This window comes from Pseudomonas sp. MWU12-2345 (genome assembly GCF_023242385.1).
In the GTDB taxonomy this organism is placed as follows: Bacteria; Pseudomonadota; Gammaproteobacteria; order Pseudomonadales; family Pseudomonadaceae; genus Aquipseudomonas; species Aquipseudomonas gingeri_D.
In genome coordinates, this window is the sequence record NZ_JALLJA010000012.1 from 57052 (window position 1) to 169259 (window position 112208).

Here is a 112208-nt window from a genome sequence, read left to right on the forward strand (position 1 = left end):
CGCTCGGGCTGTGGATAACCTTGTGCAGCTGCGCCCGGCATTCCGCCACCGGGACTTTCCACTGCGCGGCCGCCGCCTGTTCGAGCATGGTCCGGGCCGCCGCGCCGCAACGCCGCATCGGTTCGTACCAGTGGCGCATGCTGCGGGAACCGTCGGTGTCCTGGTTGCCGAAACGCACCTCGTCGCCCGGCGCCTGCTTGACCTTGACCCTTGCCCAGTCGGCCTCAAGCTCGTCCGCCACCACCATGCTCAGGCTGGTGCGCACGCCCTGGCCCATCTCGGCGCGGTTGCAGATCACCGTCACACTGCCATCGGCCTCGATACTCACATAGACCTTGGGATCATCGACCCAGCCATTGGGCATATGGTCGGCCCCATATTTCTGCTCGCCTTCGGCAAAGGCCTCGGGCAGGCCCCAGCTTGCCGCCAGGACCAGTGCACCGGTGGCGCCGACACCCTTGAGAAAGCCACGCCGGCTGAGATTGCTCAGGACGAAATCGTTCAGGGACAGGTTCATGCCTTGGTCTCCCGCAGATGGGCCGCGGCCTGGTGAATGGCCGTCTTGATGCGGTTATAGGTCCCGCAACGGCAGATATTCCCGACCATGGCCTCTTCGATCTGGGCATCGCTGGGCTTGGGGTTGACCTTGAGCAAGGCCGTGGCCGACATGATCTGCCCGCCCTGGCAGAAGCCGCACTGGGCAACGCCGCCGTCCAGCCACGCCTGCTGCACAGCCTGGCCGACCGGATCGCTGTGCAGGTTGTCGATGGTACTGATGCTCTGCCCCGCCACGGAGCCGACCGGGGTGATGCAGGAACGTGCCGGCAGCCCGTCGATGTGCACGGTGCAGGCACCGCACAGTCCCATGCCGCAGCCGAATTTGGTCCCGGTATAACCCGCCACATCACGGATCGCCCAGAGCAGCGGCATGTCCTCGGTGACGTCCAGTGGATGGTCTTGACCGTTGAGTTTCAGGGTAATCATGGGCACGCCCGCATAGTTCAAGGTTATGGGGTCGAGCCATCCGCCGTTGAGTGCCACGGTTCGACACGGGGCGGATCGACTCAGGCTAATAGGCTCTCTCATGAAGCAAACGCTTCATCGGGCCTTTCATGGGATCTGTTTTTACGCCGTTGGCCGGCGAAGGGAAAGCCGTATTCGGAAAAAAGCCTTGTGTACGCTGGATCGCTCTGAATCGGGCTTGCCGGTGATAACGCTGCGACAGATGCCAGCGCTATCACCGAAAAAGCATAGCCTCAGTAGAGATTCGGCTCCATTTCCAGCTCAACGGTAAATCGTTGCAAAATGTCAGCCTGGATCCGCCGGGCCAGGGCCAGCAATTGCAGGCCGCTCGCCGTGCCATAGTTGACCAGCACCAAGGACTGCAAAAGGTGTACACCTGCATCTTCTTCGCGAAAACCTTTCCAGCCCGCCGCCTCGATCAACCAGCCCGCCGCCAGTTTCACCTGGCCGTCAGGCTGTGGATAACTCACCAGCCCGGGATGCGCCAACTTCAATTCGGCAGCCTGGGCAGCCGATACCAGGGGGTTCTTGAAGAAACTCCCGGCATTGCCCAGCACAGCGGGATCGGGCAGCTTTTCGCTGCGGATACTGCAGATGGCCCGACTGACATCGCTGGGGCTCGGCTGGCTCACACCCTGCTCGGCCAGGCGCTGGGCCACCGGGCCGTAGCCCAGGTGCAGATGCTCGGCACGGCTCAAGGCAAAGCGTACACGCAGGATCAACCAACGCCCGGCGGCGTGTTTGAACAGACTGTCGCGATAACCGAACTGACATTCCTGCAGGGAAAACTCGCGCAACTCACCCGTCTCGCGATCCAGCGCGGTCAGGCCGGCAAACACATCCTTGATCTCGACCCCGTAGGCGCCGATGTTCTGCATCGGGGCTGCACCAACGGTGCCGGGAATCAGGCTGAGGTTTTCCAGACCGTTCCAACCCTGGGCCAGGGTCGACAGCACAAAGGGATGCCAGGGCTCGCCGGCCTCGGCTTCGATCACGACATTGATGCCATCATCGCGCAGCAGGCGAATCCCCCGGGTGCCCATGCGCAACACCAGCGCCTGGATATCCGCGGTCAGCAACAGGTTGCTGCCGCCACCGATCACCAGCAACGGCAACTGATGCTGCGCCGCATAGGCCAGGGCCTCGCGGACATCGACATCGCTGTGGGCCTCGGCGAACCACTGCGCACGAACATCGACACCAAAGCTGTTATAGGGTTTGAGGGAGACCCCGGCTTGCACTTGCAGGGTCATAGACGCCCCTTGAGTTCGATCACCAGCCGATCGCTGGCCTGTTCGATCAGGTCCAGGACCTGCTCGAAACCCTGTTCTTCGTCGTAGTACGGGTCCGGCACTTCCTCCACCGCCCCGTCATAACGTCGCAGGAACAGGTCCAGTTCGGCCTTGCCCTGGGCCGGCTGGAGCAACTTGAGGTTGCGCAGGTTGCTCTGGTCCATGGCCAGGATCAGATCGTAGCGGTTGAAATCCGCCGCCGCGACCTGTCGGGCACGCTGGGCCGACAAGTCATAGCCGCGCATCCGCGCCGCCCGCTGGCTGCGGCTGTCCGGCGACTTGCCGACATGCCAGGCACCAGTGCCGGCGGAGGCCACTTCGATCTGTTCGGCCAGGCCAGCCTCACGCAATTTGTGCCGCAACACTCCTTCGGCCGTGGGCGAACGACAGATATTGCCCAGGCAGACAAACAGAACCCGCATCAGGCCTCCAGCAACCGACGAACACGATCAAGGTCTTGTGCCGTATCGACGCCGGTCGGTGGCGCCTCCAGGGCATCGGCGACATGAATCCGCACGCCGTGCCACAGCGCTCGTAGCTGCTCCAGGCGCTCGGTGGTTTCCAGCCAGCACGGGCCCCAGCTGACAAAGTCATGCAGGAAACCGGCACGGTAGGCGTAGATGCCGATATGCCGGCGGAACGGTATGCCTGACGGCAGTTGCTCGCGGCTGATGGCGAAGTCATCCCGCGCCCAGGGCAGGGTCGCGCGGCTGAACGTCAGCGCCAGGCCGTTGATGTCGCTGACCACCTTGACCACATTCGGGTTGAACAGGGTTTCCACGTCGTGGATCGGCTCGGCCAGGGTGGCCATGCGCGCTTCACTGTGGGCCGCGAGGTTGGCCGCGACCTGATCGATCACCACAGGGGGAATCAGCGGCTCGTCGCCCTGGACGTTGACGACGATGTCATCCGCCGCCAGGCCCAGCAAAGTGGCGACCTCGGCCAGGCGATCGGTGCCGGACTCGTGATCTTCGCGGGTCAGCAGCACTTCGGCACCAAAGGCCCGGCAGGCCTCGACGATACGTGCATCATCAGTGGCCACCACCACCCGCTGGGCGCTGCTTTTGCACGCCTGCTCCCAGGTGTGCTGGATCATCGGCTTGCCGGCGATCAGTTGCAGCGGCTTGGCCGGCAGGCGGGTGGAGGAAAAGCGCGCCGGAATCACGACGACGAACGGGGTGCTCATTTGTCCAGGCGCTCGTCGGTGCTCAGGGTCCGGGCTTCGCTTTCCAGCATGACCGGAATGCCGTCGCGGATCGGATAGGCCAGGCCCGCGCCCTTGCTGATCAGTTCGGTCTTGTCGGCGCTGAGCTTGAGGGGACCTTTGCAGATCGGGCAGGCGAGGATGTCGAGCAGTTTGGTGTCCATGAGGATTCCCTGGATAAAAACGGGTTTAGGGCAAGAGACGGTCGGGCAACAGGCGCAGCAGCTGGGTGTCGAACCAGGCCTTGAAGGCCTCGGACGGTAAAGCATCCACCGCCAGGTACCACCAGTCGGGCGCCGCGAAGGCCCGGCATTTCACCGCATCCTTTTCAGTCATCACCAGTGGCAGCGTCGGTTCGAAGCTCAAGGCCGCGGCGCTGTACTCGGCATGATCGGCAAAGGCGTGGGGCACAGGCTGCCAGTGTAGCGTTTCAAGGGTGTTGAAGAAACGTTGCGGGTTGCCGATACCGGCGACCGCGTGCACGGCCTGTCCGGGTGGAAAATGATCGACGGGCTTGCGCTCGCCGGTCAGCAGGTTGACCAGCGCCGTCGGCTGCAGGTGGAAGGCGAAGCCGTTGTCACGGTCCTCGCTGGCGCCGTTGTAGAGCACGCCATCGACACTTTGCAGGCGCTCAATCGGTTCGCGCAGCGGGCCGGCGGGCAGGCAACGGCCGTTGCCCAGGCCCCGGACGGCATCGATCAGTACCAGTTCCAGGTCGCGGGCCAGGCGGTAATGCTGCAGGCCATCGTCGGAAAGGATCAGGTCGATTTTTTCCGTCGCCAGCAAGGCCCGGACCGCTCGACTGCGGTCCGGGTCGATCATCAACGGCACGCCGTTGCGCTGGACGATCAGCAGCGGTTCGTCACCGGCCAGTGCCGCAGCCTGATCGGCTTGCACACGCCAGGGCAACTGCGGCGGCTTGGCACCGTAGCCGCGACTGACCACACCGACCCGCAGGCCGCGCTGCCGACAATGCTCGATCAACCAGAGAATCATCGGGGTCTTGCCGGTACCGCCGACAGTGATATTGCCCACCACGATCAACGGCACCGGCGGCTGGTAGATCACGCCCTCGCCCGCGACGAAACGCGCACGCTTGCCGTCGACCACCCGCCGATACAACCACTCCAGCGGGCGCAGCAGGGTCAATGCCGGATGACCATCGTACCAGGCGGCGAGCAGGCGCTCGGAGAAGCTCATCAGGGGGCCGGCGCCGCTTCGACAGTGGTCATGCGCAGATGGCTGAAACCCAGCTTGCCGGCCGCATCCATTGCGGTGATCACGGCCTGATGCTGGGTCTTGCCATCGGCGCTGATCGACAGTGGCAGGCTGGTATCGCCGCCGGACTCTTTCTGCACCGCGTCCATCAGGCTGGCCAGGTCATTGCTCGGCAGGCGCTGGTTGTTCACCGTGTAGACACCCTCGGCACTGATGGCGATATCCAGCTGCTTGGGAATATGGTCCTCGGCCGGCGAGCCGCTGACCGCCTGCGGCAAGTCGACCCGCAACTCGGTCTGGCGGGTAAAAGTGGTGGTGGTGACAAAAAACAGCAGCAGGACGAACACCACGTCGATCAACGACGTCACGTTGATATCCACGGGCTCCAGGGGCTTGCGGCGGAATTTCACGCTTTGCCCTCTGGCATGTCGACGTCGCGGTCGCCTTGCACCACCTCGACCAGCTTGATCGCTTCCTGCTCCATGCCCACCACCAGCTCATCGACCCGGCGCAACAGGAAACGATGGAAGAACACCGCCGGAATCCCGACCATCAAGCCCGAAGCCGTGGTGACCAGCGCCTTGGAAATCCCCCCGGCGAGCACGGCGGCATTGGTGGTCATGCCCGTACTCATGAACGAGCTGAAGATATCGATCATGCCCAGCACCGTACCCAGCAGCCCGAGCAAGGGCGCCATGGCGGCAATAGTGCCGAGGGCGCTGAGGTAGCGCTCCAGTTCGTGGATGACCCGGGCAGCGGCTTCCTGGATGCACTCTTTCATGATCTCGCGACCATGCTTGGAGTTGGCCAGGCCCGCGGCAAGGATCTCGCCCAGGGGGGAATCGGCGCGCAGTTGCTTGAGTTTTTCCTTGTCCAACTGCTTGTCCTTGATCCAGCGCCAGACCTGCCCGAGCAGATGCTCCGGGGTCACGCGGCTGGCCCGCAGCGTCCATAGGCGCTCGGCGACGATGCCCGTTGCAGCGATGGAGCTCAAAATGATCGGCAGCATCATCCAGCCGCCGGACTTGACCAATTCCCACACAGTGACAGTCCCCTCGAAAAAGTGCGCCACTCTAACATAGGGGTTGCGCGGGCCGAAGATCGTGATGACGCATGCCGGGGGACTTTAATAACCCAGGGTTATTGAAAGGCAGCGGACTATTGCCGCCAGAAGCGTCGTGCGGCTTGCAAGGACCGCGGCTCGTCGAAACGCCCCAGCACCAGGCGCAGTGCGCCCTGCTCCGCGCTGTCGAAGATAGCCATGTCCAAAGCTTTGTAACGCGCGATGACCTGTGGGTGGGGATGACCGAAGGCATTGCCGCGCCCACGGGAAATCAGCACGCCGCGCGGGGCCAGACGTTGCAGGAAAACCATTGATGAGGAACTGCGGCTGCCGTGATGGGGCGACTGCAACCAATCGCTGGCAACGGCCAACGGACTCTCGAGAAAGGCCCGTTCGGCCTCGATATCGATATCGCCGGTCAGCAGTAGACGCTCACCATTGGCTTCGATCTGCAAGACGCAGGAGGATTGATTGCTGTCGCGGGCCAGAGGCCAGCGCCACAGGGAAAAGCGCACGCCATCCCACTGCCAGTGCCGGCCACTGACACACGGCTGGGCCTGCAACGCCGCTGGCAAACCCTCGACGTCGCCGCCGAGCACCTCGCTCACCGGCAAACCGCGTTGCACGGCCAGGGCCCCACCGGCGTGATCGGCATCGGCATGGCTGAGCAACAGCGTATCGAGCCGGCGTACCCCCAGCTTGCGCAAGGATGGCAGCACCACCCGTTCGCCCTGGTCGAACTCGCCGAAGCGCGGTCCGGCGTCATACAGCAGGCTGTGCTCACGGGTTCGGACAAGGATCGCCAGGCCCTGGCCGACATCCAGTTGCCAGACCTCGGCCTCGCCCTGGGCCACTGGCGTTGAAGGCGCGAATACCGCCAACGCCGCCAATGGCCACCCCAAGGGACGCAGAGGAACACCGGCCGGCAACAACAGCAGCAGGATACCCAGGCCACTCAGCGCCCAGGCCCACAACGGAACCGCCGCCGGTATCCAGGCCGGCACTTGCGCGGCCAACCATTCGAGCCCTTGAAACAACCCAGCGAGCAAACCGCCGGCCAGCCACAGCAGCCCCTCGCCCAACCAGGGCAGCGGCAACAGCAGCGTGCCGAGCAGGGCCAAAGGCAATACCAACAGACCGATCAAGGGCACGGCGACCCAGTTGGCCAACGGCGCACTGAGACTGACCGGCAGGCCCAGCAACAGCAACGCCGGAAGCAGGCCGAGGGCAATCACCCATTGCCCACGGCTCCAGCTCTGCCAGAAGCTCCAGGCACCCAGTCGCCCACTGAAGGTGAAGATCAGCACCGCCACGGCGGCAAAGGACAGCCAGAATCCCACCTGCAGACTCACCAGCGGGTCGAACAACAACACCAGGTTCAAGGCCGCCAGCAACGGCACCAGCGCCCCCAGATGGCGATAACGCAAACGCCACAACAGCACCATCGCAAGCATCACGCAGGCCCGGCGCACCGGCACGCCGAAACCCGCCAGCAGCGCATAGCCCAGCGCCGCCGCAAAGGCCAGGCCACAGGCCCAAGGCAGCCAGGGCCAGCGGCCCGGCCACAGGCCATAACGCGCCAACCCGGCGATCAGGGCGTAGACCAATCCCGCGAGCAAGCCGATATGCTGGCCGGAAATCACCAGCAGATGCAGGGTGCCGGTGTCCTGCAGCACGCGCCAGGTCTGCGTTGACAGTCCCGAACCGTCACCAAGCACCAGCGCCACCAAGGTGGCCGATTGCCCTTGGGCATCGACTTCCAGCAAACGCCGCCTGATCGTATCGCGCCAGGCACTACTGGCGGGCCCCAGCAATTGCCCATCCTTGATCGTGCCGGTCGCGCCGATACGCCGGGCGAGCAGCCAGGCCTCATAGTCGAACCCGGCGGGATTGAGCAAGCCGTGTCCACGCTTGAGCTGCACCGCCAGGCGCCAGCGCTCGTCGCTGCGCAGATCCGGGCCGCCGAACCAGGACAACCGCAAACGCGCCGGCAGCCGGGCCCGACGGGAAATCGCGCCATCCAGTTCGAAGCGCACCACCTGTTCTCCCCGCTGCGGCAGACCGACCACCCGCCCTTCCACCCACAGGGTCTGGCCCTCCAACGCCGGCGCCAGTCGATCGTCCAGCGCCCGTTGCGCCTGGAAACAGGCCCAACTGAAGCCGAACAGGAATAACGCCAGCGGATAAGTGCGAAACGGCAACAACATCAAGCCGAGCACCGGCAGCACCAGCAACAGCCATCCAGGCGGCAGTTGCGGCAGGAATCGCAAGAGCACAAACCCCGCCGCCAGCGCCAACATCCCTGTTCGCATAAAGCACTCCTTGAACCCGTTCAGCTCTCGGAATAGCCGGGTTATGCGGACGGTGCTTTATTTACTGTCACAAAGTCTGAATCGGCCGCCCGTAAAATCCGGGCATACTGCCCGCCTGAACTGCCCGAGAAGCCTTATGCCGCGTCGCTTATTCAAACGCTACATGCCGGACCCGACCCGCATCAGGGAACACAAACACTTACGTTTTTTCGGTCCCCTGCTCCACGATCCGAACCTCTGGCACCTCAATCGGCACTCGGTGGCACGGGCCATGGCGGTGGGCTTGTTCGCGGCCTTGATGCCGATGCCCTTGCAGATGCTGCTGGCGGCATTTCTGGCGATTCTCGTGCGCGGCAATATGCCGATTGCCGTCAGCCTGGTGTGGCTGACCAATCCACTGACGATCCCGCCGATTTTCTATTGCGCCTACCAGCTCGGTGCCTGGTTGCTGCACGTGCCGCCCCGCGGCCTGCCGGATGAATTGACCTGGGCCTGGATCAGCGGGCAGCTGTCGACGCTCTGGCAACCGCTGTTGCTGGGTTCGCTGGTATTGGGAGTGGCGCTGGGCGCCCTGGGTTATTACCTGACCATGAGCTACTGGCGCTGGTGGGTGGCCAGGCAATGGAAGCGGCGCCTGGAACGACGCCGTCATCCATGAAACCCGTTACTGGCGCATACCGCGGCCGCTGACCAGCAGCCGCGCACAACCGATGTAGAGGGCCAGGGTCGCCACGACCATAAAGGTGATGGCCACGCTGATGCGGATGTCCGACACCCCGAGAATGCCGTAGCGGAAGGCGTTGACCATGTGCAGCACCGGGTTGGCCAGCGACACGGTCTGCCAGAACGGCGGCAGCAGGGTAATCGAGTAGAACACCCCACCGAGGTAGGTCAGCGGCGTCAGCACGAAGGTCGGGATAATCGAGATATCGTCGAAGTTACGTGCAAAGACTGCGTTGATAAACCCCAGCAGCGAGAAGATCGTCGCCGTCAGTACCACCACCAGCACGGTCACGCCCAGGTGATGGACCTGCAAATCGGTGAAGAACAGCGACAGCAAGGTCACGATAATCCCCACCATCAGCCCGCGCAGCACACCGCCCAGGGTGTAGCCGATCAGGATGGTATGGGGCGAGACCGGCGAAACCATCAATTCCTCGATGGAACGCTGGAACTTGCTGCCGAAGAAACTCGAGACCACGTTGCCGTAGGAGTTGGTGATCACCGACATCATGATCAGGCCTGGCACGATGTACTCCATATAGGTGAAACCACCCATGCCGCCGATCTGCCTGCCGATCAGGTTACCGAAGATCACGAAGTACAGGACCATGGTGATGGCCGGCGGTAGCAGGGTCTGCGGCCAGATCCGGGTAAAACGCCGGACTTCGCGGTAAACGATGGTGTTGAGGGCGACCAGGTTGGGCTGCAGTTCCGAACTCATACCGCCACCTTCGACAGGTTTTTTTCCACCAGGGACACGAACAGCTCCTCGAGGCGATTGGTTTTGTTACGCAGGCTCAGGACTTCGACCTGCTGCGTGGCCAGTTGCCCGAACAGCGCGGTGATGCCCACCGCCTTGTCGACCTGGACTTCCAGGGTGCGACTGTCGAGCAGCTTGCTCGGATAGCCGATCAGCTGGGGCGGCTGCTGCAGGTCATTCTTCAGGTCGAGCAGGAAGGTCTCCACATGCAGTTGGCTGAGCAACTGGCGCATGCTGGTGTTTTCGACGATGGTGCCGTGATCGATGATGCCGATATTGCGGCACAACTGTTCAGCCTCCTCCAGGTAGTGGGTGGTGAGGATGATGGTGATGCCTTTCTGGTTCAGCTCGGTGAGGAAGGTCCACATCGAACGACGCAGTTCGATGTCGACCCCGGCGGTCGGCTCGTCGAGGATCAGCAGGCGCGGTTCATGCACCAGCGCCCGGGCGATCATCAGCCGGCGCTTCATGCCGCCGGACAACGACCGCGACGGCACGTCGCGCTTGTCCCACAGGCCCAGTTGGGTCAGGTACTGCTCGGCGCGTTCCTTGGCGATTTTCGCCGGAATGCCGTAGTACCCGGCCTGGGTCACGACGATATCGAAGGTCTTCTCGAACTGGTTGAAATTGAACTCCTGCGGCACCACGCCAATGCAGCGCTTGAGTGCGGCGGGTTCGCGATCCAGGTCGTGACCGAACACCTTCACCGTACCGCCGGTCTTGTTCACCAGGGTCGAGAGGATGCCGATGGTCGTGGATTTGCCGGCACCGTTAGGGCCGAGCAAGGCGAAGAAATCACCTTCGGCGACATCCAGATCGATACCACTCAGGGCCTGGAAACCGTTGCCGTAGGTTTTGGTTAGCTGCCGGATGGACAGAGCGGAACTCATATCGGATTCATGCACCAAGAAGGGAGGAAAGAACTAAATAAGGGCACACCGTTTTGAATGCAACGGCGGCGAACCAGGCTCATGGTGCTTGGCCTCGCCGCACAAGTACAGCAACCGGCGTTAATAGTGGCTATTAAGTCAACGCGGTCATGACCGCCCGCTGATAGGCCGGACGCTGTTTCAGGCGTTCGTACCAGGCACTCAAATGAGGCATCGGCGGGCGTTCGATAGGCATTTCGAACCAGGCATAGATAAAGCTGCCGAGGGGAATATCCCCCATGCCGATCTCGTCACCCGACAGGTAGGGTTGCTCGGCCAGCACCGCATCGACCCGCAGCAACAGGTCGGCGCAGATCTTCAGCGAAGCGTTGATCGCGGCCCAATCCTGTTGCTCGGCGGGGGTCCGCAATACACCCCAGAACACCCCGCGAAACGGGGTGGCAAAGGATGAGGTGGTCCAGTCCATCCACTTGTCCGCCTGGGCCCGTGCCTGCAGATCATTGGAGAACCAGTGGGAGCCGGCGGCATGCTTGGCGGTCAGGTAGCGCACGATGGTGTTCGATTCCCAGAGGACAAAATCACCGTCCTCGATCATCGGCACCAGCTTGTTCGGGTTCTTCGCACGATATTCGGGTGTATCGACGACACCGAACGCTCCGCCGGCATCCAGAGACTCGTAAGGCAGGCCAAGTTCCTCGGCACACCACAAGGCTTTTCTGACGTTCGACGAATTTTTCCTACCCCAGATTTTCAGCATGACCGCCTCTCTATGGATAAATGCCGACGCAGTCTACGCCCGAACAGCGCAGGCTCAAATCCTTGCGCACGAGGAAAGCAGCAGAGCGGATAACACGCGTCGTGATGCAGAGCGTGACGAAATCGACGAACTCCACCGACACGGGACGGTCACTATCGGTAGCCTGCTCACTTTTAGACCAGGCCGCCCGGGCCGTTACACTTGTAAACATGTGCCTACAGATTTGAACACACATCCCCAAGCCCTGTTTACCGGATGCCGACTAAGCTCAATCGGTGCTTTGGCGCTGTCTTTATGGAGGATTGAATATGCTGCTGTTGTGGATACTGGTACTGGTGATCGGCGTCGCCTGGCTGGCGCATCGCCGAATCGCCCCGCTTCCCGTACTCGGCATAGTCGCCGTCTACCTGATCGCGATGGGCCGGTTCGGCCATGGACCGGGCGCTCTGATGCAGGTGCTGTGGGTGTTGCTGGCGGTAGTCGCGGCCGCGCTGTTGCTGCCCGACCTGCGCCGCAGGCTGTTCACTGCCCCACTGTTCGCCTGGTTCCGCAAGGTCCTGCCGCCCATGTCCGAGACCGAGCGCGATGCCATCGACGCCGGTACCGTCTGGTGGGATGGCGAACTGTTCAGCGGGCGCCCGGACTGGAACAAGCTGCTGGCCTATCCGAAGGTCCGGTTGAGCGAGGAAGAACAGGCGTTTATCGACGGGCCGACCGAAGAACTCTGCGCCATGGTCAGCGACTGGCAGATCGGCCAGGCCATGGACCTGCCGCCCAAAGCCTGGGCGCATATCAAGGAGCACGGCTTCTTTGCCCTGATCATCCCCAAGGAGTTCGGCGGCAAGGGCTTTTCAGCCTATGCCCACTCCCAGGTGGCGATGAAACTGGCGACCCGCAGCGGCGACCTCGCCTCCACCGTGATGGTACCCAATTCCCTGGGCCCGGCCGAACTGCTGCTGCATTACGGTACCGATGAACAACGCAATCACTACCTGCCACGCCTGGCCCGCGGCGACGATATCCCCTGCTTTGCCCTGACCGGGCCGCTGGCCGGCTCCGATGCTGGCTCCATGCCGGACACTGGGGTGATCTGCAAGGGCCAATGGCAAGGCGAGGAAGTCCTCGGCCTGCGCCTGAACTGGGAAAAGCGCTACATCACCCTCGGCCCGGTGGCGACCTTGCTCGGGCTGGCCTTCAAGGCCCATGACCCGGAGCATCTGCTGGGCGAAGAGGAAGACCTGGGCATCAGCCTCGCGCTGATTCCCACCGACACCCCGGGGGTCGAGATCGGCCGGCGCCACCTGCCCCTCGGCGCGGCCTTCATGAACGGCCCGAACTCGGGCAAGGACGTGTTCATCCCGTTGTCGTTCCTGATCGGCGGCCAGGACATGCTCGGCAAGGGCTGGATGATGCTGATGAACTGCCTGTCGGTGGGTCGCTCGATCTCCCTGCCGGCGGTGGGTACCGGCGCGGCCAAGTTCACCAGCCTGGTGACCGGCCAGTACAGCCAGGTCCGCGAACAGTTCAACGTGCCGCTGGCCGCCTTCGAGGGCATCCAGGAAGCCCTGGCCCGCATCGGTGGCAACGCCTGGCTGATGGACAGCGCGCGGATGCTCACGGCCAATGCCGTCGACCTCGGTGAGAAACCCTCGGTGCTCTCGGCGATTCTCAAGTATCACCTGACCGAACGCGGTCGCGAGTGCATCGGCCATGCCATGGATGTGCACGGCGGCAAAGGCATCATCATGGGTCCGAACAACTACCTGGGCCGCAGTTGGCAGGGCGCGCCGATCTTCATCACGGTGGAAGGGGCGAACATCCTGTCGCGCAACCTGATGATCTTCGGCCAGGGCGCGATTCGCTGCCATCCCTTCGTCCTCAAGGAAATGGCCCTGGCCGCCCGCGAGGATCACGACCAGGCGCTGGTGGAATTCGACAAGTTGCTGCTCGATCATATCGGCTTTGCCGTCAGCAATGCCGCCAGCACCCTGGTCCTGAATCTCGGGCTCGGGCACTTCGAAGCGGCGCCGGGCAATCGCCTGAGCCAGGGTTATTTCCGCGCGTTGAATCGCCAGGCGGCGGCGTTCGCCCTGCTGGCGGACCTGTGCATGATGCTGCTGGGCGGCGAATTGAAGCGTCGCGAACGGCTGTCGGCACGCCTGGGGGATGTACTCAGCCATTTGTACCTGGCGTCGGCGGCGCTCAAGCGTTATCACGACCTGGACTCCCCGGAGTATCTGCAACCGCTGTTCACCTGGGCCATGGAAGAGAGCCTCGGACACTCCGAACGGGCCCTCGACGAGTTGCTGAAAAACTTCCCGAACCGCGTGCTCGGCTGCCTGCTGCGAGTGGTGGTATTCCCCTTCGGTCGTCGACATACCGGCCCTTGCGACGAGTTGGATGCCGAAGTCGCTGCGGTGCTCGGTCGGGCCAAGGGCGATCCGGCACTGGAAGCCGTGCTTGAAGGCTGCTACCGCCCGCAATCGGCGAGCGATCCGGTTGGAGCCCTGCAACACGCCTACGATTTGCTGGGCGCCAGTCATGAGCTGCAGAAAAAACTGCACAGCGCGCTCAAGAGCGGCCAGGTCAAGCCACGTGCCGAAGAGTCGGCCATCGATGCCGCCCTGGAGGCCGGCGTATTGCAACCGGCCGAAGCCGAAAGCCTGCGCCAGGCAGAAGCTGCCCGGCGCAAGGTGATCGACGTGGATGATTTCAGCAAGGAAGAACTGCGCCCTGGCAAAGGCAAGGTCCGCTAGGTGCGCGGGTCAGGTGCCTGCTACGGAGCCTGACACGACAACGGGCGCCGAGAGCCTTATACTCTCGCGCCCGTTTTACCCTTGAGGCCCCCTGTCATGTCCAACCTCGTTGCCGATCACCTGGTCCTGCTCGACCACCTGCGCAGCATTCTGGTCGCCGTCGGCGAAGCCGAGCAGGTCCCCGAAGAAAGTCACGCGCTGTTCCTCGAACGTTTCGATGAGTTGCGCGCGCAACTGCCGGTTGAACCGGTGGAAAGCCAGTACCTGGGCCAGGACCTGCTGTGCCAGGTGATCCTGCGTTATCCGCAAATTGCCCACCTGGTACCCCGCGACCTGCTGTGGTTTTTTGGCGGTGACTGCCTGCATTACATGCCGGATGACGAACTGGAGCTATACCAGGCGCTGGAAGAGCGCCGCTATGAAGCCGAGCAGAACGACGAACCGTTCGACTGGAACCAGGAAAAGCAGTTGCTGGCGCTCTCGACCCAGGACAGCAAGCACTGATACAAGCCGCTCCATCAGGCTGGGAGCCTACAGCGCCTTGCGCAATGTCGTCTCCCGGGCCAGGCGCTCCACCAGGTAGTCGATAAACACCCGCAACTTCGGCGACAGGTAGGGCGTCGGCGTATACAGCAGCCAAAGGCCGCCATGATAGGAGGCCAGAAACGTCCAGGCCGGCAACACCTGGACGATCAAGCCCTGCTCCAGGGCATGCCGCGCCGTGAAATACGGCAGGCTGCCAATGCCGATATGCTGCAACACCGCATCCAGCCGCACCCCCGTGTGATTGGCCGCATAACGCCCGCGGACCCCGACGGTCACCGACTTGCAGCCCTGCCTGAACTTCCAGCGCGCGTCATTGGGCGTGTCCCCCAGATAGATGCAACTGTGCTCCAGCAGGTCATGGGGGTGCTGCGGCGTGCCGTGTTCAGCCAGGTACTGCGGCGTCGCGCAGAGCAGATGCTCGATGGGCATCAACTGGCGCCCTACCAGGCCGACCGGCGGATGATCGGTAATACGCAGGATCAGGTCGACATTGTCCTCGATCAGGTCCACCGGTCGATCTTCGAGAATCATCTGCACATCCACCTGTGGATAACGCCGCAGAAACTCCGGCATATGCGGATGCACGACAAAACGCCCCACCGCCTTCGGCACGCTGACCCGAACCAGCCCCTGGGCCTCGTGGGTGTACTGACCACTGATCTCCATCACCGATCGCGCCGCACTGACCATTTCCCGACAGCGCTTGAAGGTCTCCTCGCCGCTGTCGCTCAGCCGCAATTTGCGTGTGGTGCGCTGCAGCAGGCGGGTCGCCAGGGCCTTTTCCAGACGGGAAATCGAGCGACTCACCGCCGAGGGCGATAAACCGAGCTGGCGCGCGGCCTCCGAGAAACTACCGGTCTCGACCACCTTGACGAAAGTCGCCATTTCGCTCAGCAACGCCAGCGGCAGATTGATGCTCATGACGCACAGGTCCATTGATATTTGATCGGATTATCACAGGCTAACAGCCTTTTTATACTGGCGACACCCAACCGACCTGACGACCATTCATCCCGGAATCACCATGAATCCCCACTATTTGAACGAATTCCTCGCCCTGGCGGCCATTCACTTTCTCGCCGTGGTCGCCCCTGGCCCCGATTTCGCCGTGACCATCCGTCAGAGCGTGCGCTTTGGCCGGCTGATCGGCGTGATCACCGCCCTCGGCATCGGTGCCGGGATCTCGGTGCATGTGCTCTATACCCTGCTCGGCGTCGGCGTCTTGATGCACAGCGCACCCTGGCTGCTGAACGTCGCCAAGGTGATCGGCGGCGGCTACATCCTCTACCTGGGCATCAACCTGCTGCGCAGCAAAGCCCGGGCGGCGCGCGCGGATTTCGGCCAGACCGCCGATGAACTTCCGCGACAGAGCCCGGCCAAGGCCTTTATGGTCGGCTTCCTGACCAATGCCACCAACCCCAAGGCCACCCTATTCTTCCTGGCGATCTTCACCACGGTGGTCAGCGCCTCGACCCCGCTGGAAATCCAGGCGCTCTATGGCCTGTGGATGTGCAGCGTCAATGCACTCTGGTTCATCCTGGTCAGCCTGCTGTTTTCCAGCGAACGGGTCCGCCAGGCATTCCTGAAGATGGGCCACTGGTTCGAACGCACCATGGGCGTGGTGCTGATTCTGTTTGCCGGGCGCCTGATGCTGTCTTTATAAGCAGCCCACCGACGAGGCCTTTGAGCGGGAAAAAATCCAGCGCAGTTTGCATTTCCTTAAGAAAAATCCCACGCCAAGGGGCTCCCGTACAGCGGCCCTATGGTGTTAGTTTGGAAAAATATCTGTCCTATCGATCAGATATCTCTCACAAACTGCTTGCAAAGGAATGCTTCCCGCAATGAATTTCCCACTCAAACACCTGGCCACCACCACCCTGATGCTGACCAGCCTTTCGTTGTTCACCACGCCCGCACAAGCCAACATCGCCCCCCAACAGAACGCGGCCATCCTCAGCACCCTGAATGACGCATCGGTCACGGATTTCAGGCAGTTCCTCGCACGTCTGGGCAAGAGCGAGCTGGCCAAGACCGACGACCTCGGTCCGGCCATCAGCGCCTTCCTCGACAACAAGACCCTTTCCCCCGAACAGCAAAATGAGATCCATCGCCTGCTGGGCCTTTATGCACGGGTGAAATACGGCAATGCGGCTACCGAGACCTTGCGCGAGCTGGTAGCCATCCCGACCTTCCGCGTGGACGGCGTGGCCCAGCACGAGAATCCCGAATTCATCAGGATCGGCGAAAAAATCAAGGATCTGGCCCAGGCCTTCAACCTGAACTTTCGCAACATCGACAACCGCGTCTATGAAGTTTCCCTGGATGGCAGCGGCGATGAAGTCGTGGGCATTCACGCCCATGCCGACGTGGTGCCGGTGACGCCGGAAAACTGGGTACTGAAAGACGGCACCCGCCTCGACCCGTTCAAGGTCACCCTGATCGGCGACCGCATGTATGGCCGGGGCACCGAGGATGACAAGAACGGCATCGTGGTGGCGCTCTACGCCATGAAAATCATCAAGGAAGAAAAGCTGCCACTGGCGAGAAACTTCAAACTGCTGGTGGACACCACCGAAGAGACCAGCGGCGACGCCATCCCCTATTACTTCAAACACAATCCGGTCCCCAACTACAATCTGGCGCTGGACGGCGGCTACCCGGTGGTGATTGCCGAGAAAGGCTACGGCACGGTCATGGCCAACTTTGCCCGACGCCAGGCCGAGGGCAAAGGCGCGGAAATCCTCTCGCTGACCGGGGGCATGGGCACCAACCAGATACCCTCGACATCGGTCGCCACCCTGGCGAGTGACAAGCCCGCCGAACTGGCCGCCAGCCTGCAGCAGGCCGGTACTGACTATGCCAAGCGCAATGGCGGCAACTTCGAGATCAGCGCCAAAGTCATCGGCAAGGAGGTCAAGCTCACGGTCACCGGCGTTTCCGCCCACTCCTCCGAGCCCGAGTCAGGGGTCAACCCGGTGGCGAGGATGCTGGACTTCATCAATAGCCTGGACGGCAAGGTTGCGCTCAAGCACAACCACATCACCGACGCTGCTCGCTACGCCGCCGACAACTGGGGCCTGGACTACCTGGGTGGTAAATTGGGCGTGGGCTTTTCCGATGCCTTCATGGGACCGCTGACGGCGTCCCTGACCTATGTCGGGATGGATGAAAAGACCTTCAAGCTCGCAGTCAACCTGCGGGTGCCGAAGGGCAAATCTCCGGAAACGCTCAAAGGCGAAATCGCCGGCAAGCTGAGCACTTGGAGCCAAAAGACCCACATTGCACCCGCCTTCAGCTATTCGATCGCCGAACCGATGTACCGCAACCCCGAGGGTGAATGGGTCAAGGCATTGCTGGCCGTGGCCAGCGAGAACCTGGGCATGGAACACAAGTTCGGCACCTCGGCCGGCGCGACCTCGGTCCATGAATTGCCCAATGGCGTGCAGTTCGGCCTGGCCAGACCCGAAGTCAAGTACACCGGCCACACCGATAACGAGTTCAAGACGGTCGACCAGTTCCTCCTGGACTTGCAGATCGTGACCGAGATGATGGGACGCATCGGGCAGTTGCCCAAGCTCTGATCCCTCTCAGGACCCGCCATGGGGCGGGTCCACTGCCTTAATAGATAAATCACGCACAAACAAAAACGCCGCTCATCACTGAGCGGCGTTTTTGTTGAATATGGAGCGGGAAACGAGACTCGAACTCGCGACCCCGACCTTGGCAAGGTCGTGCTCTACCAACTGAGCTATTCCCGCAAATGGCGTCCCCTAGGGGACTCGAACCCCTGTTACCGCCGTGAAAGGGCGGTGTCCTAGGCCACTAGACGAAGGGGACACGCTAACTGAAACACATGGTGTGTATTTCAGTGCCCAAATCCGACTCCGAAGAGATCGGTTCTGGTTTCACTCAGCCCCGCCCGAAAGCAGTGCTGTTTAAAAATGGAGCGGGAAACGAGACTCGAACTCGCGACCCCGACCTTGGCAAGGTCGTGCTCTACCAACTGAGCTATTCCCGCAATGGCGTCCCCTAGGGGACTCGAACCCCTGTTACCGCCGTGAAAGGGCGGTGTCCTAGGCCACTAGACGAAGGGGACACACTACAACATTCACTCCCTGCCGCGCTTCGCTGTGTGCTTTACGCTGCAAGTGGCGCGCATTCTATGGATGGATCGAAGGGTCGTCAACCCCCAAGGATAAATTTATTTAAATCAATGACTTCGCCACCCTTTACAGGCCTTTCCCGACGCCCCTCGCGTCTGCCCCTTGGCGCCTATATTCTGGCGCCCGACAAGACGCTATAGTGATCGAGGGAAATAGTGGCGATGTGCTCTATCCCAGGCGCCATGCAGCGCGTCGATCAATGCTATCGGCGAAAACGCCAAGCCACTACACTCGTTCGCATTACACCTTGAAGAGGTCTTAACGGTGACACCACTCATGATCACCCTGCTGGTCGCAGCCGGGATCTTTCTCCTGATCGCCATCGGCTTCCTCAATCATATGGCTGAAAGCCGCAAACTCGAGAAGGCCCGAGTCAAGGTCGAACTCAACGACCGCCTGCGTCGTTGCGGCGAAATCACCGAGACCTTTCCCGGCCAATTGATGAGCCCGGCCCTCAAGCTGCTGCTGACACGCCTGGAACTCAACGTGAACCAGCGCCTGTTGAATATGGACAAGACCAACAGCAAGTTGAAGGCTCGGGCGACCGAACTCACGGCGCTGGTCAGCCAGGGTGAGTCGATTCCGATCAACAACCCGCCCGGCCCGATCCAGACCGAAGCCAAGGCCAAGGATGTGCGTTTCCTCCTTGAAGCCCTGCACGGCCAGATCACCCGTGCCGCCCAGGACGGTTTCCTCCCCGCCACCGAAGCCAAGCACTGGATCCGTGAAGTGCGGCATATCCTGGTCTTGCTGCATATAGAGTTCTTCAACAACCTCGGCCAGCATGCCCTGCAACAGGAACAACCGGGGCAGGCGCGCCTGGCCTTCGAGCGTGGCGTGCAATACCTGCGCAAGCAGCCTGAACCGGCTGTCTATAACGAACAGCTGATCTTCATGGAGAAGCTGCTGGCCCGGGCCAACTCCATGGTGCTCACCAACATCAAGCCTACCGAAGAAGACGTCAACGAACTGACCCAGGGCCTGAAGGACGTCGAGGCCGACGCCGACTGGAAGAAGAAAGCCATCTACGATTGATCAAATCCCAGGCATAAAAAAACGGACAAGCCAGGCTTGTCCGTTTTTTTATGTACTGACCGGGAAATCAGGCGACCGGATTGATCGGCTTGTCCGGGTACCAGACGTCCATCAACGGGCTGACTTCAACGGAGGTCAGTTCGCTGCGGGTCTTGAGCCAGGCTTCAACGTTAGCACGTTGTTCAACGCTGACCGAGCCACGCTTCTGCAGGCAAACCAGACCGTAGTCATCGCCGCCGACATAGCCCAGACCGTTGGCTTCCATCGCTTCTTTCAGGAATGCGTCGAGGAAAACGTCGATAGCCTCTTCACTCAGGTCTTCTTTGAAATCCAGGTTCAGCTCAAAACCCAACTCCTGAAATTCATCGACGCACAGCTTTTTGCGCAGACGCTGGGAACGGTTAGTCGCCATGAAACAATCCTCAAAAGTAATAACGGGCGGCACTTTATCAGTTTAAGGCTGCAATTGCCCGGATCTGTGGCGACAGCTGGTCGATCCGCGGAAAAAAATCAGCCATGCGCGACTGCCCCACGGCCCAAGCTTGATTGCCTTGGGGCATAATGCCGTCACTTTCACGACCATTGAGGGATTTTTGTCCACATGCCCTCGTATTTTCCCCTCGACGGTAGGGTTCGACTTCATATGATCAAATCTTTACGTCCGCTGCTGCTCGCCGGCCTTCTCCTTCCCCTGGCCTTCCCCACTTACGCAGCGCCCGTCAACACCACCCTCTCTCCCAAAGTCCAGCAGGCGCTCAAAGCCAGCAAGCTGCAAAACGACGCCTTGTCCCTGATGCTGGTGCCACTCGACGGCCCAGGCGTGCCCACCGCGGTCAATGCCGACGTGTCGGTGAACCCGGCCTCGACCATGAAGCTGATCACCACCTACGCCGCCCTGGAAATGCTCGGCCCCAACCATCAGTGGAAAACCGAGTTCTACACCGATGGCCCCCTGAGCAACGGCGTCCTGCAAGGCAACCTGTACCTCAAGGGCGGCGGCGATCCGAAGCTGAACATGGAAAAGCTCTGGCTGCTGATGCGCGACCTGCGCGCCAACGGCGTGAACCAGGTGACCGGCGATCTGGTCCTCGACCGCAGTTTCTTCATCCAGCCGCAGTTGCCGGAGTTCAATGACGACGGCAACGACGAGAACAAGCCGTTCCTGGTCAAGCCCGATGCGCTGATGGTCAACCTCAAGGCCCTGCGCTTCGTCGCACGCAACGACTCGGGCAAGGTACTGGTCTCGGTGGAACCACCGATTGCCAGTATCCGTATCGACAACCAGGTCAAGGCGGTCAATGCCAAACAGTGCTCCGGCGACGTGCGCTACAACCCGGTGGCCCAGGATGACGGCAGCACCCTGGTCACCGTCAGCGGCCAACTGGCCGAAGGCTGCAGCTCGCAGACCTACCTGTCACTGCTTGACCATCCGGCCTACGCCGCCGGTGCCGTACGCGCCATCTGGCAGGAACTGGGTGGCAGCATCCATGGCAAGGACCGTTCCGACGTGGTGCCCAAGAGCGCACGCCTGCTGGCCCGGGCCTATTCGCCGGACCTGACGGAAATCATCCGCGACATCAATAAATACAGTAACAACACCATGGCCCAGCAACTGTTCCTGAGCCTGGGGGCGGAGTATCGCAACGATGCCGACGGCGATGACGCCAAGGCGGCGCAGCGGGTGGTGCGTCAGTGGCTGGCGAAGAAAGGCATTATCGCGCCGCACCTGGTGATGGAGAACGGTTCCGGGCTGTCCCGTGCCGAACGGGTCAGTGCGCGGGAAATGGCGAGCATGCTGCAGTCGGCCTGGAAGAGCCCCTATGCCGCGGAGTTCATCAGTTCGCTGCCGATCGTCGGTACCGACGGCACCATGCGCAAGCGCCTGAAGCAGACAGCCATGCGGGGCGAGGCGCATATCAAGACCGGGACCCTGAACACCGTGCGTGCCATCGCCGGCTTCAGCCGCGACGATAACGGCACCACCTGGGCGGTGGTGGCGATTCTCAACGACCCGAAACCCTGGGGGGCCTCGTCGGTGCTAGACCAGGTGTTGCTGGACCTGTACCGCCAGCCCAACGTGGCCGGCTCGGACGAATAACCCGGGACCTGGACATCAGGGCCCGGGATCCGTGGTGATCAGCGGGCGCTGATTTTCCAGGCGCGGTGGATCTTGCTGTTGCGGGCGAAATCCGGGTCCAGGGTCTGGGCACTGATTTCCTCGACGGCATAACGTGTCGCCAGATGCTCGTCCAACTGGAACTTGCGGAAGTTGTTCGAGAAATACAGCACGCCGCCCGGTGCCAGGCGCGCCACGGCCAGATCGAGCAACTGCACGTGGTCACGCTGGACGTCGAACACGCCTTCCATGCGCTTGGAGTTGGAGAAGGTCGGCGGGTCGATGAAGATCAGGTCGAACTCATCGCGACTGGCCTCGAGCCAGGCCATCACATCCCCCTGCTCCAGGCGGTTCTTGTCGGAGAAACCATTGAGCGACAGGTTGCGCCGCGCCCAGTCCAGGTAGGTTTTCGACAGGTCGACGCTGGTGGTGGTGCGCGCACCGCCCTTGGCCGCGTGCACACTGGCGGTCGCGGTGTAGCAGAACAGGTTGAGGAAGCGTTTGCCGGCCGCCTCTTTCTGGATCCGCAGGCGCATCGGCCGGTGGTCGAGAAACAGACCGGTGTCGAGGTAATCGGTCAGGTTGACCAACAACTTGACGCCACCTTCGTTGACCTCGGTGAACTTGCCCTGGGCGCTCTGGCGCTCGTATTGCTTGGTGCCGCTCTGGCGCTCGCGGCGCTTGATGATCACGCGGCTCTTGTCGACATTCAGCGCCTGGGGAATCGCCGCCAGGGCATCGAACAGTCGGGCCTGGGCCTTTTCCGGGTCGATGGACTTGGGCGCGGCGTATTCCTGGACGTGCACCCAGTCGTGGTACAGGTCGATGGCCAGCGAGTATTCCGGCATATCGGCGTCATACACCCGATAGCAGTCGACGCCTTCACGCCGGGCCCACTTGCCCAACTGCTTGAGGTTCTTCTGCAGACGGTTGGCGAACATCTGCCCGCCTTCGCTCAGGCGCGCCTGCTCGACCACTGGCGCGGGAACCGGCGCTGGCTTGATCGGATTGCCGTTCTTGTTGAATTTCGGTGCTTCAGCCACTTCCTGCGCCAGGACTTCAGCCTGCTCGCGTTCGATCTGGCGCTGTTCCGGTGTGCGACGCTCGCCGGTGACGAACTGATCCGGCAGGACCTTGATCAACAACAGCTTGCACGGCAAGGCGCCGTTCCAGAACGAATACTGCTTGTGGCTGCGAATGCCCATGCGCTTGCCCAGGTCCGGGGCACCGGTGAACACCGCCGCCTCCCAGTTCAGGCAGGACTGGCGCAGGCGTTCGCCAAGGTTCTGGTAAAGATAGAGCAGGCTGGCTTCGTCGCCCAGGCGTTCGCCATAGGGCGGGTTGCAGATCACCAGGCCTGTCTGGTTCTGGTCCGGGCGCGGCTCGAAGGTTGCCACCTCACCCTGGTAGACCTTGATCCATTCGCTCAGGCCGGCACGCTCGATGTTGTTGCGCGCAGGCTGGATCAGTCGCGGATCGGCTTCATAACCACGAATCCACAGCGGCGGCTTGGCCAGGCCGGCTTCGGCGCGCACGGTGGCTTCCTCGTGAAGTTTTTTCCACAGCGCCGGTACATGCCCGAGCCAGGCGTCGAAGCCCCAGTGAATGCGGTTGAGGTTGGGCGCCATATCGGCGGCGATCATCCCGGCTTCCACCAGGAAGGTCCCGACACCACACATCGGGTCGGCCAGGGCCCCGCCTTCGGCGGCAATCCGCGGCCAGCCGGAACGGATCAGGATCGCCGCCGCGAGGTTTTCCTTCAGCGGCGCGGCGCCCTGCTGCAGACGATAGCCGCGCTGGTGCAGGCTGTGGCCGGAGAGGTCGAGGGAAAGAATCGCCTCGCCACGGTCCAGGCGCAGGTGAATGCGCAGGTCCGGACTGATCTTGTCGATGGACGGACGCTCGCCGGTCGGGGTGCGCAGCTTGTCGACAATCGCATCCTTGACCTTCAAGGCACCGAAATGGGTGTTGTCGATGCCCGAACCGTGACCGCTGAACTCAACGGCCAGGGTCCCGTCGGAGACCATATGGTCCTGCCAGTCGACGTCGAGCACGCCATGGTAAAGATCCTCGGCGTCCTTCATCGGGAAGCGCTTGAGCACCAGCAGCACGCGGTTGGCCAGTCGCGACCAGAGACACAGGCGATAGGCGGTCTCCATATCGGCCGTGCCGCGAATGGCCGAGGTGTGCTCGCGCGCCTCCTCAAGGCCAAGCCCGACGGCTTCCTCAAAAAGCAGGCCTTCAAGGCCCTTGGGGCAAGTGAGGAAGAGTTCGTAACGATCCGACATGGGAATTCCAGGGCTTATAGCCTTCAAGGAACGGGCAAACGCATCGCCCGCTCGGTTTCGATCAAGCGCTTTTCTCGAAGAGCGCTCGTGTGGCGCACCATTGCGCCTGTCCACCCAGGCAGATCCTTCAACCCTTGGATTGAAAGAACCTTGATGCCTGGACAGCTCAACTCTCGTAATAAAAACTCTTTTTAACAAAAACTCTCGTAACAAAAAGTCACATCGCGACCCTTCGTCGAATAATACCTGACGACAACGGGTCGGTATTCGCAGTAGAGAATGAAACTCATCATTCATCTAAGGGCTGATCGTAGCTGGGTTTTCTCCAGCGATACGAGCAAACAGCCATCACACCTTATGGCCTTAACACCATTATCGTTACGTCCTTATGACAAAACGGTCATTCACACGCCCCTGCGCATTGGTTAGAACTCACAACAGGTTGACGTCGCAATGGCGTCAACACCCCGCCCTACCGCGAAATCGCCCAAGTGCTTTTTCGTACCGGGGCGGAGCTCGCCACGCCGGCAGCGAGCACCAACGGCAGATGCATTCTGCCCGACTTCGCCAAGAAGTCGACGGGACATATAACAGTCAACCAGTGAGGGCAACACCCTATGAGAAGACTTAAGCGTGATCCGTTGGAAAGAGCATTTTTACGCGGATATCAATACGGCGTTCATGGCAAATCCCGCGAGCTTTGCCCCTTTACTCTACCGTCGGTGCGCCAAGCCTGGATCAATGGCTGGCGAGAAGGACGCGGCGACAACTGGGACGGTATGACCGGCACTGCGGGAATCCACAGACTCAACGAACTTCACGCTGTCGGCTGATCAGGGCACATTCCGACATGACAATTTGAGCAACAACCGACTTACCATGCACGCCCCATCCGGGCGGCGGGCTTCGGCCCAGGGGCTCCTACGGAGCCCTTTTTAATGCCGCAGGCTTAACGCCGCAACGCCGCGATGGCATCCACCGACTGGCGAATCAACGCCGGCCCCTTGTAGATGAACCCCGAATACACCTGCACCAGGCTGGCCCCGGCGGCGATCTTCTCAGCCGCGTGCTCCCCCTCGGTGATACCGCCCGCCGCGATGATCGGCAAACGCCCGGCCAGTTCAGCAGCCAGCACCTTGACGGTATGGGTGCTCTTCTCGCGCACCGGCGCGCCGGACAGGCCACCGGCCTCGTCGCCATGGGCCAGGCCTTCGACACCGACGCGGCTCAGGGTGGTGTTGGTGGCGATCACCGCGTCCATGCCCGACTCCAGCAACGCCTGGGCTACCAGCACGGTCTCTTCGTCGGTCATGTCCGGAGCGATCTTGATCGCCAGCGGGACGTATTTGCCATGCTGCTGGGCCAACTGTGCCTGGCGCACGCGCAGGGCCTCGAGCAGTTGCTTGAGCGAATCGCCGAATTGCAGGCTGCGCAGGCCCGGGGTGTTCGGCGAACTGACGTTGACCGTCACGTAGCTGGCATGGGCATAGACCTTGTCCAGGCAGATCAGGTAATCATCGACGGCACGCTCCACCGGCGTGTCGAAGTTCTTGCCGATATTGATGCCGAGGATGCCGCTGTAGCGTGCGGCGCGCACCCGCGACACCAGGTTGTCCACCCCCAGGTTGTTGAAGCCCATGCGATTGATGATCGCCTCGGCCTGGGGCAGGCGGAAGATCCGTGGTTTCGGATTGCCCGGCTGCGGCCGTGGCGTCACCGTGCCGATTTCAACGAAACCGAAGCCCAGTTGGGCAAAACCGTCGATGGCCGCACCGTTCTTGTCCAGGCCCGCGGCCAGGCCCACCGGGTTGGGAAAGTCCAGGCCCATGACCGTCACCGGGTTCGACGCCGGAGCCTTGCACAACAGGCTGTTAAGCCCCAGCCGCCCACCCGCGCCGATCAGGTCCAGGGACAAATCGTGGGAGACTTCCGGAGAAAACTTGAACAACAACTGGCGGGCCAGGTTATACATGGGCGGGCTTGACTCGGATGGCGGCGATAGTGGCCGGCGATTATAGCCGGGCCCCGGCAAAAACCATAGGCGCACCACGAGCCCGACTTATCCGCAAGGCGGCAATGCGGTTGCCTCGGCGCAACCTTGCAGGCTGGTGACCAGGGCCAGGCGGGCCAGCGCCTGGTGATTGCCGGCTTCCAGCTCCAGGACCCGGGCGACCGCCGCCCGGGCCTGCTCGACCCCCGCGCCGCGATCACACAGCCCCAGCATCGACAGGGCCAGCCAGGTATCGGCCAGTTGCAGCGCACTCCAGGGCTCGCAACAAGTGGCCACCCGCTCGGTCGGCAAGACGCTCAGAGGGTCCCCCAACACCGGCAGCAACGGCACCACCGGGCCGGTAAAGCGATAGCCCTTGCCGTAGACGGTGGCGATATAGCCCTTGCTCTCCTCGAGCAACTTGCGCAGCACATAGATACAGCGCGTCAGCGACTCCTCGGCCGCGTCCATGCCCGGCCAGACGCTGTCGAGCAAGCGGTCCTTGGTCACCAGTCGTCCAGCCGAACCCAGCAACAGGCGCAGCACCTGCAACTCCTTGGGCGGCAGATGAATTCCCCGGCCGCACCTCACCAGGTTTCCATCGCTTTGCAATATCCATTGGCCAAAGACGAAGGTTTGTCGCGGAGTCTTTCCAGTGGCGCTGTCCATAACCTCGACGCAATCCTCTATAGAGATGTACGACCATTCAAAAATAAACCCGGGAAAAGGGTCTATTCACGAGGAACGTCACGACTATAGGAATTCACATCGAGCCATGTCGGTAGGACATTTCCCGCATAGAAAAAGAATATTCAACAAGATGGCAGCACCGACAAAACCTACAGGCTCAAGGCTGATTCCTTCATACAAACTGCGCCCTAATGCAGGAACTCTGGTAGCTCCCCGCCTCTCCCCGGGCATTTCCTACAAGGCGACACAGATCAGCCACAGTCCGCCAGCGCCCGACCTCGTCGATTGACAGCCTGATACGAAACGCCGCATTGAGCCGCTCAACCAGCTCGGCAAAGTCGACGTCGCCACTGCCCAGGTCTTCGAGCAGTCTCGACTCGAAACGGATCTTTCTGCGTGGCAGTGAAAAATGCTCGGCCAGCAACACCATCACCTGTTGCTCGATAAAGTAGTCACACTCTCCCGGAACCAGGTAACTCATAGACTCGCTTTCCCACAAACCGCGCCGGAACATGACGGCATGGAGCCCGCCTGCAAATCCTCGAGATAGGCCCGCGAGCGCCGTGGCAGCTCGCCATCAACCGCCTGCCTGAGCACATAGTCGAAACAATCCCGAGCCTTGGCCTGCGCGCCAAGCGCCAGTTGACACTCGCCGGTATAGAACATCGGCCGGTAGTCGCCACGATCCTGGGCAAACGCCACCGCATACAGCTCGATGGCCTTGCGGTAGTGCCCGGAGACCTGATAGACCGCCGCCAGCCCCATCCAGTAATGGCTGTTGTAAAAGTCGTAGATACACAGGAAACGGAAGAGTTTTTCCGCTTCCTCCAGGCGTCCTTGCTCCTGGAACTGGCAGGCATGGGCATAAAGGCCCTGCACCTGTTCGTTACCGGTTTCGCTCATCTCCTTGAGCGCCTCTTTCGGGCTACACATCGCCACACCCCCGAGGAACACGTCAGTTGCTGACGTCTTGACTGTCACGAGATCATCAAACCCATGGACGCCTGGATATCGCAGAGGCGGCTGGGCGCCACGCCGAGCAGTTCACGGACCTCCTTGGAAAAGTGCGACGAAGAGGCATAACCGAACTCCAGCGCCACATCGGTCAACGAACACTCGCCGCCGATCATGCTCAGCAGGGCCTTGGCCGTGCGCCAGTCACGCAACTCGGGCTTGGCCGCACAGCCCAGCGCCTGATGGCACAACCTTCGAAAATGCGAGACCGACACGCCATAACGCTTGGCCAGGCCAATCAGTTTTTCATTGGCCGTGCCCTGCTCCAGGAGAAAACGCACCAGCCAGTAGTTCGGGCTTTGCCGCAGGACTTCGGCAAAGCCTTGATGGGCGGGATCGGCGCGCAAGGCGCAGTCGATATACCAGGATTCCAACAAGGTCCTGCTGGCCGATACCCCGGCTGACAAGGGCAAGGCCGCCCAGGGCGTCGCGGCCGATCGCGCCCGTTCGAAACCCATGCCCTGGTCGATAAACACCTGCAGCTTGACCAGGCTCGCCTCCACGGGGCGCTCGCTGAGCAGGTCACCGCCGATGACCCGCAACATGCCCCGCGCCACCAGCAAGCCCTGCCAGCCCGGCGGCAGGCACCAGGACACGCTCGCCTCGTCATGGGCCAGGCACACGCCGGCCTCCCCCGCCTGTACCTGTACGACCTGTTCACCATATAAAAAGCCCGGACACCTGGTCGCGGATAGTTGATCACTCTGCACACTGCGCCCCGTCTCGTTCTTATTGAGCGGTGCGATGATGGCCGGGAGGCGCCCGCCAATCATGATGAAAATCTGATGAAGCGTTGTCCGAAAGCACACGAGCATAGGTCGGTGCCCGTGCCGGGCTCAAATCGCAGGCGAAAAAAAGCCCGGCCTAAGCCGGGCTTTTTCTTACCGCAAAGTCATTACTGACCTTGTTGGGCTTCTACTTCAGCTTCTACGCGACGGTTGATCGCGCGACCGGCTTCAGTGGCGTTGTCAGCCACTGGGCGGGTTTTACCGTAGCCTACCGACTGGATGCGGTTAGGAGCTACGCCGTCCTGGACCAGGACCTGTTTCACAGCATCAGCACGACGCTGGGACAGCTTCTGGTTGTAAGCGTCAGGACCGACGTTGTCAGTGTGACCAGCAACAGTAGTAGTAGTACGTGGGTACTGCTTCATGAAGTCAGCCAGGTTCTTCACGTCGCCCTTGCTGTTAGGCTTGACAATGGCCTTGTTGAAGTCGAACTTGACGTCCAGCTGAACCTTGACAACTTCTGGAGCTGGAGCGGATTCAGCTACTGGAGCTGGAGCCGCTTCTACTGGAGCTGGAGCAGGAGCCGGAGCTACTTTGCCGCCGCTGCCGCCGAAGTTCACGCCCAGGCCGATCAGAGCCTGGTAGTCCCAACGACCGTTGTCCAGCTTGTAGTCAGCTTCACCGCCGGCACGAGCGTACAGGTTGTCGGTGATGTACATCTTCACACCGGCACCGGTGGTCAGGTAGGTCGAACCGTCACGGCCAGTGTGGCCATCAGCAGCTACGTTGGTCATGCTGCCGTGGGACACGCCGCCTTCAACATAAGGACGGAACATGTCGCCGACATTACCGAAGTGGTACTGGGACTTCAGACCGAAATGATCGCCATTGATCTTCTGGTTGCCAGTGTCAGTGTCCGAACGAGTGTAGTCGTCCTTACGGTAGGTCAGGTTCACCGAAACGTCGTCGGTCAGGAAGTAGCCGATCGAGACGCCAGGTGTGCGACCGTTCTGGTAGGAATCGACGCTGTGGTTCCAGGTCTTGCCCCAGAACGCTTCACCTTCGACCGCGCCTTGGCCTTGTGCCAGTGCGCCGAACGAAGTAGCGGCAATGAGAGAGCCAATGGCCAAGCCCAAGGTGTTTTTCAGTTTCATCCGTTAAATCCCCATCTGGTGATTGTATAGCAGTCCCACAAACCGGGGGACAACTCGGCGGCAAGTGTAGCAGAACTTGCCTACACGTAAGAGACATTTGCGCTGAACTAAGTTTCAGCGATACCCGCAAATTTCTCACGCAATTTGTCGAGGGCCCGTTTATAGCGCATTTTCGTGGCGCTCAAGCCCATGTGCATGATGTCTGCAATCTCCTGAAACTCCAGCTCTGCGACAAATCGTAGCACCAGAATTTCTCGGTCAATCGGGTTCACATGCACTAACCATCGATCCAGTCCGCCCTTTTCCTCAGGTTTCGGCGTCTTCTCTTCAGACGCTTCCTCGAGGGGGTCGAGACTCAACGCATCCATCAGGCGCCGCTTTCGGCGCTCTTTGCGATACTGCGTAATACATTCGTTGTACGTGATGCTATATAGCCATGTCTTGAACTTGGATTTACCCTCAAAGTTCTTAAGGCCATACAACACCTTCAACATCACTTCCTGACAGACATCGTCCGCATCGCGTTCGTTCCCTAAATATCTTGAACAAACGCTGAACAAGGTGCGTTGATAGCGCCGCATCAACTCTTCATAGGCGCGGGTCACATGAAACAGCTCCGAATGCGCACGCGCCACCAACTCCTCATCGGTGAGTTCGCGGGGGTCGTAGCGCATGGAGAGCGATTGAGCTTTATTCAAAACGAGTCGGGCCGACAGTCAGGTCAATGTCCGCCGCAGCCATGGCTGCGGGCATTTTTGCGGCGGCATAGAGTAGCAGGGTTTGCCGGGTTAGCGGCTGCTCACATGCTGCTCCAGCAAGATCCGATTGGAGAGAGAGACTAGCTCACCCTCATCGGTCAGCAATGTGGTCTTGACCGTGCCAATCTCTTCAATCTGTCCTTCGACCTCACCCACTCGCACTTGTTGCCCAACCTGATACAACTCACGCACATAAATTCCCGCCAGGATCTGCCCGGCGATCTCCCGACTACCCAAGCCCATGGCCAGCGCAACGGCCAGACCAACGGTAATGAGCACGATGACGATCACATGGTTCAGCAGGTCGGTCTTGACCTCCAACTGACTGATCGCCACCGAAATACTGATGATAATCACCAGGCCCTGGGCAACCCGCCCCAGGCCCGAGGCGTAATCCAGGCCAACCCCTTCGGCCGCGCCACGCACCAGCCCGCTGACCAGTTGTGCCAGCAAAACCCCCACCAGCAGCACCAGGGCCGCGCCGAATACCTTCGGCAAATACAGGGCCAGCATGTCGAGCGTAGCTGAAACTCGCTCAAGTCCAAGGGATTCGGCCGCTGAAACCAGGAAAATCAGCAAAATGAACCAATAGACGATCTTGCCGATCAGCGTCGAGATCGGCACCTGGAGGCCGGCACGCCCCAGCAGCTTGGTCAATCCGGTGCCGCCCATCAGGCGATCCAGGCCCAATTTGGCCAACAGCTTGGACAGCAGGGTGTCGAGCAGCTTGGCCACGACAAAGCCCAGCAACACCACCACCAGCGCCCCGAACAGGTTGGGGATGAAATTCGCGACTTTGGTCCACAAGGCAGTCATTGCCGTGACGAGGCTCTGGGTCCAGAGATCAAGTTCCATATTCAGTCAGCCTTATCCGTGGAGCGAGCAATAGGGGTACGACGAGAGACCGGCAAAACATGGGCCGATCCGTTGTTCAGGGCAATCATCAGCGCCTGCAGCCAACGGCCCATCAGACTGAAGAGATCACCGGCGCCGACCTGCCGGTTGGCGGTTTTCAGGACACGCCCCAGGCAAGCGTCGTCGTCACGGGTGGACGGCGAGGCCTTGAGCATGTCACGCAGAGATTGTTCGAACGGATCGTGCATACGCACCTCTCGGTATATCTGTGAAAGACGCGATCACTTTTTTGCAGGTCACATGAAACATGTTTCAAACCCAGCGCAAACGTCGGAAAAGCCACCATTGTCCGACGGCAACGGCGACGATCAGCAGACATGCGATGACGAAACCGTAGGGGTCTCCGGACCACGGAATACCGCCGACGTTGATCCCCAACAGACCGGTCAGGAAGCTCATCGGCAGGAAGATCCCGGTGATGATCCCGAAACGGTACATGGTCTTGTTCATGCGCACGTTCAGGCGTCGGTCCTCGGCCTCAAGTACAAGCCCCACGCGCTCGCGGGTCAATTCGAGCTCTTCCAGGTAACGGGTCAGGCTGTTGTTCAATTCGTTCCAATAACCGGCTTCTTCGTCGGCGAACCAGGGCAGCTTGATCCGGCTCAACTGGCCGAAAATATCCCGCTGCGGTGCGAGGAAACGTTTCAGCCCGGCCGCTCGACGACGTATCTGCACGATGGCGCCATGTTCAGGGCTATACCGTTCGTCGGCATCTATCTTTTCTTCTTCGTCATCGACCACTTCCGAGAGATCGCTGACCAGATCCTGCACCTTCAGGGTGAGGTATTGCGCGATGTAAAGGATCAGTTCGGCGGCGTTTTTCGGCCCCTTGCCCTGCTCCAGTTGCACCAGCAACTCATCGGTGGCGCGCAACGGCCGCAAACGCAGGGAAATCACCCGCTGATGGGCGGCAAAGACCCGCACCGAGACCATGTCTTCAGGCTCGGCACCGGGATTGAGGTTGACCCCGCGCAAAAACAGCAGCAGCTCGCTATCGGGCAATGGCAACAGGCGTGGCCGGGTATTCTCTTCCAGCAGCAGGTCGCAGTTGAACTCGCTCAGGCCGCTGGAGGTGCGCAACCAGGCGTGGGTCTGCGGATGGCTGCGATCCCAGTGCAGCCAGAGGCTTTCCTCTGGCTGCAACTGCAAGCCATCGAGCTCTGTCCGAGCAATCGAGCGCGCACCGCCCTTACCATCCAGAACCAGGGCATGAACCAGCCCCCACTGCGCGTTTTCTTCCTCGAACATCCTTACCCCATTTTGTTGCAAAAAATTTACTCAGGCATCTTCAGCGGGCTCGGCGCGATGATCACACCGTTATTGTCCGCGTAGATGTACTCGCCCGGGCGAAAGGTCACGCCGGCAAAAGTGACCGGGACATTGAGGTCGCCGATGCCACGCTTGTCGGTTTTCATCGGATGGCTGGCCAGGGCCTGCACCCCCAGGTCGGTCTGGGCGATCACGTCGACGTCACGGATGCAGCCGTAGATCACCAGCCCTTCCCAGCCGTTCTTCGCCGCCTTCTCGGCCAGCATGTCGCCGAGCAGGGCACGGCGCAGGGAACCGCCGCCATCGACCACCAGCACCTTGCCCCGACCATCGAGCTCGACCTGGTCCTTGACCAGGGAGTTATCCTCGAAGCACTTGATGGTGACGATCTCACCACCGAAGGAATCGCGGCCACCGAAGTTGCTGAACATCGGCTCAAGCACCTGTACCAACTCCGGATAGGCGTCGCACAGATCGGGGGTGACGTAATGGTCCATGGGTAAACTCCTGTAGGTGGAATCGAGAATGCCAGACTACGCAGGTCGCGCTACAAGATGAAACGCTTGCCCCGGTCGAATGTTTAGACAATGACCCAAACCGCTCAATGCGTCATATCTTAGCCTTTACCATCCGTGAGCGAAATGCCCTTGTCAGGGCGTTTCCTGAACAACGGCTGACTCAGCCTGTAGGAAAACCTGCTGGTCGCGCAACCAATCGGCCACCCTTGGCCAGACTTCAGCCTGTGCCGGCTTGCTCACCAGCATCTCGACATGGCCGAAATCCGAGCTGAAACCCTGCTCGCGGCCCAGGCAGAGAAAGTGCTTGTGCGCCGCTCCGATCTGCTCGAACAGCTTGCGACAGGCCCAGGCCGGATCCTGGTGATCGCCCACCGCGGTGACGGCCAGCACCGGCACGTCCACTTCGGCCAGGCCCCCCCACCAATCCCGCTCGGCGTCCCGGAAGCGCCCGAACAGGCCGTACCAGCGCAGGCTTTCGAGGGCCAGGCCGATGGGCTCGTCCTCAGGGCCGCGCTTGAGGCGCGAACCGGACAAGTGGGCGAAGCGCCGCAGCAGCAGGCGACCGCCCCACTCCACTGGCGGAATCTTCAACGGCCAGTAGGTGCGACTGACCTGGCAGCCGAACAATGCCGCCGAAGCGACGGCAGGGGCGCCCAGGTATTGACCGCCCAAGGCAGCCGCCAGGGTGATGCCACCCAGGGAATGGCCGATCCAGTGGGGAATCTGCCCGCTTTGTTCACGAACGAACGCGGCAATGGCCGGCAGGTCATAACGGGCGTAATCGGCCACGCGATTGCGTCGATAGCTGTGGTTGCGCGCCGATAGTCCGTGACCGCGCATTTCCGGGATCCATACGTCGAACCCGGCACGCGCCAGGTAGGCGCCCAGGCCGATGCCCTTGGCGGAATACCAGAAGCGCCGATTGGAAAAGCTGCCATGCAGCAGGATGACCGGCACGCCACGGGCCTCGGGCTCGTCGGCGAGGCCCAGGCGGGTGACCGCCAGTTCGACGGTGGCGTCGGGGCTGTTGGCCGGTTTCAAACGATAGACGTCTTCACAGAGATCGCCACGACGCTCGGCGCTGATCAAAGCGACCGGAAAAAGATTGCTGCTGCTTTGCATAAGGCTCTTGCACAAAAAAGGGCGGCCCAAGTGGACTCGCCCTGAAAATAAGATTTTACAACATCGAAGACCGGTTCTACTTACGACATAAGTCTGTAGGAACATGGCTTGCCAGCGAAGCTTTCAGCGCTCTCAAGGACGCCTTCGCGGGCAAGCCCTGCTCCTACAGTACAGCGTCGTACGCAGATTTTGCGCACAACACAAAACCTGTAGGAGCCTGGCTTGCCAGCGAAGCTTTTGGCGCCCTCAAGGACGCATCGCCGGCAAGCCAGCTCCCACAGGGGTCAGGCCTGGGCTTGCCCTTCAGCCAGGAAGAACCAGGTCTCCAGCACGGAGTCCGGGTTCAACGACACGCTTTCAATGCCCTGCTCCATCAACCAGAGCGCCAGGTCCGGGTGATCGGAAGGCCCCTGGCCGCAGATGCCGATGTACTTGCCAGCCTTGTTGCAAGCCTGGATGGCGTTGGACAACAGCTTCTTCACCGCCGGGTTACGCTCGTCGAACAGGTGCGCGATGATCCCTGAATCACGATCCAGGCCCAGGGTCAGCTGGGTCAGGTCGTTGGAACCGATGGAGAAACCATCGAAGTACTCAAGGAATTCATCTGCGAGAATGGCGTTGGACGGCAACTCGCACATCATGATCACCCGCAGGCCGTTCTCGCCACGGGCCAGGCCGTTGGCGGCGAGCAGATCGACCACCTGGCTGGCTTCGCCGAGGGTACGGACGAACGGCACCATGATTTCGACGTTGGTCAGGCCCATCTCGTTGCGCACGCGCTTGAGGGCGCGGCATTCGAGTTCGAAGCAGTCACGGAACGACTCGCTGATATAACGCGAGGCCCCACGGAAACCCAGCATCGGGTTTTCTTCTTCCGGCTCGTAGAGCTTGCCGCCGATCAGGTTGGCGTATTCGTTGGACTTGAAGTCCGACAGCCGCACGATGACCTTCTTCGGCCAGAACGCCGCCGCCAGGGTGCTGATACCTTCCACCAGCTTCTCGACATAGAAGCCGACCGGATCGTCGTAACCGGCGATGCGTTTATCGACACTGTCCTTGATTTCCGGTGGCAGCCCGGCGTAGTTCAGCAGCGCCTTGGGGTGCACGCCGATCATGCGGTTGATGATGAATTCCAGGCGGGCCAGGCCCACGCCGGCGTTCGGCAACTGCGCGAAGTCGAAGGCACGGTCCGGGTTGCCGACGTTCATCATGATCTTGAACGGCAGTTCCGGCATGGCATCGACGGAGTTTTTCTTGATATCGAAGCCCAGTTCGCCTTCGAAGATATAACCGGTGTCGCCTTCGGCACAGGAAACGGTCACGCCCTGACCGTCTTTCAGCAGTTGGGTGGCGTTACCGCAACCGACCACTGCCGGAATCCCCAGCTCACGGGCGATGATCGCCGCGTGGCAGGTTCGCCCGCCACGGTTGGTGACGATGGCGCTGGCGCGCTTCATCACCGGCTCCCAGTCCGGGTCGGTCATGTCGGAAACCAGCACGTCGCCTGGCTGGACCTTGTCCATCTCGGACACGTCCTTGATGATCCGCACCTTGCCGGCGCCGATGCGCTGGCCGATGGCACGGCCTTCCACCAGCACGGTGCCGGTTTCCTTGAGCAGGTAGCGCTCCATGACGTTGGCCTGGGTGCGGCTCTTCACGGTTTCCGGACGCGCCTGGACGATGTACAGCTTGCCGTCGTCACCGTCCTTGGCCCATTCGATGTCCATCGGGCACTTGTAGTGCTTCTCGATGATCATCGCCTGCTTGGCCAACTCGCTGACTTCGGCGTCGCTGAGGCAGAAACGCGCGCGCTCGGCCTTGTCGACATCGACGGTCTTGACCGAACGACCGGCCTTGGCTTCGTCGCCGTAGATCATCTTGATCGCCTTGCTGCCCAGGTTGCGGCGCAGGATGGCGGGACGACCGGCTTCGAGGGTGCCCTTGTGCACGTAGAACTCATCCGGGTTCACCGCGCCCTGGACGACGGTTTCACCCAGGCCGTAGGCGCCGGTGATGAACACCACGTCACGGAAGCCCGACTCGGTGTCGAGGGTGAACATCACGCCGGCGGTGCCGGTTTCCGAACGCACCATGCGCTGCACGCCGGCGGACAGGGCCACCAGCTTGTGGTCGAAGCCCTGGTGCACGCGGTAGGAAATGGCGCGGTCGTTGAACAGCGAGGCAAAGACTTCCTTGGCCGCACGGATGACGTTTTCCACGCCGCGGATATTCAGGAAGGTTTCCTGCTGGCCGGCGAAGGACGCGTCCGGCAGGTCTTCGGCGGTGGCCGAGGAACGCACGGCCACGGCCATGTCCGGATTGCCCGCCGACAGGGTGGCGAAGGCGGTGCGGATCTCGGCGTTGAGCTTCTCGGGGAACTCGGCTTCCATGATCCACTGGCGGATCTGTGCGCCAGTGCGAGCCAGGGCGTTGACGTCATCGACGTCCAGTGCATCCAGCGCCGCATGGATCTGGTCGTTCAGGCCACTGAGTTCGAGAAAATCACGATACGCCTGAGCCGTAGTGGCAAAGCCGCCGGGGACCGATACACCGGCACCCGCGAGGTTACTGATCATCTCGCCCAGGGATGCGTTCTTGCCCCCTACGTGCTCTACATCATGGACGCCGAGCTTATCGAGGGAAACTACGTACTCTACCAAGGTGATCTCTCCACTAACTGTGTTGGAAAAGCTCAGGAGCGGACTGCTCTAATGGGCAGGTTATCCGCCATGTGGCCTGGACCTGGAAAATAAGTGAGAATGCCCGTCATTCCTGGCGGACAAATCCCGCCTATCATATCCAAGAATCGTCACCAGCTTAAGGCCCAAGGCGCAAATGAAACGATCTGCTTTCTTTATCTCCGATGGCACCGGTATCACCGCCGAAACCCTGGGTCAAAGCCTGCTGGCGCAGTTCGAAAACATTACCTTCGCCAAATTCACCCGTCCTTACATCGACAACGTCGACAAAGCCCGGGCCATGGTGCAACAGATCAATATCGCCGCCGAAAAGGACGGATTTCGCCCGATCATCTTCGATACCATCGTCAACCAGGACATTCGTGAGATCCTCGCCACGTCCAATGGTTTCATGATCGACATTTTTTCCACCTTCCTCGCCCCGCTGGAACAGGAACTGAGCGAGCACTCGTCCTACTCGGTGGGCAAGTCCCACTCCATCGGCGGCAACTCCAACTACATGGAGCGCATCGAGGCGGTGAACTTCGCCCTGGACAACGACGACGGTGCCCGCACCCACTATTACGACAAGGCCGACCTGATCCTGGTGGGTGTGTCGCGTTGCGGCAAGACCCCGACCTGTTTGTACATGGCGATGCAATTCGGCATCCGCGCGGCCAACTACCCGCTGACCGAGGACGATATGGAACGCCTGCAACTGCCGGCCGCCCTGCGCGCCCACCAGCACAAGCTGTTCGGCCTGACCATCGACCCGGACCGTCTCACCGCGATCCGCAACGAGCGCAAGCCCAACAGTCGTTATTCCAGCTATGCCCAGTGCGAATTCGAAGTGCGCGAGGTGGAAAACCTGTTTCGCCGCGAGAATATCGCCCATATCAACTCCACGCATTTCTCGGTGGAAGAGATTTCCGCGAAGATTCTCGTCGAAAAAGGCGTGGAGCGGCGGTTCAAGTAACGCGGTTAGACCTGCCAGTCCTGCGTTGCCAGAACCGGCGCTTTCGCGGGCAAGCCCTGCTCCAACAGTATAGTGTCGTGCAGAAGATCAGTGAACGACGATGAACTGTAGGAGCAGGGCTTGCCCGCGAAGAGGCCGGCACAGACAACCTAAATCACGAACAGATCGACAAACCGATGCACCGGCGTCGTCTCCAGGCGCGCCGGATCCTTGCACAGGGCGAGGATTTCGGCACTGCGCTGGGCGGTAAAGCGCGTCGCCAGATTGGCCTTGAACTTGTCTTCCAGCAATGCAATACCCTCGGCCCGGCGCCGACGATGGCCGATCGGGTATTCCACCACCACCTGCGCGGTACTGGTCCCATCCTTGAAAAACACCTGCACCCCATTGGCGATCGAACGCTTGTCGGCCTCCAGGTATTCACGGGTGTAGCGCGGGTCTTCAACGATCACCATCTTCTCGCGCAACACATCGATGATCGGATGGGCCGCGTGGAAATCGTCCTCGTAGTGCTCGGCCACCAGATTGCCGAAGGCCAGCGGCACCGCCGTCATGTACTGCAGACAGTGGTCGCGGTCGGCGGCATTGGCCAGCTTGCCGACCTTGGAAATGATGCGGATCGCCGATTCATGGGTGGTGATCACGATCCGGTCGATCTCGCCCAGGCGGCTCCTGACCTGCGGATGCAACGTCACCGCCGCCTCGCAGGCGGTCTGGGCATGGAATTCGGCGGGGAAACTGATCTTGAACAGCACATTTTCCATGACATAGCTGCCATACGGCTGGGAAAGGCTGAAGGTGCGCTTGTCTTCGGGCTTGAGCGCCAGGTCCTTGTTGGTATGGCTGAACAGCACATCGTAGAAGCCCCATTGTGGCGCGCTCAACACCCCGGGAATGCCCATTTCCCCGCGCAGGGCGATATCCGCCAGGCGTACGCCACGACTGGTGGCATCGCCCGCCGCCCAGGATTTACGCGAACCGGCATTCGGCGCGTGACGATAGGTGCGCAGCGCCTGGCCATCGACAAAGGCATGGGACAGCGCCGCCAGCAGTTGTTCACGGCTGGCACCCATGAGTTTGGCGGTGACCGCGGTGGAGGCGACTTTCACCAGCAGCACATGATCAAGACCGACCCGGTTGAAGGAGTTTTCCAGGGCGATCACGCCCTGGATCTCGTGGGCCATGATCATCGCTTCCAGCACCACCCGCATGCTCAGCGGCGCCTCGCCATTGGCGACGCGCTTCTGCGACAGATGATCGGCCACCGCGAGAATCCCGCCGAGGTTATCCGAAGGATGACCCCACTCGGCCGCCAGCCAGGTGTCGTTGTAGTCGAGCCAACGGACGATACAGCCGATATCCCAGGCCGCCTTGACCGGATCGAGGCGAAAACTCGTCCCCGGCACACGCGAGCCGAAGGGCACGATGGTGCCCTCGACCAGCGGCCCGAGGTGCTTGGTACACTCGGGAAAGCGCAGGGCCAACAGGCCGCAGCCGAGGGTATCCATCAGGCAGTTACGCGCGGTATCCAGCGCCTCCGCGGACTCGACCTGATAGTCGAGCACATAGTCGGCGATATCCTGCAGGACCTGGTCGTAATCGGGACGGTTGTTCAGATCAACGTTGGCGCTCATCTTCGCTTCACTCCGAGGGTGGTTCAGCTCAAAAAGCATCACCCGGCACACGTACCCAGCCTTCCATCAGGACCCGCGCACTGCGGCTCATGATGGCCTTGACCACGGTCCATTCACCGTTGACCTGGGAAGCCTGCGCACCAACCCGCAAGGCACCCGACGGATGGCCGAAACGCACCGCACTGCGCTCGCCACCGCCCGCCGCCAGGTTCACCAGGGTGCCGGGAATTGCCGCCGCGGTACCGATGGCCACCGCCGCCGTGCCCATCATCGCGTGGTGCAGCTTGCCCATGGACAAGGCTCGCACCAACAGGTCCAGATCGGCCGCCGCCACCGGCTTGCCACTCGACGCGGTATAGCTCGCGGGTGCCGCGACAAACGCCACCTTCGGCGTGTGCTGACGGGTCGCCGCTTCATCGATATGCCGGATCAGGCCCATGCGCACGGCACCATAGGCCCGGATCGTCTCGAACATCGCCAGGGCCTTGGGATCGCTGTTGATATCGCCCTGCAACTCAGTACCGGTGTAGCCGATATCCGCCGCATTGACGAAGATCGTCGGAATCCCGGCATTGATCATGGTCGCCTTGAAGGTACCGACACCCGGTACTTCCAGGTCGTCCACCAGATTGCCGGTGGGGAACATCGAACCGCCGGCACCCTCCTCCTCGGCCGCCGGGTCCATGAATTCAAGCTGCACTTCGGCGGCCGGAAAGGTCACGCCGTCAAGCTCGAAGTCACCGGTTTCCTGCACCTGGCCCTCGGTGATCGGCACATGGGCGATGATGGTCTTGCCGATATTCACCTGCCAGATCCGCACCACCGCCACGCCATTGCGCGGGATCCGCCCGGCATCCACCAGGCCGGCGCTGATGGCGAACGAACCGACCGCCGCCGACAGGTTGCCGCAGTTGCCGCTCCAGTCGATAAACGGCTTGTCGATGGAGACCTGGCCGAACAGGTAGTCGACGTCGTGGTCGGCCTTGATGCTCTTGGACAGGATCACCGTCTTGCTGGTGCTGGAGGTCGCCCCGCCCATGCCGTCGATCTGCTTCTCATAGGGGTCGGGGCTGCCGATCACCCGCAACAACAACCCATCCCGCACCGCACCGGGCAATTGCGCCGCTTCGGGCAGGTCGCTGAGGTTGAAGAACACCCCCTTGCTGGTGCCGCCGCGCATATAGGTGGCGGGGATCTTGATTTGCGCTACGTGGGCCATGAAATCGTGTCCTGTGATGGCCGGGGCGGACAACCGCCCCGGCAGGTCGCCTAGCCAGCCGTGGCCGATTGGAGGAAGTCCTGGGCAAAACGCTGCAAGACACCGCCGGCCTCGTAGATCGAGACCTCTTCGGCGGTATCGAGGCGGCAGGTCACCGGCACCTCGAGACGCTCGCCGTCATGGCGATTGATCACCAGGGTCAGGGTGTTACGGGGGGTGCGCTCGCCGATCACATCGAAGGTCTCGGTGCCGTCGATGCCAAGGGTCTTGCGGTCGGTCCCAGGCAGGAACTCCAGCGGCAACACGCCCATGCCCACCAGGTTGGTGCGATGGATACGCTCGAAGCCTTCGGCGGCAATCGCCTCGACCCCAGCCAGCCGCACGCCCTTGGCCGCCCAGTCACGGGACGAGCCCTGGCCGTAGTCGGCACCGGCGATGATGATCAGCGGCTGCTTGCGCTCCATGTAGGTTTCGATAGCTTCCCACATGCGCATGACCTGACCTTCCGGCTCGACCCGCGCCAGGGAACCCTGCTTGACCTTACCGTTTTCCACGACCATTTCGTTGAACAGCTTCGGGTTGGCGAAGGTCGCGCGCTGCGCGGTGAGGTGATCCCCCCTGTGGGTCGCGTAGGAGTTGAAGTCCTCTTCCGGCAGGCCCATTTTCTCCAGGTACTCACCGGCCGCGCTATCGAGCATGATGGCGTTGGACGGCGACAGGTGGTCGGTGGTGATGTTGTCCGGCAGCACCGCCAGCGGGCGCATGCCCTTGAGCGGTCGCGCACCGGCCAGGGCGCCTTCCCAGTACGGCGGACGGCGGATATAGGTGCTCATCGGCCGCCAGTCGTACAGCGGCGTGACCTTGGGACCGGTGTCTTCGTGAATGGCGAACATCGGGATGTAGACCTTGCGGAACTGCTCCGGCTTCACCGAGGCCTTGACCACCGCGTCGATCTCTTCGTCGCTCGGCCAGATGTCCTTGAGGCGGATTTCCTTGCCGTCGGCGTCCAGGCCCAACACATCCTTCTCGATATCGAAACGGATGGTGCCGGCTATGGCGTAGGCCACCACCAGCGGCGGCGAAGCCAGGAAGGCCTGCTTGGCGTAGGGATGGATACGCCCGTCGAAATTGCGGTTACCGGACAGCACGGCCGTGGCATAGAGGTCACGGTCGATGATTTCCTGCTGGATCGCCGGGTCCAGCGCACCGGACATGCCGTTGCAGGTGGTGCAGGCAAAGGCCACGACACCAAAGCCCAGCTGTTCCAGCTCCTTGGTCAGCCCGGCTTCATCCAGGTACAGCGCCACGGTCTTGGAACCCGGCGCCAGGGACGACTTGACCCAGGGCTTGCGGGTCAGGCCGAGCTTGTTGGCGTTGCGCGCCATCAGGCCGGCGGCGATCACATTGCGCGGGTTGCTGGTGTTGGTGCAACTGGTGATGGCGGCGATGATCACCGCGCCGTCGGGCATCTGCCCCGGCACATCGTCCCACTGGCCGGCAATACCCTTGGCCGCCAGGTCGCTGGTGGCGACGCGGGCATGGGGGTTGCTCGGACCGGCCATATTACGCACCACCGAGGACAGGTCGAAGCTCAAACCACGCTCGTAGTCCGCGCCTTTCAGGCTGTCGGCCCAGAGCCCGGTGTGGCGGGCGTAGGTTTCCACCAGCTTGACCTGCTCGTCTTCACGCCCGGTGAGTTTCAGGTAGTCGATGGTCTGCTGGTCGATATAGAACATCGCCGCCGTGGCGCCGTACTCCGGGGCCATATTGGAAATGGTCGCGCGGTCGCCCAGGGTCAGCGCCGAGGCGCCTTCGCCAAAGAACTCCAACCAGGCACCGACCACTTTCTGCTTGCGCAGGAACTCGGTCAGCGCCAGCACCATGTCGGTGGCGGTGATGCCCGGTTGCAGCTTGCCGGTCAGTTCGACGCCGACGCTTTCCGGCAGGCGCATCCAGGAGGCCCGGCCGAGCATCACGCTCTCGGCTTCGAGGCCGCCGACACCGATGGCGATCACCCCCAGCGCATCGACGTGAGGGGTGTGGCTGTCGGTGCCGACACAGGTGTCGGGGAAGGCCACGCCGTCCCGCGCCTGGATCACCGGGGACATTTTCTCCAGGTTGATCTGGTGCATGATGCCGTTGCCGGGCGGGATCACATCGACGTTCTTGAAGGCCTTCTTGGTCCAGTCGATAAAGTGGAAACGGTCTTCGTTGCGACGGTCTTCGATGGCGCGGTTCTTGGTGAAGGCGTCCGGGTCGAAACCGCCGCATTCCACCGCCAGCGAGTGGTCGACGATCAGTTGGGTCGGCACCACCGGGTTGACCTGGGCCGGATCGCCGCCCTGGGAAGCGATGGCATCACGCAGGCCGGCGAGGTCGACCAGGGCGGTCTGGCCGAGAATGTCATGGCAGACCACCCGGGCCGGGAACCAGGGGAAGTCCAGGTCGCGCTTGCGCTCGATCAGTTGCTTCAGGGAATCGGTCAGCGTCGCCGGGTCGCAACGACGGACCAGATTCTCGGCGAGTACCCGGGAGGTGTAAGGCAGGGTCCCGTAGGCCCCGGGCTGGATGGCCTCGACTGCCGCACGGGCGTCGAAGAAATCCAGGTGGCTGCCGGGCAGCGATTTACGGTATTGGCTATTCATGGTCTGGGACTCGATTATTTCAGCGACGCTCGATTGGCACGAACTTGCGCTGTTCGACGCCGATGTACTCGGCGCTCGGGCGGATAATGCGGTTGTTGCCACGCTGCTCGAACACATGGGCGGCCCAGCCGGTCAGGCGCGAGCAGACGAAGATCGGCGTGAACAACTTGGTCGGGATGCCCATGAAGTGATACGCCGAGGCATGGTAGAAGTCGGCGTTGGGGAAGAGTTTCTTCTGCTCCCACATGGTCTTGTCGATGGCTTCGGAGACCGGGAACAGCACGGTGTCACCGACTTCATCGGCGAGTTTCTTCGACCAGCCCTTGATCACTTCATTACGCGGGTCGCTGTCTTTGTAGATCGCATGGCCAAAGCCCATGATCTTGTCCTTGCGCGCCAGCATGCCGAGGGTGCCTTCGACGGCTTCCTGGGGCGAGCTGAAACGCTCGATCATTTCCATCGCCGCCTCGTTGGCGCCGCCGTGCAGCGGGCCGCGCAGGGAACCGATGGCGGCGGTGATGCAGGAGAACAGGTCGGACAGGGTCGAGGCACAGACCCGCGCGGTAAAGGTCGAGGCGTTGAACTCGTGCTCCGCGTAGAGGATCAGCGACACGTCCATCACCTTGCGGTGCAACTCACTTGGCGCCTTGCCATGCAGCAGGTGCAGGAAGTGCCCGCCAATGGAAGCCTCGTCGGTCACGCAGTCGATGCGCTTGCCTTCGTGGCTGAAGCGATACCAGTAGCACATGATCGCCGGGAACGCGGCCAGCAGCCGGTCGGTGGTTTCATGCTGGCGGGCGAAGTCGCCTTCGGGCTCGATATTGCCGAGGAAGGAACAGCCAGTGCGCATCACGTCCATCGGGTGGGCATCAGCGGGAATCCGCTCGAGCACTTCTTTCAGTGCCTGGGGCAGATCGCGCAGGGTCTGCAGCTTGCCCATGTAGGCCGCCAGTTCGGTGGCATTCGGCAGCTCGCCATACAACAGCAGGTAGGCGACCTCTTCGAAACGCGCCTCGGCGGCCAGTTCACGCACGTCGTAACCACGGTAGGTCAGGCCGGCACCGGCCTGGCCGACGGTGGACAAGGCGGTTTGCCCGGCGACCTGGCCACGCAGGCCGGCACCGCTCAGTACTTTTGCTTCAGCCATTGCTCTCTCCAATTCTTGAATTTATTAGGGACCCGGCAAGTCAGGGTAGTCAGGTCTCAGCCCTTCTTCTGGGCAAACAACGCATCGAGCTTCTGCTCGAAGGTGTGGTAATCGATACGATCGTAAAGCTCCATGCGGGTCTGCATGGTGTCGATCACATTGGCCTGGGTGCCGTCGCGGCGAATCGCGGTGTAGACGTTTTCCGCCGCCTTGTTCATCGCACGGAACGCCGAGAGCGGGTACAGCACCAGGGACACGTCGGCGGACTTCAGCTGTTCGGTGGTGAACAGCGGCGTCGCACCGAACTCGGTGATATTGGCCAGGATCGGCGCCTTCACGCGGCTGGCGAACAGCTTGTACATCTCAAGTTCGGTGATGGCTTCCGGAAAGACCATGTCGGCACCGGCCTCGATGCACGCGGCGGCACGTTCCAGGGCCGACTCCAGGCCTTCCACGGCCAGGGCATCGGTACGCGCCATGATCACGAAGCTGTCGTCGGTACGGGCATCCACCGCCGCCTTGATACGGTCGACCATTTCCTGCAGGGTGACGATTTCCTTGTTCGGCCGATGGCCGCAACGCTTGGCGCCGACCTGGTCTTCGATATGGATCGCCGCCGCGCCGAACTTGATCATCGACTTGACCGTGCGCGCCACGTTGAACGCCGAGGCCCCGAAGCCGGTGTCGACATCCACCAGCAACGGCAGGTCGCAGACATCGGTGATCCGCCGTACATCGGTGAGCACGTCATCCAGGCCGGTGATGCCCAGGTCCGGCACCCCGAGGGAGCCGGCAGCGACACCGCCACCGGACAGGTAGATGGCCTTGAAGCCGGCGCGCTTGGCCAGCAAGGCGTGGTTGGCGTTGATCGCGCCGACCACCTGCAAGGGCTGTTCGCTGGCGACCGCATCGCGGAAACGCTGACCGGGCGTGCTCTTGTTGGAACCCTGACTCATGACTCACCTCGCTTCGTAGCTGTCGGTTGGACGGCGTCCTGGTAGTGACGCGCGATATTGCGTTTCGACGCGCCGATATGGCGGCGCATCAGCAGTTCGGCCAATTCGCCATCGCGCTCGGCGATGGCGTCGAGAATCCGGTGGTGCTCGGCGAACGCCTGGCGTGGCCGATTGGGAGTGACGGAAAACTGGATGCGGTACATGCGCACCAACTGATACAGCTCGCCGCAGAGCATCTGGGTCAGGGTGCGGTTGCCCGCGCCCTGGATGATCCGGTAGTGAAAGTCGAAATCGCCTTCCTGCTGGTAATAGCCGACCCCGGCCTGGAACGCCGCGTCGCGCTCATGGGTATTGAGAACCTCTCTCAACTCCTCGATTTCCTCGGCCGTCATGCGCTCGGCCGCCAGGCGACAGGCCATGCCTTCAAGAGATTCGCGGATTTCGTATAGCTCAATCAATTCGGCCTGGCTGAGGGACACTACCCGCGCCCCGACATGGGGCACGCGCACCAGCAGGCGCTGGCCCTCCAGACGGTGAATGGCCTCGCGCAGCGGGCCGCGACTGATGCCGTAGGTGCGGGCCAGCTCCGGCTCGGAAATCTTGCTGCCGGGGGCGATTTCACCCTTGACGATCGCCGCCTGAATGCGCCGGAAGACGTTCTCGGACAAGGTTTCCGAATCGTCCTGGGCAATCGCGGGTGGCTCCAGCTCATGCAACATATTGTCGACACCTTATCCATCAATGGCGCTAAAACTAGCCAATATCAGCAAATCAGTCAAAGAATTAATTGGTATTGTCGACAATAGTCTAAGAAGCACTGAAACAGCGCGCTTCAAGGAACAAACCTCGACCTATCCGACGAGGGAGGCGTCCGGCGCTGGCGCGACAAGTCCAGCATGCTAGAATGCCGCGCGCTTCCGCCGATGCGCTGACTGTCATATTTTCCTGACAGACGTACGAGGATGCTTGCGCGATATTGCCAGTCCCCTTGAATCAAGATTGCCCGATACGCGCCAGGATTTATGAGACTCACGCCTTTCTCCCTACTGCTTCTCTGCCTGTTTTGTCTGCCTGGCATCAGCCTCGCGACCGAGAAGACGGTGTACGGCCTGAACGAGTACGCGCAACTGGCCGGGATCGACCTGCAAGTGCCGGCCAAGCTCGACACCGGTGCCAAGACCGCCTCCCTCAGTGCCCGCGACATCCACCGGTTCAAACGCAACGGTGAAAGCTGGGTGCGCTTCTACCTGGCGATCGACGCCGCCCACTCGCATCCGATCGAACTGCCCCTGGCCCGCGTCAGCAAGATCAAGCGCCGTGCCGGCGACTATGACCCGGACGAGGGCAACGCCTATACCGCGCGCCCGGTGATCACCCTGGAAATCTGCATGGGCAGCGCCTTGCGCAGCATAGAAGTGAACTTGACCGACCGCAGCAGCTTCCAATACCCGCTGTTGATCGGCTCCGAAGCCCTCAAGCGCTTCGATGCGCTGGTCGACCCCAGTCTTAAGTACGCTGCCGGCAAACCCGCCTGCAGCCACGACGCACAAACCGCCGAGTAATCCGAATGCGTTCTCTCACCCTCCACCTGAAAATCCTCATCACCGTACTGGTGTTGCTGGGTGCTTCGGTCACGGCCTATCAGATTTTCGTGCTGGGGATTCCCGTCACCGAGGATGCCACGGACGACTTGTGGAACATCGACGCCAAGGTCGAGTTCGTCGCCAGCACCAAGGAACCGGTGAAGATCCAGATGTTCGTGCCGCCCCTGAGCCGCGACTATGTCAGCCTCAACGAGAGCTTCATTTCCAACAACTACGGGGTGAGCGTCAACCGTGCCGACGGCAACCGCAAGGTGACCTGGTCGGCACGCAAGGTCAGTGGCAAGCAGACGCTGTATTACCGCCTGGTGCTGACCAAGCGCTATACCGGCGAGAAACCCAAGGTCAAAGGTCCGACCTTCCGCGACAGCATGGCGATCGAGGGGCCGGAGAAAATCGCCGCGGACGCCTTGCTCGCGCCGATCCGCCAGCACTCGGCGGACGTCGAGACCTTCATCGGCGAAACCATCAAGCGGGTCAACAACCTCGGCGACGACAACGTCAAGCTGCTGCTGGCCGGCGATCCGTCGACCCCGCACAAGGCGCAGATCATCGAACTGCTGCTGTCCATCGCCCATGTGCCGATGGAACGCGCCCACACCCTGCGCCTGGTGGCCGATCAACCGCAGACCCCGGAACTCTGGCTGCGCAGCTTCAATGGCACGGACTGGCTGTACTTCAACCCGGACACCGGTGAACAGGGCCTGCCGTCCGACCGCCTGCTCTGGTGGACCGGCGCCGACAACCTGATCAGCGTCGAGGGCGGCAAGAAGGCCGGCGTCACCTTCAGCCTGAACAACAGCGAGATGAACGCGATCCGCCTGGCCAAGCTGACCGACGAGAACTCCGACGCCAACTTCCTCGAATATTCGCTCTATGGCCTGCCGCTGCAAACCCAGCAGACCTTCATGATCATGGTGATGATCCCTATTGGCGTGCTGGTGATCCTGATCCTGCGCAACCTGATCGGCCTGCAGACCCTCGGCACCTTCACCCCGGTGCTGATCGCCCTGGCCTTCCGTGAAACCCAGCTGGGCTTCGGCATCGTGCTGTTCACCATCATTACCGCCCTCGGGTTGTCGCTGCGCTCCTACCTGGAACACCTGAAGTTGCAGATGCTGCCACGGCTGTCGGTGGTACTGACCTTCGTCGTGGTGCTGATCGCCGCCATCAGCCTGTTCAGCCACAAGCTGGGCCTGGAACGTGGCTTGTCGGTGGCACTGTTCCCGATGGTGATCCTGACCATGACCATCGAGCGCCTGTCCATCACCTGGGAAGAGCGCGGCGCCAATCATGCCCTGAAAGTCGCCATCGGCACGCTGTTCGCGGCCTCCCTGGCGCACCTGATCATGACCGTGCCGGAGCTGATCTACTTCGTCTTCACCTTCCCGGCGATCCTGCTGATCCTGGTGGGCTTCATGCTGGCAATGGGTCGCTATCGCGGTTACCGCCTGACCGAACTGCTGCGCTTCAAGGCGTTCCTCAAGGAAAACGCCTGATGTTCGGCCTGTGGAAAACCTGGAAAGCCCTGGAGGCCCGGGGCATCATGGGGATCAACCGGCGCAACGCGGACTATGTGCTCAAGTACAACAAGCGCAGCCTCTACCCCATCGTCGACGACAAGATCATCACCAAGGAGCGGGCCATCGCCGCCGGCATCCAGGTGCCGGAAATGTACGGGGTGATCTCCACGGAAAAGGAAATCGACCGCCTGGAAGCGATCATCGACGGGCGCCGTGATTTCGTTATCAAGCCGGCCCAGGGCGCGGGCGGCGACGGTATCCTGGTGATCGCCGACCGTTTCGAGGGCCACTATCGCTCGATCTCCGGACGCCTGATCAGCCACGGGGAAATCGAGCACCAGATCTCCAGCATCCTGACCGGCCTGTATTCCCTGGGCGGGCACCGCGACCGCGCGTTGATCGAATACCGGGTCACCCCCGACCCGATCTTCAAGAGCATCAGCTACGAAGGCGTGCCGGATATCCGCGTCATCGTACTGATGGGCTACCCGGTAATGGCCATGCTGCGCCTGCCGACTCGCCAGTCCCATGGCAAGGCCAACCTGCACCAGGGTGCCATTGGCGTGGGCGTGGACCTGGCGACTGGGATCACCCTGCGCGGCACCTGGCTGAACAACATCATCCGCAAGCACCCGGACACCACCCATCCGGTGGATGGCGTGCAATTGCCCAACTGGGACGCCTTCATGCAACTGGCGGCCGGCTGCCATGAACTCTGCGGCCTGGGTTATATCGGCGTGGACATGGTCCTGGACCAGGACAAGGGCCCGCTGATCCTCGAACTCAATGCCCGCCCCGGCCTGAATATCCAGATCGCCAACGACTGCGGGCTGACCCACCGGACCCATGCCGTGGAGGCCCACCTGGCGGAACTGGCCGCCGCGGGCATCACCGAGACGCCGGAGGCACGGGTGCGTTTTGTCCAGGAACTGTTCGGCCATGTGCCGGCACTCAACGACTGATCCACTGCACAACGACAGATCCTACAAGGCAATCTCCATCCAGCGACATGCCCCTAGGAGCAGCGCCTACAGGAGACTACAATCGCGCACCGCGCTCCCATGGCTGACCCGCCCCCCATGTTGACCTGCACCGTACATCCGTTGCCCTACCATGCCAATCCCGCCCATTACTTCGCGGCGATCCGCCATGCGCCCGGCGCCGTATTGCTCGACAGCGGCCGGCCCGAGGCCGAGCGCGGGCGTTACGACCTGCTCAGCGCCTGGCCGCTGGAGCAACTGGCGGTGTTGCCGGACGAGCGTGGCGCGGCGTTCCTGCAACGCCTGCGGGACAACCTGGCGCGCCTGGGCGAAGCACAACTTCCGGCGGCGTGCGAACTGCCGTTTGCCGGCGGCCTGATCGGCTACCTGAGCTACGACTTCGGCCGCCACCTGGAACACCTGCCCAATCAGGCGCGGGACGACCTGCAACTGCCCGATGCGCGTTTCGGCCTGTATGCCTGGGCGCTGATCAGCGATCACCAGCAAGGCAGCAGCCAATTGGTGTTCCATCCCAGCGTCGAAGTCGCCGAGCGCGAACGGCTGATCCAGCTGTTCGGCCAGCCGGCCGCCCGGGACAGCAACGAATTCCAGCTCAAGGGCCCGATGACCGCGGACCTCACGGCCGACGCCTACCGCCAGGCCTTCGAACGTATCCAGCACTATATCCAGGCCGGTGACTGCTATCAGGTCAACTTCGCCCAGCGCTTCCGGGCTGACTGCCAGGGCGATCCGTGGGTCGCCTATTGCGCCTTGCGCGCCGCCTGCCCGACACCCTTCTCCGGCTTCCAGAGCCTGCCCGACCACGGCGCGGTGCTGAGCCTGTCACCGGAGCGCTTCGTCAAGGTGAGCCAGGGCCAGGTCGAGACACGCCCGATCAAGGGCACCCGCCCACGCGGCCGCGACGCGGCTGAAGACGCGGCCAACGCCGCCGAACTGATGGCCAGCAGCAAGGACCGCGCGGAAAACCTGATGATCGTCGACCTGCTACGCAACGATCTGGGGCGCACCTGCCGTATCGGTTCGGTACGGGTCCCGGAACTGTTCAGCCTGGAGAGTTACCCCAACGTGCACCATCTGGTGAGCAGCGTGACCGGGACCCTGGCCGACGACCGCGACGCCCTCGACCTGATCGCCGGCAGCTTTCCCGGCGGCTCGATCACCGGCGCGCCGAAGATCCGCGCCATGCAGATCATCGACGAGCTGGAACCGACCCGACGGGCGCTGTATTGCGGTTCGCTGCTGTACCTGGATGTGCGCGGCGAGATGGACAGCTCCATCGCCATCCGCAGCCTGCTGGTCAAGGATGGCCAGGTCAGTTGCTGGGGCGGCGGCGGCATCGTCGCCGATTCCGACTGGCAGGCGGAATACCAGGAATCCATCACCAAGGTGAAGGTCTTGCTCGACACCCTGCAAAGCCTCTGAAGCCTGTGCCCGCAAGGGATCGTGCTTGAGCATGGGGCCGGCGCCGAAGGATTTTGTTACTATTCACCTATTCGAGCGCAAAGCGCCACTGACTGTAGGAACCGCCTGATGAGCCAACCGTTCGACGTCGCTGAACTCGCCGCGACATACGCCAACAAGTCCGCCCAGGACATTCTCAAGCTGGCCTTTTCCCAGTTTGGCGATGACCTGTGGATATCTTTCAGCGGCGCGGAAGACGTGGTGCTGGTGGACATGGCCTGGAAACTGAACAAGAACGTCAAGGTCTTCAGCCTGGACACTGGGCGCCTGCACCCGGAGACCTACCGCTTTATCGATCAGGTGCGCGAGCACTACAAGATCGATATCGAGCTGATCTCCCCGGATCACAATGAGCTCGAGCCGTTCGTCAAAGCCAAGGGCCTGTTCAGCTTCTACAAGGACAACCACGGCGAATGCTGCGGTATCCGCAAGATCGCGCCGCTGCGCCGCAAGTTGTCCGGTGTCAGTGCCTGGGCCACCGGCCAGCGTCGCGACCAGAGCCCGGGCACCCGCAGCCAGGTGGCGGCGCTGGAAATAGACAGCGCCTTCTCCACCCCGGAACGCACCCTGTACAAGTTCAACCCATTGGCACAGATGAGCAGCGAAGAGATCTGGGGTTATATCCGCATGCTCGAACTGCCCTACAACAGCCTGCATGAGCGCGGCTTTATCAGCATCGGCTGCGAGCCCTGCACCCGTCCGGTGCTGCCGAACCAGCACGAACGCGAAGGCCGCTGGTGGTGGGAAGAAGCCACGCAGAAGGAATGTGGCCTGCACTCCGGTAACCTGATCGCCAAGATCTGAAGGCCTGACACGCTCCCCGTGTAGGAGCCGGCTTGCTGGCGATGGCGTCCGCAAGATCAACGCACGACTGACCGGCCCCATCGCCGGCAAGCCGGCTCCTACAGGGACCGCGTCGCCGTCAGGATCGCGTTCCAGCACCGACAAAAAAGCCCCGAACCAGTCGGGGCTTTTTCATGTCCGGCTGACTCAGTGCACCGGCAGCTCGACACCGTCGAACAGCTCTTCCAGTTCCTGCTTGTTGTGGCACTGGATGGCCTTGGCCATGACCTCACGGGTCAGGTGCGGCGCGAACTTCTCGATGAAGTCGCACATGAAACCGCGCAGGAAGGTGCCGCGACGGAAACCGATCTTGGTCACGCTGGATTCGAACAACTCGCTGGCATCGAGTACCACCAGGTCCTTGTCGAGTACCGGGTCCACCGCCATCTTGGCGACGATACCGACGCCCAGGCCCAGGCGTACATAGGTCTTGATCACGTCGGCGTCCGCCGCGGTGAACACCACCTTGGGGGTCAGGCCGCGATGGCTGAAGGCCTCGTCCAGCTTGGAACGCCCGGTGAAACCGAACACGTAGGTGACGATCGGGTATTCGGCCAGGGTTTCCAGGGTCAGCTTCGGCAGCTTGGTCAGTGGGTGGCCCTGGGGCACGACCACGCAACGGTTCCAGCGATAGCACGGCATCATCACCAGATCGCCGAACAGCTCCAGGGCTTCGGTGGCAATGGCGAAATCCACGGTACCGTCGGCGGCCATCTCGGCGATCTGCATCGGCGAGCCCTGGTGCATGTGCAGGGCCACGTCCGGGTATTGCTTGATAAAGCTGCTGATCACCGGCGGCAAGGCATAACGCGCCTGGGTGTGGGTGGTGGCGATCGACAGGGTGCCTTTCTTCTCGTTGGAGAATTCCTGGGCGATCTGCTTGATGCTCTCGACCTTGCGCAGGATCTCGCCGGCCGTGGTGATGATACGTTCACCGGCTGGCGTGACGCGGGTCAGGTGCTTGCCGCTACGGGCGAAGACTTCGACACCCAGCTCGTCTTCGAGGAGGCGGATCTGTTTGCTGATACCCGGCTGAGAGGTGTAAAGGCTTTGCGCAGTCGCGGAAACGTTGAGGTCGTGGTGCGCCACTTCCCAGATGTAGCGCAGTTGTTGAAGCTTCATATGTATCCCTCAAAGCAGGTAAACGCCGCAGTAACAGCGGCGATATATAACTATATGAATGGTTTGAAGAATAAATCTAGAACTTTTTTATCAAAACCCTGACTTTCCGACTCAGACATCGCCATAGCGACGGCGTTGCAACAGCGGCACCAGGTAAACCGGCACCTGGGCCAACTGCAGGACCCGCGCGGCGGTGCGCCCCAAATGCGCCTCGCTACCAGTGCCATGGCTATGGCTGCCGACGATCAACAGGTCCACCGAGAGGGCCCGGGCCTGTTCGAGAATGACCTGCGAAGGATCGCCCTGGAGCACCTTGATCGACTGGATCATGCTCAGGTCCTGCAGCCCGTCGGCACACTCCTCGCGAAAGCTGTCGAGCACCCGCTGCTCAATGGTCGCCATCACGGTGTTAAGACCCTGGCTGTGAAATTCGTTCAATGCCTGCTCATCCAGGTAGCTCTGCAACACCGACTCGGCGAACAACCCCATCGGCTCGACGGCGTGCACCACATACAAATCGGCCTTGAACGTCCGCGCCAACTCGAGGGCATGCTGCATGACATAAGGCGCATACAGACCGAGGTCGGTGGCGTACAACATCGAACGGATCATGGGGCCTCCTCGACTGCCAGAATGGCGGAGTTCAGTTGAGCTTAGCAGCGCCCCGCAGACCTCGGAGCACGGCTGGTCGGGCCGGCCCCGCTGCTCATCCTTGAAGAAACCCGATCTTGAAAACACCTGAAACCTGTAGGAGCGTGGCTTGCCCGCGAAGAGGGCCGCATGATCGACGCAAGGCTCAAGGGCCTCTTCGCGGGCAAGCCCGACTCCTACAGGAGCGCATTCAATCCTGGCGATTGTTCGCGTCGATAAAGGCCAGGGCCTGGTACAGGGCTCGGATCTTCGGCAACTCGCAACCGGCGGCACTTGCCGCGGCCAGCGGACGCCCATAGACGGCGTCCAATTCAAGCGCCCGCTTATGGACAAAGTCGTGGTACATGCTCGGCCAATAGTCCGGCATCTTTTCCGTCACCTTGAACAGGTGCTCGGCGTAGCCGGCCGGCAGCTCATGACCGCAGGCCTGGGCGCCTTGCACCACCTCGGCCATCAGCGCCCGGACCAGTTCGCGGCTGCTGTCATCGCTCATCAACGGCGTGGTGCTGGCCCGCAACAACACCGATAGACCGTTGTAAGGCACGTTCCACACCAGCTTCTGCCAGCGCGCCTGCTGCAGGTTGGCCATGGCCTGGGACTCGATGCCCGCGGCATGGAACAGAGCGGCGCCCTCTTCGACCAGGGCCTGGCGAGCCGTCGCATCATCGAGCAACGGACCACTGTGATAACCGATGTTCACCGCGCCGAGGGCCTGGTGCACGATGGTCCCGGGGCCGGCACGGTGCACGCAGATAAAGCACAGCCCGCCCAACAGATGCAGGGACTCGGGCAACAGCGCACGCAGTTCATCCTCTACATCGAGGCCGTTCTGCAGCACCAATACCTTCGCCCCCGGTGCCGCGGCCTGGGCAATCAGCGGCGCGAGACTGGCGTTGCTGGTGGTCTTGGCGCCCACCAGCAACCAGTCGCAGGGCGGCATGTCGGCGGCCTGGGCATAGGCCTGCACATTCTGCAAATGCAGGGCACCGTGCACCGCACTGTCGATCCGCAAGCCGTCCCCGGCCACCGCCGAAAACTCGCTACGCAACAGAAAATGCACGTCAAAGCCGGCCCGCGCCAGCATCACACCGTAATACCCACCGATCGCACCGGTGCCGATAATGCCGATACGCGGCCTGCTCGCTGAACCTGTCATGGCAACTCCTCTGGTACAAGACTCAAGGCCTGCCGAACCCCGTCGGCAAGCTCGTTCACGGCCAGGCGTGACTGCACAGCTCCATGAAAACCACCGTCCTTGACCACAAACAGTGCCGGCAGATGAAACACCCCGTAACGCTGCACCGCCCCGCCGTTGTCGCCCGCATCGATCCAACACAAGCGCTCGACCGGTAAGGCCAGGGTCGGCAATACCTCCCGGGCGAAACGGCAGGAGGCACAGCCGACACTGGTGAATATCAGTAATGAAACACCTGGCAAGTCCAATAGATTCCGGTCGATATCAAAATCCGTCAACTCCAGGCTCTTCACTATACTGTTGGAAAGTTTTTCCACTGACCGACGCAGGGAGTCGTTGTTCATGGTGCGCTTTCTTCCTCATCCCGATGACGTTCCCGTCACATTGACCCTGTTTGAGCACTCCTGCATTTCTCTTCACCAACTCGACCGCATCAGCCTGGGCGGTGTCTCCTGCTATTCACCGCGTGGCTGGCGCAAAGGCTCGGCGTTGCAAATGTGCATTCCCAGCCTCGGTGCCAGCGCCTGTTATCCGGGCTACGTGGCCTGGTGCCTGAAACGCAAGCACGGCTACCGGGTGGGCATTGCCTTTGTCGACGAACAAACCCTGTTCGGCGCGCGCATGGGCGAGCAGGTCTGCCAGATCGAACGCTACCAGCGAACCCGCCAGCAACAAAGCAAAGATCGGCAAAACATCGAAGTCATCGCCCAGGAATGGGTTCGCGAACACGCCAGCGACTTCTCCCAAGCCAGCCTGGAGCGCCCTTATGTGCGAGCTTTACTCGATTAAACCGGCCAGGCCATTGCCCGCCCCCCGCCTAACGCGCTAAGGTTCGGCTCCCCGACGCGCTTAAATCTGCTGCGCTCCGCCGCGCGGGGATCGCTGGCGGCCGGCATCCGTGACCTGACGAGTAACACGATGGCTGATTTACCGATCAACGACCTTAACGTCGCCTCCAACGAGACGCTGATCACTCCCGATCAGCTCAAGCGTGATATTCCCCTGAGCGAGAGCGCCCTGCGCACCGTGACCAAAGGTCGCGAGGTGATCCGCAATATTCTCGATGGCACTGACCATCGCCTGTTCGTCGTCATCGGGCCTTGCTCGATCCACGACATCAAGGCTGCCCACGAATACGCCGAACGCCTGAAAGTCCTGGCCGCCGAAGTGTCCGACAGCCTGTACCTGGTGATGCGCGTGTATTTCGAGAAGCCGCGTACCACCGTCGGCTGGAAGGGCCTGATCAACGACCCTTACCTGGATGACTCCTTCAAGATCCAGGACGGCCTGCATATCGGTCGCAAGCTGCTGCTGGACCTGGCGGAAATGGGCCTGCCCACCGCCACCGAAGCCCTTGACCCGATCTCGCCGCAGTACCTGCAGGATCTGATCAGTTGGTCGGCCATCGGCGCGCGCACCACCGAATCCCAGACCCACCGCGAAATGGCCTCGGGCCTGTCCTCGGCCGTGGGCTTCAAGAACGGTACCGACGGCGGCCTGACCGTGGCGATCAACGCCCTGCAGTCGGTATCCAGCCCCCATCGCTTCCTCGGCATCAACCAGGAAGGCGGCGTGTCCATCGTCACCACCAAGGGCAACGCCTACGGTCACGTGGTCCTGCGCGGCGGCAACGGCAAGCCGAACTATGACTCGGTCAGTGTCGCGGTCTGCGAACAGGCGCTGGCCAAGGCCAAGATCAAGGCCAACATCATGGTCGATTGCAGCCACGCCAACTCCAACAAGGACCCGGCCCTGCAACCGCTGGTGATGGAGAACGTCGCCAACCAGATCCTCGAAGGCAACCAGTCGATCATCGGCCTGATGGTCGAGAGCCACCTGAACTGGGGTTGCCAGGCGATTCCGAAAGACCTCGCCGACCTGCAATACGGCGTGTCGATCACCGATGCCTGCATCGACTGGAGCGCCACCGAAAAAACCCTGCGCAGCATGCATGCCAAGCTCAAGGACGTGTTGCCCAAGCGTCAGCGCGGCTGACCGGACACGCAGACGCGAAAACGCCGGGCATTGCCCGGCGTTTTTGTGTGCGTCGTGGACTCAGATCTTCGCGGCATGCCGCTGATGACGTTCCATGTAACGCTCGACATAGGAGCAGGAAGGAATCACCGTGTAACCCATCTGGTCGGCATAGGCCAGCGCCTGTTCGGTCAGCGCCGCCGCAATCCCGCGGCCGCGCAAGGCGTTCGGCACGAAGGTACGGTAGATATCCAGGGTCTGCTTACCCAGGTCCATATAGGTCAGGTAGGCACGATGACCGTCCACATTGGTCTCGAATTGATGACCTGCCTGGTCATGGTGGATGGACAACGCCTCGCTCATCACTACTCCTCGCGGGTCTTGGATTCTGACCCTACCTTACATGTTTTTCCGACGAAGGTATCATCCAGCTCTGTACGAAAAATCGATACAGCAGCCAAATCATCACAAATATCCTACGCCGCCCCGTGCCTGGTTGGACAACGAGAAGAGCCGACAGCTCCCGAACAAGTGGGCACCTGACAGATAGTAGGCGTCCTGCCCGCCCTGCTCAAGACACGCTCGTCATATGGTCCGACCGGCTCATGGTAGCCCGGCCAAACGGGCCCTTTCGCTGAAAAACCTGAACAGCGGCTGAAGATTGCCGGAATGTTATGTTGTAAGACGAACAGTGCTTCTTAAAGTCACTTTTCAATTGGCAAAGATGCCTCCCCGCCCTGCCGACGGTGGAAGAAAAGAGTCATTCGCCGCGACTAGCGCGACGCGTGTATGAGCAGTGGACAGTCCCTGTGACTGGCACACTAGTGCAGATTGGACTTGCCCAAAGCGCCCGAATCACGCCCGGTTGCTGCACATTTTTTATACAGGATGATGAAAAGTTAGCTGAAAATATTCTCTTCCAAAAATTTTTTTTGCTTCTTGCGTTACGTCAGTTTACTTACTACAAGTAATGGGTAGTATGTATGCCGACTATATCCCCACTCTGGGGAGATGGTTATTAATAGAAAGTCCTTGAAGGGGAACACGATGAACAACGTTCTGAAATTCTCTGCTCTGGCCCTGGCCGCCGTTCTGGCCACTGGTTGCAGCAGCGCATCCAAAGAAACTGAAGCCCGTCTGACTGCTACTGAAGACGCTTCTGCTCGTGCCCAGGCTCGTGCTGATGAAGCCTACCGCAAAGCTGATGAAGCTCTGGCTGCTGCTCAAAAAGCACAACAGACTGCTGACGAAGCTAACGAGCGCGCTCTGCGTATGCTCGAAAAAGCAAGCAAGAAGTAATAATCCCTCGGGGTTGTTATCAAGCCGATCCATTACTGGATCGGCTTTTTTTTGCCTGGCCGAAAGCGCCCGGCGCCCAGGCATAAAAAAACCCGCCAGGACCTCGAGGTCCGGACGGGTCGCTTACAACGCCCTTATTGCTGCAGATCGGGCGCGTTGGAGACCATCGACGGCGCACCTGGCACGGCGATTTCGGTCGGCAGGCCATCTTCGGCCGCCACCACGTCACGCACTTCATCCCAGTTGACCCGCAGGTTGTTCGCCAGGTCTTCACGCTTGAGCAAGGCATTGATCACCGCGGTGTGCTTGTCGACCACCGAAGGGTTGCCGTTGTCGTCCAGCGGCGTATGGGCTTCCAGGAACACCTTGCCGCCGCTGACACCGAACTTGTAGGCATCGTTGATAATCCGCACCGAAGTGCCCACCGGCACCATGCCGGCCATCTCCAGCACGTTGTTGTTGTACATGCGGAAGCAACCGTGGCTGGTGCGGGTGCCGATGCCGAACTTCATGTTCGAACCGTGGATCAGATAGCCCGGCGTACCCAGGGTGAACTTGAACGGGCCCAGCGGATTGTCGGGACCGGCCGGCACCACGTTGGGCAGCGGATCACCCTCGGCGGCGTGCTCGGCCTTGATCGAGGCCGGCGGGGTCCAGGTCGGATTCGGGATCTTGGCGGTAATGGTGGTGTGGGCCACCGGCGAGCCCCAGCCTTCGCGACCAATCCCCAGCGGGAAGGTGTAGACCACATTCCGGCCTTTCGGGAAGTAGTACAGGCGATATTCGGCCAGGTTGATCACGATGCCTTCGCGCGGGCCCGGTGGCAGGATGAAGCGGGTCGGCAGGACGATATCGGTCCCCGCGCCCGGCAACCAGGCATCGACGCCCGGGTTGGCCGCGACCATTTCCGAATAACCCAGGTCGTAGGTGGTCCCGAGGTCAGCGAAGGTGTCCTCGTACTTGGCCTTGATCACCTGGACCTGGCCGACGATGTCCTCGCCAGGCGGTGGCAGCGGCAGTTCCAGGGCCGAAACGGGACCTGCCACACAGAGGGCGGCAACAGACAGGCAACGGGTGACGGCGGGAAAGCGCGATAACATCCGGGACATCCTTCGCATGATCGACGTAAGTAAATAGACAGCAATTGTACACCGACAGCGCACCTGCAAGGGAGATGCCACGCCGGGACAATCGTAACGAGACAGGTACGGTACAGGTTGCCGGGGCTCAGAGCTCGAAGCGCAGTTCCGGCCAGATCGGCGGCGTACCGCGCTTCTGCGACTCGAGAATCGCCCGGCACAGGGGGCACAGGCGCTGGTCCTGGAAAATCGAGCGGTCCACCCCCGACCAGCGCGGCTGGGCCGGCAACAGCGTGCCGCACAGCGTCCGGTCGGCCGAGCCGCCGAGTTCCAGCTGCCGGGTGACCAGGTGCACGCGTACTTCCTGACAGGCGAACAGATCTAGCTGCTCGTCGGGTTCGATCAGTTGGTAGGCAAACAAGGACCAGGCGGGACGCTGCATCGGGGGCTCCAAATCGGGGCGCCACATTAGCCCAAAGCCGGCCGCTAGAAAAGCTCAAAGCAGCGGTTTCAACCTCGGCCAGACATTATCGAGCAACATCCCCTGCCCCGCGGGTGCCGGGTGAATCCCGTCAGCCTGCATCAGTTCGGGATGGCCGCCGATGCCTTCGAGGAAAAACGGCACCAGGGCGACGTGTTTTTCCTCGGCCAGCTCACCATAGACCTTGGCAAAGGCCTGGGTGTAGCGCTGACCATAATTGGGCGGAATCTGCATTCCCAGCAACAGCACTTTTGCACCCGTGGCCTGGGACTTGTCGATCATCGATGCAAGATTTTGTTTCAATTGCGCCGGCAGCTGCCCACGCAGGCCATCGTTGCCGCCCAACTCGAGCACCACCACCTGCGGTTTATGCTCTGCAAGCAGCGCCGGCAGCCGCGCCTGGCCCCCCGCACTGGTGTCGCCACTGATGGACGCATTGACCACCTGGTCGGCAAAACCCTCGGTCTTCAGACGCTTTTCCAGCAGGGCGACCCATCCCACGCGGGTATCCAGGCCGAAACCCGCGCTGATACTATCGCCCACGATCAGCACTGTACCCGCCGCCGCGTTCTGGGCCATGCACATCAAGGCCAGGCCGGCACTCAAAAACCACACTCGCATCGGATTCTCCATGGGCGAAAGTATTCTCACCGCGCAGAACCTTAGCAAAGTGGTTCCCAGCACGGAAGGTGAACTGACCATCCTGCACCCCTTGAGCCTGACATTGAACAAGGGCGACAGCCTGGCCATCGTCGGTGCCTCGGGTTCGGGCAAATCGACCCTGCTGGGCCTGCTCGCCGGCCTCGACCTGCCCAGCGCCGGCGAAGTCACCCTGGCCGGTCGGGCCCTGAGCACACTGGACGAAGACCAGCGCGCGCGGATCCGCGCCGAACACGTCGGTTTCGTGTTCCAGAGCTTCCAACTGCTGGACAGCCTCAATGCCCTGGAAAACGTCATGCTGCCCCTGGAGCTGGACGGCCGTAGCGACGCCCGCGAACGCGCCCGCGACCTGCTCGAACGGGTCGGCCTGGGCCAGCGCCTGACCCACTCGCCACGCCAGCTGTCCGGCGGCGAGCAGCAACGGGTGGCAATCGCCCGGGCCTTTGCCGCCGAACCCGATGTACTGTTCGCCGACGAACCCACCGGCAACCTCGACAGCCATACCGGCGAGCGCATCAGCGACCTGCTCTTCGAACTCAATCAGGAACGCGGCACCACCCTGGTGCTGGTGACCCACGACGAACGCCTGGCCCATCGCTGCCGGCGCCTGATCCGTCTTGACGCCGGCCATCTGGTCGGCCCCCTGGAGCCTTGATGGCACGCCTGCCGCTGTTGCGCTTGTTCAGCCTCGCCACCCGCCAGCTCCTGCGCGATGCCCGCGCCGGTGAACTGCGGGTGCTGTTCTTCGCCTTGCTGGTGGCGGTCGCGGCCAGCACCGCCATCGGCTACTTCGGCGCGCGCCTGAACGGCGCGATGTTGCTGCGGGCCACCGAATTCCTCGCCGCCGACCTGGTGCTCGACGGCACCTCCGGCGCCCGTCCGGAACAGATCCAGGCCGGCCGCGACCAGGGGCTTGAACATGCGCGGGCGGTCGAGTTCTCCAGCGTGATCGCCACCGACACCGGCATCCAGCTGTCGAGCATCAAGGCCGCCGACGAACACTACCCGCTGCGCGGCGCACTCAAGAGCGCCGCCGCGCCGTTCGGTGTCGAAACCGCCGGCGGCGGACCGGCACCCGGCGAGGCGTGGGTCGAAGCACGGCTGTTGACCGCGCTGGACCTGAAGATCGGCGACAGCATCGACGTCGGCATGAAAACCGTGCGCCTGGCCCGGGTCCTGACCTATGAGCCGGATCGCTCCGTCAACTTCTACAGCCTGACCCCGCGGGTGCTGATCAACCTCGCCGACCTCGACGCCACCGGCGTGGTCCAGCCCGGCAGCCGGGTCGACTACCGCGAACTGTGGCGCGGTCCGGCGAACGCCCTGGCGACCTATCGCGAATCGATCACCCCCGGCCTGGCGGCGAACCAGCGCCTGCTCGATGCCCGCGACGGCAACCGGCAGATCGGCGGCGCCCTGGGCAAGGCCGAGCGTTACCTGAATATGGCCAGCCTGGTGGCGGTGCTGCTCTCCGGCGTCGCCGTGGCCCTCAGCGCCAGCCGTTTCGCCGCCCGGCGCTTCGACGCCAGTGCGCTGCTGCGCTGCCTGGGCCTGTCACGCCGGGAAACCATGACCCTGTTCAGCCTGCAACTGGCGATGCTCGGCGTGTTGGCCAGTGTCTGCGGCGCCCTGCTCGGCTGGCTGGCCCAACTGGGCCTGTTCGCCCTGCTCCATGACCTGCTGCCCGCCGACGTTCCGGCGGGCGGGCTGATGCCGGCGCTCGCCGGTATCGGCACCGGCCTGGTGGCACTGGCCGGGTTCGCCCTGCCGCCCCTGGCCGCCCTCGGCCGGGTGCCGCCGCTGCGGGTACTGCGCCGCGACCTGCTGCCGATCCCGGCCAGCACCTGGCTGGTCTACGGCGCGGCCTTGCTCGCACTGGGCCTGATCATGTGGCGCCTGAGCCTGGACCTGCTGCTGACCTTCGCCCTGCTCGGTGGCGGGGTGATCGCCGCGCTGTTACTCGGCGGACTGCTGCTGCTCGGGCTGCAAAGCCTGCGCCGACTGCTGGCCGGGGCCTCGTTGCCGTGGCGCCTGGGCCTGGGCCAGTTGCTGCGCCATCCGCTGGCGGCGGCCGGGCAGTCCCTGGCATTCGGCCTGATCCTGCTGTCCATGGCCCTGATCGCCCTGCTGCGCGGTGAATTGCTCGATACCTGGCAGAACCAGTTGCCGAAAAATGCACCGAACTATTTCGCCCTGAATATCCTGCCGGCGGACAAGGACGGTTTTCGCGACCACCTGATCCAGCTCGCGGCCAAGTCGGCGCCGATCTATCCGGTGGTGCCCGGCCGGCTGATCAGCATCAACGGCACCCCGGTGCAGGAGATCGTCAGCAAGGATTCCGGCGGCGATCGCGCCACCCAGCGCGACCTGAGCCTGACCTGGGCCGCCGACCTGCCGCCGGGTAACACCCTGACCGAAGGAAGTTGGTGGCCGGACAAACCCAGCGGGGACATTCCCGGTGTCTCGGTGGAAACCAAGGTTGCCCAGAGCCTGAAGCTCAAACTCGGCGATCACCTGGTGTTCAGCGTCGGCGGGGCCAATCGCGAGGCCGTGGTCAGCAGCCTGCGGACCATCAACTGGGACAACTTCCAGCCGAACTTCTTCATGATCTTCCAGCCCGGCACCCTGCAGGACTTGCCGGCGACCTACCTGACCAGCTTCTACCTGGCACCGGGGCACGACAAGGACGTCGTCGAACTGTCCCGGGCCTTCCCGGCAGTAACCATCTTGCAGGTGGAAGCCCTGCTGGAGCAGCTGCGCAGTATCCTGGCGCAGGTGACCATTGCCGTGGAGTACGTGCTGCTGTTCGTCCTGGCGGCGGGCATGGCCGTGCTGTTCTCCGGCTTGCAGGCGACCCTCGACGAACGCATCCGCCAAGGTGCGCTGCTGCGGGCACTGGGGGCCGAGCGAAAACTGCTGGTCAAGGCACGACGGATCGAGTTCGGCCTGCTGGGCGCGGCCAGCGGCCTGTTGGCAGCCCTCGGCACGGAACTGGTGAGCTGGGTGCTCTACAGGTTCGCCTTCGACCTGCCCTGGCACCTGCATCCCTGGCTGTTGCTGCTGCCGTTGATCGGTGCGGTGATGGTCGGCGGCGCCGGTGTGTTCGGCACCCGCCGGGCGCTGAATGCCAGCCCGCTGACAGTACTGCGCGAGGGCTGATAGACTCAAGGTCTTGTTTCGCCAAGGGATACCAATGAGTCGCTACCGCCCACCCCGCACTGCCGGCACCGCCCTGATCACCCCCGAGGGCGAGGCCCGCATGCGCGCCGAGTTGCACGAGCTGTGGCATGTGCGCCGCCCCCAGGTCACCCAGTCGGTGAGCGAGGCGGCGGCCCAGGGCGATCGTTCGGAAAACGCCGAATACACCTATGGCAAGAAGATGCTGCGCGAGATCGACAGCCGCGTGCGCTTCCTGACCAAGCGTCTGGAAAGCCTGAAGGTGGTCGACGAACGGCCCAGCGACCTGAACAAGGTGTATTTCGGCGCCTGGGTCACCATCGAAGACGAAGACGGCAAGGAGTCGCGCTATCGTATCGTCGGCCCGGACGAACTGGACCTCAAGCAGAACCTGATTAGTATCGATTCGCCACTGGCCCGGGCCCTGATCGGCAAGGCGCTGGATGCGGAGATCCGGGTGATGGCGCCCACTGGCGAGCAGTTGGTGTACGTCACCGCCATCGACTATCCCTGAACCTGCCGGCGGTCATGCCACCTGACGTCTCTAGCGCCGCGTGATCAACCCCTGCCGCGCAACGCGGGTCAGTTGTCGGATCACGGCTTCGGCGTGCTCGGCATCCGGCGCCTGGATCACCGCCAGATCAAAACTGTTATCGGCAAAGCGGGCCAGGGAGTCACCGTCCTCGACAAACTGGATCAGAAAGGCCGAGGCGCGGCCCTTGCGTCGTGGCCAGCCGTCGAGATAACGCAGCAGCGTGGGCTGGTGTGTACCACCAAGAAGGATTTTAGGGTTGCGAAAAGGCAGGCTCGCCGTGATCGGCGTCAGACGTACAACGGGGCGTGGGTTGTTCAAAGTGCGTGTCTCCACCTCAACGATCTGCCGGGCAGGTGTGAGGCAACACCGAACCAGCGCTTTAGCGGTATTTCGAAGCTTCTCTCAAGCTTCTGTCGGCGGTCTTTTGATCCACCTGGCGCCCCGCAAGTAGCTGTTTAAATCGGCGCATGTATTTATCCTAGAGAAGCCGGTGGCTGGCTGTCAAGAATCCTCCACAACGAACAAGCCCGCAAAAATGCGGGCTTGTCGTATTCGTGTGGGAGCCGGCTTGCTGGCGATGAGGCCAGTGAGCCTTGCATCGCCGAATCGGACGCTATCGCCGGCAAGCCAACTCCAGAGGCTTGCGCTGTCGTCTGGATTCTACGAGCGGGCGATGGCCGCGTCCGCCGAGAGTTTGCCGGCCCCTTCGATCAGTACCGCGAGTGTCCCACCTAACAGGGCCAGGGCGAACTCATAACCATTGTTGGCCATGAACAGACCGTTGTGGATATGCACCGAGAAGATCGCCACCAGCAAGGTAAAGGTCAGGCCCAGCGCCGCCGGACGGGCCAACAGGCCGATGATCAGGGCCAGGCCGCCGAAGAACTCGGTGCCGCCCGCCAACAGGGCCATCAGGTGACCCGGTGCCAGGCCGATGCTCTCCATCCACTGCGCCGTGCCGGCCAGGCCGTAGCCGCCGAACAGGCCGAAGAGCTTCTGCGAACCGTGGGCGGCAAAGATGATCCCGACAAAAATCCGCAGGACAGTCAGGCCATAGCCGGCGCGGGTACTCAGAACGCGGTTGATCAAGGTGCTCATCGGTGAATCCTTTTTATGTAGGGGTTGATGGGCCTCATATTAATCAGTTTTTAAAATGTAAAAAGCGCAAAAAACCCGACAAAACAATCAATTTATTCGATTACTTACGCGAGGCAATCTTCCGGGCATTCGGCTCCAGGGAGTCGCGTTCCCGGTCAAAGGCCAGGTAGTACTTGTTCACGCTATTCACATAGTTCACCGCATTCATCCCCACCTGCTCCATGGCGATGCGCTCGACCTGGAAGAACCACTGGTTGGGGTTCAAGCCACGGCGGCGGGCCTCCGCGCGCATGCCCTGGACCCGTTCCGGGCCCATGTTGTAGGCCGCCAGGACAAAGGCCATGCGTTCGCGTTCGTTGAGCTTGGGGCTGGCAAAGAACTTGCGCCGGATCATCGCCAGGTACTTGGCTCCGGCCTGCACATTGTTATCGACATTCTGGATATTGCCGACGCCGACCCGCTGCGCCGCCGAGGGGGTGATCTGCAGCAATCCCGTCGCACCGCTGGCACCCCGGGCAGCGGGATCCAGGGCTGATTCCTTGAAGGCCAGCGCCGCCAGGTTCAGCCAGTCGATGCCCTGGGCCTGAGCATGCCGTTGCAAGACCGGACGGAGCTTTTCCAGCTTCGCCCGATCACTGCGACTCAACGGATAATGCACCTGGTACAGGCGTCGATAGATCCGCAGAAACGCCGTGTCCTGATCCGACGGGGTCTTGTAGGTCTTGAGAAAGCGGTCGATGCTCGCCCGCAGCATTGAAGCATTGTCGCGTACGAACCAGTGCATCTGCCCCGGCTCGCTGACCAGCACCTGCTTGTCGAAACGCAGCTTGGGCATGATCCGTGCCCAGCGTTCGGCGATCGGCTGCTCGACGACGGTCAGGTGAAAGATCCCGCCCTGGACCATCTCCAGCACATCCTCCACCGCCAGGCTCGGATCGACCCATTCGACCTTGACCGGCGGCAGCTTGCGCAACGCCAGTTTCTGGTTGATCTGGTTGACCGCCTCGCCCGCGGCGCTGCCGGGGGTCAGGGCCAGGGTCCGGCCGGACAGTTGTTCAAAGCGGGTAAAGCGCTTCTCGCCTTTGAGCCCCACCAGCAACAACGGCACCGTACTGCCGAGCGGATCGCTGGCGATCACCGCATGACCCGGCTGGGCTTCGAGCAACTCCCCTGGAGCCACCAGGTCTCCCTCCCCGCGCTGCAAGGCACCCAGCAATTGGTCCTTGGCCTTGGGAATGATCTTGAGGGTGATCTCCTGGTTGTCGCGGGCCTGGCTGTTGAGGAACTGCTCGAAGGCGCGCAGGCGATGGTATTCGAGGCCAATGACCTCGCCCTGGACCTCGCCGCTGCTGTTGCGGCTCTGGTTGACCAGCACCCGCAGGACCCGGCTGCTGCGAATCTCCGCGAGGTCGCGGACCTTGCCCGGCTGGACGATTTCCAACGGCCCGGCCAACCGCGCAAGCGCCGGCAACGGCAGCAGCAGGGACAGGCACAGCAGGAGCAACAGCGAGGGTCGCTTCTTCATCCGTTCTCCGGAAAGAATACTGCCCAGCCTCAGACGAAGGTGGCCTGAAGTCGAACAACTGAAATCGAGCGTCTTTTGAACGCGAAAAGTGCGGAAGACGGGGTGCGGCACCTGGGTCATGCCAACCGATGTTTTCTTCCGGCCTTAAGAGACAGTCATAACTCGTTGTAGTTCTTGATTTTTATTATAAATCTACAGCTCTGGTATGCTTTTCGGCCTGTGGCCTGAGGTAGCACCATGCAACTCATCGATATCGGCGTCAACCTGACCAACCCCGGTTTTGCCGGCAAACAGCAGGAAATACTCGACCGTGCCTATGCCGCCGGAGTCTGCCAACTGATTGTGACAGGCACCAGTCTGGAGGGCAGCGAACAGGCGCTGGAGCTGTGCAGGACGCTGGATCAGAGCGGTCAGCGGCTGTTCGCCAGTGCTGGCATCCACCCCCACTCCGCCAGTGACTGGAAGTCCGACAGTGCCGCTCGTCTGAAAGCCCTGCTGATGGAACCGAACGTCTGCGCGGTCGGCGAATGCGGGCTGGATTTCAACCGCGATTTTTCCCCGCGCCCGCAACAGGAAAAAGTCCTCGAGGAACACCTGGCCCTGGCCGTGGAGTTGCAGCGTCCGGTATTCCTCCATGAGCGCGATGCCAACGTCCGTTTGCTGGAGATCCTGCGGGACTACCGCGACCACCTGCCCGCCGCCGTGGTGCACTGTTTCACCGGCGAGCAGAAGGCGCTGTTCAGCTATCTCGACCTGGACCTGCATATCGGCATCACCGGCTGGATCTGCGATGAGCGTCGTGGCACCCACCTGCACCCACTGGTGCGGGAGATTCCCCGGGGCCGCCTGATGCTCGAAAGCGACGCGCCCTACCTGCTGCCACGCAGCCTGCGGCCCAAGCCGAAGAACGGCCGCAATGAACCGGCGTACCTGGGCGAAGTGCTGCGTGAAGTGGCCCAGCACCGCGACGAAAGCCAGGAAGACCTGGCTGCCCACACCAGCGCCTGCGCCCGCGCGTTCTTCAATTTGCCGGGCCTCGACTGAAGCGGCATTGACCCATATCAACAATTGCCTCCCTGAGTAGCGGCACAATAATGGCACCTTGCCAAAACTGTTTCCGCCCTATCAGGGAAGACCCACCATGCGTGCCTGGCTTAGCAATATCTCGCTGAAATACAAGTTCTGGGCCGTGAACGCGGTCGCGTTTGTCACCACCCTGTTTCTGGTGCTGTACGCCGTGCAGTTGGAACAACAGGCCCGCACCGACGCCTCCCGCGCCGCGGTCCAGGCCCAGGCTCACTTGCTCGCCGCCTGGCCCGAAGGCAAGGCCTGGCCCGAGGCTGACAACCTGCTAGTGTTCAAGACCGGTGAAACGCCGACCCTCAAGGGCCAGATGTTGCCGCGTCTCAAGGACGCCAACGGCTGGGTCGCTTACGACTATATGCCACTGTTCGGCGACAACCCGCTGCTCGGCGCACAAGTGCTCGGCCGTGGCGAACAGCAGGTCGCCGTACTCGCCTATGCGCCAAGCCTGGCCCAGGTGTTCAACGAACGTTTCGCCAACTATGCGGTGGCCGTGTTCATCCTGATGCTGGCGATGCTCGGCGCCTCGCAGTTGCTGATCCGCTTCCTGCTCAGCCAGCTCAATACCCTCAAGGACGTGATGCTCCACGTGGAGAAGACCGGCGACCTCTCGGCCCGCGTGCCGTTGGCCGGCAAGGACGAAGTCGGACAAATGGCCAGCGCCTTCAATGCCATGCAAGCCGGCTATCAGCGGGTCGTCGGCACGGTGGCGCGCACGGCGGCGCAACTGGATGTCGGCGCGGCGCGCCTGGCCTCGAGCATGAACGACGTGCGCCACGGCATGCTCGGCCAGCAGAGCGAAACCGACCAGGCCGCCACGGCCATCAACGAAATGTCAGCCACGGTCTATCACATCGCCCAGCACGCCGGCGCCACCCGTGACCTGTCGAAAACCGCCGACGACCTGGCCGGCAGCGGGCACGTCGTAGTCAACCGGGTCCAGCAATCGATCACCGGGCTGTCCAGCGGCGTGCAGCAGACCGCGACGATGATCCAGCAACTGGCCGAGGACAGCCAGAAGATCAATGGCGTGGTCAGTGTCATTCACAGCATCGCCGAACAGACCAACCTGCTGGCACTCAACGCAGCCATCGAAGCGGCCCGGGCCGGGGAAATGGGTCGGGGTTTCGCGGTGGTCGCCGATGAGGTGCGCAACCTGGCCAAGCGCGTACAGAGTTCCACCGACGAGATCACCACCATGGTCTCCGCCTTGCAGGCCGGCACCCGCGACGCCGTGGACTTTATGCAGGAAAGCTCGTTCAAGGCCGACGACTGCGTGCAACAGGCCCGGGAAGCCGGTGAGGCGCTGGAGCAAATCACCAGCGCGGTGGCCCAGATGCGCGAAAGCAACACCCAGATCGCCGTGGCCGCCGAACAGCAGAGCCAGGTCGCGGAGGAAATGAACCGGGCGGTGGTGAGCATCCGCGACGTGACCGAGAACACCGTGCAACAGACCGTGGACTCGGCCACCACCAGCCATGACCTGGCGAAGCTGGCGGGAGAACTGAGCAAGGCGATTGGCCAGCTCAAACTATAGGATCGATAGGAAGAGTTGATTCGCCCGGAAAGCTGGCCAGGCTTACTCTCTGTTCACCGACTATACGAACAGAGGACACGATCATGGGCCAACGTCACCCCAACTTCCCCGCCTGGCAATGGCGGGTTGCCCCCCAAGCTTCGAACGATGGCACCCGCGAAGGCATGCAACTGCTGGCGCTGACCCTGTTCGCACTGTCCTTCCTGCTGGTGAGTTCCGGCGTGTTCGCGCAGAACCCGACCAACTTCGCCGTTGGCGTGCTGGGCCTGGTGGCCGCATTCAGCCTGCGCAGCAAAGGCCAGAGCCTGGCACTGGAAGCCTGAGCCAGCACCGTTCCCCTGAAGACCGGCTTGCCGGCCTCAGGCAAACACGGTAACGGTCTGCCGGCTCAATGCGATCAGCCGTCCATCGGCGCTCCACAACGCCGCCGCCACATGGCCATAGCCGTCGCGGGCATGCTCGATCACCGCGCGGTATTTGCACCAGTCCAGGGTATCGAGTTCCAGCAATGGCTGGACGAACTCCACCGTCCAGGTCAGGGTGCTGCCGGCCGCCGGTTTGCCCAGGTGTGACAACACCGCCGGCGGCCAGGCATCCACCAGGGCCAGCAAGTGCGCCTCGGTCAGCGGCTCTTGCCGGACATCCCCACGCAGTTGCACCCAGCCGCCCATCTCGCGGGATTTGTTACCGGTAAAAGGCATGCCACCCACGCCCCAGCGCATCGACAGATTACGCATGAACTCCGGCATCACTCCCGGGATATAGGGCGCCTCCGGGCATTCGTCCCAATGCTTGAACGTGGCTGCCGGCTCAGCCGCCACCTCCACCACCGATTCCCGCGACGCGCCAAAGCTACCCTGAACCAACGTCACCACCTGGCCATTTTGCATGGCCCGGCCCAGCACCTGGCTGACCGCCTTGCCCTCGCGCAGCACCTCGACTTCAAAGTCGATGGGCACCCCAGGCTCGGCCGGCCCGACAAAAGTGATCGCCAGCGAACGTACCGGCCGCTCGGCCGGTACCCGGGCGCGCATCGCCTCGTATTGCAGCGCCACCATCAGGCCGCCAAACGTGGCCCGTCCCTGCGCCCACTCGGCAGGAATGGAAAGCCCCTTGGGCTCGCGGCGAACCGCATCGAGCAAATCTGAAAAGCGCATGCTGACCTCAGCTGGAAAAAGTCCTACAGAATAGTAACCAGCTCATCCGCGCCACACAGCACTCATACCGGCCAAAGCAGCGGTCAAACAGGCCGCCGGCACTCAACTGAAACAGGTCTCGCTCAACCGATCCAGCACCCGGTCGGCCTTGTTCTCGGCCAGGGCCATGGTCCTGCGCCAACCCGTCACACAGGATTGCAGGTCCGGCTCCTGTTCCGCCCGCAGCAACCATTGCCAGCAATCATGCCAATCACCCAGCGCTTCCTGGGCCGACTTCAGGGATTTCAAGGCTGGCGCCGGCAAGCGGTTCACATGCGGATAGGCTTCGGCGGCGTAACGCACGCGCTTGATCAACAGCCGCAACCGATGGCGGTCATGCAGCGGGTCATGCAAGGCTTCATCCAGCGCCTCCCACTGTTTGGCCAAGCGCTTTTCGATGCGTTTGTGCAGGCCCTTCAACAGGCCCTGGTGTTGCGAAGCCCGGAGAAAACGCGGAAAGGCATCGAGCACACTGAACAGCTGTTTCAGTTCGGGACTACGCGCCACGGCCCAGTAATCATCGGACAACTGTTCCGTACGCCGCGCCGCCGCCACATGATGCCCCTGCCGATGCAGGTAGGCGGCCAGCACTTCACGATCGCGAATCGGCGTGGTAAGGCTGCCGACCTGCTGCGCCGCCTGCTCGACCTGTTCGACACCCGGCAAGCCACGCAACGGCCGCAACAAACTGCGCAGACGCCGTACCGTAGTGCGTAAATCATGCAGGCCCTCCTCGTCGGTCAGCGCATCCACCCGCGCATGACAGGCCAACAAGCGCACTTCCAGGCTCAGGACCTGAACCACCAATTCATCCACCAGGGCAGACATTCGACACTTACTCCCAAATCGAACTTCCAAGACTACGACGCAATGACCGCAACCGCTGTTGCAATGCATCCATCGACGGGGCCTGTTCAGCATAGCGCTGGGCCACGAAGCTCTGGACAAATGCATTGATATTTTCCGCCTGGCGTGGCAGCTCCCGGGCCGCCCGCTCGCCAAACGCCTGTGGGCCCTCGCCCGGTTCGCGCACCAGCCCACGCCGACGCAGGAGCTTTTCAAAGGCGGCGAATACCCGTAGCGACGGATCGGAGGTGTTGCGCCAGGGGCGCAGCAGCAACAGCGAGAGCAGCCCCAGGATCAGCACCAGACCGACCGGCAGGACCCAGGCGGTGAGATCGCCGAACCAGCGCCCCAGCAGTTGCAATTGCTGGTCGCCCTGATAACCCAGGACCCAGCGCTGCCAACCGTAATTGAGATTATCCCAGCCCAGGCGCAGATTATTGAGCCAGGTCAGATGCGGGTAACGCAGCGGTGAGAATGACGAGGCGCCGAGCATATCCTCGTCGGCCGCCAGGGCCTGCTCCAAGCCCTGATCGATACGCTGCGGAGCCACCGCATAGGTCGGATCGACGCTGCGCCAGCCCTGTCCGTCCTGCCAGTATTCGACCCAGGCGTGGGCATCGAACTGACGCACCGTGAGAAAATTGCCCCCCGGATTCAGCTCACCGCCCTGATAGCCGGCCACCATTCGCGCCGGAATTCCCGCCGCCCGCAACACGTAGACCATGGCCCCGGCATAATGCGCACAGAAGCCCTGGCGGCTGTCGAAGAGGAAAGCGTCGATACTGTCGGCGCCCAGGGTCGGCGGCTTGAGGGTGTAGTAATAGGGCTCGTCGTGAAAATGCTTGAGCAGCGCCGCCACCAGCGCCTGGGGTTGTGGATAAGTTTGCCGCAACTGTGTTGCCCACTGCCGGCTGCGCGGATCGCCCTGGGCCGGCAACTGCAAGGCCTGGCGCCGGGCCCGGTCACTGAGTTGCGGATCGCGCATCACCCGCGGCCAGGACTCGGCCCGATAGAGCAAGACCTGCTGCACCGGCCGCTGGCGTTGCACCCGATAGTCCGCCAGTTGGTGCACATCGACCTGATCGGTGCGGGCCACATCCAGTGCCGGCAACCAGGGTTTGCCGCTGGCCTGGAGAATGATGCTGTAGCGCCAGGACTCGCCAGCGGCCTGCCATTTCGGCGCCTGGCTGTAGTTCACCGATGGCGCCTGGCTCCAACGCCGGCCATCGAATTGCTCCAGGGTCAGCGCCCGCCAATACAGGTCGCGACGCGCCGGCATGGGGCCTTCGAAGCTGGCGCGAAAGGCCAGTTCCGCGGAACGCCCAAGCTCGGCCACATCCCCCGGCGACATGCTTTCGGACAACCCGCTCTGTGCCTTGTCGATGGCCAACGGCAATGACCAGAGCGGCGCGATACGGGGGAAAAACAGGAACAGCAGGAGCATCAACGGCAAGGCTTGCAGCAACAGGGTCATGGACAACCACAAGGTCTTCAGCGGCCGGGTCGTCGCGCCTTGCTGCAAACCGACCAGGGCCGCCAGCAGCGCCCCCACCGGCAGCAGGCTGTAGAACGCCCAGGGCAAGCTGTCCTCGAACAGATAGGCCACCGCGACACAGAACAGCCCGAGGAAAATCAGCACCAGGGCATCGCGGCGAGTGCGGGTTTCCACCAGCTTGAGGATAAACATCGCCACCAGCAGCACCGCCCCGGCGTCCAGTCCGATCAGGCTGCTGCGCGAGAGCCAGATACCGCCGATGGTGACCAGCAACAGAAGCAGTTCCATCAGGCGTCCGGGAAAACGCGCGCGCATGCGGTAGACCTGGACCCGCCAGACCGTGCAGCCGAGCCACAACCCGACCATCCACGGCGGCACATGGAACCAGAACGGCAGCATCACCAGGGTCTGGGCCACCAGCAACCAGACCAGGCTGGCGCGGGAAATCAGTGGCGCGGCGCTCATGGGCTTTTCCCGAACAGCGCGAGGGCCCGCAGGCAGGCCTCGCAGTGGGCCGCACCGGTATCGCTGTCCAGCATCTGGTCAGGCAGATGCAGGGAGAACATGGTCTCGCGACGGGACAACTCTAGCACCCAATAACACAGGCGTGACAGGCGCTGCTCGACATCCCCGCCCAGGGCCAGGAAGTCCAGGCACAGCTCACGACCGTCGAGCCGGGCGAATTCCTTGATCAGCAGGCCCTGGCCACGGGAGTAGGCTTTCCAGTGCAGGCGCCGCCAGGAGTCGCCGGGCTGATAGACCTTCAGGCCCTGGTAGTCATCGACACCCTGGCCGTGGGCGCGCATCCCCTCTTCGCGGTCATCGGTGAGCACGCTGGCCAGGGTCGGCAGCTCGCCTTCCAGGGGCTGTGGATAAACCAGCACCTTCTGGCCCAGGTCGAGCCGGCTCCAGGTCCGCAGGATCCCCAGCGGAAAACTGCTTTCGACACCGATGCGCGGCGCGTGCAGCCAGCCGCGCACCAGGGTCGGCCGGTTCAACTCCAGTTCGCAGAAACCCGCGGGCGGCACATCGACGCTGTGCACAGCCTGCGCCGACCAGCCCAGGCCAATGGACTGATGGGCTTTGCCGGCACTCTCCAGGCGCACGAGAAAACGCGCCTGCTCGCCGACAAACACCGCAGGCCCGGTCCCGGCACTGAGCACCAGCCCCTGCAGATTGCGCCAGGTATGCAGGATCGCCACCACGAACACCGACAGCAGCAGGAAGCACAGGGCGTAGGCCAGGCTGCTCTGGTAGTTGATGGCGACCATCAGGATCAGCGCCAGCAGCGCGGCAAATACCCCGCCGGCGCGATTGGGCATGATGAAGATCTGCCGCTGGGTCAGTTGAATCCGCGCCGAGGGCGGCAGGCGCCGCGCCAGCCAGGCCTGCCAGTACTCGCGCAGGCGCCGGATCAAAGCGCCGGCACCTCGCGCAGCAGCCACTGCACCAGGGCGCCACCGCCCTGCCCGGTCGGATCGGCACGCTCGCGCAGGCGATGGCTGACCACCGAGGGCAGGACCGCCTGGACGTCTTCCGGCACCACATAGTCGCGCCCGGCCAACAGTGCCCAGGCCCGGGCGGCGGCGAGGATCGCCAGGCTCGCGCGTGGTGACAGTCCCCAGGCGAATTGCGGCTGGTCGCGGGTCGCGCCAACAAGACGCAGCACATAGTCCACCAACGGATCGCTGGTGCGCACCTGCTTGACCTGCTGTTGCAGCGCCGACAATTCGGCATGGTTGAGGAGCGGTTGCAGTTTTGGCAGCAGGTCGCGGCGCGACACGCCTTGCAGCAGGGCCTTTTCCGCGGCCCGGGCCGGATAGCCGAGGGATACCCGCATCAGGAAACGATCGAGTTGCGACTCCGGCAAGGCGAAGGTGCCGCCCTGGCTGCTGGGGTTTTGCGTGGCGATCACGAAGAACGGCGATGGCAAGGGCCGGGTGGCGCCTTCGATGGTCACCTGGCCTTCTTCCATGGCTTCGAGCAAGGCGCTCTGGCTCTTGGGCGTAGCCCGGTTGATTTCGTCGGCCAGCACCAGCTCGGCAAAGATCGGTCCCGGGTGGAACACGAACAGCCCGCTGTCCTTGTCGAACACCGAGGTGCCGAGGATATCGCTGGGCAACAGGTCGGAGGTGAACTGGATACGCTGGAAGCTCAGGCCAAGGACCTTGGCCAGGGTGTGGCTGAGGGTGGTCTTGCCCATGCCGGGCAGGTCTTCGATCAGCAGATGACCGTTGGCCAGCAGGCAGGTCAAGGCCAGGCGAACCTGCGCATCCTTGCCCAACACCACCTGGTTCACGGCCTGCAGACAGGCTTCCAGTTTACTGCGCATAGGCAGACATCCGAACTTGGGAGAAGCCGAAGATACTACCGTGTTTCTACTGCAGTGCAGGTTTGTGAAATAGCGCTATTTTCCATAACAACACCGAACCTGCTTTCTGCAACAACACCCAACCTGTAGGAGCCTGGCTTGCCAGCGAAGCTATTGGCCGCCTCACGGGCCTCTTCGCGGGCAAGCCCTGCTCCTACAGGGATTGTGTTCGGCCTTGACTGACGGGCATTGGGCATGCCATGCGTCTATAAGGGACCGCGCTAATGGGCTCAACGTCCGGCGCGGGACTCACGGATGTAGAAACGCGCTTTCTCGGCCTTGTTGGTACAGCCCTCATAGGCTTCGAACTGCTGCTGGGTCTTGGCCCCGGTCAGCAGCGACAGCGCCTTGGAGTAGCTCACGGTCCCGGCAAAACCTTCGGCCTTGGCCAGGTCCAGCTCGTGCCAGGCGGCATCCAGTTCGGTACCACAGCTGTCCCGGTAGGCAGTTTTGCCAGCACAACCGGCCAACGCCAACGCAATCAATGGCACACAGATCCAGGCTTTCATCGATGACACCTCAGGAGAAAATAAATACTTGTGCAGGTTATGACGGCACGCCAGGCAAAAAGTGCCTTGGTCTTTCACTCAAGCTTAGCCAATCAAGATGACGATGGGTGCAGTCGAGACAATTCAACGGCAAAGAATAGCCGATGCCACGATTGTACCCGCCTCGCCGGAGGTGCATTGTTAACAACCGCTTGTTCAAGGACTGACTCATGAAAAAACGTGTTGCGCTGGTGCTGGGCTCGGGTGGGGCCCGGGGTTATGCCCATATCGGGGTGATCGAGGAAATCGAAAGACGCGGTTATGACATCGCCTGTATCGCCGGTTGCTCCATGGGCGCGGTGGTCGGCGGCATCTATGCGGCCGGCAAACTCGACGACTACCGCCGCTGGATCGAGAGCCTGGACTATCTGGATGTGCTGCGCCTGGTGGACGTGAGTTTTCGCCTGGGCGCCATTCGCGGCGAAAAGGTCTTCGGGCAGATCCGCAAGATCGTCGGCGAGGTCAATATCGAGGACCTGCGTATTCCCTACACCGCTGTCGCCACCGACCTGACCAACCAGCAGGAAATCTGGTTCCAGGAAGGTTGCCTGCACCAGGCGATGCGCGCCTCGGCGGCGATTCCCAGCCTGTTCACCCCGGTGATGCAAGGCAACCGCATGCTGGTGGACGGCGGCATTCTCAATCCCTTGCCGATCGTTCCGGTGGTCTCCAGCCACTGCGACCTGATCATCGCCGTCAACCTCAACGCCACCAACCAGAAGCAGTACCAGCTACCGGTGATCCAACGACCGCCGGCGTTCAAGAGCCGCTTCAACAACCTGCTCAGTTCCATGGGCTCGCGCCTGCCGTTCCGCCGTAAACAGGCCGAGGAGCTATTGCGCCTGGAACAACAGACCCTCGCCAGCGAGGCTGCCCAGGTCGGCAATCCCTGGCTCGATGGCCAGGAGCCCCAGGCCCGGCAACCGGCTGCCGCACCGCAAAACGACGGCGCGCCGAAGTCCGCCACCGGCTCGTTCATCATCGACAACGTCGGCCCGGCCTCGCTGCTGGACCTGATCAACCAGAGTTTCGAGGTGATGCAGACCTCGCTGGCGCAGTACAAGATCGCCGGCTACCCGCCGGATATCCTGATCAACGTGCCCAAGCGGGTGTGCCGCTTCTTCGAGTTCTACAAGGCCCCGGAGCTGATCGCCCTGGGACGCTTGATTGCCAGCGATACGCTGGACCGCTATGAGGAAGAAGGGCGCCAGGGCTAGTTATCGAGCAACCGGTAACCGACCCCCGCCTCGGTCACGATAAACCGTGGCGCGGTCGGGTCATCCACCAGCTTCTGGCGCAGATGCCCGACCACGATCCGCAGGTAGTGACTGTCTTCGGTATGGGTCGGGCCCCAGATATCCTTGAGCAACTGCTGCTGGGTGATCACCCGCCCGGGGTGCCGCGCCAGTTGCGCCAGCACCGCGTACTCCTTGCGGGTCAGCGCCACTTCCGCGCCATCGAGCAACACCCGCCGGTAGGCCAGGTCGATGGTCAGCGGCCCAAAGGTCAACGCCGCCTCCTGGGCCTCGCCACTGGGCGCCTGGCGCAACAAGGCGCGAATCCGCGCGAGAAACTCCTGGATACCGAACGGCTTGGTCACGTAGTCGTTGGCCCCGCCATCCAGCGCCTCGACCTTCTGCCCCTCGCCGGCCCGCACCGAGAGCACCAGCACCGGCGCCGTGGACCATTCGCGAAACTCACGCAGCACCTGCTGGCCGTCCATGTCCGGCAAGCCGAGGTCGAGCACCAGCAGGTCCGGCTTGTTCAGGGCGGCATGGGCCAGGCCCTCGGCGCCGGTACCGGCCTCCAGCACCTTGTAGCCCTGGGACACCAGGCTGATGCGCAGGAACTTGCGAATCTGCGGTTCGTCGTCGATGACCAGGATGGTCGCGGTCTGGGTCATGGTCTTAACATCATGGCAATCGGTGGCCAAAGCATATCAGGCTTCACTTTCAATGCCCGGTTGCTCCTGCAAAGGGAGGAACAGGGTGATACAGGTGCCATGGCCGTCAATGCCATCGTCCACGGCAATATGTCCGCCGTGTGCGCCGACCATCCCCTGGCAGATCGCCAGGCCCAGGCCCGTGCCTTGCCCGCCGCGATCGCCACGGGCGGCGGTGTAGAACATGTCGAAAATCTTGTGCCGCTCATCTTGCGGAATCCCCGGTCCTTCGTCACTGACGGAAAAAAACAGCTCCTTGTCGGTGGTGCCGGCACGCAGTTGCAGGCGCCCCTGGGGCGGTGAAAAGCGCGCGGCGTTTTCCATCACGTTGATCAGCGCCTGTTCGATCAGCGCCGCGTGCACATAGAGTAGCGGCAAATCCGCCGGCAACTCGGTACTGACCTGCAACGGCGCCAACACCGCCCGCAGCCGGTTCAGTGCGCTGCCGATGATATCCGCCGGCGCGACCCAGTCGCGGGCCAGCTTCAGCGCCCCGTGGCCGAGCCGGGTCATGTCCAGCAGGTTCTGGATATAACGGTCCAGGCGCTCGGCTTCGTCGCGGGTGCCTTCCAGCAGTTCCCGGCGATCTTCCAGGGGAATCGCCTCGCCCAGCGCCAACAGGCTGTCGATGCTGCCGCGCATGGACGTCAGCGGGGTACGCAAGTCATGGGACACCGAGGCGAGCAAGGCACTGCGCAGTTGTTCGGTTTCGCCGTGCAGGCGAGCGGCCTCGAGGTCATCGGCCAACTGCGCCCGGGCCAGGGCCTGGGCCAGCGGCTGGCTGAGGGCGGTCAACAGGCGGCGACGCTGCCCGCTCAGGGTCTGCCCCTCTTTGGGAGAAACCCCCAACAGGGCCAGTGGCCCCTCTTCCGCCGACAACGGCCACCACCACCAACGCCCGAACGGCAGGGTGCCGGTACCCATGCCCGCTGGCTGGTCGTGCTGCCAGGCCCAGTCGGCGGCGGCCCGCTCGGACTCGGAGAAGGTCTGCGGGCCACCGGTCTCGACTTTCCAGCCGCCCTGGCCGTCGCGGTTGAGCAGACAGATTTGCAGCTCTTCCCAGCCACTGAGGTGCTGTGAAGCGGCACTGATGACTGCCTGGCGATCAGTGGCAGCGGTCAGCTTGCGCGACAGGTCGAGCAGTTCGCTGGTTTCTTCCTGGGTATCGCGCAGGGCCTCCAGCTGCCGCCGCTGACGCGCCGCGAGGTTACCGGTGAGCGCTGCCATCAAGAGGAAAAACAGCAGCGTCAGCACATCCTCCTCACGCTGGATGGCGAAGGAGAATTTCGGCGGGATAAACAGGAAGTCGTAACTCAGGAACGACAGCACCGCACAGGCCAGCGACGGCCCCAGGCTGCTGCGCACCGCCACCAGCAACACGGCGGCGAGGAACACCAGGGAAATATTCGGCAATGGCAGCACACTGGCCACGCCCCAGGCCAGGGCGGTGGCCAGGATCGTCGCCACCAGAGCCATCGCGTAGTCGAACCAGACCACCGCTTGCGGATCGCGGGTACGCGCCACCTGTTGCTCTTCGTCACGGTCCAGCACGTTGATTTCCAGGCCGTGGGCATTGCGCAACAAACGCGCCGCCAGGCCTCCGCCAAACAGTCGGCGATGCCAACGTTGCCGTGACTGCCCCACCAGCACCAGGCTGGCGCGGCGTTCGGCGGCATGTTGAATCAGGGTCTTGGCCACTTCCCCGGCGCGCAGCAGCACCACTTCGCCGCCGAGACGCTCGGCCAGTTGCTGGGCACTTTGCAGACGCAGGCGCGACTGCTCGTCGCGCACGCTGCCATTGTCCACATGCACCAGGCTCCAGGGCAGATGCCGGCGCTGGGCGACCCGACTGGCATGGCGCACCAGGCGCTCGGCCTGGGCATCGCCATCCACTCCCACCAGCAGGCGTCCGCGCAGGGCCGGCGCCGCCTGGCCGAGGGTCCGGTAACCGAGGGCCAGGTCGTTGTCGACCTGGGCCGCGGCCGTCTGCATGGCCAGTTCGCGCAAGGCGGTGAGGTTGGTCTGGGTAAAAAATGCATCGATGGCGGCGCGGGCCTGCTCCGGCACATAGACCTTGCCGTCGCGCAGGCGCTCCAGCAGTTCCCGGGGCGGCAGGTCGATCAGCAGCAGTTCGTCGGCCTCCTGCAGAACCCAGTCCGGCAAGGTTTCACGGACCTGCACACCGGTAATACCGCGCACCTGGTCATTGAGGCTTTCCAGGTGCTGGACGTTGACCGTGGTGAACACATCGATACCGGCGGCCAGCAACTCCTGGACATCCTGCCAGCGTTTGACGTGACGGCTGTTGGGGGCGTTGCTGTGGGCCAGTTCATCGACCAGCACCAGCTTGGGCTTGGCCTTGAGCAGGCCGTCGAGGTCCATTTCTTCAAGCAGGACCCCGCGATATTCGGAGCGCACCAGCGGCTGCTGCGGCAAACCGCTGAGCAACGCCTCGGTTTCCGCACGGCCGTGGGTTTCCACCACCCCGGCGAGGAGCTTCACACCCTGGCGCAGTTGAGTGTGGGCGGCCTGCAACATGGCGTAGGTCTTGCCGACACCGGGCGAAGCGCCGAGGAAGACCTTGAGCCGGCCACGACCGTCGCGGGGCAGTTCTGCTAGGAGCGCGTCGGCGCGACCGGAATCACTCATGTCATCGGTTCTCACTTATGAAGCTGACACCACCGCTCCTTGTAGGAGCCGGCTTGCTGGCGATAGCGGTTATCCAGGCAACAACGATGTCGGCTACCAGATCGCATCGCCAGCAAGCCGGCTCCTACAAGGTTCGCGGTGTTGGCGGCATTGGCCGCGTTACTTCGAAACTTCGGCCAGGGCCGCATTCAAGGCAAGCACATTGACCACCGGTGGGCCAATCAGCGGTTGCTCGATATGCATTTCAACCAGTCGCTCGACATCGGCCGTCGGCAGGTTGCGCGCCTGAGCTACCCGCGCCAGTTGATAGCGAATCGCTTCAGGTGGCAAGTGCGGATCGAGGCCGCTGGCCGAGGTGGTCAGCATCGACAGAGGCACCGGGCCCTGGCCGGGCACCGCCTGCTTGGTCGCATCGTCGAAGATCCGCGTGGCCAGGGCCGGGTTGCTCGGGCTCAGGTTGCTCGACGAGCTCGACACGGTGGCAAAGGCCCCCGCCGAAGGCCGCGGATGGAACCAGGTGTCACCGGTGAAATCCTGGGCAATCAGGCTCGAGCCACGGACCTTGCCGTCGGCATCACGCACCAGGCTGCCATTGGCCTGCGCCGGGAAGACCACCTGGGCCACGCCGGTGACCACCAGGGGATAGGCGACACCGGTAATCAGGGTCATCAGGACCAACAGGCTCAAGGCCGGACGTACTACGCTGGACATGTTCAATTCCTCAAATTCAGGGGTACACAACCTGCAGGCGCCGGCTTGCCGGCCCCTGCAGAAAAACGCGTCACACCAGGTGCAGCGCCGTCAGCAGCATGTCGATGGCCTTGATCCCCACGAACGGCACCACGATCCCGCCTAGCCCGTAGATCAGCAGGTTGCGCCGCAACAGGTGGGCGGCACTCGCCGCCTGCACCCGCACGCCACGCAGGGCCAGCGGGATCAGCACGACGATGATCAGGGCGTTGAACACGATCGCCGAGAGGATCGCGCTCTGCGGGCTGGTCAGGTGCATGACGTTGAGCACGCCCAGCTGTGGATAAATCGAGGCGAACAGCGCCGGCAGGATGGCGAAGTACTTGGCCACGTCGTTGGCAATCGAGAAGGTGGTCAGCGCCCCTCGGGTGACCAGCAATTCCTTGCCGATCTGCACCACGTCCAGCAGCTTGGTCGGGTCGCTGTCGAGGTCGACCATGTTCGCCGCTTCGCGCGCGGCCTGGGTACCGTCGTTCATCGCCATGCCGACGTCGGCCTGCGCCAGTGCCGGGGCGTCGTTGGCACCGTCACCGCACATCGCCACCAGACGACCGTCGTTCTGTTCCAGGCGAATCCGCGCCAGCTTCTTCTCCGGAGTGGCTTCGGCCAGCACATCGTCAACCCCCGCCTCGGCCGCGATAGCCGCCGCGGTCAGCGGGTTGTCGCCGGTCACCATCACGGTGCGGATACCCAGCTTGCGCAATTCGGCGAAGCGATCACGAATGCCTGGTTTGACCACATCCTTCAGGTGAATGGCCCCCAGCAGACGACCATCGGCGCAGACCAGCAACGGCGTACCACCGCTCTGGGCGATCCGGTCGACTTCCCGGGACAAAACCGGCGACAGGTCGCTGCGTTTCTGGCCGACAAAGGCCAGCAGTGAATCCACCGCGCCCTTGCGATAGACCCGGCCCTGGTAGTCGACACCCGACAGCCGCGTTTCGGCGCTGAACGGTACGGCGGTCAGTTCGGCCGCGGTCGGTTCTTGCTGCGGATGCAGTTCACGCAGGTACTCGACAATCGACTTGCCTTCGGCGGTGTCGTCCGCCAGCGAAGCCAGCAAGGCGCCTTCAGCCAGCTCCTTGGCGCTGACGCCAGGGGTGGCGTAGACCGCCGTGCAGCGACGGTTGCCGAAGGTGATGGTGCCGGTCTTGTCCAGCAACAGCACATGCACGTCACCCGCCGCTTCCACCGCGCGGCCGGATTTGGCGATCACATTCAAGCGCACCAGGCGATCCATCCCGGCGATACCGATGGCCGAGAGCAGGCCGCCGATGGTGGTCGGAATCAGGGTCACCAGCAATGCCACCAGGAACACCAGCGGCAGGCTGCCACCGGAGAAGTGGGCGAACGGCTGCAGGGTCACCACCACCAGCAGGAAGATCAGGGTCAAGCCGATCAGCAGGATATCCAGCGCCACTTCGTTGGGGGTCTTCTGGCGCTTGGCACCTTCCACCAACGCGATCATGCGGTCCAGGGTCGACTCACCGGGGTTGGCGGTGATGCGCACGATCAGCCAGTCGGACACCAGGCGGGTATTGCCGGTGACCGCCGAGCGGTCGCCGCCGGACTCACGAATCACCGGCGCGGACTCACCGGTAATCGCCGCTTCGTTGACCGCGGCGATCCCTTCGATCACCTCGCCGTCGCCAGGGATCATTTCCCCGGCGGCCACCCGTACCACGTCACCTTTGCGCAGGTTGGCGGCGGGAACCGATTCGAAGCTGCCATTGGCCTTGCGGCGATGGGCCACCAGGCCTTCGCTGCCGGCCTTCAGGCTGTCGGCGCGGGCCTTGCCGCGCCCTTCGGCCAGGGCCTCGGCAAAGTTGGCGAACAACACGGTGAACCACAGCCAGAGGGCGATCTGGGCGGAGATAAAGATCGAAACAGTGCTGTCCGGCACAAAGCACAGGACAGTGGTCAGGATCGCCGTCAGTTCGACCACGAACATCACCGGTGCACGTTGCAACTGGCGCGGGTCGAGCTTGACGAAAGCCTGGACCAGGGCCGGACGCCACAGGGCGGACATCGCGGTCTTGGCTGGCTCGGCCGGTCTGGCTTGCGCCGTTTTTGCTGCGGGAAGAGGCATATTCATCATTATTTCCTCAGAAACCCATGCTCAGATGTTCGGCAATCGGGCCCAGCGCCAGCGTCGGCAGGAAGGTCAAGCCACCCACCAGCAGGATGGTCACCGTCAGCAACGTGACAAACAGCAGGCCATGGGTCGGAAAACTGTTCTGGCCAATCGGTGCGGTCTTCTTCATCGCCAGGCTGCCGGCCAGGGCCAGTACCGGGAAGATGTAACCGAAGCGACCGAGCAGCATGCTCAGGCTCATCATCAGGTTGTGGAACGTGGTGTTGGCACTGAAACCACCGAACGCCGAACCGTTATTCGCGGTGGCCGAGGTGTAGGCGTACAGCAGTTGACTGAAGCCATGGGGCCCCGGGTTGCTGACGGCCGCGGCAGGTCCAGGCAGGCTGGCAGCCAGCGCGCCGAGCACCAGGGTGCCCACTGGCATCACCAGCAAGGTCACCACCAGCAGTTGCACTTCCTTGGCCTGGAGTTTCTTGCCCAGGTATTCCGGAGTACGACCGATCATCAGGCCCGCGAGGAACACCGCGATCAGCACGTTCAGCAGCATGCCGTAGAGGCCCGCGCCGACGCCGCCGAAGATCACTTCGCCGACCATCATGTTGACCAGCGCCACCATCCCGCTCAGGGGATTGAGGCTGTCATGCATGGCGTTGACCGAACCGTTCGAGGCGGCGGTGGTGGTCACCGCCCACACCACGCTGGCGGTAGTACCGAAGCGGGTTTCCTTGCCTTCCAACGGAGCGGTCTGCTCCACCAGCGGATTGTGCAACGCCGGGTTCGGCTGATATTCGGCATACAGCGACACCGCGCCGCCGATCAGCAGCAGGGCGAGCATGCAACCCATGATGGCTCGGCTCTGGCGCAGGTCCTTGACGTAATGCCCGAAGGTGAACACCAGCGCCGCCGGAATCAGGATGATCGACACCAGTTCGATCAGGTCGCTCAGGGCGGTCGGGTTTTCGAACGGATGGGCCGAGTTGACGCCGAAGAAACCGCCGCCGTTGGTACCCAATTGCTTGATCGCGATCTGGCTGGCCGCCGGGCCCAGGGGAATAACCTGGTCGGCGCCCTGCAGGGTCACGGCATTGACGTAGTGGGCGAAGGTCTGCGGAACACCCTGCCAGACCAGGAACAGCGCCATGATCAGGCACATCGGCAGCAAGCCATAGAGAATGGCACGGGTCATGTCGACCCAGAAGTTGCCCAGGGTCGCCGTTGAACGTCGGCTGATGCCGCGGCACAGAGCGACCAGTACGGCCAGGCCGGTGGCGGCACTGGCAAAGTTCTGCACCGTGAGGCCGGCCATCTGGCTCAGGTAGCTCAGGGACGCTTCACCGCTGTAGTTCTGCCAGTTGGTGTTGGTCATGAAACTGATGGCGGTGTTGAACGACAGGGTCCACTCCAGACCCGGCAGATTCTGCGGGTTGAGCGGCAGGTACTGCTGGAACAGCAGGATCGCGAACAACACCAGGAAGCCCGCGAGGTTGAAGGCGAGCAAGGCCAGGGCATATTTCTGCCAGCTCTGCTCGCTGCTGGCATCGACCCCGGACAGGCGATAACAGGCCCGTTCCAGCGGCCCGAACACCGGCGTCAGCCAGGTCCGCTTACCTTCCATCACGTTGTAGTAGAACCGCCCTAATGCCGGTGCCGGCGCAAGCACCAGCACGAGAAACGCCAGGATCAGCAAATAGTCATAACTGTGCATACCTGCCGCTCCTAGTTCCGGTCCGCGCGCAACAGCGCAACCAGTAGATAAATGAACAGCGCCACAGCCAGCAGCAGTGACACCCCGTCCAGAATGCTCATGGAATTTCCCCTTGGTACGGCAACGGCCGTGTGTGGGGCTTATTGTCGTGAGGGAGGCCGTAAAGGAACGAGGGCGAGGCCGGGGGCGATGCGTAAAGAAGGCGTAAAGAGTGACTTTACGTAGGAGTTACACCCTAGAATCCGTAGGAGTTCCAGGGAGATGACCGATTTGACGCGGGCCGCTTGTATCAGTCTCGATACAAAACCGACAAGCGGCCAACATCCGCCCCCTGTAGCTTCGTGCATAGCTACACTTGAAAGGGATTCCGGCCTTCGGACCGGGTACCTATCCTGCAACAATTCGCGGCCCCTCTTTCGTGGTTGGCCGCTTACCGGTAGATAATCGCCCGCATGCAGAACACTCCCGCTCCTCTGGCTGATGTCAACAAACCGCTCTCACCGAGCGATGACAAGCGCTGGAATGTCCGCGCGCTGATCGTCGATGACGATATTCCCATCCGCGAACTGCTGATCGACTACCTGGCACGCTTCAGCATCCAGGCCACCGGTGTCACCGACGGCGCCGGCATGCGCCAGGCCTTGCAGCTTGAAACCTTCGACGTGGTGGTCCTCGACCTGATGCTTCCGGGTGAAGACGGCCTGTCGCTGTGCCGCTGGCTGCGCACCGAATCGGACATCCCGATCCTGATGCTCACCGCCCGTTGCGAACCCACCGACCGGATCATCGGCCTGGAACTGGGCGCCGACGATTACATGGCCAAGCCCTTCGAGCCCCGTGAGCTGGTGGCCCGGATCCAGACCATCCTGCGCCGGGTACGTGACGACCGCACCGAACAGCGGGCCAATATCCGCTTCGACAACTGGCGTTTGAACAGTGTGCTGCGCCAGCTGATCGCCGACGACGGACTGGTGGTGCCGCTATCCAACGCCGAGTTCCGCCTGCTCTGGGTGTTTATCGAACGCCCGCGCCGGGTCCTCAGCCGCGAGCAGTTGCTCGATGCCGCCCGGGGTCGCTCCATCGAGGCCTTCGACCGCAGCATCGACCTGCTGGTCTCGCGTCTGCGACAGAAACTCGGCGACGACCCGAAATCGCCGCAATTGATCAAGACCGTGCGCGGTGAAGGTTACCTGTTCGACGCAAAAGAGATCGGCTGATGCGTACACGCCTCGACACGCTGTTCGGTCGCCTGTTCGGCGTGTCGCTGGTGGCGATCATCCTCGCCCATTTGCTGGGTTTTCTCTGGTTCCATCATTACGGTGGCGGGCCACCACCGCCGCCACCTCCCGGCATGATGGAAAATTTCGACCCCGACCATCCGCCGCCCCACCGCCGCCCGCCCCGGCCCTGGTTCGGCGGACCGCTGGTGCCGCTGACGCTGCAGATCATTTCCCTGGTGATTGTCGCCTGGTATGGCGCCAAGCTGCTGTCGCGGCCGATCCAGCGCCTGAGCGACGCCGCCGAACGTCTCAGCGAAGACCTCAACAGCCCGCCGCTGGATGAAACCGGCCCGCGTGAGGCACGGCTGGCGGCCAACACCTTCAACCTGATGCAGCAACGCATCCGTGAACAGGTGCAGCAACGCGGGCGCATGCTCGGCGCGGTGTCCCACGACCTGCGCACGCCGCTGTCACGCCTCAAGCTGCGGCTCGAACAGGTCGACAACATGAAACTCCAGGGTCAGATGCGCCAGGACCTGGACGACATGATCGGCATGCTCGATGCCACCCTCAGTTACCTGCATGAGCAGCGCACCAGCGAAGCCATGCAATGGATGGACGTCCAGGCGCTGGTCGAATCCCTCTGCGAAAACGCCCAGGACCAGGGCTCGCAGGTCCAGGCCAGCGGCCACTGCGCGCCGTTGCTGGTGCAGCCCATGGCATTGCGTTCGTGCCTGAACAACCTGCTGGACAATGCCCTGCGTTATGCCGGCGACGCCCTGATCACCCTGGAAGACAGCCGTCGGCAATTGCTGATCCGGGTGATCGACCATGGTCCGGGGATTGCCGCGGAAAAACGCGAGGCGGTGTTCGAACCCTTCTATCGCCTGGAAGGTTCGCGCAACCGCAATTCCGGCGGCGTCGGCCTGGGCATGACCATCGCCCGGGAAGCGGCCCAGCGCCTGGGCGGCGAGCTGACCCTGGAAGAAACCCCGGGCGGCGGCCTGACCGCCGTGGTCCGTCTGCCCCGGGCCTGAGCCCTCTGTGTAACAACAGGTACAAAGCCCACACACCCTCGACACCTGAGCCTTGGAGTCTGCACAAGCCGATGCACTGTCATTGGCTTTGCCAACACTTAGGGAGTGTGCACTTATGAGCACGATCAGTAGCGTCAGCAACTACTCGAGCTATACCGGTTACAACACCAGCAGCACGACAGCGACACAACGCCAGCAACAGTTCCAGAAGCAACTGCTGGCCAAGCTCGACACCAATGGTGACGGCTCCATCAGCAAGGACGAACTGAACGCCGCCCTATCGCAGAACAGCGGCAGCAAAGTGCTCAATGACCTGAGTCAGAATTTCAGCGCGCTGGACACCGACGGCAGCGGCACCATCAGTGCCACCGAACTGTCGGCGATGAAACCCCACGCCCACGGCGGTCATGGCGGCGGCAAGCCCGATACCCAACTGGCCGATGAGCTGCTCCAGTCCCTGGACACCAATGGTGACGGTTCCATCAGCAGCAGCGAACTGGCCGCCGGGCTGACCAACGCTGGCAGCACCGCCGACAGCTCCTCGCTGTTCAGCGCCCTGGACACCGACAACAGCGGCAGCATCAGCAGCAGCGAACTGGCTTCGGCCCTGTCCGGAATCCAGCCGCCACCACCACCGCCACAAGCCGTGTCCGCCACTGACCTGTTCAGTGAACTGGACACCAATGGCGACGGCAGCATCAGCCAGGCCGAGTTGACCAGCGCCTTGCAGGGCACCTCGACCAGCAGCTCGAGCACTGACGCGACCAGCACCACCAGCACCAGCAGCAGCAGCTTCAACGCCACCACGTTCCTGCTCCAGGCCCTGGCCAATGCGAGCGGCAGCAGCAACAGTGGTAGCGGCTCGGGTACCGGTTCGGGCACCAATAGCCAGACCGCCCAGGACAACATCAAAGAGGCGTTGAGCCGCTTGATGGTCAACCTCAAGAGCCAGACCGTGGCGCAGAGCGGTAACGTCACTGCCGCTGCGGCCTGATCCATCGGCTGTAAGAACACACCTGACCTTGTAGGAGCGTGGCTTGCCCGCGAAGCTTTTAGCGGTCTCAAGGGCCTCTTCGCGGGCAAGCCACGCTCCTACAGGTTCGGTGCTGCTTTCAAGATCGAACGAAGATCAGGACTTCTCTTCACGCCGCGACTGGCTCGCGCTCCAGTCGATCAGCAAGCTGTAGGCCACCGCCAGCAAGGTCGGGCCGATAAACAGGCCGATAAAGCCGAAGGCGATCAAGCCGCCAAACACTCCCAGCAACACAATCACCAACGGCAGGTTGCCGCCACGGCTGATCAGGTACGGCTTGAGTACGTTGTCCACGCCACTGATGATGAACGTGCCCCAGATCCCGAGAAACACCGCCATCCCGTACTCGCCTTTCCAGGCCAGCCAGGCCGTGGCGGGAATCCAGACCAGCGGCGGGCCCATGGGAATCAGGCTGAGCAGGAAGGTCGCGATGCCCAGCACCAGGGCCCCGGGAATACCGGCGATCAGGAAGCCGATCAACGCCAGCAGGGCCTGGGCCGCCGCCGTGCCGATCACACCGTTGACCACCCGCTGCACCGTGCCCGCCACCAGCTCCTGGTAGTAATCGGCACGCTCGCCGATCAGCCGCTCCAGCAAGCCGTGGATAAAGGTCGCCAGTCGTGGACCGTCGCGATAGAAAAAGAACACGAAGACAATGCTCAGGGTCAGTTCGAGGATCCCGCCGCCGATCTGCGCGCTGCGCGCCAGCAACCAGTTGCCGACCTGCCCCAGATAAGGCTTGATCGTCACCAGCAAGGCCGCGCCCTGCTGGTCGATGGTGTTCCAGAGACCCACCAGGCGTTCGCCGACGATCGGCAAGCTGCCCAGCCAGGCCGGGGCCGCGGGCAGCCCGTCGACCTGGGCATCCTTGATAAAGGTCACCGCATCGCGCACATGGTCCGCCAGGTTGAGCCCCAGCCAGACCAGGGGCACGGCCACCAGCAACATCCAGCCCAACGTCAGCAGCCCGGCCGCCAGGGATTCGCGGTGACCGAGCACACGGGTCAACAGGCGCATCAGCGGCCAACTGGCAAACGCCAGCACGGCGCCCCAGAACAGCGCCGACCAGAACGGCGCCAGCACCCACAAGGTGGCACCGAACAGTACCAGGAGCAGTATCTGCACCAGCAGACGATCATTATTGGGCATGGTCTTTCCAGACAAGAGACGGCAATGAAAGCGTAGGCCAAGCCTGGGTCAGGCGTTTACCGACAGACGACCCGGGTTCAGCGGTAAACGCGCATGATCGTCTCTCGGTGGTCATTCGTACAGCGTCTAACGCAGCAATTCGATATGCAAACCACTGGAGGTGGCGCTGCCCGCCTCCAGGCGCGCGGCCCTCACGCCCTGGGCCATCAGCGCCTGGCGCCAGGCCTCGGCGGAAGCTCCAGAAAGGCTGACCCGCAAGGTAGCGTCCAGGTTCAGGCCCCGGGAAATCAGGGTGACCCAGGTATCCTGGGGGGCGCCGGCCAATTTCGGGAAGTCGAGCTTGCCGGTATCGCGCAGTTCCCGCAGCAAGGTCGCGGAGGTGGGCAGCAATTCGCCCAGCGGCGAAGCGGAGGCGAACTGCTCCACATGCAGGTAGGCGCGGCGGTTGCCGCGAGTGATGCTGTACAACGCCACCAGCGAATTGTCCGCCGGGGCCGCAAGGCGCAGCAGCAGGTAAGCCTGCTGATCGTCGGCACCGGACAACGTGGAATTACCGAACACTTCATTGGCCCACAGGCTGTTTTCCCCACAGTCGCGGGCCTGGCACCAGAACAGCAACTGCGCGCCCTCCTTCTGCAAGGCTTCGCGCGCCGCGGTGAAGGCTTCGTCGGCGCCATGCTCGGGCGGCAGCTCATAGGTCACCGAGGTCATCTGCCCACGGGCGCTGACCTGGGCATCGGTGCGCAGGCGGTTGCTGATCTTGCGGATCGCGCTCTGTGGATAAATCCGTTCCAGCTCGGCCGGCGCCCGATAGTCGACGATCTGCGCATCGGCCAGACGCGGCACCAGCGCCAGGTCATGACTGCCTGGTACATCGGCGGCGAAAAGCGGCGAACTGCAGCAGGCCATCCCAAAGGCGCAGGCCAGGGCTGTGGATAACTTCATCATCGGATAGACAGGGCCTGAACGGTAAGCGCGATAACCGGAACAGAACGTGCCGGAACAGGACGACTCAAGGTCGTGTGGAGGTCGAGGTCTGGCATGGTTGTCTCCCTTTCAACCCACCAAGCCTCGACAGTTGCAGGCGACAAGTCAAGGCGTGGAGAAAAAGCGATTGAAACAGTCTGCGACAAGGATGGCCCCGGCCTCGTCGTTCAAGTGCAGATGGTGCCCACCCGGCAGGTGCTCCAGGCTAAAGGGTAGACGATCGAGCAAGTCCTTGTGCTGGGCCAGTATGCCTTGCTCGGCCACCACCAACTGCGCCGGGCAGGCGATACGACGGATAAAGGCCATGGCCTGCTCCTCGGTCAGGCGCAACGGCGACGGCAGGGTCAGACGGTTGTCGCTGCGCCAGGTGTAGCCCCCGGGCACCGGCATCAGTCCGCGCTGGGCCAGCAACTCAGCGGCTTCACGGCTGACCGCCACCATCCCTTTCATGCGCGCTTCGATGGCCCGGTCCAGGGTCCCATGCACCGACTTGCGCTTGTCCTGCAATTCCAACTGCGCCTGCAAGGCCATGCCCAGGCGTTCGGCGGCGTTTTCGTCACTGCTGGTAGGGGGAATCACGCCGTCGATCAGGGCCAGGCGCGTCACGCGCTCCGGCAAGGCACCGGCCAGCACGATCGAGACAATCGCGCCCAACGAATGCCCCAACAGGCTGAAGCGCTTCCAGCCCAACTGTTCAGCCACCTGCAAGACATCGTAGACGTAGTCCCACAACGCATACCCGGCGCCCACCGGTCGATGTCCGGAATGCCCGTGCCCGGCCATGTCCAGGGCGACGATACGCAGGCCGTGCAGCTTCGGCGCCAGGCGCGCGAAGCTGTTGGCGTTGTCCAGCCAACCGTGCAGGGCAATCACCGGCTGCCCGTCCTCGGGACCGAACAGATGAGCCGCCAACTCAATATGCGGCAGGCTCAGGCGTACCTCTTCGACCGGATGGCTCATGCGCAACGTCCCTGCCCGTCCTGGCGTTCCCAGCGGGCGAAAATATCCTTGAGCAAACGCGCGGTGTCCTGCGGACGCTCCAGGGGAAACATGTGGCCGCCGGGCATGCTCAGGGATTCGCCATGGGGCAGGCGGCCGACACTGCGGGTGTGATGGGGCATGACCACCCGGCTCTGCTGGCCACGGACCACCGCCAGCGGCACCTTCAAATGCCGGGCCAGGCCCGGGCTGGTGTGCGGCACACCACGATAGATGCTGATTTCCGTGGCCGGATCGAAGCTCAGGCGCAAGCGCCCGCCGTCCTGGCGCAGACCATGTTGCAGGTACGCGTCGAAGCACTCCGGATCAAAGCCGCGAAACAGGGTCTTGCCGGCAAAGTACTGACGCGCGGCGGCGAGGTCGGTGAACTCTTCCCGACGCCCCAGGGTGCGCCCGGCCGGCGTCAGCCGATCGATAAAACCCAGGCGCTTGGCGGCGCGGATCACCCACTGGTCGGCACGGGTCAGCACCGGCGAGTCAAGCATCACCACGCCCCTGTAGAGCTGCGGGCGACGCAGGGCCGCGTGCAGATGCAGGACACCGCCCAGGGAATGGCCGACACCCCAGACCGGTTCGGGCTGCTGCTCCAGATGGTGGATCAGTTCGTCGACCAGGTTGTGCCAGTTATCGTCCGCCGGGAAACGCGGGTCGTGGGCATGCTGTTGCAGATGCGCCACCTGATATTCCGGGGCCAGCGCGGCGAACAACTTGCCGTAGGTCCCCGAGGGAAAACCGTTGGCGTGGGCAAAGAACACGGGTTGCGACATACCGGGAGCATCTCGAAAAAGACAGGTGTTCATTGTCGGCACGCGCGGGTCCCACAGCAATGACCGTAACTGCCAGGAATGATGACAGTCCGGCCATGGCTATGACCCGGCTCAGCGCGCCGGCGGTGTTTGCCCCAGCGGCACCACGGCCATGGTCAGGCGCGACACGCAGCTGGCCTTGCCCTCGTCACTGCTCAGGCGGATATCCCAGACATGGGTGGTGCGACCGATATGAATGGCCTTGGCCACGGCGGTCACCCGCCCGCTGCGCAAGCCGCGCAGGTGGTTGGCGTTGATTTCCAGGCCCACGCAATAGAATTTGCTCGCGTCGATGCACAGGTAGCTGGCCATCGAGCCGACGCTTTCGGCCAGCACCACCGAGGCGCCGCCGTGCAGCAGCCCGTAGGGTTGGTGGGTGCGATGATCGATCACCATGCTGGCGGTCAGCGATTCATCGTCAAAGGCTTCGAAGCGAATATCCAGCAGTTCGCCGATGGTGTTTTTCTGCGAGGCATTGAGTTGTTCGAGATTCGGTACGGTGCGCCACAAAGCCATGTTTGATTCCCCTACTGTGGTTGTTCGTCATGCCGGCGGCCAGCCAACCAAGCAGACGCTCGGTCGACTATTTCACGGAAGAACAGAAGCTCGCAAGCTGAAAAAGGCCCTGCGGCACGCAGGAGGCAACAGCCCACACGAGGAAATCCGGGCGGAATCTGATAGTCGCCAAGGGGCATATCGCGTCGAATTTCCGCCTTCCAGCCCTTGCAAGAGATCTCCATGGCAACGATAGGCCGTCTTCTTCGTCGCTTCATGCCCTCGGGTGACCCCCAGGTCCCCGTTCTCTCACCCCCCCACCCGAGCGAGCTGCACAGCCGCACGATCTGCGAGCTGATGCCAGACGATTTCTCGCAGATCGAACGGGACCTGACCCTGCTGGGTTTGAAGGACTCACTGGCCCAGGCTCGGGTGTTCCTCGGCAGCGCGCCGTCCCTGCGCCAGTACCCGTTGGCCGACCTGCTGGAATTGATGGTGGCCGCCGCCGCGCGCTTTACCGGCATCCTCAACAGTTGGGACGGCGTTCACCTGGACGGTGGCGGCCGGGTATCCCTGCATGTGCAGAAGAAACTCTTCGACTTGCGGGTGCCGCCCTCGCTGTCACCGCAACTGACCAACGCCCTGAAGCGCTGCGCCCAGAACATTGCCACCAAGGATCATCAAGCCGTCGCGTGCCTGCCATTCCAGGACGACGAAACCCGCCGTGCGTTCAGGTACTGGAGCAAGGCGTCCATCTGCCAGGCGTTACGGACCTTGCAGGTGACCAACGTCAATATGATCGGCGTCGACCTGAGCGGCGGCGATTTACGCGGGGTGAGATTTTTCGGGCAATACCAGGAGGCCGACTTCAGGGCGGCCAACCTCAACGGCGCATTGCTCTCGAGTGGTTTCAAAAGCAACGACTTCAGCCATTGCGACCTGAGGAATGCGGTGCTCTCCGGTCACTTTGAAGCCTGTCTGTTCAAGGGCGCCAAGGTCAACGCCGCGACCTTGAAAAACACCCGCACCGACCTGCTCGGCGCGGTGTTGAGTCACTGAACCTCAGGGGTGCCTGACGCCCAGCAGCGTCATCGCCCCGTCCAGCGGCAACTCCCCTTCCAGCTCGGCCAGGCTGGCCGTGCCCATGGGCTCCGGCTGGCGCACATGGCCGTGCTGCAACAGGCTGAGCAGATTGCCCACCAACGGCTGATGGCTGACCAGCAACAGGTTCTCGCCGGTGTCGAGCCGCTGGCTGACATCCCGCGGATTACCCTCGGGGGTCAGCCAGGGCACGGTGATGATCTCTGCATCGAAACCCAGCGCATCACGTACCAGCTGCGCGGTTTGCTGCGCCCTCAGGTAAGGACTGGCGTAGATCGCCTGCAACGGCTGGCCGATCAGGTGCGCGGCACTGCGCAGGACCTGCTCGCGGCCGTGGGCGGTCAACGCCCGTTCGGCGTCGCTGCGGGCCTGGGGTTCAGCTTCACCATGACGCAGAACCCAGACTTTCATAGCTTGGGCTCCTCATCACGGGCCGGATGCGGCGCTGGCGGCACCACATGCGGGGCTTCGCCTTCAGGAGCCCGTGGGGTCGGCCAATCGGCGAACGGCCAGGGCTTCTGTTCGGTATGGAAACTGCCGAAGCGACCGATCTGGGCCAGGAACTGGCTCAGGCTGTCGCCGAAGTTCATCAGGTTGGCGCTTGGCGCGCCGTAGAACAATCTGTAACCCAGTTGCACCAGCACCACCCCGCCGAGGATGAACTGCGCGACCTGCCAGACCAGCAGGAACACCAGCATCCAGACAATGCGCAACACAATGGATTCGTACTTGGACTCGTTCATGGCTCGCTCCCGTGGCGCTGAATATCAGTTGAAACCGCTGGTGGAAATAAAATCGACATCGGTTTTCGGCTCGCCGCGCATCAATAGCTCGATCACCTGGGTCAGGGTTCGCCCTTCAAACAGAATGGCATGCAAACCGGCCACCAGGGGCATATAGACCCCGACTTCCTGCGCCTTGACCTTCAGCACCTTGAGAGTATTGACCCCTTCGGCGACTTCACCCAGGCGGGTGACCGCCTCTTCCAGGCTCAGGCCCTGGCCGAGGGCAAAGCCGACCTGATAGTTGCGGCTCTTGGGTGAGGAACAGGTGACGATCAGGTCGCCGACCCCGGCCAGGCCGAGGAAGGTCATGGGGTTGGCGCCCTGGCTGACGGCAAAGCGGGTCATTTCCGCCAGGGCCCGGGTAATCAGCATGCTCTTGGTGTTCTCACCCATGTCCAGCGCTACCGCCATGCCGGCAATGATCGCGTAGACGTTCTTCAACGCCCCGCCCAGCTCGACGCCGAAGCGGTCGGCGCTGGCATAGACGCGGAAGGTCCGCCCATGCAGCGCGGCCTGGACACGGCTGCAAAGCTCTTCGTCCTCGCTGGCGACCACCGTGGCGGTCAAGGCGTGCTCGGCCACTTCGCGGGCCAGGTTCGGCCCGGACAACACGCCGATCCGTGCTTGCGGCGCGATATCTTCGAGGATCTCGCTCATCAGCTTGAAGGTGTGGGCCTCGATGCCTTTGGTCAAGCTCACCAGCAGCTTGCCCACCAGGCGCCCGGCATGGGGCGCCAGCACACTGCGCAAGGCGCTGGAGGGCAAGGCGACAAAAAACAGTTCGCAGTCGTCGAGGGTCGCGACCAGGTCGGTGACCGGCTCGACCGCCGGATGCACCTTGATGCCCTTGAGGTAACGCGGATTCTCGCGATTGACGCGAATGGACTCGGCCTGCTCGGGATCGCGCATCCATTGGCGCACCCGGTGACCGTTCTCGGCCAGCAGATTGGCGATGGCGGTGCCGAAACTTCCGCCACCCAGAACCGCGATTGGGTACTGTTCAGTCATATGTAACCCGTCTATCCCTACCAATGGCGATGGCTGCATTATACGGAGCACGCCACCGGCAGCCAGCCCCAATACGAATCCCCTGGCCTGAGCGCTTGACCGATTCAGCCTATACAATGACGGCCATACGCCATGGCAAACCCGGCAAGCTCGGTTAACATGCACGGCTATTATTATTTTCAAGGCTGTGCCGTGTCTTTTGGCCCTCCCACCACGCGTTCCTCCTTCGTCCTGGCCCTGATGTTCAGCGGCCCGTTGCTGGCTGACGACCTGTTTATGGAAAACCAGCCCCTGCCCGAGGTGCTGACGGCCACCCGCCTGAAACAATCGCCGGCCGCGGTACCCGGCAGCATGACGGTCATCGACAACGAACTGATCAAGGCCAGCGGCGCCCGGGATATCAGCGAGCTGCTGCGCCTGGTGCCGGGGATGATGGTCGGCTACACCAACGGCAACCAGGCCAGCATCAACTACCATGGCACCGATGCCTCCAACGCCCGGCGCATGCAGGTGCTGATCGATGGCCGCTCGGTCTATCGCGCGGGCCTGGCGACCGTGGACTGGAGCGATATCCCGGTAGCCCTCGAGGATATCGAGCGCATCGAGGTATTTCGCGGCCCGAACACCGTCAGCTACGGCGCCAATGCGCTGATGGCGGTGGTCAATATCCTCACCAAGTCACCGGGCAGCACCCACGGCTCAACCCTGAAGATCACCCGCGGCGAGCGCGGCATCAATGACTGGTACGCCAGCCAGGGCACCGGCTGGGGTACCGGCGACCTGCGCCTGTCGATGTCCGGCGAGGAGGACGAGGGGTTCCAGAGCGACCACTTGGGCAATGACTACCGCGACGGCCGGCGTGTCACCCGGGTCAGCCTCTCGGTCAGCCAGATGCTCAACGAACAACAGAGCATCGACTGGCAGTTGAACGTCAAGGACGGCACCAACCAGCGGCCCTATACCTACCAGGCGGTGTTCCCCGGGATCACCGCGGCCGGCGACAACTCCGATGTGCTGGCCAAGGACTACGCCGGTTCCCTGCGCTGGAACCTCGATATCAATCCCCAGCACAGCCTGTATATCCAGGGTTCGGCCCAGCACTGGGATCGCCAGCAGGTCTGGCAAGCCTGCGATGCCAAGGTGTCGTTCAGTCCGGAACTGACCCGGCTGTGGCAGTTGAATCCCAACTATGCGGAAAACCTGGCACGTAACATGACCCAGTACGCAGTCGGCAGGCCCCCTCCGGGTGGCGTCTCGGAACAGGCACTGGCCAATCAGGTTCTGGACCAATGGTTCAATCAGGGCGCCAGCCAGACGGTCTGCGGCAATATCGACCAGAGCACCCGCGAGACCCGCTACGACCTCGAACTGCAGGACACCCTGAGCCTCTCGGACAGCCTGCGCCTGGTCAGCGGCATGAACTATCGTTATGACAAGGCCGACTCCGAGACCTATTTCAACGGCACCATCGACGACAGTACTTGGCGCCTGTTCGGCCAGCTCGAATGGCGTGCCAGCGAGCATTGGCTGGTGCAGGGTGGTGCCATGTACGAAGACGCGCAACTGACCGGCGCCTCCCTGACCCCGCGCTTTGCAGTCAACTACCTGATCAATCCCCGGCACGGCTTGCGCGCGGTCTATTCCGAAGCGATCCGCTCGCCGGATATGTTCGAGAACAACGTCAACTGGAGCTACAAGGTCACCAACCTGAGCTCGCCCACCTACGGCCAGACCAGCGGCCAGTATTTCGTCCAGACCCGTGGCCCGGGAAACCTGGACAAGGAGCGAATGCGCTCGCGGGAACTGGGCTACAACGGTTTCTTCGCCGAGATCGGCCTGAGCCTGGACGTGAAGCTGTTCTATGACGAAATCAGCGACATGATCAGCACGCCGTTGCGCAACAACCAGTTTATCGCCAGCAACGTCAACAGCTCCCGCTTCACCGGCAGCGAAGCCCAGTTCGACTGGCGCCTGGACAGTGCCGACCGCCTGCGCCTGACCTATGCCTATGTCGATGTCCAGGCCAGCAACCCGGTCGACAAGCAGTTCACCGCCCGCAACAGTGGCTCGGCCGGCTGGATGCGCGACTGGGGCGGCGGCTGGTCGAGTTCGGTCTTCTACTATGGCGACGACGCCATCAACCAGTATCGCTTCGAACGGGTCGACCTGCGCCTGGCCAAGCGGATTCCCTTTCGCCGGGCCAGCCTGGAACTGGCCGGGATGCTGCAACAACGTCTCGACGACCAGCCCATCACCTGGCCCGACAACAACTACAACCAGCGCAGTGCCCTGTACTTCAGCGCAGAACTGGAGTTCTGAGCATGAGCCGCCTGGGGTCAAGGATGACATCGGCATGGAGCTGGCGCCTGAGGCGACTGGGCCTGGCCCTGCTCGTGCTGCTGGCGAGCCTCCCGGCTCGCTCGGCCGAGGTGCTGCTGACCGGCGTCGAGGACAGCCCCGGGGTCCAGGCCTTTACCGCCGCCCTGGCGCAACAGCGCCCGCACGACCAGATACGCTTCGTGCCCCTGGCGCAGATGCCCGAACCCAGCCGCCTGCCCCCGGCCACCCGCCTGATCCTGCTGGACCCGGCCAGCCTGGACTGGCGGCTGAAGGATAAACAGGGGCCAGCGACCCTGGTCCTGCGTATCAGCCGCCTGCAGGCCATGCAACGCCTGGACAGCACAGCGACCGCCAATCTCAGCCTGCTCTGGAGCGACCCGCCGCTGTCGCGCCAGCTGCGCCTGATCCGCGAAGTGATGCCCCAGGCACGGCGGATCGGCGTGCTCTATACCCGCGACAGCGAATTCCTGCTGGCCGAACTGAACCAGGCGGCCCGCCCCCTGGGACTGGAGATCGTCCTCCAGCGCTGGGACGACACCGGCGACAGCCGGCCCCTGCAAACCCTGCTCAAGAGCTGCGACGTGCTGCTCGGGCTGGACGATCCGACCTTGTACAACCCCAGGACCGCGAAGAACCTGCTGCTCAGCAGCTATGCCCGACAACTGGCACTGATCGGCCCCAACGCCGGCTTCGTCAAGGCCGGCAGCCTGGCCAGCACCTTCAGCGACCAGACCGACTGGCTGGCGGTCCTCGACCAGTTGCTCGACCGCGCCCCGTCCAGTTGGCCGGGCAGCCTGTACCCGCAACGCTTCAAGGTCCTGAGCAACCCGCAAGTCGCCCGCTCCCTGGGTATCGAACCGATCGACGAAGCCTCGCTCGCCTCCCGGCTGGCCGAAGGAGAGACCCGCCCATGACCTTGCGACGGTATTGGGGCATCAGCGCCCGGACCCAGATGATCAGCCTCGGCCCCGCGCTGTTGCTGACCTTGCTGCTGATCAGTTTCTTCACCTTCGTGCGGATCCAGGACCTGCGCCAGGAGCTCGACCACACCGGTCAACTGATCGCCAACCAGCTGGCGCCGGCCACCGAATACGGGGTGATTTCCGGCAACAACGAAGTCCTCGAAAGCCTGATGCGGGCGACCCTGGCCACCCCCCACGTGCGTTTCCTCGAGGTTCAGGACCGCAGCAACAATGTTCTGGTGTATGTCGAGCAGCCCTCCCAGGAACACTTCCGGCTGCAGTCGGTGAAATTGTTCCAGGCGCCGGTACGCCTGCAACGGATTCAGTTGGAAAATGACTTCCTGCAGGAAGGCAGCGCACCCGGCGTAACGCAGAGCGAGGACTACCTGGGGCGGGTGATTGTCGGCATGTCCAATGACGCCTTCAGCCAGCGGCAACAGGAAATACTGCTCAAGGCCGGGATCCTCGCGCTATTCGCCCTGATCTTCACCTTTCTCCTCGCGCGGCGCCTGGCGGCCAGCCTGGCGCAGCCGATCAGCGCCATGGGCCTGGCGGTCAAGGCGATTCAACAGGGTGACTACAAGACCCAGTTGCCGGTGGTCGACGACGCCGAGCTCGGCGCCCTGGCGCGGCATATCAACAACCTCGCCGGCGCCCTCGACCAGGCCAGTCGCGAACAGCACCAGGCCATTGCCCAGTTGATCCAGACCCGTGAAGAAGCGGAACGGGCGAACAATGCCAAGTCGGACTTCCTGGCCATGATGAGCCACGAACTGCGCACGCCGATGAACGGTGTACTGGGCATGCTGCAACTGCTCGAAACCACCGAAATGACCGAGGAACAGAGCGAATACGCGGCCCTGGCCTCGGAGTCCACCGAACACCTGCTCAAGGTGATCAACGACATCCTCGATTTCTCGCGGATCGAACGTTCGGCCCTGGAGCTGGAACATATTCCGTTCAACCTCGCCGAGCTGATCGGCAGTTGCGCCCAGGCCTTCCAGCACAACGCCAGCCAGCGCGGCCTGGAGCTGGACCTGCAGATCCCCACGGACATGCAGGCCTTGCAGGTCAAGGGCGACCCGACGCGGATCCGCCAGATCCTGGTCAACCTGATCGGCAATGCGCTGAAATTCACCGAACATGGCAGCGTCGGCATCGAGCCGCACTGGCAGGCGCTGGACGACGATGTGCTGTGGTTCACCTGCACGGTGCGCGACAGCGGCATCGGTATTTCCAGCGAACGCCTGGAGCTGATGTTCGACGCCTTCCAGCAGGCCGACAGCTCGATCTCCCGGCGCTACGGCGGCACCGGCCTGGGCCTGCCGATTGCGCGGACCCTGGCCGAGCGCATGGGCGGCACCCTGCATGCCCGCAGCGAAGAAGGCCGGGGCTCGGTGTTCACCCTGGAAATCCCCCTGGCCCTGCACCACCCGACCCAAGCCGCCGTCCTGGCGCCCGCGCCCAGCGGCCATGGCGAAGGACGCAAGGTGCTGCTGGTGGAGGACAACCCGGTCAACCAGACGGTCATCGACGCCATGTTGCGTGGCCTGGGCTTCGATGTCAGCCTGGCCACCGACGGTGCCCAGGCCATCGACCGGGCCCGCAACGGCCTGTTCGCGGCGATCCTGATGGACTGCCGGCTACCGATCGTCGACGGCTACGAAGCCACCCGGCAAATCCGCCAGTTGCCGGAGTACGCTCAGGTACCGATCATCGCCCTGACCGCCAACGCCTTGCAGGGCGACCGCGAAAGCTGCCTGCGCGCGGGCATGAACGACTACCTGTCCAAGCCCTTCAAACGCGTGGATTTACAACAGATTCTCCAGCAATGGCTGCCCTGAATACGATGTGCGACTGGCGTGAAAGACGAAAGTGCGGCAGTCTTAGGCACCCGAATGAGCTGGAAAACCGGCTTGAATAAAAATTTCAGTGCACAAGTGTACATTCATGTCCTTGGTGCTGTGACTTTCACCACAACGCAATAGTCTATGAGTAGGCTGTCGCTTCGAGGCATGAACGCTTCGATCGGCCGGGAAGATTTGCCCCACCTGCCGCATGGGACTATTGAGGAGCTCGCATGACCAAACAAAACGCCTTTACCCGGGAAGATCTGCTGCGCTGCAGTCGCGGCGAGCTGTTCGGCCCAGGTAACGCGCAACTGCCCGCCCCGAACATGCTGATGGTGGATCGCATCACCCATATCAGCGAAGAAGGCGGCAAGTACGGCAAAGGTGAATTGGTCGCCGAACTGGATATCAACCCGGACCTGTGGTTCTTCGCGTGCCACTTCGAAGGCGATCCGGTGATGCCAGGCTGCCTGGGCCTCGATGCCATGTGGCAATTGGTCGGCTTCTTCCTCGGCTGGCAGGGTCTGCCGGGCCGTGGCCGCGCGCTGGGCTCGGGCGAAGTGAAATTCTTCGGCCAGGTCCTGCCGACCGCCAAGAAAGTCACCTACAACATTCAGATCAAACGCGTCCTCAAAGGCAAGCTGAACCTGGCCATTGCCGACGGTTCGGTAACGGTCGACGGTCGCGAGATCTACACCGCCGAAGGCCTGCGGGTCGGCGTTTTCACCTCCACTGACAACTTCTAAGGGTTATTCGCATGCGCCGCGTCGTTATCACTGGTCTGGGCATCGTTTCGTGCCTGGGCAATGACAAAGAGACCGTCTCCGCTAACCTGCGTGCAAGCCGCCCTGGCATCCGCTTCAACCCGGAATATGCCGAAATGGGTCTGCGTAGCCAGGTTTCCGGCTCCATTGACCTCAATCTCGAGGAACTGATCGATCGCAAGATCTATCGCTTCGTCGGCCACGCGGCGGCTTACGCCTACCTGGCCATGAAAGACGCCATCGCCGACTCCGGTCTGAGCGAAGAGCAGGTGTCCAACCCGCGTACCGGCCTGGTGGCCGGCTCGGGCGGCGCCTCGACCCTGAACCAGATGGAAGCGCTGGATATCCTGCGCGAAAAGGGCGTCAAGCGCGTCGGTCCGTACCGTGTGACCCGGACCATGGGCAGCACCGTTTCCGCCTGCCTGGCCACCCCGTTCAAGATCAAGGGCCTGAACTACTCGATCTCCTCCGCCTGCGCCACCAGTGCCCACTGCATCGGTACCGCCCTGGAGCAGATCCAGATGGGCAAGCAGGACATCGTCTTCGCCGGTGGCGGTGAGGAAGAACATTGGAGCCAGTCGTTCCTGTTCGACGCCATGGGCGCGCTGTCCACCCAGTACAACGAAACCCCGGAAAAGGCCTCCCGCGCCTACGACGCCAAGCGTGACGGTTTTGTCATCGCCGGCGGTGGCGGCATGGTGGTGGTCGAGGAGCTGGAACACGCTCTGGCCCGTGGCGCGAAGATCTACGCGGAAATCGTCGGCTACGGTGCAACTTCCGACGGCTACGACATGGTCGCGCCAAGCGGCGAAGGCGCGATCCGTTGCATGCAGATGGCCATGGCCACCGTCGACGGCCCGATCGACTACCTGAACACCCACGGCACCTCGACTCCGGTCGGCGATGCCAAGGAAATGGAAGGTGTGCGTGCGGTCTTCGGCGACAAGGCCCCGGTCATCAGTTCGACCAAGAGCCTGTCCGGTCACTCCCTGGGCGCCGCCGGCGTTCACGAAGCGATCTACTGCCTGCTGATGATGGAAGGCAAGTTCATTGCCGGCTCCGCCAACATCGAAGAGCTGGACCCGGAAGTCGCCGACATGCCGGTACTGACCAAGACCCGCGAAAACGTTGAATTGAACAACGTGATGAGCAACAGCTTCGGCTTCGGCGGCACCAACGCCACCCTGGTCCTGAAGCGCTGGCAGGGCAAGTAAGCCCGGCTTGATCGCGAGATAAAAAAGCCCCGACCGGTTCGGGGCTTTTTTTTGCCTGTTGGAAGGCGCCATTCCGACGGCGAGACTCGATTGTCCCATCGGGGGGGTACGAGCGCGAAAAAAGCTGAACATCACCCCCGTGCGGTGTTCTATAAAGTTCAGGGTATTTTCCCGTCACTCTTCATGAGGTTTGTCATGACCATCACCATCAACACCGAATCCAGCGAAGGTTTTCGTCACAGCGTGCAGATCGATGATCATCAGTTGTTTGCCGATGTGCCCAAGACGGCGGGGGGCGAAGGCTCCGCACCGGAACCCCACGACTACTTCGACGCCGCCCTGGGGACCTGCAAGGCCCTGACCCTCAAGCTCTATGCCCAGAAGAAAGGCATCCCGCTGACCGGGGTCACCGTCGAGGTCAAGCGCGACAACAGCCAGGAACAGAAAGGCAAGTACGGCCTGCTGGTCAAACTGACCCTCAAGGGCGTGCTCAGCGATGCCCAGCGCGAAGAGTTGCACAAAGTCGCGGATCGCTGCCCGGTCCACAAGTTGATGACCACCACCGAAGTCAGCATCGAAACCCTGTTGTCCGAAGGTGCGTTCAGCCAGTAAGGGCAGCGGCGAAAAAGCGGGTTATGCTCTGCGCATCGCCCGCTGAGCCAGGAAACCCTGCCATGAACACACCACTGGTGATCCGTCCTCGCGCCGAGGATGTCGAAGGCCAACCGATCCTGCGGCCCCTGCCCTCGGCCCAGTGCCGTAGCGTCGGACCCTTCGTGTTTTTCGACCATATGCTGGAAACCCGCTATCCACCGGGGCACGGGATGAATGTGCGGCAGCACCCGCATATCGGCCTGTCGACCCTGACCTACCTGTTCGACGGCGAGATAGTGCACAAGGACAGTCTCGGCTCCGAGCAGCACGTCAAGCCTGGCGATGTCAGCTGGATGACCGCCGGCAGCGCCATCGCCCATGTCGAACGGACCCCGGCCGAACGGGTCGCCAGTGGTTCCAGCCTGCATGGCTTGCAGATCTGGCTGGCGTCACCCAAGGCGCTGGAACAGGGGCCAGGGCATTACAGCCATCACCCGGCTGCCAGCCTGCCCGTCAGTGACAATCTGGGGGTGCGCATCCGCCTGGTGGCCGGTAGCGGCTTTTGCCTGACCTCACCGGTGCCGGTGCTGTCGCCGACGCTGTATGCCGATATCCACATGGAAAGCGGGACCACCCTGCTGATTGCGGATGAGTATAAGGAGCGTGCGGTCTATGTGCTGGCAGGCGAGGCACAGCTGGAAGGTGAAGCCCTGGAGCCGCGCAGCCTGGTGGTGCTGCCGACCGGGGAAAGCCTCACACTGTTCGCCGAGGGTGAATGTCATCTGGTGGTGATCGGCGGGGCGCCGCTGGATGGGCCACGGCGGATGAACTGGAACTTCGTGGCCAGTGATCCGGTGTTGATCGATCAGGCACGGGCACGCTGGGCGGCCAGGGATTGGCCGACGGTGCCGGGGGAAAGCGAGCGGATCGAGTTGCCGCGCAAGCCCGCGGCGGAAAAAACCTGAATCAGAGAAACCTTACGAGTCGGGTTTATCAGCAAGGTCTGCGGCGTGCTTGAGGACGCTTTCGCGGGCAAGCCCTGCTCCTACAGTTTTTTCTCGTTCACAAGATTTGTGCACGACACCACCCTGTAGGAGCAGGGCTTGCCCGCGAAGAGGCCCTCAAGACCGCCAGAACGCTTAACCCTTGAACACTTCTTCCAGCAGATTGTGCATCGACACAAACGCACGGCCGGCCGTCTTCGCGTCATACATCATCATGCCCGGCACATTGGCATGCGGGTCGGTAAAGGAATGCACCGCGCCGCCGTAGCTCAACAGCTGCCAATCGATACCCGCGGCATTCATTTCCTCTTCGAATGCCGGCAGTTGCTCTTTCGGCACCAACGGGTCGGAGGCGCCATGCAGCACCAGCACCGAGCCCTTGATGTTCTGTGCATCCGCCGGATTCGGCGTATCCAGCGTGCCGTGGAACGACACCGTCGCTTTCAACGGCGCGCCGGTGCGAGCCAGTTCCAGCGAGCAGCAACCGCCGAAGCAGAAACCGAAGGTCGCCAGCTGCGCCGGATCCACCACGGCCAGACCCTGGCTTTGCAGCGCCTCGAACGCCGCCTGCATGCGCTTGCGCAACAAGGCACGGTCATTTTTCAACGGCATCATCGCCGCACCGGCTTCATCGCCATTGCCAGGACGAACCGACTGACCGTACAGGTCGGCGATCAACACCACATACCCCTTGGCCGCGACCGACTGGGCGATCTTCTCGGCATCGGCGCTGACGCCCATCCAGTTCGGCGCCATCAGCAGGCCCGGACGTGGCCCCTTGTGGCCGGCATCAAAGGCCAGGCGGCTCTCATAGGATTGGCCATCGATCTGATAGACCACCGAACTCACAGTAACTTGGCTCATTTCGGACTCCGATAAAAACATCCAAGGATAAAAAAACCCGCCGAAGCGGGTTTTCGTACAACCAGTTTAAACCGACAACTCAACCAACAGCTTGTTCAGACGGCGCACATAAGCCGCCGGATCCTTCAGGCTGTCACCGGCCGCCAGGGCCGCCTGGTCGAGGAGGATGTGCGACAGATCGCCAAAGCGGTCTTCGTCCGGCTCGCCATCGAGCTTCTCGATCAGCGGGTGCGTCGGGTTGAATTCGAAGATCGGCTTGGAGTCCGGCACCTTCTGCCCGCTCGCTTCGAGGATCTGGCGCATCTGCAAGCCCAGGTCCTGCTCACCGATGGCCAGGATCGCCGGGGAGTCGGTCAGGCGGTGGGAAACCCGCACTTCGCTGACAGCCTCGCCCAGGGCGGTCTTGATGCGCTCAACCAGGCCCTCTTTGGTCTTGGCGACTTCCTCGGCAGCCTTCTTGTCCTCTTCCGAGTCCAGGTTGCCCAGGTCCAGGTCACCGCGGGCCACGTCGACAAAGCTCTTGCCGTCGAACTCGTTGAGGTAGCTCATCAGCCACTCGTCGATACGGTCGGTCAGCAGCAGCACTTCGATGCCTTTCTTGCGGAAGACTTCCAGGTGCGGGCTGTTCTTGACCTGGGCGTAGGTTTCGCCGGTCAGGAAGTAGATCTTGTCCTGACCTTCCTTGGCGCGGGCCAGGTACTCGGCCAGGGACACCACTTGCTCGCCGTCGTCACCCAGGGTGGAGGCGAAACGCAGCAGGCCGGCAATTTTTTCCTTGTTGGCGAAATCTTCAGCCGGGCCTTCTTTCATGACCTGGCCGAAGTTTTTCCAGAAGCCCTTGTATTGCTCGGGCTCGTTCTTCGCCAGCTTTTCCAGCATGTCGAGGACACGCTTGGTCAGCGCCGACTTCATCGAGTCGATGATCGGGTCTTTCTGCAGGATTTCCCGCGACACGTTCAGGGACAGGTCGTTGGAGTCGACCACACCCTTGATGAAGCGCAGGTACAACGGCAGGAAGGACTCGGCCTGATCCATGACGAACACGCGCTGCACATAGAGCTTGAGGCCTTTCGGCGCTTCACGCTGGTACAGGTCGAACGGGGCACGGGCCGGTACGTAGAGCAACGAGCTGTATTCCAGCTTGCCTTCGACCTTGTTGTGGCTCCAGCTCAGCGGGTTCTCGAAGTCATGGGCGATGTGCTTGTAGAACTCCTGGTATTCCGTATCCGTCACTTCAGTGCGCGGACGGGTCCACAGGGCGCTGGCGCGGTTGACGGTTTCCCATTCCGGGGCAGGTTTCTCTTCGCCTTCGACAGCGGCCACTTCTTTCGGCAGCTCGATCGGCAAAGCGATATGGTCGGAGTACTTCTTGATGATATTGCGCAAACGCCAGCCATCGGCGAACTCGTTCTCACCGGACTTCAGGTGCAGGACGATGCGGGTACCACGGTCGGCTTTCTCGACGGTGGCGACTTCGAACTCGCCCTCGCCCTTGGACGACCAGTGCACGCCTTCGCTGGCGGAAAGGCCGGCGCGACGGCTGAACACTTCAACCTGGTCGGCGACGATAAAGGCCGAATAGAAGCCCACGCCGAACTGACCGATCAGGTGCGAGTCCTTCTTCTGGTCGCCCGAGAGGTTCTTCATGAAATCGGCGGTGCCGGATTTGGCGATGGTCCCCAGGTGGGTGATCACATCGTCGCGGCTCATGCCGATACCGTTGTCTTCGAGGGTGACGGTGTTGGCGTCCTTGTCGAAGCTCACACGGATTTTCAGTTCCGCGCCACCTTCCAGCAACTCAGGCTTGGACAGGGCTTCGAAACGTAATTTGTCGACAGCGTCGGAGGCGTTGGAGATCAATTCGCGAAGGAAAATTTCCTTGTTGGAATACAGCGAATGGATCATGAGGTGCAGCAGTTGCTTCACCTCGGTCTGGAAGCCCAGGGTTTCCTTTTGAGTTTCCACACTCATGGTCATCAAACTCCAATTGGATGGCAGTGGCCGCCCCCGAAAGGGTTGGCGGCGGGTTGTCATCAAAGTTGGGGGCTATGACGGGGATTTCAAGTGCCCGGAAGTGTTTCCTCGATCTTGAAGTGAGCCCGGGCGGTGGCAATCGGCTCGGCCTCGGTACTTTGCCAGGCGGTGATGGCGACGTTCGCCACCCGCCGGCCCTGGCGACAGAGATCACATCGGGCGTAGGTGTCGCGATATTGCCCGGCGCGCAGATAGTCGACGGAAAAGTCGATGACCTTGGGCACCCCCGGCGAACCGGTAAACACCAGCAGGTGCAAGGCGGCGGCCAGTTCCATGAAACCGGCGATCACGCCACCGTGAATCGCCGGCAGCAACGGGTTGCCGATATTGTCCTTGTTCGCCGGCAGGCAGAACAACAGCTCGTCGCCCTGGCGTGAGCACTGGATACCGATCAGCTTGGCGTAGGGAATAAGCTCCAGCAATTGCCCGTAGTCGCCCTGCTGATGGGCTTGTTGCAACATTTTCTTGAAGTCGTTGCTCATGTCGCACCGCCGTTGAGCGAGCCGCTGAAGCTGTGGGCGCCCTTGATGCCCTTGCCCATGCGCATGAAGGTGCCGACCACATGGGCGATGGGTTGCTGGGGATCATCCTGATAGGCAAAACCGCGGGCGAAGATGATGTCGCGGGTCACCCGATAACATTCAGCGAAACCGTAGACGTCCTTGTGCGGTGCCGCCGGGTGCATGTAGTCGATGCGCAGGTCCAGGGTCGGACAGACCTCGAACTCAGGCAGGACACACAGGGTGGCCATGCCGCAGGCGGTGTCCATCAGGGTCGTCAGCACCCCGCCGTGGATCACCCCGGAGTTCGGGTCGCCGACGATCTCGGCGCTGTAGGGCAGGATCACAGTCAACCCCGTGGCATCGGCGCTGTGCAAACGCAGCCCGAGGACCTGGCAGTGGCGGATGGCGCTGAGAAAGCGTGTGGCACGCTCGAAAATCGGGTTCTGGCTCATGAACTGATAGCTCTCATCCGGAGAAAAACGTCCATAAAAACGAAACATCAGGAAAAAGTTCCGCTCGGTCGGCACTTATATATCTTTTAAAATCAAGGAACTAATCCCTTGGGGCTGTGTTCTGAAGGCCAGTAGTCAGTGATATCCACACAGGAGCAACACCCCCATGCGTAAGACTTTAGCTATTGCCTTGATGTTGACCGCTACCCTCGGTCTCGCCGCCTGCGATAAAAAATCCGAGGACAAAGCTCAAGACGCCAACCAACATGCTCAGGAAGCTCAGAAGAGCATGAACGAAGCTCAGGATAAGGTGAACGAGGCCGCCAAGGAAAACGCCGAAGCTGCCAAAGCTCAGGCTGATTCCAAAAAAGCGGCGGTTGAAGAGCAATCCAAGGAAGCCACCGGCTCCTGATTGCCCTGGAGGTTCTTGCAAGGACTCACCGGCAAAAACCTTCACGCAAAATAAAACCCGCCAAGTGCGGGTTTTATTTTGCTTGGAATCTGTAGAAGACTCTGGGGCCTCTTCGCGGCGGTGCGGCGAAGAGGCCCGCTTGGGCGACGCAGACCCCAAGACCGCAATCGCCAGCAAGGGAGCCGATCAGGCCAGGACTTCGTCAGGCTTGCCGAGCAGGCGGTCGATCACCACCGCAATCGCCAGCATCACCACCGACGGCACCAGCCAGGCCAGGCCCTGCTCGCTCAACGGTAGGTGCGACAGCTGCGCCGGCATCCAGTCCGCCAGCCCGGCGCCCTTGAGGGCGTCGATCATGCCGAACAGCAACGACACCAGCATCACCGGCCCGACGATCCGCCCCTGGGCATGCCAGAACGACTGGCAGAAGCTCAGGGCCACCAGGGCGATGCACGGCGGGTAGATCGCGGTCAGGACCGGGATCGAGAAGGCAATCAGCTTGGTCAGCCCCAGGTTCGACACCAGCAGCGAGAACGCCGCCAGGATGATCACCAGGCTCTTGTAGGACAGCGGCAGGACACGGCTGAAGTACTCGGCGCAGGCGCAGGTCAGGCCCACCGCCGTCACCAGGCACGCCAGGGAGATCAGCACCGCGAGGAAACCGCTGCCCAGGGAGCCGAAGGTATGTTGCACATAGGCGTGCAGCACCGCCGCGCCATTGCTGGCACCGGCCGCGATTTCATGGCTGCCCGAACCCAGGCGGAACAGGCTGATATACACCAGCGCCAGGCCGAGCCCGGCAATCAACCCGGCAATGATCGCGTAGCGGGTGATCAGCCGGGGCGAATCGACACCGCGGGAACGGATGGCATTGACGATGACGATACCGAACACCAGGGCGCCGAGGGTATCCATGGTCAGGTAGCCATTGATGAAACCCTGGGAGAACGGAGCCGCGACATACTCGGGGGTGGCCGTGCCGATATCGCCGGCCGGCAAGGCAAACGCCGCGATGCCCAGGGCCGCCAGGGCAATGATCTTCAGCGGGGCGAGGAAACGCCCGACAGTGTCCAGCAGGCGCCCGGGGTACAGGGAAATGAAGAACACCAGCAGGAAGTACACCGAGCTGTAGAGCAGCAGCGCCAGTGGGCTTTCACCGGTCAACGGTGCCAGGCCGACTTCGAAGGACACAGTGGCCGTGCGCGGGGTGGCGAACAGCGGGCCGACCGCCAGGTAGCAGGCCGCAGCCAACAAACCGCCGGCGACCTTGCCGATGGGGCTGCTCAGGGCATCCATGGCACCGCCGACCTTGGCCAGCGCGACCACGGTGATGACCGGCAGGCCGACCGCGGTGATCAGGAAGCCCAACGCCGCCATCCAGACATGGGGTCCGGACTGCAAACCGACGATCGGGGGGAAGATGATGTTGCCGGCCCCGACGAACAGGGCGAAGGTCATAAAGCCAAGTGCCAGGATGTCCTGGCCTTTCAACACTTTCATTTCAGGAAATACCACACTGCTGAATCGGAATTTAGAGAGGGATTTCCCGTGGGGTGAGGGAAATGCTGTCGACCCGTATGGGGTTGACCCGTTTAGCGCGCGGCGGCCTTGTGGGCAGCGGACGCAAAGAGGCGGGCATCCTAGCAAACTCAGGTGCAAGGCGCACTATTTGAGGGCGATCATGTCCTGCGAGCGACACTTTCAGGTCGCGTTTTCATATGAAACCCAGAAAGCACAAAGGCCACCCGAAGGTGGCCTTTGCCGGTATTGCGTCAGCTAAGCGCGAGGCTTACTTGACCGCCCAACCGGTCAGCTCGGCCAGGGCCTTGCCGATGTCTGCCAGCGAACGCACGGTTTTCACACCAGCGTCTTGCAGGGCAGCGAACTTCTCGTCCGCAGTGCCCTTGCCGCCGGAGATGATTGCGCCCGCATGGCCCATGCGCTTGCCCGCAGGGGCAGTCACACCAGCGATGTAGGAAACAACCGGCTTGGTCACGTGGGCCTTGATGTAGGCCGCCGCTTCTTCTTCAGCCGAACCGCCGATCTCACCGATCATGACGATCGCTTCGGTCTTCGGGTCTTCCTGGAACAGCTTCAGGATGTCGATGAAGTTCGAGCCCGGGATCGGGTCACCGCCGATGCCGACGCAAGTCGACTGACCGAAACCGGCGTCAGTGGTCTGCTTCACAGCTTCGTAGGTCAGGGTGCCGGAACGGGAAACGATACCGACCTTGCCTGGCAAGTGAATGTGACCTGGCATGATGCCGATCTTGCATTCGCCTGGAGTGATCACGCCTGGGCAGTTAGGGCCGATCAGGATCACGCCCAGCTCGTCGCACTTGACCTTGGCGTCCAGCATGTCCAGGGTCGGAATGCCTTCGGTGATGCAGACGATCAGCTTGATGCCGCCGAACGCTGCTTCCAGGATCGAGTCCTTGCAGAAAGGAGCTGGAACGTAGATCACGCTGGCGGTGGCGCCAGTAGCGGCTACAGCGTCTTTCACGGTGTTGAACACGGGCAGGCCCAGGTGCTCGGTGCCGCCTTTGCCCGGAGTTACGCCACCAACCATCTTGGTGCCGTATTCGATGGCTTGCTGGGTGTGGAAGCTACCCTGCGAACCGGTGATACCCTGGCAGATAACCTTGGTGTCTTTATTGATCAGGACGCTCATTATTTGCCCTCCGCAGCTTTGACAACTTGTTGAGCAGCGTCGGTCAGGCTGGTAGCAGCGATGATGTTCAAACCGCTTTCTGCCAGTACTTTAGCGCCCAGCTCAGCGTTGTTGCCTTCAAGGCGAACAACAACCGGGATTTTCACGCCGACTTCTTTCACAGCGCCGATGATGCCTTCGGCAATCATGTCGCAGCGAACGATGCCGCCGAAGATGTTGACCAGTACGGCCGCGACGTTGGTGTCGGACAGAATGATCTTGAACGCTTCAGTTACGCGTTCCTTGGTTGCACCACCGCCCACGTCGAGGAAGTTGGCTGGTTTGCCGCCATGCAGGTTGACGATGTCCATGGTACCCATGGCCAGGCCGGCACCGTTGACCATGCAACCGATGTTGCCTTCCAGGGCTACGTAGTTCAGTTCGAACTTGGCAGCGTGCGCTTCGCGCGGATCGTCCTGGGACGGATCGTGGAAGGTTTTCAGCTTGGGCTGACGGTACATGGCGTTGGCGTCGATGTTGATCTTGGCATCGAGGCAATGCAGATCGCCGTCGGCCTTGATCACCAGCGGGTTCACTTCCAGCAGGGCCAGGTCGTGATCCTTGAACAGTTTGGCCAGACCGACGAAGATCTTGGCGAACTGAGTCACTTGCTTGCCTTCCAGACCCAGCTGGAATGCCAGCTCGCGGCCCTGGAATGGCTGAGCGCCAACCAGTGGATCGATAGTGGCCTTGAGGATTTTCTCAGGGGTGTCGTGAGCGATTTTCTCGATGTCCACGCCACCTTCGGTGGAAGCCATGAACACGATGCGACGGCTCGAACGGTCAACGACAGCGCCCAGGTACAGCTCTTTAGCGATATCAGTGCACGATTCAACCAGGATCTTGGTGACAGGCTGGCCATTGGCATCAGTCTGATAGGTCAC

Annotated in this window: 109 protein-coding genes and 4 tRNA genes (2 of these 113 only partly in view); 36 read left to right on the forward strand and 77 right to left on the reverse strand. The window is 62.3% G+C overall.

The features are described 5' to 3' along the window. From M5C71_RS22020 to M5C71_RS22065, 10 genes are all read right to left on the reverse strand, one after another. Nucleotides 1–517, reverse strand: the 5' portion of a protein-coding gene (locus M5C71_RS22020; RefSeq protein WP_248768724.1) for a xanthine dehydrogenase family protein molybdopterin-binding subunit. It extends 1802 nt beyond the left edge of the window; only the first 517 of its 2319 coding nucleotides appear in the window; the start codon lies at nt 515–517; its stop codon lies beyond the left edge, outside the window. Continuing rightward, entirely contained in the window at nt 514–984 is a 471-nt protein-coding gene (locus M5C71_RS22025; protein ID WP_103496762.1) for a (2Fe-2S)-binding protein, read from the reverse strand. The genes M5C71_RS22020 and M5C71_RS22025 overlap by 4 nt, the downstream gene beginning before the upstream one ends. 272 nt (nt 985–1256) lie before the next feature. Continuing rightward, a complete protein-coding gene (gene murB / locus M5C71_RS22030; RefSeq protein ID WP_248768725.1) occupies nt 1257–2276 on the reverse strand; it encodes a UDP-N-acetylmuramate dehydrogenase in 1020 nt (339 codons plus the stop codon). Next, nucleotides 2273–2737 carry a low molecular weight protein-tyrosine-phosphatase gene (locus tag M5C71_RS22035; RefSeq protein ID WP_152737135.1) on the reverse strand — a complete coding sequence of 155 codons (465 nt, stop codon included), beginning with the start codon at nt 2735–2737 and terminating at the stop codon, nt 2273–2275. Before M5C71_RS22035 ends, murB begins: the two co-directional genes overlap by 4 nt. Next, a complete protein-coding gene (gene kdsB, locus M5C71_RS22040; RefSeq protein ID WP_152737136.1) occupies nt 2737–3501 on the reverse strand; it encodes a 3-deoxy-manno-octulosonate cytidylyltransferase in 765 nt (254 codons plus the stop codon). The genes M5C71_RS22035 and kdsB overlap by 1 nt, the downstream gene beginning before the upstream one ends. After that, entirely contained in the window at nt 3498–3683 is a 186-nt protein-coding gene (locus M5C71_RS22045; protein ID WP_007931663.1) for a Trm112 family protein, read from the reverse strand. Before M5C71_RS22045 ends, kdsB begins: the two co-directional genes overlap by 4 nt. Nucleotides 3684–3708: 25 nt before the next feature. Beyond that, nucleotides 3709–4719, reverse strand: a complete 1011-nt coding sequence (gene lpxK, locus M5C71_RS22050) for a tetraacyldisaccharide 4'-kinase (protein WP_103496758.1) — start codon at nt 4717–4719, stop codon at nt 3709–3711. Next, nucleotides 4719–5147: a biopolymer transporter ExbD gene (locus tag M5C71_RS22055; RefSeq protein WP_103496757.1), complete on the reverse strand. Its 429-nt coding sequence runs from the start codon at nt 5145–5147 to the stop codon at nt 4719–4721. The genes lpxK and M5C71_RS22055 overlap by 1 nt, the downstream gene beginning before the upstream one ends. Beyond that, a complete protein-coding gene (locus M5C71_RS22060) occupies nt 5144–5779 on the reverse strand; it encodes a MotA/TolQ/ExbB proton channel family protein (RefSeq protein WP_177100317.1) in 636 nt (211 codons plus the stop codon). Before M5C71_RS22060 ends, M5C71_RS22055 begins: the two co-directional genes overlap by 4 nt. Nucleotides 5780–5895: 116 nt before the next feature. Next, on the reverse strand, nt 5896–8112 hold the full coding sequence (locus M5C71_RS22065; RefSeq protein WP_248768726.1) for a DNA internalization-related competence protein ComEC/Rec2: 2217 nt from the start codon (nt 8110–8112) through the stop codon (nt 5896–5898). A gap of 136 nt (nt 8113–8248) precedes the next feature. Here M5C71_RS22065 and M5C71_RS22070 point away from each other — a divergent pair, with 136 nt between their 5' ends. Next, nucleotides 8249–8770, forward strand: coding sequence for a DUF2062 domain-containing protein (locus M5C71_RS22070; protein ID WP_152737138.1), 522 nt, complete (start codon nt 8249–8251; stop codon nt 8768–8770). Between the two features lie 6 nt (nt 8771–8776). Here M5C71_RS22070 and M5C71_RS22075 read toward each other — a convergent pair whose 3' ends face one another. From M5C71_RS22075 to M5C71_RS22085, 3 genes are all read right to left on the reverse strand, one after another. Then, entirely contained in the window at nt 8777–9556 is a 780-nt protein-coding gene (locus M5C71_RS22075; protein WP_103496753.1) for an ABC transporter permease, read from the reverse strand. After that, on the reverse strand, nt 9553–10485 hold the full coding sequence (locus tag M5C71_RS22080) for an ABC transporter ATP-binding protein (protein ID WP_103496752.1): 933 nt from the start codon (nt 10483–10485) through the stop codon (nt 9553–9555). The genes M5C71_RS22075 and M5C71_RS22080 overlap by 4 nt, the downstream gene beginning before the upstream one ends. A gap of 133 nt (nt 10486–10618) precedes the next feature. Further along, complete coding sequence (locus M5C71_RS22085; RefSeq protein ID WP_103496751.1) at nt 10619–11242, reverse strand: glutathione S-transferase; 624 nt, start codon at nt 11240–11242, stop codon at nt 10619–10621. A 308-nt stretch (nt 11243–11550) separates the two neighbouring features. On the opposite strand from M5C71_RS22085, the gene M5C71_RS22090 reads away from it, so the two are divergent. Further along, nucleotides 11551–13998: an acyl-CoA dehydrogenase gene (locus M5C71_RS22090; RefSeq protein WP_103496750.1), complete on the forward strand. Its 2448-nt coding sequence runs from the start codon at nt 11551–11553 to the stop codon at nt 13996–13998. A gap of 96 nt (nt 13999–14094) precedes the next feature. Continuing rightward, on the forward strand, nt 14095–14502 hold the full coding sequence (locus tag M5C71_RS22095; protein WP_100940784.1) for a PA2817 family protein: 408 nt from the start codon (nt 14095–14097) through the stop codon (nt 14500–14502). 27 nt (nt 14503–14529) lie between these two features. Here M5C71_RS22095 and M5C71_RS22100 read toward each other — a convergent pair whose 3' ends face one another. Beyond that, a complete protein-coding gene (locus tag M5C71_RS22100; RefSeq protein WP_248768727.1) occupies nt 14530–15465 on the reverse strand; it encodes a LysR family transcriptional regulator in 936 nt (311 codons plus the stop codon). Between the two features lie 103 nt (nt 15466–15568). Between M5C71_RS22100 and M5C71_RS22105 the strand changes: the two genes are divergently transcribed. Continuing rightward, complete coding sequence (locus tag M5C71_RS22105) at nt 15569–16207, forward strand: LysE family transporter (protein ID WP_248768728.1); 639 nt, start codon at nt 15569–15571, stop codon at nt 16205–16207. Between the two features lie 178 nt (nt 16208–16385). Further along, nucleotides 16386–18125, forward strand: coding sequence for a dipeptidase (locus M5C71_RS22110; RefSeq protein WP_248768729.1), 1740 nt, complete (start codon nt 16386–16388; stop codon nt 18123–18125). 101 nt (nt 18126–18226) lie between these two features. Here M5C71_RS22110 and M5C71_RS22115 read toward each other — a convergent pair. From M5C71_RS22115 to M5C71_RS22130, 4 genes are all read right to left on the reverse strand, one after another. Then, a tRNA-Gly gene (locus M5C71_RS22115) sits at nt 18227–18302 on the reverse strand. 3 nt (nt 18303–18305) lie between these two features. Beyond that, nucleotides 18306–18381, reverse strand: a tRNA-Glu gene (locus tag M5C71_RS22120). Between the two features lie 105 nt (nt 18382–18486). Beyond that, nucleotides 18487–18562, reverse strand: a tRNA-Gly gene (locus tag M5C71_RS22125). A 2-nt stretch (nt 18563–18564) separates the two neighbouring features. Continuing rightward, nucleotides 18565–18640: transfer RNA gene (locus M5C71_RS22130), tRNA-Glu, on the reverse strand. A gap of 343 nt (nt 18641–18983) precedes the next feature. Between M5C71_RS22130 and M5C71_RS22135 the strand changes: the two genes are divergently transcribed. After that, the gene (locus M5C71_RS22135; RefSeq protein WP_248768730.1) at nt 18984–19742 is read left to right on the forward strand and encodes a hypothetical protein; all 759 of its coding nucleotides are present in this window, start codon (nt 18984–18986) and stop codon (nt 19740–19742) included. A 67-nt stretch (nt 19743–19809) separates the two neighbouring features. Here the strand turns inward: M5C71_RS22135 and M5C71_RS22140 are convergent, their stop codons facing one another. Continuing rightward, nucleotides 19810–20154, reverse strand: coding sequence for a YggL family protein (locus M5C71_RS22140; RefSeq protein WP_152737145.1), 345 nt, complete (start codon nt 20152–20154; stop codon nt 19810–19812). A 231-nt stretch (nt 20155–20385) separates the two neighbouring features. Between M5C71_RS22140 and dacB the strand changes: the two genes are divergently transcribed. After that, the gene (dacB, locus tag M5C71_RS22145) at nt 20386–21840 is read left to right on the forward strand and encodes a D-alanyl-D-alanine carboxypeptidase/D-alanyl-D-alanine-endopeptidase (protein WP_248768731.1); all 1455 of its coding nucleotides are present in this window, start codon (nt 20386–20388) and stop codon (nt 21838–21840) included. Between the two features lie 38 nt (nt 21841–21878). Here the strand turns inward: dacB and rlmKL are convergent, their stop codons facing one another. After that, nucleotides 21879–24146, reverse strand: a complete 2268-nt coding sequence (gene rlmKL / locus M5C71_RS22150; RefSeq protein WP_152737147.1) for a bifunctional 23S rRNA (guanine(2069)-N(7))-methyltransferase RlmK/23S rRNA (guanine(2445)-N(2))-methyltransferase RlmL — start codon at nt 24144–24146, stop codon at nt 21879–21881. 617 nt (nt 24147–24763) lie between these two features. On the opposite strand from rlmKL, the gene M5C71_RS22155 reads away from it, so the two are divergent. Beyond that, nucleotides 24764–24979, forward strand: a complete 216-nt coding sequence (locus M5C71_RS22155) for a ribosome modulation factor (RefSeq protein ID WP_002553055.1) — start codon at nt 24764–24766, stop codon at nt 24977–24979. 116 nt (nt 24980–25095) lie between these two features. On the opposite strand, the gene M5C71_RS22160 is transcribed toward M5C71_RS22155, so the two are convergent. The 13 genes from M5C71_RS22160 to ppsA all read right to left on the reverse strand — a co-directional run bounded on the left by M5C71_RS22160 (nt 25096) and on the right by ppsA (nt 36964). Beyond that, on the reverse strand, nt 25096–26118 hold the full coding sequence (locus M5C71_RS22160; protein WP_100940793.1) for a quinone-dependent dihydroorotate dehydrogenase: 1023 nt from the start codon (nt 26116–26118) through the stop codon (nt 25096–25098). Between the two features lie 87 nt (nt 26119–26205). Then, on the reverse strand, nt 26206–26805 hold the full coding sequence (locus tag M5C71_RS22165; RefSeq protein ID WP_103499197.1) for a winged helix-turn-helix domain-containing protein: 600 nt from the start codon (nt 26803–26805) through the stop codon (nt 26206–26208). A 193-nt stretch (nt 26806–26998) separates the two neighbouring features. Beyond that, the gene (locus tag M5C71_RS22170; protein WP_152737149.1) at nt 26999–27307 is read right to left on the reverse strand and encodes an acyl carrier protein; all 309 of its coding nucleotides are present in this window, start codon (nt 27305–27307) and stop codon (nt 26999–27001) included. Next, entirely contained in the window at nt 27304–27759 is a 456-nt protein-coding gene (locus M5C71_RS22175) for a SycD/LcrH family type III secretion system chaperone (protein WP_103499195.1), read from the reverse strand. Before M5C71_RS22175 ends, M5C71_RS22170 begins: the two co-directional genes overlap by 4 nt. Before the next feature lie 44 nt (nt 27760–27803). Then, nucleotides 27804–28463, reverse strand: a complete 660-nt coding sequence (locus M5C71_RS22180; RefSeq protein ID WP_247263271.1) for a helix-turn-helix domain-containing protein — start codon at nt 28461–28463, stop codon at nt 27804–27806. 272 nt (nt 28464–28735) lie between these two features. Continuing rightward, the gene (locus tag M5C71_RS22185; RefSeq protein ID WP_103499193.1) at nt 28736–29722 is read right to left on the reverse strand and encodes an OmpA family protein; all 987 of its coding nucleotides are present in this window, start codon (nt 29720–29722) and stop codon (nt 28736–28738) included. A gap of 107 nt (nt 29723–29829) precedes the next feature. Further along, on the reverse strand, nt 29830–30420 hold the full coding sequence (sigX, locus tag M5C71_RS22190; protein ID WP_100940799.1) for an RNA polymerase sigma factor SigX: 591 nt from the start codon (nt 30418–30420) through the stop codon (nt 29830–29832). Nucleotides 30421–30510: 90 nt separating this feature from the next. Next, nucleotides 30511–31335, reverse strand: coding sequence for a mechanosensitive ion channel domain-containing protein (locus M5C71_RS22195; protein ID WP_100940800.1), 825 nt, complete (start codon nt 31333–31335; stop codon nt 30511–30513). Nucleotides 31336–31337: 2 nt separating this feature from the next. After that, a complete protein-coding gene (locus M5C71_RS22200) occupies nt 31338–31583 on the reverse strand; it encodes a CrfX protein (RefSeq protein ID WP_103499192.1) in 246 nt (81 codons plus the stop codon). Nucleotides 31584–31647: 64 nt separating this feature from the next. After that, entirely contained in the window at nt 31648–32643 is a 996-nt protein-coding gene (locus M5C71_RS22205; protein WP_248745727.1) for a zinc transporter ZntB, read from the reverse strand. Between the two features lie 26 nt (nt 32644–32669). Beyond that, entirely contained in the window at nt 32670–33161 is a 492-nt protein-coding gene (rraA, locus tag M5C71_RS22210; protein ID WP_103499191.1) for a ribonuclease E activity regulator RraA, read from the reverse strand. A gap of 153 nt (nt 33162–33314) precedes the next feature. Continuing rightward, a complete protein-coding gene (locus tag M5C71_RS22215; protein ID WP_103499190.1) occupies nt 33315–34304 on the reverse strand; it encodes an alpha/beta fold hydrolase in 990 nt (329 codons plus the stop codon). A 284-nt stretch (nt 34305–34588) separates the two neighbouring features. Further along, entirely contained in the window at nt 34589–36964 is a 2376-nt protein-coding gene (ppsA, locus tag M5C71_RS22220) for a phosphoenolpyruvate synthase (protein ID WP_103499189.1), read from the reverse strand. 175 nt (nt 36965–37139) lie between these two features. On the opposite strand from ppsA, the gene M5C71_RS22225 reads away from it, so the two are divergent. Then, complete coding sequence (locus M5C71_RS22225) at nt 37140–37958, forward strand: pyruvate, water dikinase regulatory protein (protein WP_103499188.1); 819 nt, start codon at nt 37140–37142, stop codon at nt 37956–37958. 149 nt (nt 37959–38107) lie between these two features. Here the strand turns inward: M5C71_RS22225 and prpD are convergent, their stop codons facing one another. Genes prpD through M5C71_RS22255 form a run of 6 tightly spaced genes read right to left on the reverse strand, consistent with a single transcriptional unit; the run spans nt 38108 to nt 46278 of the window. Next, nucleotides 38108–39592 (reverse strand): 2-methylcitrate dehydratase, encoded by a 1485-nt coding sequence (prpD, locus tag M5C71_RS22230; protein WP_248768732.1) that lies wholly within the window; start codon nt 39590–39592, stop codon nt 38108–38110. Nucleotides 39593–39620: 28 nt separating this feature from the next. Further along, on the reverse strand, nt 39621–40811 hold the full coding sequence (gene prpF, locus M5C71_RS22235) for a 2-methylaconitate cis-trans isomerase PrpF (protein ID WP_248768733.1): 1191 nt from the start codon (nt 40809–40811) through the stop codon (nt 39621–39623). 50 nt (nt 40812–40861) lie between these two features. Beyond that, on the reverse strand, nt 40862–43456 hold the full coding sequence (acnD, locus tag M5C71_RS22240) for a Fe/S-dependent 2-methylisocitrate dehydratase AcnD (RefSeq protein ID WP_248768734.1): 2595 nt from the start codon (nt 43454–43456) through the stop codon (nt 40862–40864). A gap of 19 nt (nt 43457–43475) precedes the next feature. Beyond that, nucleotides 43476–44603 (reverse strand): 2-methylcitrate synthase, encoded by a 1128-nt coding sequence (prpC, locus tag M5C71_RS22245; protein ID WP_248768735.1) that lies wholly within the window; start codon nt 44601–44603, stop codon nt 43476–43478. 56 nt (nt 44604–44659) lie between these two features. Further along, nucleotides 44660–45559, reverse strand: a complete 900-nt coding sequence (gene prpB / locus M5C71_RS22250) for a methylisocitrate lyase (RefSeq protein WP_103497645.1) — start codon at nt 45557–45559, stop codon at nt 44660–44662. Then, nucleotides 45556–46278, reverse strand: coding sequence for a GntR family transcriptional regulator (locus tag M5C71_RS22255; RefSeq protein ID WP_103497646.1), 723 nt, complete (start codon nt 46276–46278; stop codon nt 45556–45558). Before M5C71_RS22255 ends, prpB begins: the two co-directional genes overlap by 4 nt. Before the next feature lie 303 nt (nt 46279–46581). Between M5C71_RS22255 and M5C71_RS22260 the strand changes: the two genes are divergently transcribed. The 5 genes from M5C71_RS22260 to M5C71_RS22280 all read left to right on the forward strand — a co-directional run bounded on the left by M5C71_RS22260 (nt 46582) and on the right by M5C71_RS22280 (nt 51949). Then, nucleotides 46582–47121, forward strand: coding sequence for an ATP-dependent zinc protease (locus M5C71_RS22260; protein WP_103497647.1), 540 nt, complete (start codon nt 46582–46584; stop codon nt 47119–47121). Nucleotides 47122–47126: 5 nt separating this feature from the next. Next, entirely contained in the window at nt 47127–48659 is a 1533-nt protein-coding gene (locus M5C71_RS22265; protein ID WP_152737159.1) for an inactive transglutaminase family protein, read from the forward strand. Then, complete coding sequence (locus M5C71_RS22270; protein ID WP_248747538.1) at nt 48659–49645, forward strand: alpha-L-glutamate ligase-like protein; 987 nt, start codon at nt 48659–48661, stop codon at nt 49643–49645. The genes M5C71_RS22265 and M5C71_RS22270 overlap by 1 nt, the downstream gene beginning before the upstream one ends. 117 nt (nt 49646–49762) lie before the next feature. Further along, nucleotides 49763–51106, forward strand: coding sequence for an aminodeoxychorismate synthase component I (pabB, locus tag M5C71_RS22275; protein ID WP_248768764.1), 1344 nt, complete (start codon nt 49763–49765; stop codon nt 51104–51106). A gap of 108 nt (nt 51107–51214) precedes the next feature. Beyond that, on the forward strand, nt 51215–51949 hold the full coding sequence (locus tag M5C71_RS22280; RefSeq protein ID WP_100940816.1) for a phosphoadenylyl-sulfate reductase: 735 nt from the start codon (nt 51215–51217) through the stop codon (nt 51947–51949). A gap of 186 nt (nt 51950–52135) precedes the next feature. Here the strand turns inward: M5C71_RS22280 and cysB are convergent, their stop codons facing one another. The 4 genes from cysB to M5C71_RS22300 form a co-directional block, all read right to left on the reverse strand. Beyond that, the gene (gene cysB, locus M5C71_RS22285; RefSeq protein ID WP_040065465.1) at nt 52136–53110 is read right to left on the reverse strand and encodes an HTH-type transcriptional regulator CysB; all 975 of its coding nucleotides are present in this window, start codon (nt 53108–53110) and stop codon (nt 52136–52138) included. Between the two features lie 111 nt (nt 53111–53221). Next, nucleotides 53222–53722, reverse strand: a complete 501-nt coding sequence (locus M5C71_RS22290; RefSeq protein WP_103497650.1) for a universal stress protein — start codon at nt 53720–53722, stop codon at nt 53222–53224. Nucleotides 53723–53951: 229 nt separating this feature from the next. Further along, on the reverse strand, nt 53952–54917 hold the full coding sequence (locus tag M5C71_RS22295; protein WP_152737161.1) for a putative 2-dehydropantoate 2-reductase: 966 nt from the start codon (nt 54915–54917) through the stop codon (nt 53952–53954). Continuing rightward, entirely contained in the window at nt 54914–55300 is a 387-nt protein-coding gene (locus M5C71_RS22300) for a thioredoxin family protein (RefSeq protein ID WP_177100347.1), read from the reverse strand. Before M5C71_RS22300 ends, M5C71_RS22295 begins: the two co-directional genes overlap by 4 nt. On the opposite strand from M5C71_RS22300, the gene M5C71_RS22305 reads away from it, so the two are divergent. Further along, on the forward strand, nt 55299–55745 hold the full coding sequence (locus M5C71_RS22305) for a PilZ domain-containing protein (RefSeq protein WP_103497653.1): 447 nt from the start codon (nt 55299–55301) through the stop codon (nt 55743–55745). The two genes, M5C71_RS22300 and M5C71_RS22305, sit on opposite strands and share 2 nt — an antisense overlap. 129 nt (nt 55746–55874) lie before the next feature. Further along, entirely contained in the window at nt 55875–56951 is a 1077-nt protein-coding gene (locus M5C71_RS22310) for a 3-deoxy-7-phosphoheptulonate synthase (RefSeq protein WP_103497654.1), read from the forward strand. A gap of 60 nt (nt 56952–57011) precedes the next feature. On the opposite strand, the gene M5C71_RS22315 is transcribed toward M5C71_RS22310, so the two are convergent. Beyond that, entirely contained in the window at nt 57012–57293 is a 282-nt protein-coding gene (locus M5C71_RS22315; protein ID WP_040065473.1) for a GNAT family N-acetyltransferase, read from the reverse strand. Between the two features lie 684 nt (nt 57294–57977). Here M5C71_RS22315 and oprI point away from each other — a divergent pair. Beyond that, nucleotides 57978–58229 (forward strand): outer membrane lipoprotei OprI, encoded by a 252-nt coding sequence (oprI, locus tag M5C71_RS22320; RefSeq protein ID WP_100940823.1) that lies wholly within the window; start codon nt 57978–57980, stop codon nt 58227–58229. A 134-nt stretch (nt 58230–58363) separates the two neighbouring features. Here oprI and M5C71_RS22325 read toward each other — a convergent pair whose 3' ends face one another. The 3 genes from M5C71_RS22325 to M5C71_RS22335 all read right to left on the reverse strand — a co-directional run bounded on the left by M5C71_RS22325 (nt 58364) and on the right by M5C71_RS22335 (nt 60410). Beyond that, the gene (locus M5C71_RS22325; RefSeq protein ID WP_103497655.1) at nt 58364–59329 is read right to left on the reverse strand and encodes a L,D-transpeptidase family protein; all 966 of its coding nucleotides are present in this window, start codon (nt 59327–59329) and stop codon (nt 58364–58366) included. 127 nt (nt 59330–59456) lie between these two features. Continuing rightward, nucleotides 59457–59750: a hypothetical protein gene (locus tag M5C71_RS22330; RefSeq protein WP_100940825.1), complete on the reverse strand. Its 294-nt coding sequence runs from the start codon at nt 59748–59750 to the stop codon at nt 59457–59459. 54 nt (nt 59751–59804) lie between these two features. After that, the gene (locus M5C71_RS22335) at nt 59805–60410 is read right to left on the reverse strand and encodes an arylesterase (protein ID WP_103497656.1); all 606 of its coding nucleotides are present in this window, start codon (nt 60408–60410) and stop codon (nt 59805–59807) included. A 10-nt stretch (nt 60411–60420) separates the two neighbouring features. On the opposite strand from M5C71_RS22335, the gene M5C71_RS22340 reads away from it, so the two are divergent. Genes M5C71_RS22340 through greB form a run of 3 tightly spaced genes read left to right on the forward strand, consistent with a single transcriptional unit; the run spans nt 60421 to nt 64140 of the window. Then, nucleotides 60421–61104 carry an ABC transporter ATP-binding protein gene (locus M5C71_RS22340; RefSeq protein ID WP_103497657.1) on the forward strand — a complete coding sequence of 228 codons (684 nt, stop codon included), beginning with the start codon at nt 60421–60423 and terminating at the stop codon, nt 61102–61104. Further along, on the forward strand, nt 61104–63608 hold the full coding sequence (locus M5C71_RS22345; protein ID WP_248768736.1) for an ABC transporter permease: 2505 nt from the start codon (nt 61104–61106) through the stop codon (nt 63606–63608). Before M5C71_RS22340 ends, M5C71_RS22345 begins: the two co-directional genes overlap by 1 nt. 34 nt (nt 63609–63642) lie before the next feature. Beyond that, nucleotides 63643–64140: a transcription elongation factor GreB gene (gene greB, locus M5C71_RS22350; protein WP_103498635.1), complete on the forward strand. Its 498-nt coding sequence runs from the start codon at nt 63643–63645 to the stop codon at nt 64138–64140. Between the two features lie 30 nt (nt 64141–64170). Here the strand turns inward: greB and M5C71_RS22355 are convergent, their stop codons facing one another. From M5C71_RS22355 to M5C71_RS22365, 3 genes are all read right to left on the reverse strand, one after another. Next, nucleotides 64171–64479 (reverse strand): class I SAM-dependent methyltransferase, encoded by a 309-nt coding sequence (locus M5C71_RS22355; RefSeq protein WP_103498634.1) that lies wholly within the window; start codon nt 64477–64479, stop codon nt 64171–64173. Nucleotides 64480–64821: 342 nt separating this feature from the next. Then, the gene (locus M5C71_RS22360; RefSeq protein ID WP_100940830.1) at nt 64822–65259 is read right to left on the reverse strand and encodes a DoxX family protein; all 438 of its coding nucleotides are present in this window, start codon (nt 65257–65259) and stop codon (nt 64822–64824) included. A gap of 100 nt (nt 65260–65359) precedes the next feature. Then, entirely contained in the window at nt 65360–66784 is a 1425-nt protein-coding gene (locus tag M5C71_RS22365) for a transglycosylase SLT domain-containing protein (RefSeq protein ID WP_248768737.1), read from the reverse strand. A 237-nt stretch (nt 66785–67021) separates the two neighbouring features. On the opposite strand from M5C71_RS22365, the gene M5C71_RS22370 reads away from it, so the two are divergent. From M5C71_RS22370 to M5C71_RS22380, 3 genes are all read left to right on the forward strand, one after another. Then, the gene (locus M5C71_RS22370) at nt 67022–67828 is read left to right on the forward strand and encodes a TatD family hydrolase (protein WP_248768738.1); all 807 of its coding nucleotides are present in this window, start codon (nt 67022–67024) and stop codon (nt 67826–67828) included. Between the two features lie 97 nt (nt 67829–67925). After that, a complete protein-coding gene (locus M5C71_RS22375; protein ID WP_248768739.1) occupies nt 67926–69404 on the forward strand; it encodes a methyl-accepting chemotaxis protein in 1479 nt (492 codons plus the stop codon). Nucleotides 69405–69487: 83 nt separating this feature from the next. Beyond that, entirely contained in the window at nt 69488–69727 is a 240-nt protein-coding gene (locus M5C71_RS22380; RefSeq protein WP_103498628.1) for a terminase, read from the forward strand. Nucleotides 69728–69763: 36 nt separating this feature from the next. On the opposite strand, the gene M5C71_RS22385 is transcribed toward M5C71_RS22380, so the two are convergent. The 6 genes from M5C71_RS22385 to M5C71_RS22410 all read right to left on the reverse strand — a co-directional run bounded on the left by M5C71_RS22385 (nt 69764) and on the right by M5C71_RS22410 (nt 75821). Further along, nucleotides 69764–70561 carry a thioesterase family protein gene (locus tag M5C71_RS22385; RefSeq protein WP_152737166.1) on the reverse strand — a complete coding sequence of 266 codons (798 nt, stop codon included), beginning with the start codon at nt 70559–70561 and terminating at the stop codon, nt 69764–69766. Nucleotides 70562–70663: 102 nt separating this feature from the next. Further along, on the reverse strand, nt 70664–71428 hold the full coding sequence (locus M5C71_RS22390; protein ID WP_103498626.1) for a CHAD domain-containing protein: 765 nt from the start codon (nt 71426–71428) through the stop codon (nt 70664–70666). Nucleotides 71429–71435: 7 nt separating this feature from the next. Beyond that, nucleotides 71436–73406 carry a DUF3488 and transglutaminase-like domain-containing protein gene (locus tag M5C71_RS22395; RefSeq protein WP_248768740.1) on the reverse strand — a complete coding sequence of 657 codons (1971 nt, stop codon included), beginning with the start codon at nt 73404–73406 and terminating at the stop codon, nt 71436–71438. Next, nucleotides 73403–74359: a DUF58 domain-containing protein gene (locus M5C71_RS22400; RefSeq protein ID WP_248768741.1), complete on the reverse strand. Its 957-nt coding sequence runs from the start codon at nt 74357–74359 to the stop codon at nt 73403–73405. Before M5C71_RS22400 ends, M5C71_RS22395 begins: the two co-directional genes overlap by 4 nt. Continuing rightward, the gene (locus M5C71_RS22405; RefSeq protein WP_103498623.1) at nt 74356–75273 is read right to left on the reverse strand and encodes a MoxR family ATPase; all 918 of its coding nucleotides are present in this window, start codon (nt 75271–75273) and stop codon (nt 74356–74358) included. The genes M5C71_RS22400 and M5C71_RS22405 overlap by 4 nt, the downstream gene beginning before the upstream one ends. Nucleotides 75274–75542: 269 nt before the next feature. Then, a complete protein-coding gene (locus M5C71_RS22410; RefSeq protein ID WP_100940841.1) occupies nt 75543–75821 on the reverse strand; it encodes a hypothetical protein in 279 nt (92 codons plus the stop codon). A 209-nt stretch (nt 75822–76030) separates the two neighbouring features. Here M5C71_RS22410 and M5C71_RS22415 point away from each other — a divergent pair, with 209 nt between their 5' ends. Next, nucleotides 76031–77077, forward strand: coding sequence for a patatin-like phospholipase family protein (locus M5C71_RS22415; RefSeq protein WP_103498621.1), 1047 nt, complete (start codon nt 76031–76033; stop codon nt 77075–77077). On the opposite strand, the gene M5C71_RS22420 is transcribed toward M5C71_RS22415, so the two are convergent. From M5C71_RS22420 to kdpF, 6 genes are all read right to left on the reverse strand, one after another. Then, nucleotides 77074–77763, reverse strand: a complete 690-nt coding sequence (locus M5C71_RS22420; protein ID WP_103498620.1) for a response regulator — start codon at nt 77761–77763, stop codon at nt 77074–77076. The two genes, M5C71_RS22415 and M5C71_RS22420, sit on opposite strands and share 4 nt — an antisense overlap. 36 nt (nt 77764–77799) lie before the next feature. Continuing rightward, nucleotides 77800–80451, reverse strand: coding sequence for a sensor histidine kinase KdpD (locus tag M5C71_RS22425; protein WP_248747552.1), 2652 nt, complete (start codon nt 80449–80451; stop codon nt 77800–77802). Between the two features lie 159 nt (nt 80452–80610). Then, on the reverse strand, nt 80611–81162 hold the full coding sequence (gene kdpC, locus M5C71_RS22430; RefSeq protein WP_103498618.1) for a potassium-transporting ATPase subunit KdpC: 552 nt from the start codon (nt 81160–81162) through the stop codon (nt 80611–80613). A 70-nt stretch (nt 81163–81232) separates the two neighbouring features. Beyond that, the gene (gene kdpB / locus M5C71_RS22435; protein ID WP_103498617.1) at nt 81233–83296 is read right to left on the reverse strand and encodes a potassium-transporting ATPase subunit KdpB; all 2064 of its coding nucleotides are present in this window, start codon (nt 83294–83296) and stop codon (nt 81233–81235) included. Nucleotides 83297–83306: 10 nt separating this feature from the next. Next, nucleotides 83307–85001 (reverse strand): potassium-transporting ATPase subunit KdpA, encoded by a 1695-nt coding sequence (gene kdpA / locus M5C71_RS22440; protein WP_248768742.1) that lies wholly within the window; start codon nt 84999–85001, stop codon nt 83307–83309. A gap of 11 nt (nt 85002–85012) precedes the next feature. Further along, nucleotides 85013–85102, reverse strand: a complete 90-nt coding sequence (kdpF, locus tag M5C71_RS22445; RefSeq protein ID WP_017128001.1) for a K(+)-transporting ATPase subunit F — start codon at nt 85100–85102, stop codon at nt 85013–85015. Nucleotides 85103–85453: 351 nt separating this feature from the next. Here kdpF and M5C71_RS22450 point away from each other — a divergent pair, with 351 nt between their 5' ends. The 3 genes from M5C71_RS22450 to M5C71_RS22460 all read left to right on the forward strand — a co-directional run bounded on the left by M5C71_RS22450 (nt 85454) and on the right by M5C71_RS22460 (nt 88252). Further along, the gene (locus M5C71_RS22450; RefSeq protein WP_103498615.1) at nt 85454–86218 is read left to right on the forward strand and encodes a response regulator; all 765 of its coding nucleotides are present in this window, start codon (nt 85454–85456) and stop codon (nt 86216–86218) included. Beyond that, complete coding sequence (locus M5C71_RS22455) at nt 86218–87258, forward strand: ATP-binding protein (RefSeq protein WP_248768743.1); 1041 nt, start codon at nt 86218–86220, stop codon at nt 87256–87258. The genes M5C71_RS22450 and M5C71_RS22455 overlap by 1 nt, the downstream gene beginning before the upstream one ends. A gap of 115 nt (nt 87259–87373) precedes the next feature. Next, nucleotides 87374–88252 carry an EF-hand domain-containing protein gene (locus M5C71_RS22460; protein WP_248768744.1) on the forward strand — a complete coding sequence of 293 codons (879 nt, stop codon included), beginning with the start codon at nt 87374–87376 and terminating at the stop codon, nt 88250–88252. A gap of 135 nt (nt 88253–88387) precedes the next feature. Here M5C71_RS22460 and M5C71_RS22465 read toward each other — a convergent pair whose 3' ends face one another. The 5 genes from M5C71_RS22465 to M5C71_RS22485 all read right to left on the reverse strand — a co-directional run bounded on the left by M5C71_RS22465 (nt 88388) and on the right by M5C71_RS22485 (nt 92748). Beyond that, nucleotides 88388–89440 carry an AI-2E family transporter gene (locus tag M5C71_RS22465; protein WP_103498780.1) on the reverse strand — a complete coding sequence of 351 codons (1053 nt, stop codon included), beginning with the start codon at nt 89438–89440 and terminating at the stop codon, nt 88388–88390. Nucleotides 89441–89566: 126 nt separating this feature from the next. Then, nucleotides 89567–90385, reverse strand: a complete 819-nt coding sequence (locus M5C71_RS22470) for a DUF4892 domain-containing protein (RefSeq protein ID WP_103498788.1) — start codon at nt 90383–90385, stop codon at nt 89567–89569. Nucleotides 90386–90532: 147 nt separating this feature from the next. Further along, nucleotides 90533–91387: an alpha/beta hydrolase gene (locus M5C71_RS22475; protein ID WP_248768745.1), complete on the reverse strand. Its 855-nt coding sequence runs from the start codon at nt 91385–91387 to the stop codon at nt 90533–90535. Next, nucleotides 91384–92193, reverse strand: coding sequence for an alpha/beta hydrolase (locus M5C71_RS22480; protein WP_177100372.1), 810 nt, complete (start codon nt 92191–92193; stop codon nt 91384–91386). The genes M5C71_RS22475 and M5C71_RS22480 overlap by 4 nt, the downstream gene beginning before the upstream one ends. Before the next feature lie 111 nt (nt 92194–92304). Beyond that, entirely contained in the window at nt 92305–92748 is a 444-nt protein-coding gene (locus M5C71_RS22485) for a hotdog fold thioesterase (protein ID WP_103498777.1), read from the reverse strand. 222 nt (nt 92749–92970) lie between these two features. On the opposite strand from M5C71_RS22485, the gene M5C71_RS22490 reads away from it, so the two are divergent. Beyond that, complete coding sequence (locus M5C71_RS22490) at nt 92971–93786, forward strand: pentapeptide repeat-containing protein (protein ID WP_247263269.1); 816 nt, start codon at nt 92971–92973, stop codon at nt 93784–93786. A 3-nt stretch (nt 93787–93789) separates the two neighbouring features. On the opposite strand, the gene sixA is transcribed toward M5C71_RS22490, so the two are convergent. Genes sixA through M5C71_RS22505 form a run of 3 tightly spaced genes read right to left on the reverse strand, consistent with a single transcriptional unit; the run spans nt 93790 to nt 95621 of the window. Then, a complete protein-coding gene (gene sixA, locus M5C71_RS22495) occupies nt 93790–94239 on the reverse strand; it encodes a phosphohistidine phosphatase SixA (protein ID WP_177100376.1) in 450 nt (149 codons plus the stop codon). Next, complete coding sequence (locus tag M5C71_RS22500; RefSeq protein WP_100940855.1) at nt 94236–94571, reverse strand: DUF4389 domain-containing protein; 336 nt, start codon at nt 94569–94571, stop codon at nt 94236–94238. The genes sixA and M5C71_RS22500 overlap by 4 nt, the downstream gene beginning before the upstream one ends. Nucleotides 94572–94595: 24 nt before the next feature. After that, the gene (locus M5C71_RS22505) at nt 94596–95621 is read right to left on the reverse strand and encodes an NAD(P)H-dependent glycerol-3-phosphate dehydrogenase (protein WP_248768746.1); all 1026 of its coding nucleotides are present in this window, start codon (nt 95619–95621) and stop codon (nt 94596–94598) included. A 240-nt stretch (nt 95622–95861) separates the two neighbouring features. Here M5C71_RS22505 and M5C71_RS22510 point away from each other — a divergent pair, with 240 nt between their 5' ends. The 7 genes from M5C71_RS22510 (at nt 95862) to M5C71_RS22540 (ending at nt 104310) form a co-directional block, all read left to right on the forward strand. Continuing rightward, a complete protein-coding gene (locus M5C71_RS22510) occupies nt 95862–97940 on the forward strand; it encodes a TonB-dependent receptor (RefSeq protein WP_248768765.1) in 2079 nt (692 codons plus the stop codon). Nucleotides 97941–97963: 23 nt separating this feature from the next. Beyond that, on the forward strand, nt 97964–98875 hold the full coding sequence (locus tag M5C71_RS22515) for an ABC transporter substrate-binding protein (protein WP_248768766.1): 912 nt from the start codon (nt 97964–97966) through the stop codon (nt 98873–98875). After that, nucleotides 98872–100767, forward strand: a complete 1896-nt coding sequence (locus M5C71_RS22520; RefSeq protein ID WP_248768747.1) for an ATP-binding protein — start codon at nt 98872–98874, stop codon at nt 100765–100767. The genes M5C71_RS22515 and M5C71_RS22520 overlap by 4 nt, the downstream gene beginning before the upstream one ends. A 236-nt stretch (nt 100768–101003) precedes the next feature. Further along, the gene (fabA, locus tag M5C71_RS22525; protein WP_027898655.1) at nt 101004–101519 is read left to right on the forward strand and encodes a 3-hydroxyacyl-[acyl-carrier-protein] dehydratase FabA; all 516 of its coding nucleotides are present in this window, start codon (nt 101004–101006) and stop codon (nt 101517–101519) included. An 11-nt stretch (nt 101520–101530) separates the two neighbouring features. Next, on the forward strand, nt 101531–102751 hold the full coding sequence (gene fabB / locus M5C71_RS22530) for a beta-ketoacyl-ACP synthase I (protein ID WP_103498773.1): 1221 nt from the start codon (nt 101531–101533) through the stop codon (nt 102749–102751). Nucleotides 102752–102946: 195 nt separating this feature from the next. After that, nucleotides 102947–103363, forward strand: a complete 417-nt coding sequence (locus M5C71_RS22535; RefSeq protein ID WP_103498772.1) for an OsmC family protein — start codon at nt 102947–102949, stop codon at nt 103361–103363. Between the two features lie 62 nt (nt 103364–103425). After that, complete coding sequence (locus M5C71_RS22540; RefSeq protein WP_248768748.1) at nt 103426–104310, forward strand: pirin family protein; 885 nt, start codon at nt 103426–103428, stop codon at nt 104308–104310. Between the two features lie 174 nt (nt 104311–104484). On the opposite strand, the gene M5C71_RS22545 is transcribed toward M5C71_RS22540, so the two are convergent. The 4 genes from M5C71_RS22545 to M5C71_RS22560 all read right to left on the reverse strand — a co-directional run bounded on the left by M5C71_RS22545 (nt 104485) and on the right by M5C71_RS22560 (nt 108202). Next, on the reverse strand, nt 104485–105213 hold the full coding sequence (locus M5C71_RS22545) for a dienelactone hydrolase family protein (RefSeq protein ID WP_248768749.1): 729 nt from the start codon (nt 105211–105213) through the stop codon (nt 104485–104487). 66 nt (nt 105214–105279) lie between these two features. Next, a complete protein-coding gene (gene htpG, locus M5C71_RS22550) occupies nt 105280–107184 on the reverse strand; it encodes a molecular chaperone HtpG (RefSeq protein WP_248768750.1) in 1905 nt (634 codons plus the stop codon). A gap of 89 nt (nt 107185–107273) precedes the next feature. Beyond that, entirely contained in the window at nt 107274–107729 is a 456-nt protein-coding gene (locus M5C71_RS22555) for a PaaI family thioesterase (protein WP_248747564.1), read from the reverse strand. Next, nucleotides 107726–108202, reverse strand: coding sequence for a PaaI family thioesterase (locus tag M5C71_RS22560; protein WP_248768767.1), 477 nt, complete (start codon nt 108200–108202; stop codon nt 107726–107728). Before M5C71_RS22560 ends, M5C71_RS22555 begins: the two co-directional genes overlap by 4 nt. A 166-nt stretch (nt 108203–108368) precedes the next feature. Between M5C71_RS22560 and M5C71_RS22565 the strand changes: the two genes are divergently transcribed. Further along, nucleotides 108369–108614, forward strand: coding sequence for a hypothetical protein (locus M5C71_RS22565; RefSeq protein ID WP_248768751.1), 246 nt, complete (start codon nt 108369–108371; stop codon nt 108612–108614). Nucleotides 108615–108800: 186 nt separating this feature from the next. Here the strand turns inward: M5C71_RS22565 and brnQ are convergent, their stop codons facing one another. The 3 genes from brnQ to sucC all read right to left on the reverse strand — a co-directional run. Continuing rightward, nucleotides 108801–110114, reverse strand: coding sequence for a branched-chain amino acid transport system II carrier protein (brnQ, locus tag M5C71_RS22570; RefSeq protein WP_177100388.1), 1314 nt, complete (start codon nt 110112–110114; stop codon nt 108801–108803). Nucleotides 110115–110403: 289 nt separating this feature from the next. After that, nucleotides 110404–111285, reverse strand: coding sequence for a succinate--CoA ligase subunit alpha (gene sucD / locus M5C71_RS22575; protein WP_019692317.1), 882 nt, complete (start codon nt 111283–111285; stop codon nt 110404–110406). Continuing rightward, on the reverse strand, nt 111285–112208 hold the 3' portion of the coding sequence (gene sucC, locus M5C71_RS22580; protein WP_103498765.1) for an ADP-forming succinate--CoA ligase subunit beta. The gene runs 243 nt beyond the window's last position; only the last 924 of its 1167 coding nucleotides appear in the window; its start codon lies beyond the right edge, outside the window — the gene reads right to left on this strand; the stop codon is at nt 111285–111287. The genes sucD and sucC overlap by 1 nt, the downstream gene beginning before the upstream one ends.

Bases quoted from the DNA above. Each gene is read 5' to 3' on its own strand.
- M5C71_RS22025 (WP_103496762.1), bottom strand. From the start codon at position 984: ATGATTACCCTGAAACTCAACGGTCAAGACCATCCACTGGACGTCACC.
- murB (WP_248768725.1), bottom strand. From the start codon at position 2,276: ATGACCCTGCAAGTGCAAGCCGGGGTCTCCCTCAAACCCTATAACAGC.
- M5C71_RS22035 (WP_152737135.1), bottom strand. From the start codon at position 2,737: ATGCGGGTTCTGTTTGTCTGCCTGGGCAATATCTGTCGTTCGCCCACG.
- kdsB (WP_152737136.1), bottom strand. From the start codon at position 3,501: ATGAGCACCCCGTTCGTCGTCGTGATTCCGGCGCGCTTTTCCTCCACC.
- M5C71_RS22045 (WP_007931663.1), bottom strand. From the start codon at position 3,683: ATGGACACCAAACTGCTCGACATCCTCGCCTGCCCGATCTGCAAAGGT.
- lpxK (WP_103496758.1), bottom strand. From the start codon at position 4,719: ATGAGCTTCTCCGAGCGCCTGCTCGCCGCCTGGTACGATGGTCATCCG.
- M5C71_RS22065 (WP_248768726.1), bottom strand. From the start codon at position 8,112: ATGCGAACAGGGATGTTGGCGCTGGCGGCGGGGTTTGTGCTCTTGCGA.
- M5C71_RS22070 (WP_152737138.1), top strand. From the start codon at position 8,249: ATGCCGCGTCGCTTATTCAAACGCTACATGCCGGACCCGACCCGCATC.
- M5C71_RS22075 (WP_103496753.1), bottom strand. From the start codon at position 9,556: ATGAGTTCGGAACTGCAGCCCAACCTGGTCGCCCTCAACACCATCGTT.
- M5C71_RS22080 (WP_103496752.1), bottom strand. From the start codon at position 10,485: ATGAGTTCCGCTCTGTCCATCCGGCAGCTAACCAAAACCTACGGCAAC.
- M5C71_RS22085 (WP_103496751.1), bottom strand. From the start codon at position 11,242: ATGCTGAAAATCTGGGGTAGGAAAAATTCGTCGAACGTCAGAAAAGCC.
- M5C71_RS22090 (WP_103496750.1), top strand. From the start codon at position 11,551: ATGCTGCTGTTGTGGATACTGGTACTGGTGATCGGCGTCGCCTGGCTG.
- M5C71_RS22095 (WP_100940784.1), top strand. From the start codon at position 14,095: ATGTCCAACCTCGTTGCCGATCACCTGGTCCTGCTCGACCACCTGCGC.
- M5C71_RS22100 (WP_248768727.1), bottom strand. From the start codon at position 15,465: ATGAGCATCAATCTGCCGCTGGCGTTGCTGAGCGAAATGGCGACTTTC.
- M5C71_RS22105 (WP_248768728.1), top strand. From the start codon at position 15,569: ATGAATCCCCACTATTTGAACGAATTCCTCGCCCTGGCGGCCATTCAC.
- M5C71_RS22110 (WP_248768729.1), top strand. From the start codon at position 16,386: ATGAATTTCCCACTCAAACACCTGGCCACCACCACCCTGATGCTGACC.
- M5C71_RS22135 (WP_248768730.1), top strand. From the start codon at position 18,984: ATGATCACCCTGCTGGTCGCAGCCGGGATCTTTCTCCTGATCGCCATC.
- M5C71_RS22140 (WP_152737145.1), bottom strand. From the start codon at position 20,154: ATGGCGACTAACCGTTCCCAGCGTCTGCGCAAAAAGCTGTGCGTCGAT.
- dacB (WP_248768731.1), top strand. From the start codon at position 20,386: ATGATCAAATCTTTACGTCCGCTGCTGCTCGCCGGCCTTCTCCTTCCC.
- rlmKL (WP_152737147.1), bottom strand. From the start codon at position 24,146: ATGTCGGATCGTTACGAACTCTTCCTCACTTGCCCCAAGGGCCTTGAA.
- M5C71_RS22155 (WP_002553055.1), top strand. From the start codon at position 24,764: ATGAGAAGACTTAAGCGTGATCCGTTGGAAAGAGCATTTTTACGCGGA.
- M5C71_RS22160 (WP_100940793.1), bottom strand. From the start codon at position 26,118: ATGTATAACCTGGCCCGCCAGTTGTTGTTCAAGTTTTCTCCGGAAGTC.
- M5C71_RS22165 (WP_103499197.1), bottom strand. From the start codon at position 26,805: ATGGACAGCGCCACTGGAAAGACTCCGCGACAAACCTTCGTCTTTGGC.
- M5C71_RS22170 (WP_152737149.1), bottom strand. From the start codon at position 27,307: ATGAGTTACCTGGTTCCGGGAGAGTGTGACTACTTTATCGAGCAACAG.
- M5C71_RS22175 (WP_103499195.1), bottom strand. From the start codon at position 27,759: ATGTGTAGCCCGAAAGAGGCGCTCAAGGAGATGAGCGAAACCGGTAAC.
- M5C71_RS22185 (WP_103499193.1), bottom strand. From the start codon at position 29,722: ATGAAACTGAAAAACACCTTGGGCTTGGCCATTGGCTCTCTCATTGCC.
- M5C71_RS22195 (WP_100940800.1), bottom strand. From the start codon at position 31,335: ATGGAACTTGATCTCTGGACCCAGAGCCTCGTCACGGCAATGACTGCC.
- M5C71_RS22200 (WP_103499192.1), bottom strand. From the start codon at position 31,583: ATGCACGATCCGTTCGAACAATCTCTGCGTGACATGCTCAAGGCCTCG.
- M5C71_RS22205 (WP_248745727.1), bottom strand. From the start codon at position 32,643: ATGTTCGAGGAAGAAAACGCGCAGTGGGGGCTGGTTCATGCCCTGGTT.
- rraA (WP_103499191.1), bottom strand. From the start codon at position 33,161: ATGGACCATTACGTCACCCCCGATCTGTGCGACGCCTATCCGGAGTTG.
- M5C71_RS22215 (WP_103499190.1), bottom strand. From the start codon at position 34,304: ATGCAAAGCAGCAGCAATCTTTTTCCGGTCGCTTTGATCAGCGCCGAG.
- M5C71_RS22225 (WP_103499188.1), top strand. From the start codon at position 37,140: ATGAAACGATCTGCTTTCTTTATCTCCGATGGCACCGGTATCACCGCC.
- prpD (WP_248768732.1), bottom strand. From the start codon at position 39,592: ATGAGCGCCAACGTTGATCTGAACAACCGTCCCGATTACGACCAGGTC.
- prpF (WP_248768733.1), bottom strand. From the start codon at position 40,811: ATGGCCCACGTAGCGCAAATCAAGATCCCCGCCACCTATATGCGCGGC.
- acnD (WP_248768734.1), bottom strand. From the start codon at position 43,456: ATGAATAGCCAATACCGTAAATCGCTGCCCGGCAGCCACCTGGATTTC.
- prpC (WP_248768735.1), bottom strand. From the start codon at position 44,603: ATGGCTGAAGCAAAAGTACTGAGCGGTGCCGGCCTGCGTGGCCAGGTC.
- prpB (WP_103497645.1), bottom strand. From the start codon at position 45,559: ATGAGTCAGGGTTCCAACAAGAGCACGCCCGGTCAGCGTTTCCGCGAT.
- M5C71_RS22255 (WP_103497646.1), bottom strand. From the start codon at position 46,278: ATGTTGCATGAGCTGGAGCCACCCGCGATTGCCCAGGACGATTCGGAA.
- M5C71_RS22260 (WP_103497647.1), top strand. From the start codon at position 46,582: ATGAGACTCACGCCTTTCTCCCTACTGCTTCTCTGCCTGTTTTGTCTG.
- M5C71_RS22265 (WP_152737159.1), top strand. From the start codon at position 47,127: ATGCGTTCTCTCACCCTCCACCTGAAAATCCTCATCACCGTACTGGTG.
- M5C71_RS22270 (WP_248747538.1), top strand. From the start codon at position 48,659: ATGTTCGGCCTGTGGAAAACCTGGAAAGCCCTGGAGGCCCGGGGCATC.
- pabB (WP_248768764.1), top strand. From the start codon at position 49,763: ATGTTGACCTGCACCGTACATCCGTTGCCCTACCATGCCAATCCCGCC.
- M5C71_RS22280 (WP_100940816.1), top strand. From the start codon at position 51,215: ATGAGCCAACCGTTCGACGTCGCTGAACTCGCCGCGACATACGCCAAC.
- cysB (WP_040065465.1), bottom strand. From the start codon at position 53,110: ATGAAGCTTCAACAACTGCGCTACATCTGGGAAGTGGCGCACCACGAC.
- M5C71_RS22290 (WP_103497650.1), bottom strand. From the start codon at position 53,722: ATGATCCGTTCGATGTTGTACGCCACCGACCTCGGTCTGTATGCGCCT.
- M5C71_RS22295 (WP_152737161.1), bottom strand. From the start codon at position 54,917: ATGACAGGTTCAGCGAGCAGGCCGCGTATCGGCATTATCGGCACCGGT.
- M5C71_RS22305 (WP_103497653.1), top strand. From the start codon at position 55,299: ATGGTGCGCTTTCTTCCTCATCCCGATGACGTTCCCGTCACATTGACC.
- M5C71_RS22300 (WP_177100347.1), bottom strand. From the start codon at position 55,300: ATGAACAACGACTCCCTGCGTCGGTCAGTGGAAAAACTTTCCAACAGT.
- M5C71_RS22310 (WP_103497654.1), top strand. From the start codon at position 55,875: ATGGCTGATTTACCGATCAACGACCTTAACGTCGCCTCCAACGAGACG.
- M5C71_RS22315 (WP_040065473.1), bottom strand. From the start codon at position 57,293: ATGAGCGAGGCGTTGTCCATCCACCATGACCAGGCAGGTCATCAATTC.
- oprI (WP_100940823.1), top strand. From the start codon at position 57,978: ATGAACAACGTTCTGAAATTCTCTGCTCTGGCCCTGGCCGCCGTTCTG.
- M5C71_RS22325 (WP_103497655.1), bottom strand. From the start codon at position 59,329: ATGTTATCGCGCTTTCCCGCCGTCACCCGTTGCCTGTCTGTTGCCGCC.
- M5C71_RS22330 (WP_100940825.1), bottom strand. From the start codon at position 59,750: ATGCAGCGTCCCGCCTGGTCCTTGTTTGCCTACCAACTGATCGAACCC.
- M5C71_RS22335 (WP_103497656.1), bottom strand. From the start codon at position 60,410: ATGCGAGTGTGGTTTTTGAGTGCCGGCCTGGCCTTGATGTGCATGGCC.
- M5C71_RS22340 (WP_103497657.1), top strand. From the start codon at position 60,421: ATGGGCGAAAGTATTCTCACCGCGCAGAACCTTAGCAAAGTGGTTCCC.
- M5C71_RS22345 (WP_248768736.1), top strand. From the start codon at position 61,104: ATGGCACGCCTGCCGCTGTTGCGCTTGTTCAGCCTCGCCACCCGCCAG.
- greB (WP_103498635.1), top strand. From the start codon at position 63,643: ATGAGTCGCTACCGCCCACCCCGCACTGCCGGCACCGCCCTGATCACC.
- M5C71_RS22360 (WP_100940830.1), bottom strand. From the start codon at position 65,259: ATGAGCACCTTGATCAACCGCGTTCTGAGTACCCGCGCCGGCTATGGC.
- M5C71_RS22365 (WP_248768737.1), bottom strand. From the start codon at position 66,784: ATGAAGAAGCGACCCTCGCTGTTGCTCCTGCTGTGCCTGTCCCTGCTG.
- M5C71_RS22370 (WP_248768738.1), top strand. From the start codon at position 67,022: ATGCAACTCATCGATATCGGCGTCAACCTGACCAACCCCGGTTTTGCC.
- M5C71_RS22375 (WP_248768739.1), top strand. From the start codon at position 67,926: ATGCGTGCCTGGCTTAGCAATATCTCGCTGAAATACAAGTTCTGGGCC.
- M5C71_RS22380 (WP_103498628.1), top strand. From the start codon at position 69,488: ATGGGCCAACGTCACCCCAACTTCCCCGCCTGGCAATGGCGGGTTGCC.
- M5C71_RS22385 (WP_152737166.1), bottom strand. From the start codon at position 70,561: ATGCGCTTTTCAGATTTGCTCGATGCGGTTCGCCGCGAGCCCAAGGGG.
- M5C71_RS22390 (WP_103498626.1), bottom strand. From the start codon at position 71,428: ATGTCTGCCCTGGTGGATGAATTGGTGGTTCAGGTCCTGAGCCTGGAA.
- M5C71_RS22395 (WP_248768740.1), bottom strand. From the start codon at position 73,406: ATGAGCGCCGCGCCACTGATTTCCCGCGCCAGCCTGGTCTGGTTGCTG.
- M5C71_RS22405 (WP_103498623.1), bottom strand. From the start codon at position 75,273: ATGCGCAGTAAACTGGAAGCCTGTCTGCAGGCCGTGAACCAGGTGGTG.
- M5C71_RS22410 (WP_100940841.1), bottom strand. From the start codon at position 75,821: ATGAAAGCCTGGATCTGTGTGCCATTGATTGCGTTGGCGTTGGCCGGT.
- M5C71_RS22415 (WP_103498621.1), top strand. From the start codon at position 76,031: ATGAAAAAACGTGTTGCGCTGGTGCTGGGCTCGGGTGGGGCCCGGGGT.
- M5C71_RS22420 (WP_103498620.1), bottom strand. From the start codon at position 77,763: ATGACCCAGACCGCGACCATCCTGGTCATCGACGACGAACCGCAGATT.
- M5C71_RS22425 (WP_248747552.1), bottom strand. From the start codon at position 80,451: ATGAGTGATTCCGGTCGCGCCGACGCGCTCCTAGCAGAACTGCCCCGC.
- kdpC (WP_103498618.1), bottom strand. From the start codon at position 81,162: ATGTCCAGCGTAGTACGTCCGGCCTTGAGCCTGTTGGTCCTGATGACC.
- kdpB (WP_103498617.1), bottom strand. From the start codon at position 83,296: ATGAATATGCCTCTTCCCGCAGCAAAAACGGCGCAAGCCAGACCGGCC.
- kdpA (WP_248768742.1), bottom strand. From the start codon at position 85,001: ATGCACAGTTATGACTATTTGCTGATCCTGGCGTTTCTCGTGCTGGTG.
- kdpF (WP_017128001.1), bottom strand. From the start codon at position 85,102: ATGAGCATTCTGGACGGGGTGTCACTGCTGCTGGCTGTGGCGCTGTTC.
- M5C71_RS22450 (WP_103498615.1), top strand. From the start codon at position 85,454: ATGCAGAACACTCCCGCTCCTCTGGCTGATGTCAACAAACCGCTCTCA.
- M5C71_RS22455 (WP_248768743.1), top strand. From the start codon at position 86,218: ATGCGTACACGCCTCGACACGCTGTTCGGTCGCCTGTTCGGCGTGTCG.
- M5C71_RS22460 (WP_248768744.1), top strand. From the start codon at position 87,374: ATGAGCACGATCAGTAGCGTCAGCAACTACTCGAGCTATACCGGTTAC.
- M5C71_RS22465 (WP_103498780.1), bottom strand. From the start codon at position 89,440: ATGCCCAATAATGATCGTCTGCTGGTGCAGATACTGCTCCTGGTACTG.
- M5C71_RS22470 (WP_103498788.1), bottom strand. From the start codon at position 90,385: ATGAAGTTATCCACAGCCCTGGCCTGCGCCTTTGGGATGGCCTGCTGC.
- M5C71_RS22475 (WP_248768745.1), bottom strand. From the start codon at position 91,387: ATGAGCCATCCGGTCGAAGAGGTACGCCTGAGCCTGCCGCATATTGAG.
- M5C71_RS22480 (WP_177100372.1), bottom strand. From the start codon at position 92,193: ATGTCGCAACCCGTGTTCTTTGCCCACGCCAACGGTTTTCCCTCGGGG.
- M5C71_RS22485 (WP_103498777.1), bottom strand. From the start codon at position 92,748: ATGGCTTTGTGGCGCACCGTACCGAATCTCGAACAACTCAATGCCTCG.
- M5C71_RS22490 (WP_247263269.1), top strand. From the start codon at position 92,971: ATGGCAACGATAGGCCGTCTTCTTCGTCGCTTCATGCCCTCGGGTGAC.
- sixA (WP_177100376.1), bottom strand. From the start codon at position 94,239: ATGAAAGTCTGGGTTCTGCGTCATGGTGAAGCTGAACCCCAGGCCCGC.
- M5C71_RS22500 (WP_100940855.1), bottom strand. From the start codon at position 94,571: ATGAACGAGTCCAAGTACGAATCCATTGTGTTGCGCATTGTCTGGATG.
- M5C71_RS22505 (WP_248768746.1), bottom strand. From the start codon at position 95,621: ATGACTGAACAGTACCCAATCGCGGTTCTGGGTGGCGGAAGTTTCGGC.
- M5C71_RS22510 (WP_248768765.1), top strand. From the start codon at position 95,862: ATGTTCAGCGGCCCGTTGCTGGCTGACGACCTGTTTATGGAAAACCAG.
- M5C71_RS22515 (WP_248768766.1), top strand. From the start codon at position 97,964: ATGACATCGGCATGGAGCTGGCGCCTGAGGCGACTGGGCCTGGCCCTG.
- M5C71_RS22520 (WP_248768747.1), top strand. From the start codon at position 98,872: ATGACCTTGCGACGGTATTGGGGCATCAGCGCCCGGACCCAGATGATC.
- fabA (WP_027898655.1), top strand. From the start codon at position 101,004: ATGACCAAACAAAACGCCTTTACCCGGGAAGATCTGCTGCGCTGCAGT.
- fabB (WP_103498773.1), top strand. From the start codon at position 101,531: ATGCGCCGCGTCGTTATCACTGGTCTGGGCATCGTTTCGTGCCTGGGC.
- M5C71_RS22535 (WP_103498772.1), top strand. From the start codon at position 102,947: ATGACCATCACCATCAACACCGAATCCAGCGAAGGTTTTCGTCACAGC.
- M5C71_RS22540 (WP_248768748.1), top strand. From the start codon at position 103,426: ATGAACACACCACTGGTGATCCGTCCTCGCGCCGAGGATGTCGAAGGC.
- M5C71_RS22545 (WP_248768749.1), bottom strand. From the start codon at position 105,213: ATGAGCCAAGTTACTGTGAGTTCGGTGGTCTATCAGATCGATGGCCAA.
- htpG (WP_248768750.1), bottom strand. From the start codon at position 107,184: ATGAGTGTGGAAACTCAAAAGGAAACCCTGGGCTTCCAGACCGAGGTG.
- M5C71_RS22555 (WP_248747564.1), bottom strand. From the start codon at position 107,729: ATGAGCAACGACTTCAAGAAAATGTTGCAACAAGCCCATCAGCAGGGC.
- M5C71_RS22560 (WP_248768767.1), bottom strand. From the start codon at position 108,202: ATGAGCCAGAACCCGATTTTCGAGCGTGCCACACGCTTTCTCAGCGCC.
- M5C71_RS22565 (WP_248768751.1), top strand. From the start codon at position 108,369: ATGCGTAAGACTTTAGCTATTGCCTTGATGTTGACCGCTACCCTCGGT.
- brnQ (WP_177100388.1), bottom strand. From the start codon at position 110,114: ATGAAAGTGTTGAAAGGCCAGGACATCCTGGCACTTGGCTTTATGACC.
- sucD (WP_019692317.1), bottom strand. From the start codon at position 111,285: ATGAGCGTCCTGATCAATAAAGACACCAAGGTTATCTGCCAGGGTATC.